Source organism: Pseudoxanthomonas mexicana (assembly GCF_046736355.1).
Classification (GTDB): Bacteria; Pseudomonadota; Gammaproteobacteria; order Xanthomonadales; family Xanthomonadaceae; genus Pseudoxanthomonas_A; species Pseudoxanthomonas_A mexicana_B.
Genome location: NZ_CP157201.1, coordinates 399740 through 513007, shown reverse-complemented (window position 1 = coordinate 513007; position 113268 = coordinate 399740). Strand labels below are relative to the sequence as shown.

The following is a 113268-nucleotide window of genomic DNA, read 5'->3' as shown; positions in this document are numbered from 1 at the left end:
GCTGCTCGACCGACGCGTAGAACGCGTCCATGTCGATGTGGATGATCTTGCGCGGTCGCGCAGTGGCGGTCGGATCCTGCATGCCGCCATGCTAGCGCCACTGGCGCAAGCCGGCGCGGGATGCGCCTAAGACGCGTGCGCGAGCAGGTAGCGGGTGATCTCGTCGGCCGGCAGCGGCCGGCTGTAGAGGAAGCCCTGCAGCAGGTCGCATTCCTGCGCGGCCAGCAGATCCCGCTGCAGCGTCGTCTCCACGCCTTCGGCCACCACTTCCAGGTCCAGCATGTGCGCCAGCGAGATGATGCCGGCGCACAGGTCGGCGCTGCGCGCGTCCTCCTCGATCTGCTCGATGAAGGAGCGATCCAGCTTGAGCGTGCTGACCGGCAGGTGCTTGAGGTAGGTCAGCGACGAATAGCCGGTGCCGAAGTCGTCGATGGCCAGGCGGATGCCCAGCGCCCGCAGCGCATCGAACTGGACGATGGCCTGCTCGGGATTGTCGATCATCACCGACTCGGTGACCTCCATCTCCAGCCGCCCCTGCGCCTCGGGGTGGCGCTGCAGGCAGGCGGCCACGTGCGTGACCAGCGCCGGGCTGGCCAAGTGCTGCGCCGAGACGTTGACCGCCACGACGGTATCGCCCAGCCCCAGCCTGCTCCAGGCCACCAGTTGCCCGCAGGCCTGTTCGATGACCCACTCCTCCAGCCCGGCGATCAGGCCCAGTTGCTCGGTCAGCGGGATGAACACCGCCGGCGAGACCATGCCGTGCGCCGGGCGCTGCCAGCGCAGCAAGGCCTCGACGCCGGCGATGCCGCCGTCGGCGCTGCGCACCTTGGGCTGGTAATGCAGCATGAACTGCCGCGCTGCCACCGCCGCGCGCAGATCGCGTTCCAGTTCCGCGCGCGCGCTGATCGCCGCGCCCAGTTCGGGCGAGTAGAAGTGGCATTGATCGTGGCCGCGATCCTTGGCGTGGTGCATCGCCGACTCGGCGTTGTGCAGCAGGGTGGCGGGATCGCGGCCATCGGCGGGGTACAGGCTGATGCCCACGCTGGCGGTCAGGTGCAGTTGCCGCTCGCCGACGAAGAACGGCCTGGCCATGCTCCGGCGCAGCGATTCGGCCACGCCGGCGGCGTCGCCGGGGGATTCGATGCGGGTGAGGATGCAGGCGAACACGTCGCCGGACAGCCGCGCGATGGCGCCGGTGCCCAGGTCGGGGCCGATGCCGCGCATCCGTTCGGCCACCTCGCGCAGGATGCGGTCGCCGACCTCGTGCCCGAGGCTGCCGTTGATCATCTTGAAGCGATCCAGCCCCAGCATCACCACCGCCAGCGGGCGTCCGTGCACGGCGGCGCATTGCAGCGAGACCGCAAGCTCGGCCTCGAAGTGGCTGCGGTTGCCCAGGCCGGTCAGGCCATCGATGGTGCGCTCGTGCTCGAGCGAGCGCCGCAGTTCGAGCAGCTCGGTGATCTCCGAGGAGAAGCCGACCAGCTTGTCCGGCTGCCCGGGCACCTTCATCGGGATCTTGATCGACCAGAAATAGCGCTGCTCGCCGTCGGCATCCAGCACCACTTCCTGACGCGCGATCCGCCGGCCGGTGTTCAGCACCTCGGCATCCATCTCCATGAACTGGTTGGCCACCTCGGCCGGATGCAATTCGTGATCGGTGTGGCCGATGATCTCGCGCGGCGGCCGGTTGTAGAGACCGGCCACCTTGTCGTTGACGTATTCGTAGCGGCCCTGGTGATCCTTCAGGTAGACGTGGGCGTCGATGCTGGACAGGATCGTCGCCATCAGCTTGTTGCGCACCCAGTTGTCCGCCACCGTGCCCGGGCGCCTGGCGAGGTCGATGGAGAAGCCATAAAGCCCGACGATGCGGCCGCTTTCGCGCAGCGGCGCCTTGATGGTCCACAACCGGCGACTGGTGCCATCGGCCAGGCTGATGACCTCCTCTTCCGAGATCACCGCGCCTTCCTGCAGCACGCGCCGCTCCTGCTCGCCCTGCAACCTGTCCGGATGGATGAAGCGGCTGCGCGGCTGGCCGACGATCTGGTCGCGCGGCACGCCGAACAGCTCGCACACCGCCCGGTTGGCGTAGAGGTAATGGCCGTTCGCGTCCTTGATATGGACGTAGATGTCGAGCGCATCCAGCAGCGATGCGGCGTCCATACCTTGCAGTACCGATGATTCCGTCATCGCTTCTCCCTGCGGGAAGGCATCCTTCCCGGCGAATCCTTTCCATCCCCAGTACGCATGACAGCGTTGGACACGCGGGTCCTGCCCCCCATGCGTTCGTTCCAGGCATTCGGTTCCGCCGATGTTTTACCATCTTTTCCGCACGGCTTGCGCAAGCCGCATGCCCGCGCGGCGAGGCAACTTCACTGCGTAAGCATCGTCGCAGGCCCTCCACGCGAGGAAACGAATGCCGCATTACGTCCTGGACGCGCATGGATCGTCTTCAGGGCATGTCGCTTCCTTCGCAGCATGCCAACGGCGCAACGCAGGGAACATCAATCCGCCTGCCATCATGGCATTCAAGGACGAACCGGTTGCCGCGGCGGCAAGATCAGTGCGGCGTCGGCAGGATCCGCAACGGCGGGATTTCCCGCCGGTCCACTGCGGGACGCGCCGCGCCGTTCGCCGTCACCGGTATGTCTCCGACCAAGGCCGCCTGTGTTGACGGGTAAAAAAGTTGCATCTCGAAACGACCACAAGCAGCTGATTGTCCGTCAGTAGGGCTCTGGGGAATAAGGGAAAGCTCTATCCTGAAGCTATCGACAGCCCGATCAGCGCCGGAAACAGAGTTCTATCTTCATAGGGCGCCCCCCTGGTTTGGAAGGGCTTGGCGCCCCCCTCACAAAAAGCCGGACATCTAAGGCAGGCACGTGCCGCCGATAACTATTCCTTTAATATCAAAGCGCTACTGGATTTAACGCCAGCGCTCAAAGTCGCACGTTAAAGCCGCCACAAGCTGTGCATTGACCTGACCCACCCCCAATCGCAGGCCAGCTGATCGTGGAGCAGGCCTCCGTGGGTGCCCAGGGTGGACGAGAGGTGATCCAGACTATCGCCCGCCGAACTGGCAACACGGGGACGTCGACGGCCCATGAGCTTGGCCGAGCCAAGACCATAGTGGAAGCGCTGGGCTGGGCCTACCTGCCGCCTAGCGCAGGAAGCCACATCAAGCGGCGTCGACTGGCGGTTGAGCCCAAGCTGGCCGCTGCCTAATCCGTTGTCTCCCGCGGCAAGCCAAGCCACAATCGGGGCGATTGGGGGACAGCCATGCCATCTCGCGCCAGCCTGACTTTCGACCACGCCATCCAAGATGCGGTGGACCTGGTCAACCATTTCGACAAGCTCAACACCCAGCCACCGCCACCCGAGAACGAAGTCCTGAAGCGGGCAAGCCTTGTCATGGCGCTGGCTGCACTCGAAACCTACTTCCAAGACCTGCTGGTCGAGGCCGTCGACGCATTGTGCGGCGGCGACTCCGCTCAGACCCGCTTCATGCGCGACAGCCTGGCCAACGATCTGAAGTACTTCCACACGCCCAGCGCCGACCGGGTCCGTCCGCTGTTTCAGAAGTACCTCGGGCTGGATATAACTGACAGCTGGAAGTGGAACATGATGGAGCCGAGCGGCGCGAGGAACGAGCTAAACAAGCTTGCGAAGAAGCGAGGCGCCATCGCGCATCGCTCGGGGCGGCCTGCCAATGGTGTGCCTGCCGAGCACGCGGTCTCCCGCGACGATCTTAGGCGCCACATCCATTTCATCCGTAGGCTGGTCGTGGCTACGGACGCGGTACTAGCCGAGCCAGGCTAAGAGAGTCATCTTTCTGCCACTCGGCCTTTTTCATCTTGAGAGGGCTTCCAGGATTGACTGTAGGTCCGTCAATGCGTCAGTAAACCCGTCTGCTGCTTCGGCGACGCCCCCCCGGACACTGAAACTGGGGAGACGTCGCCAGCTCAGTGGCACGATGAGTCACGGGTGGCTCCGGCCAGCTGCTTCAGATGGAGGATCGGCAGTAGCGAATGAGCAAAGTGTTATGCCGCCAAGTAAAAGTGTGCACATGACCGCCGAGTTTGACGAACGTTCCGAATTGCACCAGCAAGCGGATGGGCAAACGCAGCCTGCATTCTCTTGGTCAGACGCGGACCTGATGCGATTCCTCGCCGCCGCTTGGGGCCAAGAGTTGTCCTCCAACATTCAGGTGATCGGCCGGCTAAGTCAGACCGAAGGAACGTCGTTCGGGTTCCTCAAAGACCTCCATCACCCTGTGACAGGAATCGGGCTTCCGGCACCCACCAGCAGTTCCAAGGTTCTGCAGGGGATATTCGTCCCGCCTGGGGAGTTCCAGCGTGTCAATCAAGGCCTGGGTGCTACGAAGTACGCGATCGCTTCCGTGGAGCTCTCGCCATTGCCTCGGCGTCGGGAACGCGATGATCCCCTAGCCTGCGCGGTCCGCGCCGGCACACTGACTCCGCTGACCTCGATTCCTTCCAGTTGGGGCGTTTACGGAATCGCGACAGAGTCCGCTGCGCTGATTACGGAGACGGCCCGCGAACTGATCGAGAGGCGGCTGCAAGAGGAAACCTCAGAAGCCGAGAACGAACTCGCTGTAATTAGATCAAAGCTCGGGGAGGCGCACTCAGAGCATGTCCGACTCGGCCGGGAGCTGAAGGACATCCAGAGTGAGATAAAGGATGCAGAGGGCCGCATCAGTGCGCTCGAAACAGACGAGGCTGAGGGGAGAAAGGCGTTGGAAACCAAGTTGCGAGAACTTGAATCCCTTCTCAAGGAGAAGGGTGATCGAATGGTGGCGTTGAGGCTGATTGAGGATGCAGACCTCGAGAAGTTGTTCCCATCAAATGTTGAAGCCCCTGGCCGCAAAGGGCATGCCTTCCAGACGGCACTGGACGGGGACATGAATCGGCTAGCGAGTTATGTACAGGCGTACTTGTGGCAGAAAGGCATGCACTTCAGCCGCGCGCAGCTTCTCGATTTCATCACACTGCTGCGTACGAATGACCTGATCATCTTGGGCGGTGACTCGGGCTCCGGCAAGACGAGCTTGGTCAAATCGGTGGCCGACGCGATTGGCGGAAAATGCAAAGTCGTGCCGGTTAAGCCCAACTGGACTAGCTCCGAGGACCTGCTCGGGTACTACAACCCGATCGAAGGTCGTTATCACCCCACGCAGTTCCTGCTCGCACTTCTGGAGGCTGCGCGCGAGCCGGATGTGCCTCACTTCATCTGCCTCGACGAGATGAATCTTGCACGCGTCGAGTACTACTTCGCCGACTTCCTGAGCCTGCTCGAAACCCGTGGAGCCGAACCCTGGATCCACCTGTATGCCTCGGTCGAAGAGCGCCAGACCGCAGTAGACAATCGACTTTTCCTGAGATTGGAACAAGAGGCTGAGACCGCGCCGGCCTACCCCCTGACGCTTCGCTTGAAGACATCCTCTTCAACGACCAGGCAAGTCTTGAATTGCGCAGATTGGCTGGATTCCAGGAATCCGAAACGATCTTGGCGCACCACGCCAAGCTCAGGCGGTCGCTGGCAGGATTGGTGGAGATTCCCCCAACGTTCCGATTCCCACGCAATATCTGGATTGTCGGTGCCATCAATGTGGATGAGACAACGCACTACCTCTCACCGAAGATTCTGGATCGCGCCCATGTCATGCGATTCAGGAATCCGGTACTGGTGGACTGGGAGTCCATTGAGGACGAAGTCGAGAAGTTCGATATCGACTTGATCCATCCGGTCATTCTTCGAGCTGAAGACATCGGCAGCAGGGCACCGTATCCCAACTTTGACCGGCAGGATCCACTCGTATCGTTGCTGACCAATCTGTCCCGTCTGTACCTCGATCCTTTGGGCGTCGAATTTGGACTTCGTGCAATCCGACAGTCGCTGAACTATCTAAACAAGGCCAAGGACGCCGGCTTAAACAGGCAGTGGGCCCTCAACAACATCGTCCTGCACAAAATCTTGCCAAAAATGGTTATTGAACTGGACAAGAGCACGGCCACCGGGGCAAAGCGGCGCGATCTGCTGGCTGGATTTAGGGGGGTCTTGGAAGGGGAGCTGAAAGATCTGGACAAGGCTCTGGTTACAGAATCCGCAATCGACAGTCTTGATGATCTGATTGCACGCGCTGAGGGGAATCACGGAATCGCCAACTTCTGGGCACGTTGATGCAACCGGGATTTGAGGTCCGATACCTTCGTATCGAGTGGCAAACGGACGGGGTCGCCAGGAAGATTGAAGCAGCGCCGACGCCCTTGGCGGTGGAACGGTCCGATGACGGAGTGTTCACGGTCGAATCCACGATCTTCAATGATTCCTATCCGTGGCTAGGTATTCGCGTTAATGCGCATCCGGAAATCGTGCCCACTCTGGTGACGGCTTCTGGAACCGAGACTCAGCTACTTCGCGTGAAGGATCCCCGCGACGGTAGTCTCTGGTGCATCAGCTGTGATGAGTGGGACAGTTCGAAACAGCAGCATTTCAGCGAGTTGCGACGGAGCGCGGGAACCTATAGGTTTCAGATCGGGAATGAAGGTCTAGTTGTACAGAACTACATTTCAGGCTCTGGCGAGAGCGACGTGCAAGCGTATGTGGATGATTTCCGGGGAAACCTGCTCTGGATGATCATGAATGACGATGCTGGTGCGATCGCCGCTGGCAGCGGGGTAGCAAACGGAGCGCAGCTTGCAACGATACTGGAGGCCTTTCACACGGCGTCGCGGAAGGTTCTCTCTGCGCCCTTAGTCGCCGTGAACGAAAGACGCCGGAGCTCGCCTGTCTCGAAGGTACGCGCCACCGCTGAGACGTTTCGGGAGATTGCGCAGAACCCTTCTGCCCGGCGACTAACGGGGAGGATTTTCGATGAATCTGCCAACACGGCGGAGAATCGTTACCTGCGGCACATTCTTGGTCTCGTCATTGATTGGACGAGGGCATGGTTCATGGCGTCATCGCGACAAGCCACTTTCCTCGATGAGTTGGCAGTCCGCGAATCTGAGCGCGCGCAGTATAGTAAGAATTTAACGCGCCGGGCCGTTGATCCAGATGTGTTCGACAGTCAGACGGCCGACATCACTCGAAGGATCGAGGCGCTGACAAGCTACCGCAACGGAACGAACGATCTCAAGCCGCGACAGAAAAGCTTTCCTATTAGCCTCGGGAAAAGGTTTCGCGATGATCATGCTTTTTTCTACGATCGACTAAGCGACGCCGGACCAACGGATCAGAACGTTGACTTTCGCATAGTTGTTTTCCCTGAGGATGTTTTCAATATCATTCAGTCGGCGATGCATTTTTGTAGCGAGTTGGTGATCAAGGGAACTGCCATCTCTTGCGTGAAATCGACCAAGAATGGCAAGAATTACCGTGAGCTTACTTTCGCTACGGTCTCTTCCATATCACCCCGCGTCGATGTTATAGCGCAACGAGCAGCCAAACGGCTACAGCTAAGAAATGCAGAATGGATGGTCCCTCTATCTTCCGCAGAGAAGCAGGAGACCAGGCGAGAGGCGAGGAGTGCGGAGTTGCGCGCGAAGCGAGCGCTTGATAAGCGCGAAGCCATGAGTTCATCAATTGATTCGCTGCGCAGCACAGTTGCGAAGCTTGCGAGCGTCGATGATGCGTTTCGCCAGATGGGAGTCGCCTGCGCTGACGCTTTTCCTACAGGAATGACCTTTGTTGCCAATCCTGCATACGCCGCCAGCCTGGCGTCCTTCAAGATGGCCGCCGACTTATTCAAGCGCATGGGCTTTGATCCAACTCTTCTCGATGGCTTGGAGAAAGTTGGAATCCTCCATGCAAGCGACATCTACGAGAAGTGGTGCCTACTGAAGATCTTTGCTCTGCTCATAGAAGATTTCAGATTCACTCCTGAGAACGGCTGGGCGGAGCGGTTGGTAGGAGTGTCTATTGCCGGCGAACGCAATGTGGTGTTCGGATTTCGCCGAGATGATATTGGGGTCGAGGTTCTGGTGGCCTATCAGTTCGAAACCCGAGAGGGTCGCCGGCCGGATTTCGTTGTTCGAATCCTTGATGCTCGCGCCAGGAGCGAAAGTTGTCTGGGCGGACTGGTTCTGGACGCCAAGTTTCGTAGTACCTGGGGAATCCAAGGGCCCCGTCACGTGCTGGATGAGCTTGTCCGGATAAAGGGCTATGGTGATGTCGCAGGTTTGGAAAAGGTCTTTATCCTTCAGCCGCGGAATGGGACGGTGACGCCCTCAATGTCTCCCCTCGAATGGGGCCGCCACTGCGACTATGGAGCGACGAAATCCCATGCCGAGGGCTGGATACAAGTTGGCTTTGATTCGTCTGGCATTACGTCGACCGATCACCTAAAGCGCCTCTTGGTCATGGTGTTTCAAAGCACCCTCCCTGATCCAGAGAGGGTGCCTGGTGGGACACTGGCCGCGCGCAGCTTTTGTCTTGGCTGTGGGGAAGCGCATCACTCGGAGTCTATCCGGTCCAAGGCAACCAAGGGTGGCGCAACGAGCTGGCTACTTGACTGCGCACAGTGTGGTGTATGGACGGTCAGGACGCATTGCTACAGCTGCAAAGCACCGTTGTTCAAGAACGGTACGCGATGGACCTACCATGAGACGTTGGCGGCCCAGGTTACGAACGTGGTCTGTCCCCAGTGCGGATCATATTTTAATTCTTCGTTCGATCGTGACGATTAAGGCGGCCTCCGCTTTAGGGCCAAACCTCTCTCTAAATCGGCGATACGCCCCTTTATTGAATGCAACTGGAAGTGGCACCGCATTGATCCCTGCCCTCCTTTTACCGACCATGAGTTATGTGTCGGCACCAACGTCCTGCCTAGCAGCCAGCCTAATGATTTCTGAGAGCGAGAACTTCGATATCGCCGAATGGTCGTTCCCATCAAGGATAGATATGGGCGATCGCCGGATTAGATTCCAAAGCGTCTCGGCTACGATTCGGCTACCGACGCTCCCCAAGCACATCCCATTCGGTCCAGCCGGGTCGCCCGCCTCGCAAAGCACGTAGAACCATAGCGGCGTTGCATCTGCGAAAGGTTCGACCAAAGCCTTCAGCTCTCTAGTCGGCAGCGTATCGATCAAAGCTGCACCCTGTAGCGGCGCAAGGTCCATCAAGCGCGCTACAGCCTGACCAGTTGGCAGTCCGAGCAGGTAGCCACGCAGGAGGTTCCGCATCGCGAGCTTGGGCGCGAGTTGCTGTACCTGAGTGTAATGACCCAGTGATTTCCTGCTCAGGTGCTACCTTTTGACGGAGAGCACGATGAGCCAAGTGATGGACGAAGAGATCAAGCGATGGACGGCCCGGCGGAAGTCGGCGCTGGTGCTGGAAATCATCCAGGGCAAGACGACGGTGGCCGAGGCCAGCCGGCAGTTCGACCTGACCCCATCAGAAGTCGAGGGTTGGGTCGAGGAAGGCAAGCGCGGGATGGAGAACGCCCTGCGGGCGAAGCCCGAGGACGTTCGGGAGCAGTACGAGCGGCAGCTCAAGGACCTGCAGGAAGCTTACGGCGAGGCGATGCTGGAGCTGCGCGCTCGAAAAAAATTGGCGTCCCTGTTGGGCAAGGACGAGACCTGATGGTCTCGATCCAGCAGGGACTGCGGGAGGACGGCTTCGAGGTCTCGATGGTGAAGCTGTGCCGGTGGTTCGGCGTGGCGCGCAGGACGGTGTACTACCGACCGACCAAGGCACCGCCGACGGTGCGGCCGGAGTTGGCCGAGCCGATCAAGGCGCTGATCGAGGAAGAGCCATCGTTCGGCTACCGGACGGTGGCGGGCCTCCTGGACATGAACAAGAACACGGTGCAGCGGATCTTCCAACTGATGGGCTGGCAGGTTCGCAAACGGGCCGTGGGTGCTCGTCCACGGATCCAGGCGCTGCCGTCGGTGGCGCAGGCCCCGGACGAACGTTGGGCGACCGACCTGTGTCGGATCTGGGGTGGTCGGGATGGCTGGCTCACCCTGGCCCTGGTGATCGACTGCTACACCCGGCAGCTGCTGGGCTGGCAACTCTCGCGCAGCGGCAAGGCCAGCACCGCGGCCGCGGCGCTGGAGCAGGCGTTGATCGCCCGGTTCGGGACCTTGGGCCGGGTGCAGGCGCCATTCCTGCTGCGCTCGGACAATGGCCTGGTCTTTACCAGTCGCAACTACACGCGGCTGGTGCGCGGCTACGGCCTGCAGCAGGAGTTCATCACCCCGCACTGCCCGCAGCAGAACGGGATGGTCGAGCGCCTCATCCGAACGTTGAAGGAGCAGTGCGCGCATCGCCACCGCTTCGAAACCCAGCAACACGCCATGCGCGTGATCGGCGATTGGATCCAGTTCTACAACCACCGGCGCCCCCACCAGGCGCTGGGCATGAAGACACCCGCCGAGGCTTATGCCTTAGCAGCCTGACCTGTGCAGGAACCGCTGGGTCATTACATGAGAGCATCCCGGCGCCGGATGACGACGCCGCAATGCCAATCCAAGAGGCCACGATTCATTGCGGCCGCTCCCCTAAAACCATCAGGACACAATCCAACAACTGGGCGCTACCTGGCCCCGGGGGATAGAACGTTAATCGATCAGAATAGAAATTTATTATCTGAAATAGCACTTTATTACTTGAGATAGGACTTTTTTACTTCTACACAGCCTGCAAGGCAGGCCGCCGCAAACTATTCCACCGTCACGCTCTTGGCCAGGTTGCGCGGCTTGTCCACGTCGGTGCCGCGCGCCAGCGCGGTGTGGTAGGCCAGCAGCTGCACCGGGATGGTGTGGACGATCGGGCTGAGCACGCCGACGTGGCGCGGGGTGCGGATGACGTGCACACCCTCGGACTCGCTGAAGTTGCTGTCCTGGTCGGTGAACACGAACAGCTCGCCGCCGCGCGCGCGCACTTCCTGCATGTTGGACTTCACCTTCTCCAGCAGCCTGTCGTTGGGCGCGATGACGACCACCGGCATGTCGGCGTCGACCAGCGCCAGCGGGCCGTGCTTGAGCTCGCCGGCCGGGTAGGCCTCGGCGTGGATGTAGGAGATTTCCTTGAGCTTCAACGCGCCTTCCAGCGCGATCGGGTAGTGCAGCCCGCGGCCGAGGAACAGCGCGTCGGACTTGGGCGCGAACTTCTCCGCCCACAGCGCGATCTGCGGCTCCAGGTTCAGCGCGTGCTGCACGCTGCCGGGCAGGTAGCGCAGTTCCTCCAGGTAGCCGGCTTCCGCCTCGGCATCGATGCGGCCATGCAGCTTGCCCAGCACCACGGTGAGTTGGAACAGCGCGGCGAGCTGGGTGGTGAAGGCCTTGGTCGAGGCCACGCCGATCTCGGCGCCGGCGCGGGTGTAGCAGACCAGGTCGCTGGCGCGCGGGATGGCGCTCTCGGGCACGTTGCAGATCGACAGCGCGTACTGATGGCCCAGCGACTTGGCGTACTTGAGCGCCTCCATCGTGTCCAGGGTCTCGCCGGACTGGGAGATGGTGACGATCAGGTGCTTCGGGTTGGCGTGCGCGGCGCGGTAGCGGTATTCGCTGGCGATCTCGACGCTGCACGGCAGGCCGGCGATGGCCTCGATCCAATAGCGCGCGGTCATGCCGGCGTAGTAGCTGGTGCCGCAGGCGAGGATCTGCACGCCCTCGATCTCCTTCAGCACGGCCTCGGCGCCGGCGCCGAACAGTTCCGGCACGAAGCCGCCGTCGATGGCCGCCTCGATGGTGTCGGCCAGTGCGCGCGGCTGCTCGTGGATCTCCTTCTGCATGAAGTGGCGGTACGGCCCCAGCTCCAGCGAGGCCAGCGACACGTCGGACACGTGCACCTCGCGCTCGACCGGCGCGTCGTCGCCGTCGAACACGCGCACCGCGGCGCGGGTGACCTCGGCGGTGTCGCCCTCCTCCAGGAAGATCACCCGGCGCGTGGCCTGCACGATCGCCGACACGTCGGAGGCGACGAAGTTCTCGCCCTCGCCCAGGCCGATCAGCAGCGGGCAGCCCATCCGCGCGCACACCAGCCGCTCCGGTTCCTGCCGGCTGACCACCGCCAGCGCGTAGGCGCCGGTCAGCTGCTTGACCGTGCGCTGCAGCGCGACCAGCAGGTCCATGCCCTGCTGCAGGTGGTGGTGCATCAGGTGGGCGATGACCTCGGTGTCGGTCTGCGATTCGAACACGTAGCCGAGCGCGCGCAGCTTCTCGCGCTGCTCCTCGTGGTTCTCGATGATGCCGTTGTGGACCAGCGCCACGCCGTGGCTGATGTGCGGGTGCGCGTTGGCCTCGGTGACGCCGCCGTGGGTGGCCCAGCGGGTGTGGCCGATGCCGAGCGTGGCGTTGAAGCCTTCGGCATGCGCGGCGCCCTCCATCTCCGCCACCCGGCCGGTGCGGCGCACGCGGCGCACGTCGCGCGCGTCCACCACCGCGATGCCGGCCGAATCGTAGCCGCGGTATTCCAGGCGCTTGAGGCCTTCGATCAGGACGGGAACCACATCGCGATCGGCGATCGCACCCACAATGCCGCACATAGGCTTCGGTGACCTCGGTTGGAGAAGTTCGATTGTACGTGTCCGCGGCGGACAGCCGGTGTCCGCAAGCTGTCCGCGGACACCCGGACAGGCTTCAGGCACCCTGCGACCCCTTGCGAATCATCGACTTGCGATTGGCACGCAATCTGCTTCGAAGGCGTGACCCTCCTCTTAACGCATGCCATCGATGATTCGGGACACCTCCGCGCAAGACCGGCCGCTGTCCACGCCCGTCGCTTCGGCCAGCAGAAGGCGCTGGCTTGTCCTGGCCGCCGTCGCGCTGGCCGTGCTGGCCGGCATCGCCTTCGTCGCCCGCGGCTGGCTGTCGGGTAGCCAGTCCTTCGACGCCGGCCGCGTGCGCATCGCCGAGGTCAAGCGCGGCGACCTGGTCCGCGACATCGCCGCCGACGGCCGCGTGATCGCCGCCAACAGCCCGACCCTGTACGCCATCGCCGGCGGCGTGGTGACGCTGAAGGTGGTGGCCGGCGACAAGGTGGAAGAAGGCCAGGTGCTGGCCGAGATCGACAGTCCCGAACTGCGCAGCAAGCTGGCGCAGGAGCAGACCACGCTGGCCAGCCTGGAGGCCGAGGCCAGCCGCGCCACCCTCGATGCCGCGGTCACCCGCGCGCAGGCGCGCAAGCTGCTGGACCAGGCCGAGATCGATCGCACCGCCGCGCAGCGCGACCTGGAGCGCTACCGCCGCGGTTTCGAGGCCGGCGCGGTGCCGCAGATCGACATGATGCGGGCCGAGGACGGGCTGAAGAAGGCCGAGATCGGCCTGGCCCACGCGCGCAACGACGCCAGCCTGCAGGACCGGGGCGCCGGGCTGGACGCGCGCAACAAGCAGTTGCTGGCGCAGCGCCAGCGCGCGGTGGTGGCCGAGGTGCAGCGGCAGGTCGATGCGTTGAGCCTGCGCGCGCCGTTCGACGGCCAGGTCGGCCAGGTGCAGGCCAGCCAGCGTACCAACCTGGCGATCAACGCGCCGGTGCTGAGCGTGGTGGACCTGTCGGTGTTCGAGGTCGAGATCAAGGTGCCGGAAAGCTTCGCCCGCGATCTCGCCATCGGCATGCCGGCTACGCTGACCAGCAGCGGCAATCCCTACGACGGCGAGATCTCGGCGGTGTCGCCGGAAGTGGTCAACGGCGAGGTCAACGCGCGCATCCGCTTCACCGGCGAGCAGCCGCCGGGCCTGCGCCAGAACCAGCGCCTGTCGGCGCGGATCATGATGGACACGCGCCGCGACGTGCTGATGGTCGAGCGCGGCCCGTTCGTCGAGCAGGGCAACGGCCGCCATGCCTACGTCATGGACGGCCGCTCGGCAGTGCGCCGCCCGGTGCGGCTGGGCGTCAGCAGCCTCAGCGCGGTCGAGGTGCTGGAAGGCCTGAAGCCCGGCGACCGCGTCGTCGTCTCCGGCAGCGACCAGTTCGGCGATGCCGAGCGGGTAACTGTCAATTGAGGAGTGAGCGGAGAGGAGTGAGGAGTGAGTACTTGGCGGGAAGTCTAAAGGTACTGCTTGGCTCCGCTCTTGCTCACTTCTCACTCCTCTCCGCTCACTCCTAGCCCCAAAAGGACCCCGTCATGCTCGAAATGCGCCAGGTATCCAAGGTCTACCGCACCGAACAGGTCGAAACGCATGCGCTGCGCTCGCTGGACCTGCACGTCCGCGAGGGCGAGTTCGTCGCCGTCACCGGTCCCTCGGGTTCGGGCAAGACCACCTTCCTCAACATCGCCGGGCTGCTGGAGACCTTCACCGGCGGGCAGTTCCTGCTCGACGGCCAGGACGTCAGCGGCCTGGGCGACGACGCGCGCTCGCGCCTGCGCAACCAGAAGATCGGCTTCATCTTCCAGGGCTTCAACCTGATTCCCGATCTCAACCTGTTCGACAACGTGGACGTGCCGCTGCGCTACCGCGGCATGCCGGCGGCCGAGCGCAGGCGCCGCATCGAGGAGGCGCTGGCGCGGGTGGGGCTGGGTTCGCGGATGAAGCACTTCCCGGCCGAGCTTTCCGGCGGCCAGCAGCAGCGCACCGCGATCGCGCGCGCGCTGGCCGGCAGCCCGCGCCTGCTGCTGGCGGACGAGCCCACCGGCAACCTCGACTCGCAGATGGCGCGCGGGGTGATGGAACTGCTGGAGGAGATCAACCGCCAGGGCACCACCATCGTCATGGTCACCCACGACCCGGAACTGGCCGCGCGCGCGCAGCGCAACGTGCACATCGTCGACGGCGCGGCCACCGACCTGTCGGTGGAGCCGGCGCTGATCCGCGCATCGCACGCCGGCGCCACCGACTCCGCCTCCACCGCCGCGTAAGGGGAACGCCATGCTCGGCTACTACTTCAACCTCGCCCTGCGCAGCTTCAAGCGCAACAAGGCGCTGACCGCGCTGATGGTGCTGGCCATCGCGCTGGGCATCGGCGCCAGCATGACCACGCTGACGGTGTTCTACGTGCTGTCCGGCGATCCCATCCCGCACAAGAGCGGAAAACTGTTCTATCCGCAAATCGAGCCGCGCTCGATGAGCGGCTTCACCCCCGGCGACGATCCCTCGGTCCAGATGACCCGCTTCGACGCCGAAGCGATGCTGCGCGATGCCAAGGGCGATCGACAGGCGCTGATGAGCGGAGGCGCCGTCGCCGTGGAATCGGAAGATGGCAGGGTCGATGCCTTCGTAGCCGATTCGCGCTACCCCACGGCCGACTTCTTCCCGATGTTCGACGTGCCTTTCCGCTACGGCAGTGGCTGGAACGCCGCCGATGACGATGCGCGTGCGCGCGTGGCGGTCATCTCCAGCGCGCTGAACGACAAGCTGTTCGACGGCGCCGACAGCGTGGGCCGCACCCTGCAGGTTTCCGGCCATGCCTTTCGCATCGTCGGGGTGATGGAGCAGTGGCGGCCCACGCCCAGGTTCTACGACATCACCAACGACATCTTCGCCGAAGTCGAGCAGGTCTTCGTGCCCTTCTGGACCTCGCGCGAACTGCGGCTTGGCGCGCGTGGCGACATAAACTGCTGGGGTGATTCCGGCGCCGAGGAGGAAGGGTCGCTGAGTCCCAACGCGCCCTGCGCCTGGCTGCAGTACTGGGTCGAACTGGACTCCCCGGAGAAGGTCGCGGCATACCGGCAATACCTGGTCAACTATTCCGACCAGCAGCGCGCCGCCGGGCGTTTCGAGCGGCCGACCAACGTGCGCCTGCACAGCGTGATGGAGTGGCTGGACGAGAACAACGCCGTCCCTGGCGACGTGCGCCTGCAGGTCTGGCTGGCATTCGGCTTCCTGGCCGTATGCCTGCTCAACACCGTCGGCCTGCTGCTGGCCAAGTTCCTGGGCCGATCCTCGCAGATCGGCGTGCGCCGCGCGCTCGGCGCCACCCGCGGCGCCATCTTCGCCCAGTGCCTGGTCGAAGCCGGGACCGTGGGGCTGGTCGGCGGCGTACTCGGCCTGGCGCTGGCCTGGCTCGGGCTGTGGGCCGTGCGCCGGCAGCCGGCCGATTACGTCGAACTGGCGCACATGGATCTGCGGATGCTGCTGATGACCTTCGCCCTGGCGATCGTGGCCAGCCTGCTGGCCGGCCTGCTGCCGGCCTGGCGGGCGATGCAGGTCACGCCCGCGATCCAGCTCAAGAGCCAGTAGATCGGAGCGCTGCGCAAATCCTGTAGAGCGGAGCTTGCTCCGCTACACGCCAAGCAGCGGAGCAAGCTCCGCTCTACAACGGGCGGAGTGAATGCCGCCCCACGAATCCGGAGACGTCATGGACATCCGCCCCATTCTTTCCACCCTGGCCCGCCACAAGACCGCCGCCGCATTGATCGTGCTCGAAGTGGCGCTGTCCTGCGCGATCATCTGCAACGCGGTCTTCCTGATCAGCAATCGCGTGGACCGGATGCAGCGCCCTACCGGCATGGCCGACAACGAGATCGTCCGCATCAACATCGGCGGCATCGGCAGGAACGAGAACCCCGATGCGCTGGCCAAGCAGGACGTGGCCAGCCTGCGCGCCATCCCGGGCGTGAAGTTCGCCAACAGCATCAACCACGTGCCGTTCGACAACTCTTCGTGGAACAGTTCGATCAGCCTGCAACCGCAACAGCCGATGCCCAACCTCAGTGCCAGCGTCTATTTCGGCGAAGGCATCGTCGATACGTTCGGACTGCGGCTGGTGGAAGGCCGCGACTTCACCCCGGACGAGTACCAGAACTGGACCGCGCTCGACGAAACCGGCGCCACGCGGAACATTCCTTCGGTCATCCTGAGCCGCGACGTGGCCAACCGGCTGTTCCCCGGCGAGAGCGCGATTGGCAGGAACATTTATGCCTGGAACAGCAACGATCTGCCGCATCGCGTGGTCGGCGTGGTGGATAGGCTGATCCGCACCAGCGAGGGCGATCCGGCCGAAGCCGGCTACACGATAATCCTGCCTATCCGCGATCTGACTCATGGCCGCTTCGTCCTGCGCACGGATCCGCAGCGCCGCGACGAGGTGCTGAAGGCCGCCGTCGCGGCGCTGGAGAAGAACAGCAGCCGTCGGCTCATCCTGCGCCAGGGATCCTTCACCGACGTCATCAACGACTACTATCGCCAGGATCGCGCGATGGCCTGGCTGCTGGTGGCGGTGATCGTCTCGCTGCTGGTGGTGACCGCGCTGGGCATCGTCGGCCTGGCCAGCTTCTGGGTGCAGCAGCGCACCAAGCAGATCGGCATCCGCCGCGCGCTGGGCGCGACCCGCGGGCAGATCCTGCGCTATTTCCAGATCGAGAACTTCCTGCTGGCCAGCATCGGCATCGTCATCGGCATGGTGCTGGCCTACGCCATCAACCAGATGCTGATGGGCCGCTACGAACTGCCGCGCCTGCCACTGATCTACCTGCCCGTCGGCGCGGCGCTGCTGTGGCTGCTGGGACAGGTCGCCGTGTATGGCCCGGCGCGCAAGGCGGCCTCGGTGCCGCCGGCGGTGGCGACGCGGTCGGCGTAGACTTGGAGGGGCTAGGGGCTAGGGGCTAGCGGTTAGTGGTGGTGGTTGGAACCAGAGGGAGGCTAGGGATTGGCTGCGTTCAAGAGTTATCAAGATCTAAAGGTCTGGCAGGATGCGGTCTCGCTGGTCGAATCGGTTTATCGCATCACTTCCGGATTTCCGGCGGAAGATCGCTTTGGGCTGACCTCGCAGATCCGCCGCGCCGCAGTGTCCGTGCCTTCGAATATTGCCGAAGGCCATGCACGCTCAAGCGCACGTGATTTCATGCGGCACTTGGCCATCAGCCGAGGATCCCTTGCCGAACTGGAAACCCAGATCCTGATTGCTCATCGCATCGGTTATCTATCAGCAGACCATATGGAAGAACTTGCATCCGACTGCGACCAGATAGGAAAAATGCTTCGTGGCCTGCTCAAGTCACTCAACACAAAAGTCCTCCCTCCCCCTGCTCACCAGTCTCCTCGTCCCTAGCCCCCTAGCCCCTAACCTCTAGCCTCTAGCCCCTAACCTCTAGCCCCTAGCCCCTAGCCTCTAGCCCCTAGCTCCTAGCCCATGCCCCTCGTCCTCGTCATCGACGACAACCCCGCCGTCAGCACCGCGCTGGAAGTGCTGTTCTCGCTCAACGACATCGACACGCTGCATGCCGAATCGCCGGAAGCCGGGCTGGCGCTGCTGCGGGAACATGCGGTGGATCTGGTGATCCAGGACATGAACTTCACCGCCGACACCACCTCCGGAACCGAGGGCGAGGCGCTGTTCGCGGCCATCCGCGAACGCCATCCGGATCTGCCGGTGATCCTGCTGACCGCGTGGACGCACCTGGAAAGCGCGATCAACCTGATCAAGGCCGGCGCGGTCGACTACCTCGCCAAGCCCTGGGACGACCGCAAGCTGCTGGCCACGGTCAACAACCTGCTGGAACTGGCCGAGGCGCGCGCCGAGCTGGAGCGCCGGCGCGCGCGCGAGCGCCGCAGCCGCGACGCGCTGGCGCAGCGTTACGATCTGCGCGGCTTCGTATTCGAGGACCCGGCCAGCGAGCGCGTGGTCGCGCTGGCCTGCCAGGTGGCGCGTTCGGATCTGCCGGTGCTGATCACCGGTCCCAACGGCGCGGGCAAGGAGCGCATCGCCGAGATCGTCCAGGCCAACTCGGCGCTCAGGCGCGGTCCGTTCATCACCCTCAACTGCGGTGCGCTGCCGTCGGAGCTGATCGAGGCCGAGCTTTTCGGCGCCGACGCCGGCGCCTACACCGGTGCCAACAAGGCGCGCGAGGGCAAGTTCGAGGCGGCCGACGGCGGCACGCTGTTCCTCGACGAGATCGGCAACCTGCCGCTGGCCGGGCAGATGAAGCTGCTGCGCGTGCTGGAGACCGGCCGCTTCGAGCGGCTCGGCTCCAACCGTGAGCGCCAGGTCGGCGTGCGCGTGATCAGCGCGACCAACGCCGACCTGCCGGCGATGATCCGCGAGGGCACGTTCCGCGAAGATCTCTATTACCGCCTCAACGCCATCGAGCTGAACCTGCCGCCGCTGGCCGAGCGCCCGGGCGACATCCTGCCGCTGGCCGAGCACTTCCGCCCCGCCGACAAGCCGCTGGCCGAGAGCGCGCGCCATGCGCTGCTGCGCCACGCCTGGCCCGGCAACGTGCGCGAGCTGCGCAACGTCGTCCAGCGCGCCGGCCTGCTGGCGCAGGGCGATCGCATCGAGGCGGCCGATCTCAACCTGCCGCGGCCGGCGCCGGCCAGGCCGGCCGGCAACGCCGAGGAACCGGATCGCGCCGCCATCGAGGCCGCGCTGTCGAAGGCGCATGGCGTGATCGCACAGGCCGCCGCCGACCTCGGCCTGAGCCGGCAGGCGCTGTACCGGCGCATGGACCGCTACGGCATCAAGCATCCGTGAGTAGTTGCCGATGATGCGACGCTCGCTCGCCGGCCGCATGCTGCTGTGGCTGCTGCCCGCGCTGGCGGCGACCATCGCGCTGCCGCTGCTGCTGCATGCGTGGTTGGACGATGCCTGGCTGGCGTTCCTGCTGTCGGCATTGATCGCGCTGCCGCTGGCGATGCTGGCGGTGCGGCGCGCGCTGCGGCCGATGAACGCGCTGTTCCGCGCGCTCGCCGGTAGCGTCAACAGCTACCGCGACGGCGAGTACAACTTCGGCATCCACTGGCGCGGCCGCGACGAACTCGGCGAGCTGGTGCAGGCGCACGGCGAACTTGGCGACGTGCTGCGCGAGCAGCGGCAGAACCTGGTGCAGCGCGAGCTGCTGCTGGACACGATGGTGCAGAACACGCCGGTGGCGATGCTGCTGCTGGCGCCCGGCGGCGACGGCGTGCGCCGGGTGGTGTTCGCCAACCTGGCCGCGCGCAAGCTGCTGCACGGCGGCTGGAAGCTGGAAGGACAGGCCTTCGACGCGCTGATGGATCAGGCGCCGGTGGAGATGCGCGAGGCGATGCTGCGCGGCGGCGACAGCCTGTTCGCGGTCGGCCAGGAGGACAGCGAGGGCGACGAGCAGGTCTACCACCTGGCGCGCCGCCACTTCCGCCTCAACGGCCGCCGCCACGAGCTGCTGCTGCTGCGCCTGCTGACCAGCGAACTGCGCCGGCAGGAGGTGATGACCTGGAAGAAGGTCATCCGCGTGATCAGCCACGAACTGAACAACTCGCTGGCGCCGATCGCCTCGCTGGCGCATTCGGGCGGCGAGCTGCTGCGGCGCGGCCGCCATGATCGGCTGGAGGAGATCTTCTCGACCATCGAGGATCGCGCGCGCCACCTGGAAGGCTTCATCCGCGGCTACGCGCGCTTCGCCAAGCTGCCGCAGCCGCAGTTGCAGACGGTGGACTGGGAAAGCTACCTGGCCGGCCTGGGCCGGCAGATCGGCTTCACCCTGGAGACCTCGGAACCGGGATTGAGCAGCCGCATCGATCCGGTGCAGTTCGAGCAAGCGCTGCTCAACCTGCTCAAGAACGCGCACGAGGCCAGCGGCGATGCCGACATGGGCCAGCCGCACCAGATCCGCATCCGGCTCACCCGGCTGCCGGACTGGCTGCGCATCGAGGTGCTGGATCGCGGCAGCGGCATGAACGAGGCGGTGTTGCAGAACGCGCTGGTGCCATTCTATTCGACCAAGCGCAACGGCACCGGACTGGGACTGGCGTTGACCCGCGAGATCGTCGAGGCCCACGGCGGACGGCTGTCGCTGCACAACCGTGAGGAAGGAGGGCTGTGCGTGGCGATCCAGTTGCCGTTGGAGGATGGCCACTGAAACGGCTCTTCCCCCTCCCCTTCAAGGGGAGGGCTTTGGGGCGTCGCTCTCGAACGCATTCGCGTTGACGTCCGGCACCGCACCAGCGCAGAACATGCGCCGCCTTGCTTTTCCCCCTCCCCTTCAAGGGAGGGCCGGGGTGGGGATGGTTCTCCGGCCCGACAAGAGGAGTCCCGGCCAACTGACCGCTACACCATCCTTCCCAACCCTCCCCTTGAAGGGGAGGGCTTTGGGGCGTCTCCCCTTGGGAGGGCTTCCGAGCCTGCGCTACTTCTTCACCGGCCGCTGCCAGCCCTCGATGCTGTGCTGGCGCCCGCGCGCCACCGTCAGCGCATCGGCGGGTGCGCGCTTGGTGATCACCGAACCGGCGCCGATGGTGGCGCCCTGCTCCAGCGTCACCGGCGCGACCAGCGCGCTGTTGGAGCCGACGAACACGCCATCCTCGATGGTGGTGACCGACTTGTTGACGCCGTCGTAGTTGCAGGTGATGGTGCCGGCGCCGATGTTGACCTTGCTGCCGATCACCGCATCACCCAGGTAGCTCAGGTGGTTGGCCTTGCTGCCGGCGCCGAGCGTGGTCTTCTTGGTCTCGACAAAGTTGCCGATGTGCACGCCGTCGGCCAGCACCGTGCCCGGGCGCAGCCGCGCGTACGGGCCGATCTGCGCCGCGCCTTCGCTGACCACGCCTTCCAGGTCGCAGTGCGCGCGCACCTGCGTGCCGGGGCCGAGCCTGACGTCCTTCAGCCGCGTGTACGGGCCGATGCGCACGCCGTCGCCCAGCTCGACCTCACCTTCGAGGATGACGTCGACGTCGATCTCGACGTCGCGGCCGACGCGCACGCGCCCGCGCTGGTCCAGGCGCGCCGGATCCAGCAGCCGCACGCCCTCCAGGCACAGCGCACGCGCCGCACGCAACTGCCAGGCGCGCTCGAGCTGCGCCAGCTGCCAAGGATCGTTGGCGCCCTCGGCCTCGATCGGATCGGCCACCAGCGCCATCTCGGCCGGGGTGAACTCGGCCGCGGCCGAGGCGAAGATGTCGGTCAGGTAGTACTCACCCTGCACATTCTGGTTGGACAGCGCGCCCAGCCAGCGCTTCAGCGCGGTGGATTCGGCGGCGACGATGCCGGTGTTGACGGTGCGGATGCGGCGCTGCTCGTCGCTGGCGTCCTTGTGCTCGACGATCGCGGCGACATGGCCCTCGGCGTCGCGCACGATGCGGCCGTAGCCGGACGGGTCCTCAGGCTCGGCCACCAGCACCGCCAGCCGCGCGTCGCCGCGCAACAGGCGCTGCAGCGTCTCGGCGCGGATCAGCGGCACGTCGCCGTACAGCACCAGCACCGTGGCCGCGTCCGGCACCTCCGGCATCGCCTGCGCGACCGCGTGGCCGGTGCCGAGCTGGCGCGCCTGCTCGGCCCAGTGCAGATCGGGCTGGTCGGCGAACGCCGCGCGCACCTGCTCGCCGCCGTGGCCGTAGACCACGTGGATGCCGGCCGGCCGCAGCGCCCGCGCCGCTTCGATCACGTGCGCCAGCATCGGTCGTCCGGCGACGGGCTGCAGCACCTTGGGCAGTGCCGATTTCATCCGCTTGCCCTCGCCTGCGGCGAGGATGACGACGTGTAACGGTTGGCTCATCGAATGCTTCTCCTTTCCCGCCATTAACGGTTGCCGCCCAGCTGATAGCATAAGTGGAATTGGCATCGGGACCCTCGGCAGGACATGCGACATCTCGGCGGATGGCTGGAAAATGCCTTGGCATGGCTGGGGCCGGTTCTGCTGCTGGGGGGATTGGCCGCCAACAGGCTATGGGAGCAATGGCCATCGGGGCGGATGGGCGAGCTGCTCTTGATCGCCTTGGCGGTACTGGGCACAGCCACGCTCCTGAAGCGCCTGGTCCGATGGTCGACAGCCAGCCTTGCGATTCTGCTTTGGGCCTTGCTGCTCGTGGTGTTCAGCGGCGCTTTGCCGGTGCTGGCCACCATCCTGTTCTCCATCGCCTCCGTCGCGTTGGGTGGCCTGGTCTACAGGCAAGGCCCGTTGGCGTTGCAGGGCTTGCTGGGTGCACTCCTGTTCGCGGGCTGCGTGGGCTGGCTTCTGCCGCTGCCCATGCACCGGGGATGGCTTTACCTGTTGGCCTGCGCAGCCTTGATCGCATGGCGCCGCCAGCCGCTGGCCGACGCCTTGCGCTCGGCCCGGCGGCAATGGACGGATGCCGTTGCGGCCTCTCCCCGCACCGCCACGTTCTCGATCCTCGTCCTGGGCCTGGCCAGCACCGGCTGCTGGTTGCCGACGCTCCAGTACGACGATCTCGCCTATCACCTCAGGCTTCCCTGGCAACTGCAGGAGCAGGGCTTCTACTCCCTGGATCCGCGTTTCCAGGTCTGGGCATTGGCGCCCTGGGCATCGGATGTCTTGCATGCCATCCCGCAGGTGATGCTGGGCGCGGAAGCGCGCGGCCCGGTCAACGCCGTCTGGCTGCTCGTCACCGCGGCCGGTGGCTGGCGGCTGGCGGCGCACATGGATGCTGCTCCTTCCGCGAGCTGGCTGGCGATCACGCTGTTCGGCAGCCTTCCGCTCACCGCGGCACTGGCCGGCGGCATGCAGACCGAGCTGCCCTCCGCCGCCGCGCTCGTCTGGATGCTGGCGCTGATCGCGGGTCCCAGGGACGGAAGCTTCCGCTGGTGGGCCGTACTCGCGATCCTGGCGGGCGGACTGGCCGCCATGAAGCTGACGTCCGCCGCCATGGCGGGCATCCTGCTGGCATGGGCGCTGATTCGCCATCCCTGGCCTTCTCCTTCGCGCATCCTGGCGATCATCGCCATCGGACTGGCATTGGCCGGTTCCAGCTATGTGTATGCCGCCGCGATCACGGGCAATCCGGTGCTGCCGCTGTTCAACGGCTGGTTCGAATCCGATTACTTCGCGGCTACCAACGTCATCGACCTGCGTTGGCGCACGGGCTTCAATGCCGGCATGCTCTGGAACATCACCTTCGACACCGATCAATACCTGGAAACCTTCGATGGCGGCGGCGGTTTCTTGCTGGTCGCCCTGGCGGGAACCTGGCTGCTGTCCTTCTTCCGCCCGCAGACGCGGCCCGCGGCCCTGCTGGCGACGTCCGTGCTGCTGTTGCCGCTGGTGCCCATACAGTACCTGCGCTATGCCTACCCCGGCCTGGTCCTGCTTGCCATCGTCCTGGTGACCGCGGGCTTCCAAAGCGGCGTGCGCCGTTTTTCCTGGCTCGTGATCGGCCTGTGCGTGCTCAACCTGGCGTACCAGTCGAACAGCCACTGGACGCTGCGCACCGGCATGTTGAAGCAGACGATAAAGGTCCAGGGCAGGGACGCTCCCCTGTTCGAGCAATACGCTCCGGAAAGGCTCCTTGCCTCGACCATCCGCGAATCCGCATCCGCCGGCGGCAACGTCCTGGTCCTGGATCCGGCCCACCCCTATTTCGCCGACCTGGGCAGCAGGGGCCGCACGACGGCCTGGTATTCGCCACGGCTGGCCGCAGCGGCCGCGCATGCGGATGCCGATGCAAGCGGTCGGGAATGGGTGGAGCTCATGCGCAGCGAGCGCATCGGCGAGGTCATCGTGCGCCCGCAGAACATCACGCCTGCGCAGGCGCAGGCGTTGCGTGCTGTCGGCGCAGTGCGCAAGGCGGCAATCGGCGAGGCGGAATGGTGGAGCCTGCCCGAGTGAGCGGGCGGCCGTCATGAGCCTGGCCAGGCAAGGAAAGCTCTTCCTGGCGATGGGCATACTCCAGTGGCTGGTCGACTGGCTGGTCACCGTACTGCTGAGCCAAGCCGGCCTTTCGCTGGAACTCGCCAATGTCTTGGGACGGGTCACCGGCGCCATGCTCGGCTTCTGGTTGAATGGACGGTTCACTTTCGCGCGCCCGGGAGCGGTCCTCGGCGGCAGCCAGCTGCTGCGCTTCCTATGCCTCTGGCTGGTGCTCACCGCCGTCAGCACCGCAGCCATGAGCGCGATCGGGCACCATTCCGGTTTGCAGCGGGCCTGGCTGGCCAAGCCGCTGGTCGAGGCCGGGCTTGCCGTCATCAGCTTCTTCCTCTCCCGCCATTGGGTCTATCGTTGAGCCATGAGCAACGCCTACCGCATCGCGGTCGTGATTCCCTGCTACCGGGTCCGCTCCCGGATCATGCCGGTCATCGAATCCATCGGGCCGGAGGTCGGATGGATCATCCTGGTCGACGATGCCTGTCCGGAATCCACCGGGGAATGGGTCGCACGGCATTGCAGCGACCCGCGCGTCACCGTGCTGACCCATCCGGAGAACCTCGGCGTGGGCGGTGCGGTCATCACCGGGTATCGCCACGCCCTGACCACGGCCGCCGACGTGGTCATCAAGCTCGACGGCGACGGCCAGATGGATCCTGCCCTGATCCTGCGCATCGCCGGTCCCCTGCTCGCGGGGCAGGCCGACTACGCGAAGGGCAACCGTTTCCACCGGATCGGGTTCGCCAAGGGCATGCCCTGGGTCCGACTGGTGGGCAACGCGATCCTGTCGCTGCTGACCAAGCTTTCCAGCGGCTATTGGCAGCTCTCCGACCCGACCAACGGCTATACCGCCATACGCCGCGAACTGCTCTCCGAACTCGAACTGGAACGCGTCTCCCGGCGTTATTTCTTCGAATCCGACCTGCTCTACCACCTCAACCAGATCCGCGCGCTCGTCGTCGATATCCCGATGCGCGCCCGCTACGAGGACGAGCCCAGCAGCCTGAGTCCGTTGAAGGTCCTCATCCCCTTCCTGCTGGGCAACCTCCGCAACACCCTGCGCAGGATCGGCTACAGCTATTTCCTGCGCGGCTTTTCCGTCGCCAGCGTGGAGTTGCTGCTGGGCAGCCTGCTGCTGACCGCGGGCGCGGGCTTCGGCCTGTGGCAATGGCACGATTCCGCCGAAAGCGGCGTGCCCGCGACGGCGGGCACCGTGATGCTGGCGGCGCTTCCCATCATCCTGGGGATGCAGATGCTGTTGTCCTGGCTGAACTTCGATGTCACGGCCGAACCCAGGCAGGTACTGCATACGCTGCTTGGCGATCGTCAAATGCCGATGAAGCAGGCCCTCCGCTCCAAGGAAAACGCCGGCTGACGCCGGCGTTTTCCTGTCGTTCAATCACCCTTGCGCGGGTTCAGTGCTTGAGCGTCTTGCGCAGCCGCTCCAGCGCCTGCAGCTGCACCACCGCCTCGGCCAGCTTGGCCTGCGCCTCGGCCAGGTCCATCGCCTCGGCGCGGTTGGCCAGCACGCGTTCGGCTTCTTCCTTGGCCTTGCGCACCGACGCCTCGTCGATGTCCTGCGCGCGGATGGCGGTGTCGGCCAGCACGGTGACCACCTGCGGCTGCACCTCGAGGATGCCGCCGGAGATGGCGAAGTCCAGGTGCTCGCCGTCGGGCAGGGTGACCACGACCTTGCCCGGCTTGAGGCGGGTGATCAGCGGCGCGTGCTTGGGCGCGATGCCCAGCTCGCCCAGCTCGCCGGTGGCGACGACCAGGGTGGCCTCGCCGTGGAAGATTTTCTGCTCGGCGCTGACGATGTCGCAACGGATGGTGCTCATGGTGCCTCGCTGTGCGAGGCGGGAATGGGGAATGGGGAATGGGGAATGGGAAAAACGGATTCACCGCTTCTTCCATCTCACCGCATCGTCCCGATCCCGGATTGCCCGCCTTCGACTATTCCCGATTCTCGATTCTCGATTCCCGAAGATCGCCGCTTAAGCGGCGATCTTCTTCGCCTTCTCGACGGCCTCTTCGATGCCGCCGACCATGTAGAACGCCTGCTCGGGCAGGTGGTCGTACTCGCCGTCGACGATCGCCTTGAAGCCGCGGATGGTGTCCTTCAGCGACACGTACTTGCCGGGCGAGCCGGTGAACACCTCGGCCACGTGGAACGGCTGGCTGAAGAAGCGCTCGATCTTGCGCGCGCGCGACACCGCCTGCTTGTCCTCCTCGCTCAGCTCGTCCATGCCGAGGATGGCGATGATGTCCTTCAGTTCCTTGTACTTCTGCAGCGTGGCCTGCACGCGGCGCGCGGTGTCGTAGTGCTCGTGGCCGATGACGTTCGGGTCGAGCTGGCGGCTGGTCGAATCCAGCGGATCCACCGCCGGGTAGATGCCCAGCGAGGCGATGTTGCGGCTCAGCACGACGGTGGCGTCGAGGTGGGCGAAGGTGGTGGCCGGCGACGGGTCGGTCAGGTCGTCCGCGGGCACGTACACGGCCTGGATCGAGGTGATCGAACCGGTCTTGGTCGAGGTGATGCGCTCCTGCAGCACGCCCATTTCCTCGGCCAGGGTCGGCTGGTAGCCCACCGCCGACGGCATGCGGCCCAGCAGCGCCGACACTTCGGTACCGGCCAGCGTGTAGCGGTAGATGTTGTCGACGAACAGCAGCACGTCCTTGCCCTTGCCGCTGGCATCCTTCTCGTCGCGGAAGTACTCCGCCATCGTCAGGCCGGTCAGCGCGACGCGCAGGCGGTTGCCCGGCGGCTCGTTCATCTGGCCGTACACCATCGCCACCTTGTCGAGGACGTTGGAGTCCTTCATCTCGTGGTAGAAGTCGTTGCCCTCGCGGGTACGCTCGCCCACGCCGGCGAACACGGACAGGCCCGAGTGCGCCTTGGCGATGTTGTTGATCAGCTCCATCATGTTGACGGTCTTGCCGACGCCGGCGCCGCCGAACAGGCCGACCTTGCCGCCCTTGGCGAACGGGCACATCAGGTCGATGACCTTGATGCCGGTCTCCAGCAGCTCGTTGGCCGAGGACTGGTCCTCGTACGAGGGCGCGGCGCGGTGGATTTCCCAGTGGTCGGAGGCCTGCACGTCGCCGGCCTCGTCGATCGGGCGGCCCAGCACGTCCATGATGCGGCCCAGCGTGCCGGCGCCGACCGGCACCGAGATGGCCTTGCCGGTGTTGCTGGCGACCAGGTTGCGCTTCAGGCCGTCGGTGGAGCCGAGCGCGATGGTGCGCACGACGCCGTCGCCGAGCTGCTGCTGCACTTCCAGCGTGATGGCGGTGCCGTCGACCTTCAGCGCGTCGTACACCTTCGGCACTTCGCCGCGCGGGAATTCGACGTCGACGACCGCGCCGATGATCTGAACGATCTTGCCCTGACTCATTTTGCTGCTCCGGTTAGCTTTAGTTCTGTCCGGATGGCCTACGCCATCTCAATGCATTTCGGGATTCGGGATTCGGGATTCGGGATTCGGGATTCGTAAAAGCGCGTCACGCTGCTCTTATCCAATCCCTAATCTCCAATCCCGTATCCCGGCTCTTACACCGCCGCCGCGCCGCCGACGATTTCGGAGATTTCCTGGGTGATCGCCGCCTGGCGGGCCTTGTTGTAGACCAGCTGCAGCGTGCCGATCAGCTTGTTGGCATTGTCGCTGGCCGCCTTCATCGCGACCATGCGCGCGGCGTGCTCGGAAGCGATGTTCTCCAGCACGGCCTGGTACACCAGCGACTCGATGTAGCGGGTGATCACGTGCTCCAGCACGGTCGCCGCATCGGGTTCGTAGATGTAGTCCCAGTCGTGCTGGGCCACCGCCTTCTCCGAAGCCGGCAGCGGCAGCAGCTGATCGAAGCTGGCCTTCTGCGTCATCGTGTTGACGAAGCCGTTGTAGACCAGGTACACGCGATCCAGGCGGCCTTCGGTGTAGGCGTCCAGCATCACCTTGATGACGCCGATCAGCTGCTCCAGCTTGGGGGTGTCGCCCAGGTGGGAGACGCTGCCGACCATGTTGACCTTGATGCGGCGGAAGAACACCGACGCTTTCTGGCCGATGGTCACCACGTCGATCTCGGCGCCCTTGTCCTGCCACTGGCGCAGTTCGCCCAGCGCCTTGCGGAACAGGTTGTTGTTCAGGCCGCCGGCCAGGCCGCGGTCGGAGGAGATGACGATGTAGCCGACGCGCTTGACGTCCTTGCGCTCGACCAGGAACGGATGCTGGTAGTCGGTGTTGGCCTGGGCCAGGTGGCCGATCACCTGCTTCATCGCGCGCGCGTACGGGCGCGAGGTCTTCATCCGATCCTGCGCCTTGCGGATCTTGGAGGCCGAGACCATTTCCAGCGCACGGGTCACCTTGCGGGTGTTCTGCACGCTCTTGATCTTGGTTTTGATTTCTCTGCCGCCTGCCATTGCTCGCTCCGCTCACTGGGAATCGGGAATGGAGAATGGGGAATCGGCAAAGCCGGCCCGCTTCTCGCTTCTGACGATTCCCGATTCCCTATTCTCTATTCCCGGCCGGCTCAGTAGGAGCCGGTGGCCTTGAACTCGCCGATGCCCTTCTTGAAGGCGCCTTCGATTTCGTCGTTCCAGTTGCCGCTGGCGTTGATCGTCTTGACCAGGTCGCCGGCGGTATTGTCGAAGTGCGCGTGCAGGGCTTCCTCGAAGGCGCCGATCTTGTTGACCGGCACGTCGTCCAGGTAGCCCTCGTTGACCGCGTAGATCGACAGCGCCTGGTGGGCGATCGACATCGGCTGGTACTGCTTCTGCTTCATCAGCTCGGTGACGCGCTGGCCGCGCTCGAGCTGCTTGCGGGTGGCTTCGTCCAGGTCCGAGGCGAACTGCGCGAACGCGGCCAGCTCGCGGTACTGCGCCAGCGAGATGCGGATGCCGCCGGACAGCTTCTTGATGATCTTGGTCTGGGCGGCGCCGCCGACGCGCGACACCGAGATGCCGGCGTTCACGGCCGGGCGGATGCCGGCGTTGAACAGGTCGGTTTCCAGGAAGATCTGGCCGTCGGTGATCGAGATCACGTTGGTCGGCACGAACGCGGACACGTCGCCGGCCTGGGTCTCGATGATCGGCAGCGCGGTCAGCGAGCCGGTCTGGCCCTTGACCTCGCCGTTGGTGAACTGCTCGACGTACTCCTCGGACACGCGCGCGGCGCGCTCGAGCAGGCGCGAGTGCAGGTAGAACACGTCGCCCGGGTATGCTTCGCGGCCCGGCGGGCGCTTCAGCAGCAGCGAGATCTGGCGGTAGGCCACGGCCTGCTTGGACAGGTCGTCGTAGACGATCAGCGCGTCCTGGCCGCGGTCCATGAAGTACTCGCCCATCGTGCAGCCGGAGTAGGCGCTGATGTACTGCATCGCGGCCGACTCGGAGGCGGTGGCGGCGACGACCACGGTGTGGGCCAGCGCGCCGTTCTCTTCCAGCTTGCGCACGATGTTGGCCACCGTCGAGGCCTTCTGGCCGATGGCGACGTACACGCACTTGATGCCGGTGCCCTTCTGGTTGATCACCGCGTCGATGGCCATCGCGGTCTTGCCGGTCTGGCGGTCGCCGATGATCAGCTCGCGCTGGCCGCGGCCGATCGGGATCATCGCGTCGACCGACTTGTAGCCGGTCTGCACCGGCTGGTCGACCGACTTGCGCCAGATCACGCCCGGGGCGACGCGCTCGACCGGCGCGCTCAGCCTGGCGTCGATCGGGCCCTTGCCGTCGATCGGCTCGCCCAGCGCGTTGACCACGCGGCCGAGCATTTCCGGGCCGACCGGCACTTCGAGGATGCGGCCGGTGGTCTTGGCCACGTCGCCCTCACGCAGGTGCTCGTAGTCGCCCAGCACCACCGCGCCCACGGAGTCGCGCTCCAGGTTCAGCGCCAGCGCGTAGGTGTCGTTGGGCAGCTCGATCATTTCGCCCTGCATCACGTCGGCCAGGCCGAAGATGCGCACGATGCCGTCGGACACGCTGGTCACGGTGCCTTCGTTGCGGGCCTCTGCGGCCAGCTTGACTTTCTCGATGCGGGTCTTGATCAGGTCGCTGATTTCGGAAGGGTTGAGCGTGGTAGCCATTTCAGTGGTTTCCTGTTTCGTGCGTCGCGACGTGCGGCGCGCGGAGTTCTTTACGTCTTTCGGGAATGGGGAATCGAGAATCGAGAATGGTCAAGCGGCTATACCGCGCTTCAACCACTCCCTATTCCCCATTCCCTATTCCCCGCTTCATCAGTGCGCCAACGCCGATTGCAGGCGCGCCAGCTTGCCCTTCAGCGATCCGTCGATGACCACGTCGCCGGCGTCGATGACCGCGCCGCCGATCAGCGACTCGTCGACCGCGGTGTCGATCTCGACCTCGCGGCCGAAGCGCTTCCGCAGCGCCGCCTTGATCGCGTCCAGCTCGGCCGCCGGCAGCGCCGTGGCCGAGGTCACCTTCGCCTTGACCACCTGCTCGGCCTCGGCGCGCAACTGCTCGTACAGGGCGGCGATCTCCGGCAGCTGCGCCAGGCGGCGGCCTTCGGCCAGCACGCCGAGGAAGCGGGTGAAGGATTCGCCGGCCGGTTCCGGCGCCAGCAGCGCGATCGCGTCGGCCTGGGCCAGCTGCGGGTTGGGCAGCAGGGCGGCCACGCGCGGATCGCTGGCGGCAAGCGCGGCGAAGCCCAGCGCGGCCGACCAGCCGGCGAAATCGCCCTCGTCGCGCGCCAGCGCGAACGCGGCACGGGCATAGGGGCGGGCAACGGTGAAGGCCTGGCTCATGGGTCGTCCGTTCAGATCTGCTGGGCGAGCTCGTCGAGCAGCGCCTTGTGGGCGTTGGCGTCGATTTCGCGCTTGAGGAGCTTCTCGGCACCGCTCACCGCCAGCGCGGACACCTGCTTGCGCAGGTCCTCGCGGGCGCGGGTGGCCGCCGCCTCGATCTCGGCCTGCGCCACTTCCTTCTGGCGGTTGGCCTCGGCGATGGCCTCGTTCTTGGCCGCGTCGATGATCTGGTTGGCGCGCAGGTGCGCCTGGTCGATGATCTCGTTGGCCTTGGTGCGCGCTTCCTTCAGCGCCTCGTTGACCTTCTCCTGCGCCTGCGCCAGGTCCTTCTGGCTGCGGTCGGCAGCGGCCAGGCCCTCGGCGATTTTCTGCTGGCGCTCTTCGATGGCGCGCAGCAGCGGCGGCCAGATGTAGGTCGCGATGATCCAGATCAGACCGGCGAACGCCAGCGCCTGGGCAATTAGGGTAAGACCGATGTTCATGGGTGCGCTCTGCCTGTGCTCAGGACGCCCGCGGCCATGGCCGCCGGGCTTCCTGCCTGCTGCCGCCGCCCGCTACGCGGAACGGCGGCAGAGCCGTAGGAATGCCGATTGGAACCGGCAGTTACGGGGCCAGTCCGCCGACCAGGAACGGGCTGGCGAAGGCGAACAGCAGGCCGACGGCGACGCTGATGATGAACGCGGCGTCGATCAGGCCGGCGGTGATGAACATGCGGACCTGCAGGACCGGGATCAGTTCCGGCTGGCGGGCGGCCGATTCCAGGAACTTGCCGGCCATGATGGCCAGGCCCAGGCCGGCGCCCAGCGCGGCCAGGCCGATCATGATGCCGATGGCCAGAACGGTCGAGGCCTGGACGGAAGCGAGGGCGGTCAGTGCGGTTTCCATGGTTTTCTCCGGAACGAATTGCGTAAGGGTTAGCGGTGGGTACGAAGGGTGAAGCGGAAAGCGTTCAGTGGCTGTCTTCCGACAGGCTCAGGTAGACGATCGACAGCATCATGAAGATGAAGGCCTGCAGCGGGATGACCAGCAGGTGGAACAGCATCCAGCCCAGGCCGAACGTCGCGCCGCCGAGCATGCCGACGATGCCGGCGCCGCCCAGCACCCAGATCAGCAGGAACACGATCTCGCCGCCGAACATGTTGCCGAACAGTCGCATCGCCAGCGAGATCGGCTTGGACAGCCATTCGACGATGTTGAGGATGAGGTTGAACGGCAGCATCCACTTGCCGAACGGCGCGGTCAGGAACTCCTTGGCGAAGCCGCCGAAGCCCTTGGAGCGGAAGGCGAAGAACAGCATCAGGAAGAACACGCTGATCGACATGCCCAGCGTCGCGTTGACGTCGGCGGTCGGCACCGGCTTCCAGTACGGCACGCCGAGCAGTTCCAGCGGCTTGGCGATGAAGTCCGCCGGGATCATCTTCAGCAGGTTCATCATCAGGATCCAGAAGAACAGGGTGATCGCGATGGGCGTCACCAGCTTGCTGGTCCCGTGGTAGGTGTCGCGCGCCTGCTTGTCGACGAACTCCAGCAGGATCTCGATGAAGGCCTGCCACTTGCCGGGCACGCCGGCGGTGGCCTTGCGGGTGGCCAGCCAGAAGGCGAAGACGACCAGCAGTCCCATCAGCACCGAGGTGACGATGGTGTCGACGTGGATCGCCCAGAACCCGCCTTCCTGCACCTGGAAGGTCAGGTTGTGGAGGTGGTGCTGGATGTAGCTGGTGGGTGTCAGATCCTCGCCCGCCATGTGTCCGGAACCTTCTGTCTGATGTGAATTCGGTTTATCGACGGCTGGCCGCGGCCAGCACCTGTGCCACCAGTCCGGCGACGAGCCCGGCCAGCAGCGGCAGCGGGGGCAGCTTCCAGGCCCCGATACCGACCGCCAGCAAGGCGAACACCACCAGCCACTTCAACAGCATGCCCAGCACCAGCCGCAGCATCGCCGCGCCGGCCGGCAGCACGCCGCCGCCGCCGCCGAGGGCCAGCCGGGCCGCCACCAGCCCGCCCGCCAGCATCGCCCCCGCGCCCAGCGCCGCCGCCAGCGCCTGGGGCAGGCCCCGGAGCAGGAACAGCGCCGCGACCAGCAGCGCCGCCAGCAGTTGCCAGGCTGCGGCGCGCAATGCCAGCCGCCGGCCCGTAGCGACGGAATTGAGCACGGGAAGTCCTGCGGAGGAAGCGGGTAACGGCCTAAAAGCGCCTCGCCGAGCCGCAAAAGTATAGCAGGCAGGCTTTTTCCGGGACAACCGGCGGATGTCCCGGATCCGGCCCGGGACAGGCTTTATTTCGCCTGGGGCACGACCCGGGGGTCCGCGGCACGGCGCCCGGGCCATCCCGGGATGGCCCTGTTCATAATTTTCCCGTGAAATTTCCGGAACTTTGTCCGCAACGCCGGGTCATTGCCTGCGAGGTCTGCTTCCCAAACTTCCTCGTCCGATGCTCCGTCGCAGACCTTCCCAGCCCCGTGGCCCGCAGGCCCGGGGCTTTTTGTTGGGTCCGGTGGTGCGCCGGACGCCCGCTCACGGCGAGACCTTGCGCTTGAGGGCGCGCGCCAGCGGCTGCGGCAGGCGCGCCAGCGAATCCAGGACGTGCGGCAGCAGGCGCAGCTTCAGGCCCGAGAAGGCGCTGGGCACCACCGCCTCGATGAGGTGCGGGCCAGGCGTGCGCAGCGCGTGCGCGAGCGCCTCGACCAGCGCCTGCGTGGTGGTGGCGCGCACCGAATGCACGCCCATGCCGGTGCCCAGCCGCACGAAATCCAGGTCCGGGTTGGCCAGATCGAGCTGCGAGCGCGCCTTGCCGCCGGCGGCGGCGCTTCCGGTCGCGCCCACCCGCTGCAGTTCCATGTTGAGGATGGCGTAGGAGCGGTTGTTGAAGACGATCGTGGTGACGTCGAGCCGTTCGCGCGCCATCGTCCACAGCGACTGCAGGGTGTACATGGCCGAGCCGTCGCCGACCAGGGCCAGCACGGGCCGGTCCGGGCAGGCGATGGCGGCGCCCACCGCGTTGGGCAGGCCCTGGCCGATGGCGCCGCCGGTCAGGGTGATGACGTCGTGGCGCGGCGCACCGCGGGTGAAGTGCGGCAGCATCACTCCCGAGGTCTGCGCCTCGTCCACGATGATGGCGCCCTCGGGCAGCAGGTGGCCCACCGCCTTGCAGACCTTCTCGGCGGTGAGCCAGGCCGGCGGGGCGGCCGGGACGGACCGGGGCCTGCAGCACCGGCGCGGTGGCGTCGGCGCCGAGCCGGGCGGACAGGCGCCGCAGGGCGTCCAGCGCATCCTGCGCCGGGCTGGCCAGCACGTGCACCTGGCAGCCTTCGGGCACCAGATCGCTGGCCTTGCCGGGGTAGGCGAAGAAGGACACCGGCGACTTGGCATCGACCAGCACCAGGTGTTGCAGTCCGTGCAGCTGCACCGAGGCCAGTTCGGCCAGGTAGGCCAGGCGCTCGACGTGCGGCAGGCCCGCGCCGCGCTCGATGCGGGTCGGGAAGACCTCCGCGAACAGCCGCACGCCCGCCTTGGCCGCGATGCGCGCGGCCGCCAGCAGGCCCGGCTCGCGCAGCGCGCGCGGGCCCAGCAGCAGGGCGGCCTTTTCGCCGGACCGGAGGGCCTGGGCGATGGCGTCGATGGCCGCGTCGTCGGCCGGCGGCGGCGGCGCCACCGGCGGCAACGGCGCAGGCACGCCGCCCTCGCCCCAGGACACGTCGGCCGGCAGGATCAGCGTGGCCACGTTGCCCGGCGCGGTCATCGACGCGGCCACCGACTCGGCCGCGTCGCGGCACAGCGCCGCGGTGCTGGCCGAGGTGCGCACCCAGGTCGACACGTTGCGCGCCACCGTCTCGATGTCGGACTGCAGCTGCGCGTCGTACTTCACGTGGTGGGTGGCGTGGTCGCCGACGATGTTGACCACCGGCACGCGGCCCTTGCGCGCATTGTGCAGGTTGGCCAGGCCGTTGCCCAGCCCGCAGCCCAGGTGCAGCAGGGTGGCGGCCGGCTTGCCGGCCATGCGCGCGTAGCCGTCGGCCGCGCCGGTGGCCACGCCCTCGAACAGCGCCAGCACGGCGCGCATGCGCGGCTCGTGGTCCAGCGCGGCCACGAAATGCATCTCGGAGGTGCCGGGATTGCTGAAGCACACGCTCACGCCGGCGTCGGCAAGGGTCTTGATCAGGGCTTGGGCGCCGTTCATGGGGTCTCCTTGGTAAGAGGCGTCAGGGATGGGAACGATCCAGGTGGGTGGCCCTGATATCGGCCACCCGGGTCACCCCGGCCAGGGTCATGGCCAGCCGCAGTTCCTGCCGCCAGCGCTGCAGCAGATCGGCCAGGCCGCGCTCGCCGGCCGCGGCCAGCGCCCAGACCCACGGGCGGCCGACCAGCACGCCGCGCGCGCCCAGCGCCAGCGCGCGGAACACGTCCACGCCGCCGCGGATGCCGCCATCGACCAGCACCTCGGCCTGCGCGCCCACGGCCTGCACGATGGCGGGCAGCCTGGAGGCGGTCGAGGCCGCGCCATCGAGCTGGCGCCCGCCGTGGTTGGAAACCACCAGCCCCTGCGCGCCGGCGCGCACGGCCGCACGCGCATCGTCCTCGTCCAGGATGCCCTTGAGCAGCAGGGTGCCGGGCCACTGCCCGCGCAGCCAGTCGATGCCGGCCCAGGTGACGGAAGGATCGAACTGCGCGTCCACCCAGGCCTTGAAGGCGTCCATGTCGCGCGCGTCGGGCACGTGATCGGCGAGGCTGCCGAAGGCGTGCGGCTTGCCGCGCAGCGCCACGTCCCAGGTCCAGGCGGGGTGGCCGAGCAGGTCCAGCGCCCGGCCCAGCCGCGCGCGCGCCGTGCCCGCGGACAGGCCGTTGCGGATGTCGCGGTGACGCAAGCCCGGCAGCGGCAGGTCCACGGTGAAGACCAGGGTGCGGCAGCCGGCGTCCCAGGCGCGCTGCAGCAGGGCCTGGACGATGCCGCGGTCGCGCAGCATGTAGAGCTGGAACCACGCCGGCCGGGCCACGGCGCGCTGGATTTCCTGCAGCGGGCAGATGCCCACGGTGGACAGGGTGAAGGGCACGCCCGCCGCCGCCGCCGCGCGCGCGGCCTGCACCTCGCCGCGGCGGGCCATCATGCCGGCCAGGCCCACCGGGGCCAGCGCCAGCGGCATGTCGCAGGCCTGCCCGGCCAGCACGGCGCCGGTGTCCACGCCCTCGACGTCCACCAGCACGCGCTGGCGCAGGATCACCTTCGCCCAGTCGGCTTCGTTGGCGCGCAGGGTCTGCTCCTCGCCGGCGCCGCCGTCCACGTAGTCGAACAGGAAGCGCGGCAGCCTGGCCCGGGCGAGGCGTCGGTAGTCGGCGGCGGTGGCGGGCAGTTGCAGTGGCATGGAGATGGCCCTCGGTCCCGGCCCGGCCTCAGCCGCCGGCCGCGATGGAGCGCGCGGCGGCGCGGGCGGTGAGGATGCAGCCGGGCAGGAAGGTGCCTTCCAGCGAGCGCCTGCCGTGGGCGCCGCCGCCGCCGAAGCCGGCCGCCTCGCCCACGCAGTACAGCCCCGGCACCGCGCTGCCGTCGGCACGCAGCACGCGGCTGTGCAGGTCGGTCTGCAGGCCGCCCAGGCTCTTGCGGGTGATGAGCCGGGTCTGGATGGCGATGTAGGGCCCGGCCCCCCGGGCCTGCAGCGGCGCCGGCTTGCAGGTGCGCAGCCGGTCCGGGCGCCACTGGCGCGCGTGCAGGATGCGGCGGATCTGGTCGTCGTTGGCCAGCGCCAGGCCGTTGCCGAAGTTGGCGTCGAAGGCGTCGGCCGTGGCCTGCAGCACGTCCGGATCGATGTCGCCGCTGCCGGTCAGGCCATTCATCTTCCGCGCCAGCCCGGCCAGGCGGTCGTCGACCAGGAAATGCGGGCTCTCGCGCTGCATCTGCCGCACCAGCCGGTGGTTGCCCCGCAGCGTTTCCAGCACGAAGCGCACGAACTGGCGGTCGCGCAGGCGCGGGTTGTGCTCGGCGCCGGAGATGGCGAACTCCCTGGCGGCGATGCGCCAGTTCATCAGCTGCCAGGTCCAGGGCTTGTCCAGCGCGGCCACCCGCTGGCACAGGTCATGGGTGTCGAAGCCGGTGACCAGCGGCTCGGGGCCGATGCGCCGGCCCTGGTGGTCCAGCCACAGCGCCGACTTGCAGGGGATGAGCGACAGCCCGTGGCCGGGGAAGTGCGGCTGCGGGTGCGGGATGCCGGCGGCGTAGTTCCACATCTCGCCGGCATGGGTGACCTGTCCGCCGAGTTCGTCGGCCACCCGCCGGTGCAGTTGGCCGTCGGCGAAGGGATGGGCGCCGTTGAGCATCTCCGCCGGGCGCGGGCACCGGGCCGGCCAGTGGGCGATCGCCTGCTCGTGCGAGCCGTTGATGCCGCCGGTGGCCAGCACCACCACCGGCGCCTCCACGCGCATCCGGGCGCCGCCGGCCTCCCCGGCCACCTGCACGCCCGCGACCCGGCCCGCGCCGTGCTCGATGGCGGTGACCCGGTGGCCGCTGAGCAGCCGCAGGCGCCCGCCGGAGCCGGCCGCCTGCATCGCCGCGACCATGCGGCGCGCCAGCTCGCGCGCGGTGCCCCAGACGATGTGGTAGCGCGGCACGCTGTTGCCTTCGCCGAAGCGCCCGCGCTCGACCCAGCTCACCGCCGGGAAGAACCTGATGCCCTGCGACACCAGCCAGTCGTGGACCTGGCCGCGCGAGTGCTGCACGTAGTATTCGGCCCAGCGGCGCGGCCAGACGTCGGCCTCGCCCAGCTCGCCGAAGCGCAGCCAGTCGCGCAGCGCGCGCTCGGGCGAATCGGGGATCTTCATGCGCCGCTGCAGCGGCGTGTCCACCAGCGCCATCCCGCCGAAGGCCCACAGCGCCAGGCCGCCGAGGCGCTCGGGGCTGTCGCGGTCCACCACGGTGACGTGCAGGCCGGCGCGCAGGCATTCCAGCGCGGTGACGATGCCGGCCAGCCCGCCGCCCGCCACCAGCACGTCCGTGCGAAGGGTGTCCGCCATGCCGCCCCCTGTCATTGCCCGATGCCCCTTCGCGCAGCTTAGGCAGGTAAGATGCGGCGGCATTGACCTTGCAGGCCAACCGGATTGACCACAGAGGCCACGGTATCGATCAGCTGGGTCCAGACCGTGCTCGCGCAGGCGCGCCGGCAGGGCGTGGCCGACCACGCGCTGGTGGCGGCGGCCGGCATCGCGCCGGCGGCGCTCGCGCTCGAACGCTGGCCCATCGATCACATCACCCGCCTGTGGCGGGCCGCGACCGCGCTGACCGGGGATCCCGGTTTCGGCCTCAAGGCCGGCTCGTCGGCGGGGCCGGCCAGCCTGAACGTGGTCGGCTTCATCGTCCAGTCGGCCGCCACCTTGAGGCAGGCCCTGACGGCCATCCAGAAGTACCAGAGCCTGGTTTCCGACGGCATGCGCCTGCAACTGCTCGCGGTCGATGAGGCGAGCTGGCTGATCTACCACCCGCGCCAGGGCGATCTGGCCTTCAGCCCGCAGCAGGTCGAGGCGGTGCTGGCGACGGTGGTGAACGCCGCGCAATGGGTCACCCGGCAGCCGCTGCGGCCGCTGCGCGTGCGCTTCGGCCACCCGCCACAGGGGCCGCTGCCGGCCTACCGCGACGTCTTCGCCTGCCCGATCGAATTCAACGCGGCCTTCAGCGGGCTGCTGCTGGACAACGCCGTGCTGGATCGCCCGATGCCGCAGGCCAATCCGCAGCTGGCGCGCATGCACGAGTCGTTCGCGACGGCGCAGCTGTCGCAACTGGCGCAGGGCCAGCGGCTGGATCACGCGGTGCAGGCCTGGATCGGCCGCCAGCCGTGGCTGCCGCCGCCCACCCGCGAACAGGCGGCCCGCGCGCTGGGCCTGAGCCCGCGCACGCTGGCGCGCCAGCTGCAGTCGCTGCGGACCTGCTATGCGGATCTGCTGGATCGCGCGCGCCGCGAGGCGGCGCTGCAACAGGTCGGCGAAACCGAAAAAGCCTTCCGCGACATCGCCCTGGAACTCGGCTTCGCCGAACTCAGTCCCTTCTACCGGGCATTCACCCGCTGGACCGGCATGACGCCCGGGCAGTGGCGCGGGCGGCCTGCGGTCTTGCGGCAGAACCTCGCGTAGCTGCGTCTTCCGAATCATCGCGCGTGGCGATTGCGCGCCGCGCGTTCCGTCATGCGCTTTCACTCCCGCTCCACCGCAGCTGCCGCAAGGTGGGGCCACTTCGGGCCTGTTTTCCCGGCCCATTCCCCCATCTGGAGCCGCAACGATGAAGTCATTGCTTGTGCCTGCCGGTGCGCTTTTCCTGGCGCTGGCTTCCCATGCCGCCTGCGCGCAGGACGCCGATCACGACCGCTTCACCCTGCGCATCGGCGCGATGAACGCCGATGCCAGCGGCGAGCTGCGCGGCGTCACCGAATACCTGGACGAGGACTTCTCGTTCGCCGAGGGCTACGACTTCGGCAGCAAGGAATGGGTACCGCGCATCGACGGCGTGTTCCGCCTGGGCCAGCGCAACCGGCTGATCTTCGACTACTTCCAGTACGACAAGGACCAGCGCGCCACGCTGGGCAGCGATCTGTCCTACGACGACGTGACCCTGCCGGCCGGCAGCTACGCCGAGAGCAACATCAAGTTCCAGCTCGCCAGCCTGATGTACGACTACTCGGTGGTCGATACGGCGACCTTCACGATGGGGCTGCAGATCGGCGCCGAGTGGGCCAAGGTCGAGGGCCGGCTGTACGCCGAGGCCGGCGACGACAGCTATGACGCGCGCGCCAGCGAGGACGGCTACGCGCCGGTGGTCGGCCTGCGCCTGACCGCCACGCCCAATGAGCGCTGGCTGTTCAACCTGCAGGGGCAGTACCTGGACGCGGACTGGGGCGACTTCGGCGACTACGACGGCAGCATCACCCGCGCCAACGCGCTGGCCGAGTACCGCTTCACGCCGAACTTCGGCGTGTTCGTCGGCTACGACTGGTTCAAGCTCGACGTGGAGCGCAGCGGCGGGGCCGGCCTGCTGGGGCTGGACCAGCGCTTCAAGGGGCCGGTGGCGGGGTTGACGCTGGCGTTCTAGGGAATCTTCGGATCATCCGTCATCCCGTGCAGGCGGGGATGATGGTGAAGGGGGGATTCGTCATCCGGCTCGCGCCAGATGAAGGAACAGGGATGCGACAAGGCAGCGGATGAATCAATAGCTATCGCCTATTGGAATGAGCGGCAAGATTCATTGGACATGGTGATGACCCTCCCCATAATGAGAATGAATCTCATCGGGTGCTGGCCATGACCAAGACCTTTTCCTTCGCCGTCCTGCATTTCTCGGTCGCCTTCCTGGTCGGCTGGGCATTGACCGGCAGCTGGCTGGTCGGTGGCGCGCTGGCGCTGGTGGAGCCGGCCTGCAACACCGTCGTGTTCCACTTCCACGAGAAGATCTGGAAGCGCATCGAGCGCCGCCGCGGCGAACGCGCGGCGACGGCGCTGACCGCCTGAGTGGGAGCAACATCAGTCGCGACGGCAACCTGTACGGTTCTGCCTGTCGCGACTGACGTCGCTCCCACGCAGGGGCACTACTTCTTCTTCGGGATGTAGAGGTCGGTGATGGTGCCCTCGTAGACCTCGGCCGCCATCGCCACCGTCTCGCCCAGCGTCGGGTGGGGATGGATGGTGTGGCCGATGTCGCCGGCCTCGGCGCCCATCTCGATCGCCAGCGCCAGTTCGGAGATCAGGTCGCCGGCATGCACGCCGACGATGCCCGCGCCGATGACGCGGTGGCTGGCCTCGTCGAAGATCAGCTTGGTGAAGCCCTCGGTGCGGCCGATGCCGATGGCGCGGCCGCTGGCCGCCCACGGGAACTTGCCGACGCCGACCTTCAGGCCCTTGGTCTTGGCTTCGGTCTCGGTCACGCCGACCCAGGCGATCTCCGGGCTGGTGTAGGCCACCGACGGGATCACCCGCGCCACCCACTCCTTCTTCTCGCCGGCCGCCACTTCCGCGGCCAGCTTGCCCTCGTGCGTGGCCTTGTGCGCCAGCATCGGGTTGCCGACGATGTCGCCGATGGCGAAGATGTGCGGCACGTTGGTGCGCATCTGCGCATCGACCGGGATGAAGCCGCGATCGCTGACCTGCACGCCGGCCTTGTCGGCGTCGATCTTCCTGCCGTTCGGCGCGCGGCCGACGGCGACCAGCACGCGATCCCAGCTGCCCGACTCCAGCGCCGGCTTCTCGCCCTCGGTCGCCGCCTCGAAGGTGACGGCGATGCCCTTCTTCTCGGCCTTGACGCCGGCCGCCCTGGTCTTCAGGTGCACCTCGATGCCCTGCTTCTTCAGGCGGTCGGCCAGCGGCTTGACCAGATCCTTGTCGGCGCCGGGCATCAGCTGGTCCATGAACTCGACCACGGTGACCTTGGCGCCCAGCGCGGCGTACACCGTCGCCATCTCCAGGCCGATGATGCCGCCGCCGACCACCAGCAGGGTCCTGGGCACCTCGGCCAGTTCCAGCGCGTCGGTCGAATCCATCACGCGCGGGTCGTCCCACGGGAAGTTCGGCAGCTTCACCGCCTGCGAACCGGCGGCGATGATGCACTGCTCGAAGCGCAGCAGCTGGGTCTTGCCGTCGCTACCGGCGATCTCCAGTTCGTGCGGCGAGACGAACTTCGCCACGCCCTGCACCGTGCGCACCTTGCGCTGCTTGGCCATGCCGACCAGGCCCTTGGTCAATTGGCCGACGACCTTTTCCTTGTAGCCGCGCAGCTTGTCGAGGTGGATCTTCGGCGCCGGGAACTCGATGCCGCATTCGCCGGCGTGCGCGGCTTCCTCGATGATCGCCGCCGAGTGCAGCAGCGCCTTGGACGGGATGCAGCCGACGTTGAGGCAGACGCCGCCGAGGCTGTCGTAGCGCTCGACCAGCACGGTGTCCAGGCCCAGGTCGGCGGCGCGGAAGGCGGCGGTGTAGCCGCCGGGGCCGGAGCCGAGCACGACGATGCGGCATTCGACGTCGGCCGGCTTGCCGGTGCCCAGCGCCGGCTTCGGCGCCGGCGGCTCGGCAGGCGCGCGGTGCGAGGGCGTGACCGGCGGCTTGCTGGCCGGCGCGGCGGCCGGCGCCGCTGCCGGCGCGGGCGCGGGCGCTTCCGCCTTGGCCGGTGCGGCGGCGGCGGCGGTTTCCAGCAGCGCCACGACGTGGCCCTCGGACAGCGTGTCGCCCAGCTTGACCTTCAGCTCCTTGACCACGCCGGCGGCGGTGGACGGCACTTCCAGCGTGGCCTTGTCCGATTCCAGCGTGACCAGGCCCTGGTCCTTCTTCACCGTGTCGCCGACCGCGACCAGGATTTCGATGACCGGCACGTCGGCGTAGTCGCCGATGTCCGGAACCTTGATTTCGATGACTGCCATGTTGTCTCCCGTTCCTGTCAGCCGCCTTGGCCGGCGAGGGATTGCTGCAATTCGTCCAGCGATTCGCTCAGCGCGTCCCAGCGACGGTCGCGCTTGCTGTCCTTGGTGTCGGTGGCCTCGATCAACCGCGTGGCCTGCTCGATGATGTATCCGGCCGGGCCGCAGCGCGGCGCGGCGCCGCTGTAGCGGTCCTCGCCCAGCGCCAGCGACATCACCTCGCGCTCCAGCACCGGCGCGGTGCGATCGGCCGGCACCGCCTGCTGCAGGGCCTGCCGCCACAGTCCCAGCAGCCGCTGCGCCAGCGCGGCGGGCATCGGCACTTCGCGCGCGTCCGGCTGCTGCGCGGTGCGCAACTGCATGCCGGCGCGGGTGCCTCCGCTCTGCCAGTACAGGATGCGCTGGTCCGCGCGGCTGTAGCGCAGGCGCCAGTCCGCGCCCTCGGCGCCCGGCCACAGGGCCAGGCCGCTTTCCTTGCCGGTGTGCGGCAGCCAGGTCAGCGCCAGCGCGGGCCGCACGCCGTCGGTGAACAACTGCTCGGCGGCCTCGCCGTAGTTGGCGGTGGCCGGCGGCCAGCCGTGGCCGAGGTCCACCTGGCACTCGCGCGCGCCGGCGGCGGCCGCCAGCGGCAGCAGCGCCATGCCCAGCAGCGGTGCGAGGCGGCGCGGCGTCACAGCAGCACGCGGCGCAGGTCGGCCAGCAGCTGCGCCAGGTAGGCGGTGAAGCGCGCCGCGGCGGCGCCGTCGATGACGCGGTGGTCGTAGCTCAGCGACAGCGGCAGCATCAGGCGGGGCTGGAACTGCTTGCCGTCCCAGACCGGCTGCATCGACGACTTGGACACGCCGAGGATGGCCACTTCCGGCGCGTTGACGATCGGGGTGAAGGCCACGCCGCCGATGCCGCCCAGCGAGGAGATCGAGAAGCAGCCGCCGGACATCTCGGCCGGGCCGAGCTTGCCCTCGCGCGCCTTCTTCGCCAGTTCGCCGCTTTCCTGCGCGATCTCGTTGACGCCCTTCTTGTCGACGTCGCGGATCACCGGCACCACCAGCCCGTTCGGCGTGTCGGCGGCGAAGCCGATGTGGAAGTACTTCTTCAGCGCCAGGTTCTCGCCGCCGGCGTCGAGCGAGGCGTTGAACTCGGGATACTTCTTCAGCGCCGCCACGCTGGCCTTCATCAGGAAGGCGAGCATGGTCAGCTTGATGCCGGACTTCTCGTTCTCCTTGTTCAGCGCCACGCGCAGCGCCTCGAGATCGGTGATGTCGGCGTGATCGTGCTGGGTGACGTGCGGGATCATCGCCCAGTTGCGCGCCAGGTTGGCGCCGGAGATCTTCTTGATGCGCGACAGCGCGACGGTCTCGACCTCGCCGAACTTGGCGAAGTCCACCTTCGGCCACGGCAGCAGGTTGAGGCCGCCACCCGCGGCCACGGGCGCGCCCGGCGACGGCGCGCCGCCGGCCAGGGCGGCCTTGACGTAGCGCTGCACGTCCTCGCGGCTGATGCGGCCGTTGCGCTCGCTGCCCTTGACCTGGGCCAGGTCGACGCCGAGCTCGCGCGCGAACAGGCGCACCGCCGGGCTGGCGTGCGGCACCTTGTCCGGCAGCACGCGATCGGCGTTGAACTCGACCGGCGGGCTGCGCGGCGGCGCGGCCTCGGGGTCGATGCCGGGCCTGCCGTCCAGCGCCTGCGGCGTGGACTGCTGCGCCTGCGCGATGTCGCGCTGGGCCAGGCGATCGGGCTGCTTGTTGACGTTGACCGGCTCGACCACCGGGTCGGCCTCGCGCGCTTCCGCCGGGGCGGCGACGGCGGCGGGCCTGGATTCCTGCGCGGCGGCGGGCGCGGGCGCGGCCGGGGCGGCGCCGGACCCGCTGGCCTCGATGATCGCCACCAGCGCGCCCTCCGACAGCGTGTCGCCCAGCTTGACCTTCAGCTCCCTGACCACGCCGGCGTGCGCCGAGGGCACCTCCAAGGTGGCCTTGTCCGACTCCAGCGTGACCAGGCCCTGGTCCTTCTTCACCGTATCGCCGACGGCGACCAGCACTTCGATCACGGGCACGTCGCTGTAGTCACCGATGTCGGGAACGCGTGCTTCCTTGAGGTCGGCCATGAGCAACTCCAGCGATGGGCTTCGAAAAGGGAACCCCTATTGTGGCCATCGCCGGGCATCGCGCCAACCTCTGCCGGCAAGTTTTTCCGCGTTGTCGCGGGACATCGGCGGCCAATGCCGCATCGCGCGCGTTTTCGATGCGCGCTGGTATCTCTTTGGTCGGGCCGGTTTCCGATCGGATCGCGCGGTTGCCGCCAGGCAGACGATACGCCGGCGCATCCTCCTGCCATGCCGATTCCGGCACCCGCGCCATGCAGTCGCGCGCGGGCGTGCGTGCATCATCCCCCGCCGGCCGCCTGCCAGGGCCGCACCACCAGCAAGGCGCCGGCGGCGACCAGCAGCGCGCCGAACAGGCGCACCGCATCGACCGGCTGGCGCGCCTGCAGCACGCCGTAGTGGTCCAGCAACAGCGATCCGATCAACTGTCCCGCCACCACCAGGCAGATCAGCGAGGCCGCGCCGGTACGGCTGATCAGCAGGGTCGAGGCCGCGACATAGATTGCGCCGATGGCCCCGCCCGTCCATGCCCACCACGGCACCTTCGCCAGCGCCAGCTCGCCCAGCGAAGGACGCATCGCCAGCCAGCACACGCCCAGCACCAGGGTGCCGACCGAGAACGACGCCAGCGCCGCGAACAACGCGCCGGCGCCGCTGTGCCGGCCGAGCGCGGCGTTGATCAGCGCCTGCAGGGGCAGCAGCATGCCGATGAGGATGGCCAGGGCGAAGCTTGCGGTTTTCATGCGGAGGCCTTGTTGTGGGGACTAGAGGCTAGGGGCTAGGGGCTAGGGGCTGGAGACTGGAGGCTAGGGGTAGGGGACTCGATTTCGAGGATAGCCGATGCGCTTTTCCTCGCCTCCGGCTTCCAATCCCTGGCCTCTGCTCCATCCCCGCCTACACATCGCCCTTAGATCCCCTCCGGCAGAATGCCCGGCATGGACGATGCGAAGCCCCCTCGCCGCCCGCCGCCCCCCGTGCTCGACGATGCCTGCGCATTGTTCCTCGACGTGGACGGCACCCTGCTCGATTTCGCTCCCGACCCGGCGCAGGTGAAGCTGCCGGCCGGCGCGCTGCCGATCCTGCAGGCGCTCAGCGATCGCCTCGACGGCGCGCTGGCGCTGGTCAGCGGGCGGCCGTTGCAGCAACTGGATCGGCTGTTCGCGCCGTTGCAATTGCCGGCGGCCGGGCTGCACGGGCACGAGTTCCGCGGCATGCCGCGGTCCGGCGCCTACCTGGCGCCGCCGGCGCTGGCCAGGCTGAAGGAAGCGGCGATGGCGATGGCGCGCGATCATCCCGGCTTCCGCGTCGAGGACAAGGGCACCCACCTGGCGCTGCACTGGCGCGCCGCGCCGCAACTGGCCGACCGGATCGGCGCGCTGGCGCAGGCGCACGTGGACGCCATCGAAGGCTATCGCCTGCAACCGGGCGATCACGTGATCGAACTGGTCCCCGCCGACACCGACAAGGGCCGCGCGGTGCGCCTGCTGATGGCGCAGCCGCCGTTCCTGGGCCGCACGCCGGTGTTCGTCGGCGACGACCTGACCGACGAGTTCGGCTTCGCCGCCGCCAACGCGCTGGGCGGCTGGAGCGTGCGCGTCGGCGCGCGCGAGCCCAGCCAGGCCACCCACACCCTGGCCGGGCCGGGCGCCGTGCACGACTGGCTGCGCGCCAACGCCCGCTCCCCTTCATCGCCGCCGACAGGAATCCGCGCGTGACCGACGCTTCTTCCGAATCCCCTTCCTTCGAACCGTCCAGCCTGGACCTGGGCGTGGTCGGCAACGGCAGCTTCGGCGCGCTGATCGATCGCCGCGGCCGGGTGGTGTGGAGCTGCCTGCCCGCCTTCGACGGCGACCCGGCGTTCTGCGCGCTGCTGTCGCCGCGCGGACACGACGGCGGCGACTGCGCGATCGAGCTGGAGGATCACGCTGGCGGCGAGCAGCACTACCTGAAGAACACCGCCATCCTGCGCACCGTGCTGCACGATCGCCACGGCGGCGCGATCGAGATCATCGACTTCGCCCCGCGCTGGCGCCAGCACGATCGCTTCTACCGCCCGGTCTCGCTGATCCGGCAGGTGCGGCCGCTGTCCGGCAACCCGCGCATCCGCGTGCGGGTGCGGCCGCTGGCCGACTGGGGCGCGCGCAGGCCGGACACCACCTGGGGCAGCAACCACGTGCGCTGGCTGCTGCCGGACTTCACCCTGCGCCTGACCAGCGACGTGCCGGTGCGCTTCATCCGCGAGGAGACGCCGTTCGTGCTCTCGCACCCGGTGCACCTGGTGCTGGGCGTGGACGAGCCGCTGGCGCGCAGCGTGGCCGGCTACGCGCACGAGGCGCAGGAGCGCACCGCCGGCTACTGGCGCGAATGGGTGCGCTACCTGTCGGTGCCGCTGGAGTGGCAGGAAGCGGTGATCCGCAGCGCGATCACGCTCAAGCTGTGCCAGTACGAGGACAGTGGCGCGATCATCGCGGCGATGACCACCTCCATCCCGGAGGCGCCGCACACCCCGCGCAACTGGGACTACCGCTACTGCTGGCTGCGCGACGCGGCCTTCGTGGTGCGCGCGCTCAACCGGCTCGGCGCCACCCGCAGCATGGAGGAGTTCCTGCGCTACATCTTCAACATCGCCACCAGCGACGGCACCCTGCAACCGCTGTACGGCATCGGCTTCGAGGAGCACCTGCACGAGTACGAGGTCGAGAGCCTGGCCGGCTACCGTGGCATGGGGCCGGTGCGGCGCGGCAACCTGGCCTGGGTGCAGAAGCAGCACGACGTCTACGGCAGCGTGGTGCTGGCCTCCACCCAGTTGTTCTTCGACCAGCGCCTGGTCGACCCGGGCGACGCCGACACCTTCCGCCGGCTGGAGCCGCTGGGCGAGCGCGCGTTCGCGCTGTTCGACGTGCCCGACGCCGGGCTGTGGGAATTCCGCGGCCGCACCGAGGTGCACACCTATACCGCGGCGATGTGCTGGGCCGCCTGCGACCGGCTGGCCAAGATCGCCGCGCGGCTGCAGCTGGACGATCGCGCGGCGCGCTGGCGGCAGCGCGCCGACGGTGTGCGCCAGCGCGTGCTGGCCGAGTCGTGGAACCCCGAGCGCGGGCACTTCACCGACGCCTTCGGCGGCCACCGCCTGGACGCCTCGCTGCTGCTGCTGGCCGACATCGGCTTCATCGACGCCGACGACCCGCGCTTCGTCGCCACCGTCGAGGCGATCGGCCGCGAGCTCAGGCGCGGCGACGCGCTGTTCCGCTACATCGCCCCGGACGACTTCGGCACGCCGGAGACCAGCTTCACCCTGTGCACGTTCTGGTACATCGACGCGCTGGCGGCGATCGGCCGCCACGAGGAGGCGCGCGGCCTGTTCGAGCGCATCCTGCAACGGCGCAACCACCTGGGGCTGCTGTCGGAGGATCTGGATTTCGAGGACGGCACGCTGTGGGGCAACTTCCCGCAGACCTATTCGCACGTGGGCCTGATCATCGCGGCGATGCGGCTGTCGCGCTCCTGGCAGGAGGCTTCGTGAGCCGACTGGTGGTGGTGTCCAACCGGGTGGCGATGCCGGGCGAGAACCGCGCCGGCGGGCTGGCGGTCGGCCTGCTGGCGGCGCTGCGCGAGCGCGGCGGCCTGTGGTTCGGCTGGAACGGCCGCATCACCCGCGACGCGGGCGGCCGCATCGAGGAGCAAAGCGACGGCGACATCCGCTACGTCACGATGGAACTGAACCGGCGCGACTACGACGCCTACTACAACGGCTTCTCCAACCGCACGCTGTGGCCGCTGCTGCACTTCCGCCTGGACCTGGTCGACTACGACCGCGCCACCCGCGAGGGCTACCGCCGCGTCAACGCGCTGTTCGCCGACCGGCTGGCGCCGCTGCTGCGCGAGGACGACACCGTCTGGATCCACGACTACCACCTGATCCCGCTGGCGGCGCTGCTGCGCGAGCGCGGCGTCGGCTGCAGGATGGGCTTCTTCCTGCACGTGCCGATGCCCTCGGCCGACATCCTGCAGGCGCTGCCGGATCACGCGCGGCTGTTCCAGAGCCTGTACGCCTACGACCTGGTCGGCTTCCAGACCGTGCGCGACGTCGAGCGCTTCCTCGCCTATGCGCGGCTGTTCGGCGGCGGCCGGCCGCTGGGCGACGGCCTGCTGGAAGCGCCGGGCGGGCGCCGTCTGCGCGCCGGCGCGTTCCCGATCAGCATCGACACCGCGCTGATCGCCAGCCAGGCGCGCGCGGCGATGTCCAAGCCGGCGCTGCGCGACCTGCGCGAGAGCCTGACCCGCCGCCAGCTCGCCATCGGCGTGGACCGGCTGGACTACTCCAAGGGCCTGCCGGAGCGCTTCCACGGCTTCGAGCGCTACCTGGAGCGCCACCCGGACCAGAAGGGCAGCCTGACCTTCCTGCAGATCGCCCCGGTCTCGCGCGGCGAGGTCGCCGAGTACCAGTCGCTGCGCAATCAGCTCGAACAGATCGCTGGCCACATCAACGGCGCGCACGCCGCGCCGGACTGGACGCCGCTGCGCTACGTCAACCGCAACTTCGCCCATTCCACCCTGACCGGCTTCTACCGGATGGCGCGCGTGGGCCTGGTCACGCCGCTGCGCGACGGCATGAACCTGGTCGCCAAGGAATACGTGGCCGCGCAGGATCCCGACGATCCCGGCGTGCTGCTGCTGTCGCTGTTCGCCGGCGCCGCCGACGAGCTGCAGCAGGCGCTGCTGGTCAATCCCTACGACCTGGACGGCGTGGCCGACGCCATCGCCACCGCCGCGGCGATGCCGCGCGCGCAACGCATCGAACGCTGGCGCGCGATGATGGACGTGCTGCGCGAGAACGACATCAACGCCTGGCGGCGGCGCTACCTCGACGCGCTCGACGCGGTATAGGCGAACTCCCCGGTCCGCACGCGTTCATCCGGCACCCAGCTTCGGCAGGGAACGCGGCGCGGCAAGATGAACCAGAACGCCCGCAAATCCCTGTTTTCGATCAGCCAGGTGAGACGCCGATGAAGGCCGGCGCGCGTGCGCGCGGCCGGTGCCACGCCGTTGCGCGACGGTTCACTTCGCGCACGGGGTGATGTTCATGCGCGCATCGCCACCATGCGCTCGCCCTCTCCCGGGCGCTGGCAGAAACATAACGAGGAGAAACCCATGCGTTCCATTCGTCCCCTGAGCCTTGCCCTGATCTCGCTGGCCTTCGCCGGCGGCACCGCGTTCGCACAGGACGCCGACACCGGTAGCGACACCGCTTCCGGCAAGCGCTTCGCCGTGGTCGGCAGCGCCACCGTGCTGCAACCCCATTCCGATCCGCAACCCGGCCTGGACATCGACGGCGACGTCGCGCCCACGCTGAGCGCGAGCTGGTACGCCACCGACAACATCGCCGTCGAGCTGTGGGGCGCGGCCGACAAGTTCAACCACCGCGTCAAGGACGCCGGCGGCAAGATCGGCACCGTCGACCAGCAGCCGATCGCACTGAGCGGCCAGTACCACTTCGGCGCGGCCGACAACGTGTTCCGCCCGTTCGTGGGCCTGGGCTACTACGAGTCCAACTTCAGCGACGAGGACATCGCCGGCGGCGGCCCGCACGTGGGCCTGGAGACCGCCAAGGGCGCGATCGCCACGCTCGGCATGGACTTCAACATCAACAGCACCTGGTTCGCCCGCGCCGACGCGCGCTACATGAAGGGCGACGCCGACGTGCGCGCGGCCGGCGTGCGCACCGGCGACGAGCTGAGGCTGGATCCCTGGACGGTCGGCATCGGCCTGGGCGCGCGCTTCTGATCGCGCCCATCCCTCGTTTCCTGCATCACCGGCGGCGGGCTCTGGCGAGCCCGTCGTCGTTCAGGCGGTTCATGCGCCGCCGCAGCCCCCACGCATAGCCCAGGTAGTAGCCGAGCACGATGCCGCCCACCGCCAGCAGGCTGTGGTGATCCAGCGCCTGCTGCCAGCCGCCGCCCTCGCGCCAGTAGCGGAACAGGTGGACGAAGCCCATCGCGATGCGCGCGGCGATCAAAGCGGTCAGGCCCAGCGCGATCCACGCGCTGGGCGTGTAGTGCATGCCGTCGGGCCGCCATTCGAAACGCGTCAACGCCAGCCCGGCCAGCGACAGCAACACGCCGCCCACCAGTCCGCCGGCCGCCCAGGCCAGGCTGCCTGGCAGCCACAGGCTGCTCAATGCGGATACCGCGACGAACACCATCGCCGATGCCAGCAGCAGCCAGCCGTTCAGGCGCACCCACCACGGCCGCAGCCGCACCCGCATCCTGCCGATGCGGTAGCGCTGCCACAGCGACAGCGGCAGCAGCACGATCCACAGGCACAACAGCGCCAGCACGAACAGGGGAAGCAGCAACAGGAGCAGGGGCATGGCCGCATGATGCCGCAACGGCGCGTGACGCCGCGATGTTCAGGCGGCGCGAAGAACGCGATGACGCCGCTTTAGCGCCGCCCTGCCTAGCCTTCGAGGCTCCTCCCTGTCGAAGGATGCACCGATGCCCCTGGTCCGCCTGCGCGTCACCGCCGACGAAGACGGCAACCGCGCGCTGATGAACGCGCTGCTTTCCATCGAGGGCATCGAGCACGTCGAGGAGGTCGGCGACCTGATGCCGCACATGGACGACGACGACTCCAGCTCGGCCGGCCTGGTCGACGACGCCTCGCCCGGCTTCCACCAGCTGGAGATCGAGGCGCCCAACGAGGAGGCGGTACGGCGCATCCACGCGCTGGTCGAGCGCGCGGCGGAGGTGCTGGAGGGAGCCATCGAGATCGTCGATGACGATGACGACGTGATCTAAAATCAAACCATCAACTCTAGATGACTGCGGCTGTGGCTGTTGTTGCATTTGCTGTTGCCGTTGCTCTTCCGGGTTCCCTTCCGCAGCGGCGGAGCCAGCGGGAAAACCCGAAGGGCGGCGTGCATGGATGCACGTCGTTTTTCGCCGCGACAGGATGTCGCGTCGAAAAATCCCGCTGGCGGAGCGAACCCTGCGCACGTAGTGCGCAGGGCGCGTAGGCAGGGCGTGTTTTCTTTTGGTTACTTTTCTTTGCACGAGCAAAGAAAAGTGACTCGCGCACGCGTAGCGGGTGCGAAAGCCGTTGCTTTTGCTATTTCCGTACTCAGGAACCAGTACCTTTGCTTTCAAGCAGTTAAAAGTCACTGGGTCCCCGCCTGCGCGGGGATGACGACGTTAGAGATTTCCTATTAAACCGGGCAAATCTCGATGGCACTTGGCACTTCAACCAACAACGCCAAACCTCAAGGCGGCGGCAACGGCGGCATGACCTCCCCGCGCTCCCGCCGCAGCAGGTACAGCCCACTGACCACAATGATGCCCGCGCCGAGCCAGGTCACCCGATCCGGCAGCACGCCCCACAGCGCCACGTCCAGCATCACGCCCCACACCAGCGCGGTGTACTCCAGCGGCGCGATCTGCGAGGCCTCGCCGCGCCGGAACGCCTCAGTCAGCGCCATCTGCGCCAGCGCGCCGGCCACGCCGACGCCGGCGATCACCCCGCCGTCGGCCAGCCGCAGCGGAACCCAGCCCGGCAAGGCCAGCGCACCGGCCGCGATCGACAGCAGCAGCAGGAACCACACCACCATCGCCTGCACGCTGTCGCGCTGCGCCAGCATGCGCACGGTGATGGCGCCCAGCGCGTAGCACAGCGCCGCGACCAGGATCGCCAATCCGGCCAGCGTCATCATCCCCTCGCCGGTCGGGCGCAGGATCACCAGCACGCCGGCCAGGCCGATGCCGATCGCCCACCAGCGCTGCGGCCCGATCCGCTCGTGCAGCAGCGGCCCGGCCAATGCGGTCACCACCAGCGGCGCGACGAAGGTGATCGCGTAGGCGGTGGACAGCGGCAGCGTGCGCAGGCCATAGACGAAGCCGGCCATCATCGCCACGCCAAGCGCGCCGCGCAGCAGGTGCAGCGGCCAGTGCACGCGCAGCAGGCTGCGCGCCGGCACCGTGGCCAACGCCCACACCAGCACGATCGGCAGCGCGGCCAGCCCACGCAGGGCGGCGACCTGCAACGGCGGGTAGTGCGGCGCCAGCAGCTTGAGCCCGGCGTCCATCAGCGCGAACAGCGCCACCGCGATCAGCATCAGCACGAGGGCGGCGGGCGTGGCGCGGGCGGTCATCGAGGCGGTCGGAAGCGGCGGCGGTCGGCATTATCGCCCGCAACCGCTAGAATCCCGCCTTGCCAATCCTGCCGGACAGCCCGCATGCCCTCATTCGACATCGTCTCCGAAGTGGACCGCCACGAACTGACCAATGCGGTGGACCAGGCCAACCGCGAACTGTCCACCCGCTTCGACTTCAAGGGCGTGGACGCGAAGTTCGCGCTGGAGGAGAACGTCATCAGCCAGTCGGCGCCCAGCGACTTCCAGCTCAAGCAGATGACCGACATCCTGCGCGCGCGCCTGATCGCGCGCGGCATCGACGTGCGCTGCCTGGAGTTCGGCGACGTCGAGACCAACCTGGCCGGGGCGCGCCAAAAGGTCACCGTCAAGCAGGGCATCGAGCAGAAGCTGGCCAAGAAGATCGGCGCTTCCATCAAGGAGGCCAGGATCAAGGTCGAGACCCAGATCAACGGCGACAAGCTGCGGGTGTCTGGCAAGAAGCGCGACGACCTGCAGGAGGTCATCGCGCTGTTGAAGAAGGGCGAGTTCGAGCTGCCGCTGCAATTCGACAACTTCCGCGACTGATGCCGCGCCGATGACGCCGGCGCCGCCGCGACGGCCGCCGGCCCGGACCCGATCGCCGACACCCGCCGCTGGCCCTTGCGGGAGCGACGTCAGTCGCGACGATTGAACCCGCAGACCGCCAAAGCCGACTGTCGCGACTGACATCGCTGCCACAAGACGAGGCTCTGCTCAGAGCCAGACCGAGTTCCAGTACGGATAGTCGCCCACCCGCTCGGCCAGGTCGGCGCGCAGGGGATTGGCGACGATGTATCTCGCTGCCGGACGAAGCGCGTTCTGCGAGCGAATCGCACGGTCATGGAAGCCTTTCGCCCATACCGAACCCACTTCCGGATGTGCGGTACGGATGCTGCGCGCACTGTTCGACTTGAGTTTCTGCACGACGATGGACAAGTCGTCCAATGGCCCCAGTTCGACCAAGCCATGCCAGTGATCCGGCATCAGCACCCAGGCCAACAGGCGGGAGCCGTACCACAATCGGGGTTGCGTCATTGCGCGGCAGGCTTCGCTGGCGATCTCGAATCGCGAGAAGATTGGCGAGCGTGCTGCCGTGGCGAACGTGACCAGGTATACCTGCCCGGCCATCGAGGCGCGCCCTTTCCTGAGTTCCCTGTAACCGGCCATGGCATCCATCCGCTGCTCGCGGAAAGACTGGATGCGTTGCCCGCCCGATGGAGTCGGAATGAGGCCGGTTATCGCATCAGAAAATTCCGGAAATGGCTGTCGCGACTTACGTCGCTCCCACAATCACCTCAGGAGAGGATTAAGTAGTATCGGACCTCATCCTGTGGGAGCGACGTAAGTCGCGACAGCTGGGTAGCGGGGATCGCAGGTTCAAGACTGCTGACACTAATCGCGACTTACGTCGCTCCCACAGTTGAGGATCAAAAGGCTCCGAACAGCACTCGCAGATCCTGCTCACCCAGGATCCGCCATTCGCCCGCAGGCAGATCGCCCTGCGCCAGCCCGCCGATGCGGCTGCGGTGCAGCGCGGCGACGTGGTTGCCGGCGGCGGCGAACATCCGCCGCGCCTGGTGGTAGCGACCCTCGTGCAGGGTCAGCCGCGCCTGTCGCGGCGACAGCGCTTCCAGCTGCGCGGGCAGCAGCGGTTTGTCCTCGCCGTCGAGCATCAGCGTGCCGCTGGCGAACAGCGCGGCCTCGTCGCCGCGAAGGTCCTGCGCCAGCGTGGCTTCGTAGACCTTGGGCAGCTTCGATTTCGGCGAGACGATCCGGTGCAGCAGCGCGCCGTCGTCGGTCATCAGCAGCAGGCCGCTGGTGTCGCGATCCAGCCGGCCCACCGACGACAGCAGCGGCGAGCGCAGGCGGAAGCGCGGCGGCAGCAGGTCGTAGATCAGGCGTCCGGCGTCCTTGGTCGAGCAGGTGTAGCCGACCGGCTTGTGCAGCATCAGGGTCAGCCCGGGCGGCGGATCCAGCGGCTCGCCGTCGATGCGGATGGCGGCGTGATCGACCGGGTCGTCGGCGTACAGCACCTCGCCGGCGGCATCGGCGACGCGGCCCTCGCGGAACATCGCCATCACCTGCTTGCGGCTGCCGTAGCCGAGGTTGGCGATGTGCTTGACGATCTTCATCGCTCAGCGCGCCCTGATCGCGGCGATGACCTTGAAGCCGTCGCGCTCGCCGGCCACGCGCACCTGGCCGAAGGCTTCGTTCAGGGTCTCCTCGTAGGGCAGGTGGCGGTTGGCCACCAGCCACAGCTGCCCGCCCGGCCGCAGCGCCTGCGCGGCCACCGCGATGAAGCGCCGGCCGATGTCGGGCCGGTACGCGCTGCCCTGGGTGTGGAACGGCGGGTTGCTGACGATGAAGTCGTAGCGCCTGGGCAGGCCGGCGGTCACGTCGTGCCAGTGGAAGCCGACTTCGACCTTCGCGCCGGCCAGGTTGCGGCGCGCCAGATCGAGCGCGCGCGCCTCGGCCTCGTACAGATCCAGCGAGCGCACCTGCGCGCAGCGCACGAGGATTTCCGACGACAGGTAGCCGTAGCCGGCGCCCAGGTCCGCGCCGTCGCCCTGCAGATCCGCCGGCAGCAGCGAGGCCAGCAGCGCCGAGGCCGGATCGATGCGATCCCAGGCGAACACCCCGGGCCGGCTGACGAAGCGTCCGCCGAGGATCGGGCGCGGCGCGTCCAGCGCACGCCAGCGTTCCAGCAATGCCGCGTCGTGCGTGCCATGCAACGGCGCGGTCCAGAACACCCGGCTGTGGTACTTGGACAGCGAGCCGCCCAGCCCGGCCAGCTGCTTCAGGTCCGCCTCGCCGGACCTGGCGCCCTCGTCGTTGGCGACGGCGGCGACCACGAACCCGCCGGGCGCGGCCAGCCGCACCGCGCGCGCCAGCACTGCGCGCGCCTCGCTGCGCTGGCGCGGCGGCAGCGCCAGCACCAGCGCATGGCGCGCGGGCAAGGCATCGAGCGCCTCCGCGTCGGCCACCTGCAGCCCGGCGCGCATCAGCGCATCGGCCTGCGGCCGGTAGCTCTGCTCGGCCAGTAACCTTCCCAGTGGATACCGATGCAGCGCGGCGCCCTCGCGTGCGCGCAGGAACAGCGCCGGCCCTGCGGGCCAGGCCAGGTCGCCGCGGTCGAACGGCAGCATCAGGGCATCGAGTACGGGATCGGCGGAAGGGGACACGGCATCATCCAGGCATCGGCCCGCGATTCTACCGGGCGCGGCGCAAGGCCGGATGCGGAAGCAGGGCGTGGCCTTCGCGCCGGCGCAACGTTTGCTTGATCGGGCGCGAACGCACGGGCTGCCAACATCGCAGCGTTTCCGCACGTTTGGAGGTGGGCGATGAGAGCGATGTTCGTCGGCGGCGTGGTCGACAACAGCGAGATGGACATGGACGGCGCGCAGCCGCCGATCCACTACCCCGAGGACAGCGGCGGCGGCCAGGCGCGCTACCGCCTGCAGCAGATCGGCGAGCGTCCCGACGGCAGCGTCGCCTATGCCGTCTACGGCGCGCCCGACCTGCCGACGGAGGAAGTGGAGCGCATCGCCGCCGAGCGCGCCTATGCGCGCCGGTTCGACGCGCAGCCGGTGCGCCCGCCGCAGGCGCCGGAGTAGGCCCGGCTCAGCCCTGCAACTCGCGCAGCGTCACCGACGGCGGCGCGTCCAGCACCTTGCGGGTGGCGAACAGGCCGGCCAGCAGCGCGGCCAGCATGCCGATGCCGCCGCCGATCGCCGCCAGCCGCCAGTTGGCGGTCCACGGCAGGTCGAACACGCGCGTGGCGATCACGCCCGACAGCACCGACGCGGCGATCGCCGCGACCAGCCCCGACAGCAGGCCGATGGCGGCGAACTCGGACGCCTGCGCCAGCCGCAGCTGGCGGCGGCTGCCGCCGAGCACGCGCATCACCCCACCCTCCAGCAGGCGCTCGTCCTGGCTGGCGCTGATCGCCGCCAGCAGCACCAGCACGCCGGCCGCCATCGAGAACCAGAACACCACCTGCACCACCAGCGACACCTGGTCGGCGGTGCTGCGCACCTGCTTGAGCACGGCGTCGACGTCGACCACCGACAGGTTGGGGAACTGCGCGAGCAGGTCGCGGGTGAATCCCGCGTGCTGCGGCGGCACGCTGACCGCGGTGATCCAGCTGGCCGAATAGCCGTCCAGCGCGCCCGGCGAGGCGAGCACGAAGAAGTTGGGACGGAAGCTCTCCCAGTCCACCTTGCGCAGGCTGGTGACGCGCGCCTCGAACGCCTGCCCGGCGATGTCGAAGGCCACCGTGTCGCCCAGCTTCCAGCCCAGCGATTGGGCGAATCCCTCCTCCACCGACAGTTCCGGCGCCTCCGGCGTGCGGCCGTCCCAGAACTCGCCGGCGGTGACCGCGTTGTCCTCGCGCAGCGCATCGGCCATCGACAGGTTGAACTCGCGATCGGCGCGGCGGCGCGCGCGTTCGCCCTCTTCGGCATAGTCGCCGCCGCTGACCGGCTGGCCGTTGTGCGCGCTCAGCCGGCCGCGGATCATCGGGTACAGGGCCGGCTCGTCCAGGCCGCGCGCGCGCATGAACCCGCGCAACGGATCCAGCTGATCCTGCTGCACGTTGACGATGAAGCGGTTGGGCGCGTCGGCCGCCAGCGAGCGCTGCCAGCGGTCCAGCAGATCGGTGCGCACGAAGGTCAGCAGCAGCAGCGCCATCAGTCCCAGCCCCAGCGCCGAGACCTGCGCGATGCTGGTGCCGGCGCGGCGGCTGACGTTGGCCAGGCCGTAGCGCAGGCTGCCGCGCAGGCGCGTGCGCAGCCGGCGCACGACCACGATCAACAACCAGGCCAGCAGCGCCAGCACCGCCAGCGTGGCGGTGATGCCGGCCAGCATGGTCAGGCCCAGCGTGGCCGAACCGGCCTTCCACCACAGCAGCGCGCCCAGCCCGGCGATGCCGGCCAGCGCGACCAGCCAGGCGCTGGGTTCGGCCGGATCCAGATCCCGCCGCAGCACGCGCAGCGCCGGCACCCGCCGCAGCGCCAGCACCGGCGGCGCGCCGAACGCCAGCAGCACGGTCAGGCCCACGCCGTAGCCTTGCAGCGCCGGCAGCAGGCCGGCGCCGGGAATGTCGATGCCCAGCGCCTGCTGCAGCCACCGGCCGACGCCCCATTGCAGCGCGAAGGCGATCAGCACGCCGGCCGTGCACGCCGCCAGGCCGAGCAGGATCAGTTCGCCGACGTGGATGCCGACCAGCGTGCGCTGGCTGGCGCCGAGGCAGCGCATCACCGCGGTGCCGGAGAGGTGGCGCTCGCTGTGGCGGCGCGCGGCCATCGCCACCGCCACCGCCGCCAGCACCACCGACACCAGCGCGGCCAGGCCGAGGAAGCGGCCGGCGCGATCCAGCGCCGAGCGGATTTCCGGGCGCGCGTCCTGCGCCGTCTCCAGCCGCTGCCCGCGCGCCAGCGATTCGCGCGCGATGCCGGTAAAGCGCTCGACCGCATCGGCCTGCCCGGCCACCACCAGCCGGTAGCGGATGCGGCTGCCTTCCTGCACCAGCCCGGTGGCCGGCACGTCGGCGAGATTGAGGAAGACCTTCGGCGCGACGTTGAAGTAGTCCAGTGCCGCATCCGGTTCCTGCACCACCAGCGCGGCCAGCCGCAACTGCGATTCGCCGATGCCGATGCGGTCGCCGATGCGCGCGCCCAGCGTCTCGGCGCCGGCCTGGCTCATCCACAGCGTGCCCTGCGCGGGGACGGCGGGCGCGTCGCGCTCGACGCCGCCGGCCGCCTCGACGATGCGGAACGCACCACGCAGCGGGAAGCCCTCGCCCAGCCCGCGCAGGTCGCCCAGTTGCAGATCCTCGCCGGCGCGGATCATGGTCTGGAATTCCATCGTCTCGGTCTGTCGCAGCCCGGAGGCGCCGGCCGCCTCGCGCAGCGCGCCTTCGATCGGCGCGTCGCCGCGCACCACCACGTCGCCGCCGAGCAGGCGGTTGGCCTCGATGGCCAGCGCGCGCTCGGCGCGATCGGTGACGAAGCCGACCGCGGTCACCGCCACCACCGCCAGCACCAGCGCGGCGAACAGGATGCGCACGTCGCCGGCGGCCAGGTCGCGGCGCAGCTGCCGCCAGGCCAGCGCCGGCGTCCTCATGCCTGCGCCCCGCCGTCGTGCACCAGCCGCCCGCTGTCCAGCCGCAGCACGCGCCGGCAGCGCGCGGCCAGGTGATCGTCGTGGGTCACCAGCACCAGCGTGGTGCCGGCCTCGGCGTTGAGCGCGAACAGCAGCTCGATGATCGCCTGCCCGGTATGGGTGTCGAGGTTGCCGGTCGGCTCGTCGGCGAACAACAGCGACGGCGCGGTGACGAAGGCGCGCGCCAGCGCCACGCGCTGCTGCTCGCCGCCCGACAATTGCCGCGGATAGTGGCCCAGCCGCTGGCCCAGGCCGACCTTGTCGAGGATGGCGCGCGCCGGCCCCTCCGCGTCGGCGTCGCCGCGCAGCTCCAGCGGCAGCATCGCGTTCTCCAGCGCGGTCAGCGACGGCAGCAGCTGGAAGCTCTGGAACACGAAGCCGACCTTCTCGCCGCGCACCCGTGCGCGGCCGTCCTCGTCCAGCGCCGACAGCGGTTCGCCGTCCAGCGCCACCGTGCCGTCGCTGGGCGTGTCCAGCCCGGCCAGCAGCGACAGCAGCGTGCTCTTGCCCGAGCCGGAGGCGCCGACGATGGCGACGGTGTCGCCGTGGCCGACGGCGAAGCTCACGTCCTCGAGGATGGTCAGTTCGCCGCCGGGCAGCGCGACCCGCTTGCCCAGCCGCGAGACCTGAAGCGCGTCTGTCGTGCGAGCGTGCGGCGCGGTGGAATCGGCCATGATTGTCCCTATGCTTGTCCGGATGAAGGTCACGAGGTCGGTTTGATGCGTTCCCGAATCCACAGGTATGAGGGCAACGGCGCATTGATGCAATGTGCCATCGGCTGGGTGCTGCTGTTGCTGCTGGCGTTCTCCGCGTCCGCGCAGCCCGCGGCGCAGGCCAGGGCGGCCGCTCCGGCCCCGCGCACGGTGCTGGTGATGGGCGACTCGCTGTCGGCCGCCTACGGCCTGTCCGCCGCGCAGGGCTGGGTCGCGCTGACCGGCGCGCAGCTCGCCCGCAGCCATCCGGACTGGCGCATCGTCAACGCCAGCATCAGCGGCGAGACCACCGCCGGCGGCGCGGCGCGCATCGGCGCCGAGCTCCAGCGCCACCGTCCCGCCGTGGTGGTGATCGCACTGGGCGCCAACGATGGCCTGCGCGGCCTGCCGCTGAAGCAGACCCGCGCCAACCTCGACCGCATGATCGCCGCCGCCCAGGCCGGCGGCGCGCGCGTGCTGCTGGTCGGCATGCGCATCCCGCCCAACTACGGGCCGGACTACACGCGCGGCTTCGAGGACAATTTCCGCACGCTGGCGGCCGAGCGCAAGGTCGCGCTGCTGCCGTTCCTGCTGGAACCCATCGCGCTGGATCGCGCCAGCTTCCAGGGCGACAACCTGCATCCCACCGCCGCCGCGCAGCCCAGGCTGCGCGACCACGTCTGGAAGGCGCTGGCGCCGCTGCTGAAGTGATCGTTCCCCGGCCCAGGTAGGAATTTTCCTACAGGCCGGCACGGGCTGGGCCGACTGCTCGCCGGCATCGGCGGGCGCAGGCTATCGCTGCGCCTGCTGGCGCGTGGTCGCTGTCCGGAGTCCCGTCATGTCGTCCCGCCTGCTGTTCACCATCGCCGCCCGCACCCAGGGCTGGCAGCTCTACGAAGGCGAGCATGGACGCTCGTGGTTCCCCAGCCTCGGCGAGGCGCGCGAGAACGCCAAGCTGCTGGCCGCCACCCTGCACGAACACCACGGCATCCCGACCGCCGTGATCATCGACATGGGCCGCGAATCGGTGGAGCTGGCACGGCACGGCTGAGTCGGTCGCCGGACGTGCTTCGCGAAACGAATGCGAAGCGGTAAGCGACGCGGATCGAGCGTATCTTGCGCGCAAGGGCGATGCATCACGCATGCGACCGCAGGCTGCATCGGCGCCGGGTTCCGGCGTGCCGGTCGCCAAGCTGACCTGTCCCATTTTGGTTTTGAGCGCGATACGCGCTCGGCTTCGGACGACGTATGCCTAGGTATTGACGGTCTCGTCCTGGCACCCGGCCGTGCTACGTTTTCTCGAGGGCCTCCCCAGCACGCCGAATCCTGCCGAACCGCCATCCCCTCATGTCCGCGGGAGGCAGCAGCCGGCCGGCCAAGCCCGACGCCGGCGGCGACGCAACCGCTCGCCGCTCCCGTCCCGTTCGTTCAGGCAGGACGGCGCCCTTGAAATGGGATTGATTATCATTTAGCTTTTCGCCGCCAGTCCGGGCGGTAGCCGCGTCTCCTGTCCGGCTCCCCACCCCAGAGATACCACCGTGGCCCGCCTGTTCCGTGTGCCCCTGCATCCTTCGACCGCCTGCCTGGCTCCGTTGTCCGTCCGTTCCGCCACGCAGAATGCCGCCCGGACGACCTCGGGCCAGTCGTCCAAAACGACCGGCGCCGGTACGCGAAAGGCCGAACACGGCCATCCCTGACATCCCCCTACCCCGGCACGAGCGGCCTGCGACCAAGGCCGAACCCGTATCCATCAGCCACGAGACACCATCCATGCGCCAAGAATTCCACGGCCGCACACACGCTGCCCGTTCCACGACCCGTCCCGTCCCATTCGCCGGCAACCGCCTGCGCCTCGCCATCGGCCTGGTCCTGGCCTGCACGGCAGGCGCGGCGATGGCGGTCCCGCAGGAGGCCGCCGGGCAGGCGGAAACGGCGCGGCGCACCGACAGCGTGACCGATCTGGACCACGTGCTGGTCGTCGCCCAGCGCGCGAACCGCGTCAGCAACGGCGCGACCAACCTGGACCTGGACATCAAGGAGACCCCGCAGTCGATCAGCGTGGTGACCCAGGAGCAAATGCAGCAGTTCGGCGCCAGCAACCTCAACGACGCGCTGCGGCTGGCCACCGGCATCCAGGTCGAGGAGTGGGAGACCAACCGCACCAACTTCACCGCGCGCGGTTTCGATATCAAGAACACCCAGATCGATGGCGTCGGCCTGCCCAACAACTGGGGCATCGTCACCGGCGCGATGGATTCGTTCGGCTACGACAAGCTGGAAGTGATCCGCGGCGCCAACGGCCTGTTGACCGGCGTCGGCAATGCCTCGGGCACGATCAACTACGTGCGCAAGCGCCCCACCAACGACGCGCAGGGCCAGCTCGGGGTCAGCTTCGGTTCCTGGAGCAACCGCAGGATCGAGGCCGACTATTCGACGCCGTTCAACGAGAATCGCACCTGGGCCGGCCGCTTTGTCGCCGCACGCGAGGACGGCGACTCCTGGCTGCGCGACTACCAGAACGAGCGCACGTTCCTGTACGGCGTGGTCGATGGCCAGATCGGCGACAACGGCACGCTGACCTTCGGTTATTCGTGGCAGCAGAACGATTCCGACCACAACATGTGGGGCGCGCTGACCTTCAACAACAACGACGGCACGCAGGCCGAATGGAACCGGAGCGCTTCGACCACGCAGGACTGGACGTTCTGGAACACCAACACGCAGACCGCATTCGTCGAATACACGCACCAACTGCGCGGCGACTGGCGACTGAAGGCGTCCTACAACCATCGCACCAACCGGAGCGACGACCAGTTGTTCTTCGCCTACACGGTGACCGGCCTGGACCCGGTCACCGGCGAGGGCCTGCTCGGCTGGGCCTACAAGGGCTACGAGGACATGACTTCGGATCTCGGCGAAGTCTCGCTCAACGGCCGGTTCGAACTGCTCGGCCGCGAGCACGAAGCGATGTTCGGCGTCAGCATGGCCACCAGCGAGCAGGGCTACTGGCTGCATCCGACCGACTTCTCCGGTCCGGCCTTCGGCACGCTGCCGGGCTTCCCGTATGCGGGCAATGCGGTCCCCGAGCCGGCCTGGGGCGCACGTGAACTTTCGACCCTGACCCACCAGAAGCTGCGCCGCGCGTTCGGCGCCACGCGGCTGGCGTTCACCGATCGCCTCAAGGCGGTGCTCGGCGTCAACTGGGCCGGCTTCGATCGCCATGGCACCAACATCGGTGAGCCGTTCGAGCAGAACAACACCAGCCCCTATGCCGGCCTGACCTTCGACTTCAACGACGACATCCTGGGTTACGTCAGTTACTCCGACATCTACCAGCCCCAGGACCAGAACGGCATCGACGGCCTCTACCTGGAACCGACCAAGGGCGTGAACTACGAAGTCGGCGTCAAGGCCGAATGGCTGGACCGTCGCCTGCTCACCACGCTGGCCTGGTTCAGCGCCAAGCAGAAGGGCCTGGCGTCCTATGTCGGCTACGACTTCGACACCGCGCGCTACTACTACGAGCCGGTCGACGTCGAATCGAGGGGCTTCGAATTCGAGGCTGCCGGCAAGCTCACCGACAACGTCGACCTGGTGTTCGGCTACACCCATCTTTCGATGGATGGCCCGGACGGCAACGACACCTTCCCGTGGGTGCCGCGCAGCACCGCCAACCTGGCGCTGAGCGCGCGCGCACCTGGGCTGCCGGCACTGTCGTACGGAATCGGCGGACGCTGGCAGAGCGGTACCTTCACCGAGGAAAGCTACACCTCGATGATCGTGCGCCAGGACAGCTATGCGGTCGTCAATGCGTTCGTCGCGTGGGACTTCGCCAGCAACGCCACGCTGCGCGCCAACATCGGCAACCTGACCGACGAAAAGTACATCAACAGCCTGTACCAGATCGGCTACTACGGCGCCCCGCGCAACTACACGCTGAGCCTGAACTGGCGGTTCTGATCGCCTTCCTCCCCGCGCAAGAGACACCAGCCCGACGCCATGTCCCGCACGTTCGCTACCTCGGACTCCACCCAGGCCCCACGCCTGCGCCTGGCCGCGCGCGTGGGCGCCGCGGTGATCGGCAGCTACGCCTTCGCCTGGGGCTTCATCGCCGCGGCGATGGCGCTGCTGTTCGCCGCCGGCATGGAATTCCACGACGCCGAGTTCCTGGCCAGCGCGCTGGGGCTGCTGCTGTACCTGGTCGTGTTCCTGCGCGCGATCGCCTGCCGGCGCCATCCGGCGCGGGCCTGGGTCTTGCTGGTCGGCGGCGGCGCGCTGCTGGCCGCGCTCGGCTCGCTGGTGCAGTCGGCCGTGGTCTGAGAGGAGGTCCGCGATGTTCCAGAGCTTCCGCCAGGCGATGGCTTGGCTGCATACCTGGTTCGGCCTGGTGCTGGGCTTCGTGCTGATGGCCGCGTTCTTCTTCGGCGCGCTGTCGGTGTTCGATCGCGAGATCGACCGCTGGGCGATCCCGGCCACGCGCATCGAGCCGCAACCGATGCCCTCGTTCGAACGGGTGCTGCGGCCGGCGTTCGAGCGGATGCAGCCGCTGCCGGCGGCGGTGGAAGCGATGCGCCCGCGCGTCGACGGCCCGATGCCCGAGCGCTACGACACCGTCGCCAGCTGGAGCGCCTACACCACCCACCGCGATCCGGTGCTGGCGCTGTACGCCGGCTACCAGGTGCCCAACGCCAAGGAGCCGGACGAGGCGATCTGGGCCTACGCCACCATCGACCCGCGCGACGGCAGCCCGCTGCCCGACGATCGGCTCAAGATCGGCAGCGGCTTCTTCTACCCGATGCACTACAGCCTGACCCTGGACTGGAAGAACCTGGGGTTCTGGATCGTCGGTTTCTCCGCGCTGGTGATGCTGGCCGCGCTGGTCAGCGGCGTGGTCATGCACCGCAAGCTGTTCCGCGAGCTCTTCACCTTCCGCCCGGACAAGGGCCGCCTGCGCAGCGTGCTGGACCTGCACAACCTCACCGGCGTGGTCGCGCTGCCGTTCCATTTCTTCTTCGCCTTCACCGGGCTGGTGATCTTCGCCGCGGCCTACTATTTCCCCATCGGCCATACCCAGCTGCACGACCTGCACGAACTGCACGAGAAGCACGAAGCGCAGGCGCTGGGCCTGCCGCACGGGCGCGCCGGCGTGCCAGCCGGACTGGCCAACGTCGATGCGATGGTCGCCGAGGCGCAGCACCGCTGGGAGGCGCGCGACATGGCCGGCGAGGTCGGTTTCCTGGTGCTGCAGCACGTCGGCGACGCCAACGGCTACGTCAGCGTCTACCGCGCCGGCACCGATCGCATCGCGCTGGTCGGGCAGGGCATCCATTTCAAGGCGTCCACCGGGCAGCTGCTGCGCGAGGACCCGCCGGCCACGCCGGTCGCGCGCGTCGCCGAGTTCCTCACCGGCCTGCACCTGCAGCATTTCCGCCACTGGCTGCTGCGCTGGCTGTACGTGCTGGGCGGGCTGGCCGGCTGCGTCTGCATCGCCACCGGCTTCGTGTTCTTCGTCGAGAAGCGCAAGCGCCAGCATGCCCGCGACGGCAGCCAGGGCACGCGCGCGGTCGACGCGTTGGCGGTGGCCGCGGTGACCGGCATGGTGGCGGCCGCGCTCGCCATCCTGGTCGCCAACCGCCTGCTGCCCGAGACGCTGCCGGCGCGCGACGCCTGGGAGCGCTATGCGTTCTGGGGCGCATGGACGCTGGCGCTGCTGCATGCCGCCTGGCGCAGCGGCCCGGTCGCGCGCGGCCTGCCCAATCCGGCCTGGCGCGAACAGGCCTGGGCGATCGCCGCGCTGGCGCTGGCGGCGGCGGGACTGAACTGGATCACCACCGGCGATCATCTGCTGCGCACGCTTGGCGCCGGCTATTGGCCGGTGGCCGGCCTCGATCTGTCGCTGCTGGCCACCGCCGCGATCGCCGCCGCCAGCGCGCGACGTCTCGGCCGCCGCGCCGAAGCGAAGGCGACCGAGACCGCGCGCGACCGGGAGGCCGCGCATGCATGAGCCCGCGCACGCCGGCTGGCTGCTGGCCGCGGCGCTGGCCGCCTGCGTGGCCGGCATGGGCTGGCTGGCGCTGTCGATGCCGGTCCACGCGCAGCAGGTCTGGGGCGCGACGCCCTCGCGGACGGCGACCTTGTGGCTGCGGGGACTCGGCGCCCTGGCGCTGGCGACCGCCCTGGGGCTGTGCCTGGCGGTGGATCATGCGTCGATGGCCGCGCTGGTCTGGCTGATGGGGCTGGCCGCGGCGGCGCTGATCGTCGCCTTCACCCTGGCCTGGCGCGCGCGCTGGCTGCGCGCGCTGGCGCCGTGGACGTGCACCGGCAGGATCGGCCGCCAGTGACTGGGGGCTTGCCAGCCGTGCGGCCAGGCAATGCTTCACTTCTTCCGTTGGAGCGACGTCTGTCGCGACGGATTGCATCCAGCCCGGGCCAGTCGCGACTGACGTCGCTCCCACAATCGTCGCTCCCATAATGAAAGTCCGGCCATCACCGTCGGCGACGCTGCGGTCGCCGCCTTACACCGGCGTCGGATTGCGATACCTGAACCCGGCCTGGTGCCAGTACGGATAGGGCCTGGTCACCGCGCTGGCGGCGTCGAGCCGGGCCACCTGCCCGGCGGTGAGGTTCCAGCCGACCGCGCCCAGGTTCTGCCGCAGCTGTTCCTCGTTGCGCGCGCCGATGATGACGGTGGACACGGTCGGGCGCTGCAGCAGCCAGTTGATCGCCACCTGCGGCACGCTGCGGCCGGTTTCGGCGGCCACTTCGTCCAGCGCGTCGACCACGCGATAGAGATGCTCGTCCTCGACCGGCGGGCCGGATTCGATGTTGGCCTGCGAGTGCAGGCGGCTGGTCGCCGGCAACGGCTGGCCGCGGCGCAGCTTGCCGGTCAGCCGGCCCCAGCCGAGCGGGCTCCACACCACCGCGCCGACGCCCTGGTCGGCGGCCAGCGGCATCAGTTCCCACTCGTAGTCGCGGCCGAGCAGCGAGTAGTAGGCCTGGTGCGCCACGTAGCGGGTCCAGCCGTGGCGGTCGGCGGCGGCCAGCGATTTCATCAGGTGCCAGCCGGAGAAGTTGGATACGCCCAGGTAGCGGATCTTGCCGGCGCGCACCAGGTTGTCGAGCGTGGACAGCACTTCCTCCACCGGCGTGCGCGCGTCGAAGCCGTGCAGCTGGAACAGGTCGATGTAGTCGGTGCCCAGCCGCTTCAGCGCGCCGTCGATGGCATTGATCAGATGATGGCGCGAGGAACCGACCTGGTTCTCGCCCTCGCCGAAGCGGAAGGTGGCCTTGGTGGAGATCAGCAGCGCGTCGCGCGGGCGGCCCTTGAGGGCCTCGCCGAGGATCGACTCGGCCGCACCCTTCGAATAGACGTCGGCGCTGTCGAACATGTTGAGGCCGGCCTCCAGGCAGATGTCGACCAGCCGGCGCGCCTGCGCCACGTCGGTGTCGCCCCAGGCGCTGAACAATGCGCCCTGACCGCCGAAGGTGCCGGTGCCGAGGCTGAGGACGGGAACGCGCAGGCCGGACGCGCCGAGATGGCGATGCTCCATGACGGAATCCATTGGGGGAGGAACCGGCATTTCACTCCCGCGCACGTGGCGGGCGCAAGCGCTGGGCCGGAATGCATCGTTGCCGGCGCCTGAACACTCCGCAACACGCGGCCGCTGCCGTCGCCGATCCGGTTTCCCGCCAGCGGCAAGGCGCGCAGAATCGAGGCCTGCCATCTGCGGCCCGAGGCCCTGGAGGAAAAAACATGAAACGCATGAGCCTGCTGCTCGCCCTGGCAATGGCCTTCGCCGCCGGCGGCGCGTCCGCCCGCGACAACGTCACCGATCCGTCGATTCCGCGCCAGTTGCCGGCCAGCGGCCCGGTCAGCGTCGAATGGACCGATCCAGCGCAATTCTCCGAGCTGCGCTACAGCGGCAACCGCTGGGAAGCCGAGCGCGGCAACTGGGTGGTCGAACTGGCGCGCCATCTCCAGGCGCGGGCGGCGCGGCACCTGGCGCCCGGCCAGCGGTTGCAGGTCACCATCACCGACATCACCCGCGCCGGCAGCTACCTGCATCCGGGCTCGGTGCGCAACGACATCCGCATCGTCCAGGACATGTACCCGCCGCGGATGAGCCTGCATTTCCGCCTCACCGGCGAAGACGGCACGGTCGTGTCCGAAGGCGAGCGCAAGCTGCGCGATCCGGCGTTCCTCAGCCAGGCCGGCGCCAACAACAGCGATGCCTTGCGCTACGAGAAGCGGATGATCGACGACTGGCTGCGCCAGGAATTCGGCCGGCGCGCTGACCTGCGCCACGACGCCATGCGGACCGCGCGATGACCGGCTTCGACCTGACCCCGCCCGATGACGGGCAGCGCCGGCGGCTGATCGCCGGCCTCGACGGCGAGGAACGCCGCGTGCTGCTGCAGCACGGCACCGAGGCGCCGTTCTGCGGCGCCTTCCTCGACAACAAGCAGGACGGCGTCTACTGCTGCCGGCTGTGCGGGCTGCCGCTGTTCCGCTCCACCGCCAAGTTCGATTCCGGCACCGGCTGGCCGAGCTTCTTCGCGCCGCTGGACGCGGCCCACGTCGGCCGCATCCGCGACGCCAGCCACGGCATGATCCGCACCGAGATCGTCTGCGCGCGCTGCGGCAGCCACCTGGGCCACGTGTTCCCGGACGGCCCGCCGCCGACCTTCGAGCGCCACTGCCTCAACTCGGTGTCGCTGTCCTTCGTCGCGCGGGGACAGCCCCTGCCCGACCCGCTGGGACGCGGCGGGGCCGAGGCGGCGCCGGCGGACTGAGGCGTCGCAAGTCCCCGCGGGACCGGCGGCCTGGGCGGGCTGTCCCGGGACATTGGTCGAAGCCGCCTCAAGATTGGCGCCGGACGGCCGAAACCGGGATACACCTCCTGCCGCCTCCCCGCCCATGCTCATCGTCATCGGACTTATCGTGGTCATCGCCAGCGTGCTCGGCGGTTACGTCGCCGCGCACGGCAAGCTGGCGGCGCTGTGGCAGCCCTACGAGCTGGTCATCATCGGCGGCGCGGCGTTCGGCGCGTTCCTGATCGGCACGCCGATGAAGACGGTCAAGGCCACCTTCGCCGCCATCCCGGCCACGTTCAAGGGCGCCAGGTACAAGGCCAGCGACTACCTGGACGTGCTGACGCTGGTCTACGAGCTGCTCAACAAGGCGCGCCGCGAGGGCTTCATCGCGCTGGAGTCGCACGTGGACGCCCCGGCCTCCAGCGACGTCTTCAGCAAGTACCCGAAGATCCTCGCCGACCACCACCTGATGGACTTCATCACCGACTGCCTGCGCCTGATGGTCGGCAACAACATCGAGCCGCACGAACTGGAGCCGCTGCTGGAACTGGAGCTGGAGAAGCACCACCACGAGATGATGGCGCCGGCGCACGCGCTGCAGAAGATCTCCGACGGCCTGCCGGGCTTCGGCATCGTCGCCGCGGTGCTGGGCATCATCGTCACGATGGGCTCGATCGGCGGCGACATCGCCGAGGTCGGCGCGCATGTCGGCGCCGCGCTGGTCGGCACCTTCCTCGGCATCCTGCTGGCCTACGGCTTCATCGGCCCGCTTGGCGCGGCGGTGGAAGCCAGCGCCGAGCAGGACGCGCGCATCTACGAATCGGTCAAGACCGCGCTGCTGGCCTCGCTGCGCGGCTACAACCCCAAGGTGGCGCTGGAGTTCGCGCGCAAGACGCTGCCGTCCGGGGTGCGGCCGCAGTTCAACGATTTCGAAACCCACCTGAAAGCCATCAAGTAAGCCAATGGCCGAGAGCAAACCCACCGTCGTGATGGTGCGACGGGTCAAGAAGGTGGCCGGCGGCGGTCATCACGGCGGCTCGTGGAAGGTGGCGTACGCGGACTTCGTGACCGCGATGATGGCGTTCTTCCTGGTGATGTGGCTGGTCGGCGCGACCACCAACAAGGAGCGCGCGGCGATCTCCGAATACTTCCGCAATCCCAGCCCGCTGACCGGCAAGAGCTTCTCGCCCGCGCCGGGCCCGCAGGGGCCGGGCGGCGCCAGCAACTCGATGATCAAGCTCGGCGGCACGATGGACATCCCGCGCGGCGACGGCGAGGACGCGTTCGCCAAGCCCAGCAGCGAGACCGAGAGCGAAGCGAAAGCGCGCGCGGACGAGCGCCGGCTGGAATCGCTGATGGAGGCGCTGGAGGAGGCCATCGGCAAGAGCCAGGCGCTGGAGCCGTTCAAGGACCAGCTGCTGCTGGACCTGACCCCGGAAGGGCTGCGCATCCAGATCGTCGATCAGCAAAACCGGCCGATGTTCGACCTGGGCAGCTCGCAGCTCAAGCCCTACACCACCACCATCCTGCGCGAGCTGTCCGGCTTCATCAACCAGGTGCCCAACGCGATCAGCATCACCGGCCATACCGACACCACCCAGTACAACGGCACCCGCGGCTACACCAACTGGGAACTCAGCGCCGACCGCGCCAACGCCGCGCGGCGTGCGCTGATCGACGGCGGCATGCAGGCGGACAAGGTGTCGCGCGTGGTCGGGCTGGCCTCGTCGGTGCTGTTCGACAGGCAGGATCCGCACAATCCGATCAACCGCCGCATCAGCATCGTGGTGATGACCCAGGCCGCGGTCGATGCCTCGCTGCAATCGGACACGCGCCTGGCGCTGGGCCCGCAGTTGCCGGATGCCGATGCGACGATGCCGGATGCAGCGGCGGCCGGGCCAGCGGCGCCGGCGGCCGAATCCGAAGCGGCCGCGCATCCCTGAAGCGCGGCGTCGCCGCCGGCGCGCACGGGTATCCTTGTGCGCAATGATCCCGCGCCGCCGCCCTCCTTTCCGCTCCCGCAACCCCGGCCCGGCACGCGCCGGGCGCTCCACGCCGGCCGCCGGGGCGGCGCGGTGAGCGTGTACGTGGACGATGCGGTGTTCGCCTGGCGCGGCCAGCGCTGGGCGCACCTGATGGCCGACACGCTGGACGAGCTGCACGCCTTCGCCGCGCGCCTGGGCCTGCCGCGGCGCGCGTTCCAGGACAAGACCAGCGGCGCACACTACGACGTGCCGGCGCCGCTGCGCGAGCAGGCCATCGCGCTGGGCGCCATCGCCATCTCGCGGCACCGCGATCGCGCGCTGATGCGCGCGGTCATCGCCCGCGCCAAGGCGCAGGGGCGCGGCGAAAGTCCCTGACGGCCGCCTGGCCGGCGCGCGCCCGGCCAGGGGCGCTCAGAGCGCGTCGCCGCCCGGGCGCAACTCGAACTCCAGCAGCGCCGCCAGCTCCCGCATCGCCTGGTCGTCGCGGCGCAGCGCCATCCAGCCGGCCTGCACGCCGTCGCCGGTCTGCCACAGCCACAGCGAATAGCCGTGCTCGCGCAGCCGGTCGTGCGCGATGGCCAGCACGCCGGCGGCATCGAGGCCGGCGATGAAATCCTCGTCGTCGGCGTCGCCGCCCCAGTCGATGCCGATGCCCCAGCGCGCGGCCAGTTGCTCCAGGCAGTCGATCAGCGTGGCCACGTCCTCGTCAGGAATCCGGAAACCGGCGGTCCAGTCGATGATGCCGGCCAGCGTTTCCGGCAGATCCCGCGCTTCGGCCCCGCCACCGGCCACCGCCTCGCGGTAGCCGTCGAACTGGCGCAGCGCGGCTTCCTCGTCGCCGGGGTTGATCAGCAGCAGCAGGTTCCAGACCAGGGCCTGGTGATCGTCGGAATCGACGTCGTCCAGCGCGTGGCCGTCGTCCTCGTCCTCATACTCGTCGTCGGGATGCCGCATGGCCGGTTCCTGCGCGGAAAGCGTGATCCTGACCCGCGCGCGGCCGGCTGGAAAGGGGGAGCCTCCCGCCGGCGGGCTTGGGCCGCGCGGCGCGGGCGTTTATCCTTGCCGCCCCGCGGCAGCCCGCCGTTCCACCGAAGTTCCCCGCATGAGCGACACCCCTCCCGATCGCCTGGCCCTGGACCCGCGCAGCCCCTTCCACGACGCCGCCCTGCTGGAGCGCGGCATCGGCATCCGCTTCAACGGCGTCGAGCGCGACAACGTCGAGGAATACTCGATCAGCGAGGGCTGGATCCGGGTGCAGGTCGGCAAGTCCAAGGATCGCCGCGGCAACCCGATGACGCTGAAGGTCAAGGGCACGGTCGAGGCCTACTTCCTAGACCAGAAGTGAGCGTCACAGCCCCAGCTTGCTGCGGAAGATGAAGAACACCGCGCCGAGGATGCACAGCGCGGCCCACAGGTAGTCCAGCTTCAGCGGTTCCTTCAGGTAGAACACCGCGAACGGCACGAACACCAGCAGGGTGATCGCCTCCTGCAGGATCTTCAGCTGCGCCACCGACATCACCGTGTAGCCGATGCGGTTGGCCGGCACCTGCAGCAGGTACTCGAACAGCGCGATGCCCCAGCTGAACAGCGCGGCGAGGATCCACGGCTTGTGGTTCATCTCCTTCAGGTGCGCGTACCAGGCGAAGGTCATGAACACGTTGCTCAGGGTGAGCAGCAGCAGGGTCAGGCCGATCTGGCGCATGGATGCTTTCCGGCGGGGAGCGGGCGCGCCATCCTGGGGGAGGACGCGCCGCGGCTCAAGCCCGCCTGGAGCGTGTCATGCACGTTCCCGCAGGCCTGGACCATCGCGATGCAGTGTGGCGGGCCTTGCCAGGGGCGCTTCCCGCATCCGGGTGCAGCGAGCCGAGCTTGCTCGGCTCCCCGTCATGCCCGGCGGCCCAAAGCCATGACAGGCTCTAGCAGGAGGCGAGCGCCTCCTCGACCGCGCGGAACAGCTGGCTCATCTGCACCGGCTTGCCGAGCAGGCGCGGTTCGATGCCCGGCGGCAGATCCTGGAACCGCACCGGCGGCTGCGCCGGGTCCTTGAGGATCAGCACCGGCCCGTCGAAGCCCCGCTCGCGCAGCGCCAGCATCAGGCTGACCGCCGACAGCAGCAGGATGTCGCTGTCGACGATGGCGATGCGCGGCAGGCCGTCGCTGGCGACGATGCGCAGCGCCGCCGCGCCGTCGGAGGCGACCATCGGATCGTAGCCCTGGCTGGCCAATGCATTGGCCACCAGCGACAGCCGGGTGCTGTCGCCATCGACCACCAGGATGCGCTGGCCCTGGCCCTCGGCGAAGTTCTCGTCGGCCGCCCCCGCCTCATCGGCCACCCGCTGCGCAGGCAGCCGCAGTTCGAACGTGCTGCCGTCGCCGGGCAGGCTGTGCACCGAGATCCTGCCTCCGTTGGCTTCCAGGATGCGCTTGCACGACAGCAGCCCCAGGCCGCTGCCCTGCTGCTTGGTGGTGAAGAACGGGGTGAACAGCTGGGCCAGGGTCTGCTCGTCCATGCCGATGCCCTGGTCGCTGACCAGCACCGCCACCCAGTCCTCGCCGCCCTCGCGCAGGCGCTGGGCGGACAGGCTCAGCGTGCCCGGCCGCGGCATGGCCTGGATGCCGTTCAGGCAGAGGTTGATCAGGCATTGCTGGAATTCGGTGTAGTTGGCCTGCACCGCCAGGTCCTCGGCGGGCGGCTCCACCACCAGGGTGACGTGCCGGGGCAGGCTGCCCTGCAACAGCAGTTGCACCGCGTGGAACAGCGCGGCGATCGACACCGATTCGCGCTTGACCCGCGATCCGCGCACGAACGAGAGCATCGACTCGGCCATCTCGTGGCCGCGCCGGCCGCTCTCGGCGATGACGTTGCCGAGCCGGCGGATCTTGGGATCGTCGCTGTAGCTGGCCAGCAGGTCCGGCACGATCAGCAGCGGCTGCAGGATGTTGCGCAGGTCGTGGCTGAGGCCGGCCGCCAGCATCGCCAGGCTGTCCAGCCGCTGCGCGCGCATCAACTCCTTCTCGGCGCGCTCGCGCTCGCGTTCGCCGCGCGCCTCGCGGATGGCGCGCGCCACCGCCGACGGCAGCCGCACCGGGTTGTGCTTGAGCACGTAGTCGTGCGCGCCTTCCTGCAGCGCCTGCACGGCGGTCTCCTCGCCCATCGTGCCGGAGACGAAGATGAACGGCACGCCGGGGTCGTGCTCGCGCAGGATGCGCAGCGCCTCGTGCCCGGAAAAGCCGGGCATGGCCAGATCCGACAGGACGATGTCGAAGTTGCGCCGCGCCAGTTCGGCGCGCATGTCCCCGGCGTTGTCGACGCGGACGAAGTCGGCTTCCAGCCCGGCGTCGAGCAGCTGTTCGACCAGCAGCTCGGCATCCTCGGGGCAGTCCTCCACCATCAGGATGGAGATGGAACCCAGCGGCGCGCCGGTTCGCGGCATGTCATTCCTTCTCGGGGGTCTCGTTGATCACCGCCCAGAACGTGCCCAGCGTCTTGACCGCCTGGAAGAACTGGTCGACGTCCACCGGCTTGACCACGTAGGCGTTGACGCCCAGGTCCCAGCTGCGCGCCAGGTCGCTTTCCTCGCGCGAGGACGACAGGATCACCACCGGCATGCGCTTGAGGTGCTCGTGGGTGCGGATCTGCTTGAGCACCTCCAGCCCGTCCATGCGCGGCATCTTGATGTCCAGCAGCAGCACCGCCGGCAATCCCTCGGGACGATCGGCATGGTTGCCGCGGCGGAGCAGGTAGTCCATCGCCTCGACGCCGTCCTCGACGTGCACGATGGGATTGGCGAGATTGGCCTCGCGCAGCGCGTCGATGGCCATCTCGGCATCGGGGAGGCTGTCTTCGGCCAGCAGGATGGTGCGGATGTCGGTCATGGGCTTCGCTCGAGGGTTGAGGGTGCGTCCAGCGCTGGCGGCAGGGTGAAGTGGAAGGTGGCGCCCTTGTCGGGCTCGGCCTCGGCCCAGACGCGGCCGCCGTGGCGGCTGAGCACGCGGCGCACGCTGGCCAGGCCGATGCCGGTGCCGGGATACTCGGAGGCCTTGTGCAGGCGCTGGAACACGCCGAACAGCTTGTCGGCGTAGGCCATGTCGAAACCGGTGCCATTGTCGCGCACGCTGAAGTGGTGGCTGCCGTCGGGCTGGACCCGGTAGCCGATCTCCACTTCCGGCTGGGCGCGGCGCGCGCTGTACTTGACCGCGTTGCCGAGCAGGTTGCCCCACAGCTGCCGCATCATGTTCTCGTCGGCGACCAGGATCGGCAGCGGCGCGATCCGCCAGCGCACCGGGTTGCGCGGCGCATCGCCGGTGGCATGGGCGTCGAGCATCGCGCGGGTCTCGTCGACCAGCGACTGCATGTCCACCGCCTGCAGGCGCAGCGCGCTGCGGCCCAGACGCGAATAGACCAGCAGGTCGTCGATCAGCTGCGACATGCGCCGGGCCGAGTTGCCGATGACCTGCAGGTAGTGCCGGCTCTTGTCGTCGGCGCCGTCGCCGAGGTGGCGGGCCAGCTTGTCGGCGAAGCCGGCGACGTGGCGCAGCGGCGCGCGCAGGTCGTGCGAGACCGAGTAGCTGAACGCCTCCAGCTCGCGGTTGACCTCGGAAATCTGCTCGATCTTGCCTTCCAGCTGGCGGTTGAGGTCGGCGACCTTCTGCTGGGTGGCCTTCTGCGCGGAGATGTCGCTGACCGTCATCAGCGCCACGTTGTCGTCGCTGTCGGGCAGCTGCATGCGGCGCGCGTTGAGCAGCACCGTGCGGATCATGCCGTCGGCGGTCTCGTGCTCGTGCTCGAAGTCCCACAGTTCGCGGCCGCGCGCCAGCACGTCGGCCAGGCGCTGCAGCAGCACCGGATCGTTCCAGGCGCCGTCGCCGACGTCCTGCAGCGACAGCGCCTGCGCGCCGGCCGCCAGCCCGTACAGTTCGGCGAAGGCGTTGTTGTGCATCAGCAGCTGCAGGTCGGCGTCCAGCAGCACGATCGGCTCGCGCGCGGTCTGCAGGATCGCCAGCGCGCGGGAACTGGCGCGCCGCTGCGACTTCTCCGCGTCCAGGCGGCGGGCGACCTGGCGGCCCAGCAGCCAGGTGATCAGGCCCAGCAGCATCAACTGCACCACCAGCGCGCTCCAGCGCAACCACTGGGTGAGGGTGCGCTTGCGTTCGGAGTCGCGGGTCCGCTCGGCGAGCAGTTGTTCCTCGCCGCCGATGATTTCCTGGAAAAGCCCGCGTATCGGATAGCGCGTCACCAAAGCCTGCGCCAGTTGCCGCGCCCCGTCGCCATCGGCTTCGGCGAGCTGGCCGGTGATGTCGAGCCGCGCCCGCGCGCGCTCCTGCAACTGCCCGACGCGGACCAGCTGCGCGGGGTTGTCGGCGGTCAGGCGGATCAGGTCGCTCATCAGCCGCTCCACCTCGGCCGGGCCTTGCTCGACGCGCTCGCGGGCGCCCGGCGTGTCGGCGCCCAGCGCGATGACCATCGCGGCGATTTCGACCTCGCGCAGGCTCATCGCCAGCATGGCGGCCGTGCCCTTCACCTCGCGGGTATGGGCGATGTAGTCGGCCGCCTGCAGGTTGTCGCGCGAGAGGGAAAACAGCATGTAGGCGGGCAGCACGACCACCACGAGCACGGCGATCAGCAGGGCCGGCAGGCGCCAGCTTTCCAGGCCATAACGCGTGACGGAAGCTGCCATCGATCCCCTTGTCCGTGGACGCCTGCGCGGTGCGCGCAAGGCCGCTGTCGTTCCAGTCCGGCGATGCTACCCGGTTGCCATGACAGCGTCACGCGCGGCGATCGCGGGGGCGATTCCGTTCAGGAACCTTTGCCGGAAACGGCGTGGCGCGTTCAGCCTGCGCCGGTCCGGCGCGGGCACGCGGGCTAGCCGCGGCTGCGGCAACCGGCCGCGCGCGCCAGCATCAGTTCGCGCTCGCGCGCGTTGCGGGTCAGCGCGGCGGCGCGCTCGAACTCGCCGCCCGCCTCGCCGTCGCGGCCGAGGCGTTCGAGCAGATCCCCGCGCACCGCCGGCAGCTGCGGGTAGTCGTGCAGCAGCGGTTCGTGCAGCAGGGTGTCGACCAGCGCCAGCCCCGCCGCCGGACCGAAGGCGCGCCCCAGCGCCACCGCGCGGTTGAGCTGCACCACCGGCGAGGGCGCCACCTGCGCCAGCCGCGCGTACAGCGCGGCGATGCGCGGCCAGTCGGTGTCGGCGGCGCGCAGCGCGCGCGCATGGCAGGCGGCGATGGCGGCCTGCAGCGCATACGCGCCCTCGGCGCCGCCCCGTTGCGCGGCACGCTCCAGCGCGATCAGGCCGCGCCGGATCTGCAACCTGTCCCAGCGGCTGCGGTCCTGATCCATCAGCAGCACCGGCTGGCCGGCGGCATCGGCGCGCGCATTGGTGCGCGAGGCCTGCAGTTCCATCAGCGCCAGCAGGCCGTGGACTTCCGGCTGCTGCGGCATCAGCCCGGCCAGCACCCGCCCCATCCGCAGCGCCTCCCCGCACAGCGCCGGGCGCATCCAGTCGTCGCCGGCGCTGGCCGAATAGCCTTCGTTGAAGATCAGGTAGATCACTTCCAGCACCGCGTCGAGCCGGGCGGCCAGGTCGGCCTTGCGCGGCACCTCGAACGGCACTTGCTTCTGCGCCAGCAAGCGCTTGGCGCGGACGATGCGCTGGGCGATGGTCGGCTCGGATTGCAGGAAGGCGCGCGCGATCTCGGCCGTGCTCAGTCCGCCGAGCAGGCGCAGGGTCAGCGCGACCCGCGCCTCGGTCGGCAGGATCGGGTGGCAGGCGACGAAGACCAGCCGCAGCAGGTCGTCGCCGATGTCGTCCTCCAGCCGCGCGTCGCGGTCAGGCGCGTCCATCGCCTGGCCCTCTGCTTCGTAGGTGATCTGCGCGTGCCTGGTCGCGTGCAGCTGGCGCTGGCGCAGGCGGTCGATGGCGCGGCGCTGGGCCGCGGTCATCCACCAGGCGGCCGGGTTGTCCGGCACGCCCTCGCGCGGCCAGTGCTCCAGCGCGGCGACCAGCGCGTCCTGGGCCAGTTCCTCGGCCTGGCCGACGTCGCCGAGCATGCGCGCCAGTCGCGCGACCAGCTTCGGCGATTCCATCCGCCACAGCGCTTCGATGGTGCGGTGGACGTCCGGCGCGCTCATGGGCGGCGATGAAAGCACCGCACCGATCGCCATGCAAGTGCGCAGCGGCGTGCATGCGGATGGCCGGGGGCGCTGCGTGTTCCGTTCATCCGCCCGGCACGGCCGCCGGATCCATGTGGAACACCTCCCACAGGTGGCCGTCCGGATCCTCGAAGCTGCGCTGGTACATGAAGCCGTGGTCGTCGGCGGGGCGGTGCTCGCGCGCGCCGGCAGCCAGGGCGCGCTCCATCAACGCGTCCACCGCTGCGCGGTCGGGCTGCGACAGCGCGGTGATCGCCGCCGCCGTGGCACAGGTATCGGCGACCGGCTTGTCGGTGAAGGTGGCGAAGAACGGCCGGGCCAGCAGCATTACGTGGATGACGTCGCTGATGACCACGCAGGTGGCGTTGTGGTCGGTGAACTGCGGATTGTGGGCGTAGCCGAGGCGGGCGAAGAACGCGCGCGCGGCGTCCGGATCCTTCACCGGCAGGTTGATGAAGACTTGCGTGGTCATGTCGGTTCCCGGGTGATGGAGGGGTTTCAGCAGGGCTTGAGGCAGTTGACCATCCACGGCTTGCCGTAGCGATCGACCAGCATGCCGAAGCGGTGTGCCCAGAAGGTCTCCTCGATCGGCATCTGCACCGTGCCGCCCTCGGCCAGCGCGGCGAACACGCGCTCGGCCAGCGCCGGATCGTCCACGGTCACGTTGACGCAGGTCTGGCTGGCGCTGCCGGCGAGCTGACCCGGCGGCGCATCGGCGCCCATCAGGATTGCGCCGCCGGCGTCCAGTTGCATGTGCATCACGCGGTCGTGGTGCCCGGGCGGCATCTGTTCGCACACCGGCGATTCGCCATAGCTCGTTTCGGCAACGATTCGGCCGCCCAGTGCCTGCCGGTAGAACGCGAAGGCCTCGCGGCACTGGCCGTCGAAGGCGAGATAGGGAACCAGTTGCATGGTGACTCTCCTCGGTGATGGGTGCGGTTGCCCGCGGGGTTTTGATCCGGTGCCGGCGCGCTCAGCGCGGATCGGCGATGCGGGCGCGCAGGTGCGCTTCCCGCTCGCGCAGCTCCGGCGCGAGCGCATCGGCGAAGTCGCATTCCTCCAGGATCGGCCGCAGTTCGACTTCCTCGCCGCCGTCGAATGGCGCGCGCTTCAGCCATTCGAGCGCCTCTTCCCACGAGCGCACCTGCCAGAGCCAGAAGCCGGCGATCAGTTCCTGGGTCTCGGCGAACGGGCCGTCGGTGACGGTGCGCCGGCTGCCGTCGAAGCGCACGCGCGCGCCGCGCCGGCTCGGGTGCAGGCCCTCGCCGGCCAGCATGACGCCGGCGTTGGCCAGTTCCTCGTTGTAGCGGCCCATGATTTCCAGGCATTTGCGATCCGGCGGCGCGCCGTTCTCGCTGTCGGCGCTGGCCTTGACGATGACCATGACTTTCACGGCGGTCTCCTTGTGGGTGGAACGGCGCCGGCGGTTTCCGGCCGGCTTTCGATCACCATGACGGGCGGCAGGGACGCGGATCGACAGCTCCGCGGAATTTTTTTGGATAGCCGGATTCCAGCGCTTCCCTTCCCCCGCCGGCGGGGGAAGCTGCCGAAGGCGGATGGGGACGCTGGACGCGCGCGAACGCCCGCATCCGTCTCTTTGCAGCCATCGATTCCCGATTTCCCCGGGAGCGTACACGGCGTGCCGATGCGGCATCATGGACGCCTCCCCCTGCCGACGGTGAGCCGATGTCCTCGCAATACCTGATGCTGATCCATACCGATCCGGAGCTGCTCGCCGCGCTGCCCGCCGACGAATACGACGCGCTGATGCGCGGCTGCATCCGCCACGCCGACGAGTTGCGCGCCCGCGGCATCCTGATCGACTCGCAGCAGCTCGAACCGGCCGCCACCGCCCGCGCGCTGCGCACCCGCGACGGCGTGGCCCGGGTGGTGGACGGGCCGTTCGCCGAGACCAAGGAGATGCTGGCCGGCTACAACCTGATCCGCGCCGCCGACCTGGACGAGGCGGTGGCCATCGCCCGCGCATTCCCGTGGTCGCGCTTCGGCTGCATCGAGGTGCGTGCAGTGCGCGACTTCCAGGCAGAACGGGAACGCGTCGGCGCCTAGAGGCAACCTCAGGGCATCGTCATCCCCGCGCAGGCGGGAATGACGGGCACGATAGAAACTTCCGGGGGATCCCGGCACGCCTGGCGAGGCCGCATGCGGATCGGCGAAGATGGCCTTCCCTCCGCGCTTTGCCGCCCCGATCAGCCGAATGAAGCCTGCCCGTTCGCGTCTCCGCTTTCCGTACCTGCTGGCGCTGTCGTGCCTGTCCCTGCTGTCGGCCTGCGCCGGGCCGCCGCCGCTCGAGGCCAAGGTGCGGGTGATCGACAACGACCCGACGCTGAGCTTCGTCAACCTGGTGTCGGCCGACGGCATGGCGGTCGGTTCGGCGGTCGGGCAGATGGCGCGCAACGGCTGCTGCATCCGCCTGCCGGCGAAGTGGCGCGAAGGCATCACCGTGAACCTGGAGTGGAAGCGCTGCACGCCGGTGCACGATCCGCAGACGCTGGTGATCCGCGACACCACCTGCCAATCGCACCAGCGCGCCGTGCAGGTGCCGCGCTACCCGGCGCTGGACTTCCGCCTCAACATCCACCTGCTGCCCGACGACGACGCGGTCATCATCGCCAGCCACCGCAACCACACCGACCCCGACTACAGCGGCCCGCGCCTGCCGGAGAAGGACTACCTCGCCGAACTGGTCCGCCACGAGCAGCGCCTGCGCGAGCGGCAGGACAGGCAGCGTGCCTGGGAGCATGCGGTGGAACTGAAGCGCGCCGAAGCCTCCGGCCGGCGCGGCGATCGCGCCGACGAATCGCGCCACTGGCAGGCGTACTGACCGCCGCAACGGCGGCGCCCCCCTCGCGGCCGCGCCGGAACGTTCCCGTTCCGCTTCATGGCCGCTCCACCGTCCCCGCGCAGGCGGGGATGGCGTCAGCGCGAGCAGCGCGCCAGTTGCCGGTCCGCGTGCCATAGCGCGCGCCGCGACAGGTCGTAGGCGCTGTCGGCCGCGCGCGGCAGCAGGTGTTCGGCGCGGACCGGATCGGCGCCGTGCGCGTGGGCGTATTCGACCCGCTCCAGTTCCTGCAGGTGCGGCAGCAGCGGCGCCATCAGCGCGCTGCGCTGCGCGCGGCTGCAACCCGCGTGGCGGCGCTCCAGCTCGGCGACCCCGGCACGGATGCGGCGGCTGGCCTCGCCCTCCAGGCCCGGCGCCTTCTCGAAGTTCAGCGGCGCGGCCTTGTAGGCGTCGCCGGTTTGCTCGCGGCCCAGGTCGGCGGCCTGCTCGTGGCGGCCCGGGTTGAAGCGCACCTCCGGCGGCGGCCGCGCCTGCGCCGGCTGCACGTCCCTGCCGAACAGCAACTCGGCGATCTTGCTGTAGACGCGCGCGATCTCCTGCTCGGCCACGTCGGCGGCGTCGCCGTCGCTGATCCAGTCGCGGGCGAAGCGGGTCGGGCGGTAGTCGACCGGGTTGCGCCGCTCAAGCAGGCGTCGCGCCTGCGCATCGTCGCGCGACGCATCCGGCGCGCCGGGCGGCGGCGCGGCCTTGCCGCCGGCCTCGCCCGCGCGCGCCAGCAGATCCGCCGGCAGGCGGATGCCACCCTCGCGCGTGTAGATCACCGCCTCGGTCCGCGGCGCGGGCAAGGCCGGAACGGCGGACCGCACCGGATGGATCGGGGCGCGCGCATCGCCCGGCGTCCGTGCGCCGGGTGGCGCGGGTTCGCGCGTGGACGGCGCGGGCGGCGTGCGCGGCGACTCGACGGCGGCTTCCTCCCGCGCGATGAAGGACAGGCGCATCCTCGCCGTCGCCTCCTGCGGCGCGTACGCGCCGGGGAAGGTGGCCAGCAGTTTTCCTCCCAGGCCCAGGATCGCCGCGGCGACGAGGACGGCAAGCACGCGCGGGAAAACATCGTCACGGAAATCGGCAGGCACGAGGAACCGTCGTCTGGGGAGGAAGCGAAGCGGCATGGCCTGACCGCGCTGGCGGATGACCTCGCGCCTGCGGTCGAGTTCCCGCAGGGCGGCGCGCGTGCGCATGCGCGATCAACTGCCGTTCAGTGCGGCAATGGCGCCGGTGCCTTGTCCACGTCGTCACCGGCGGCGGTGCATCATGCGGCGCGATCCCCCTGCAAGGAGCTTCGATGCGCATCCTCGCCCTGGCCTGCCTGTTGCTGATGCCGTTCGCCGGCGATGCGCGGGCCGGCGACGCCTGTCCCGCGTTGCGCGCGCGCACCGCCGACGCCGAACCCGCCGTGCGCATCGCCGCGCTGGCCTGCAACGAGCACCTGCACTGGTTCCGTCCCTTCATCGATCGCGACGGCCGCCTCGCCAGCCTCACGGTGGCCGAAGCCGAGGCCAGCCTGCTCGACGACGGCCACAGCGCGGCCTGGCAACGCGTGGCCGCGTACTGGGAGGAAAGCGGCCTGCTCGCGCGCATGCAATGGCTTCCCGGCGCGGCCGATTGCCGTCGCGCACTGGCCGACGCGCAGCCTTCGCCCGCCTGCCGCGCGTTCGTGGTCGACACCCCGTGGTCGGCGGCGTTCGTCTCATGGGTGATGGCCCGGGCCAACCTGCCCGGATTTCCTCGCTCGGCCAGCCACGTCGACTACGTGCGGCATGCGCTGCAGAAGCCGGCCAAGAGCGCCTACGACTTCGCCGACCCCGCCACCGCCGTGCCGGCCACCGGCGACCTGCTCTGCTACGTGCGCCAGCCCGAGCGCCGTTTCGGCCACGCCGGGCTGCGCGAAGTGCTCGGCGCGGACGGGCGGGGATTGAACATGCACTGCGAGATCGTGATCGCCGCCAATGCCGGCAGGGACGGCCTGGCCTGGCTGATCGGCGGCAACGTGCAGCAAGCGGTGACCATGCGCCTGCTCAACCTCAACCATGCCGGCCGCCTGTGGGCACTGCCGCAGCGCGGTGGGGCCGATCCGCCGTGCGCGCCGGACCAGGCGGCCGGCTGCAACTTCAACCGCCAGGACTGGGCGGTGCTGCTCAAGCTCAAGCCGACCGAGGCGCTGGCGCGGCTGCCCGGCGCCGAAGTCGTGCCGCCCGCGCCCGCGACGCCTGCCTGCTGCGTGCACTGCGTGCTCGGCAGCGGCGTGCCGCGCTGCCCGCCGGCAGGCGACACGAACCGCTAGCTAGCGCGCCAGGAATTCCAGCAGCGCGCGATTGAACTGTCCGGCATGGCTGGCGTTGCAGCCATGCGGCGCGTCCGCCAGCACCACCAGTTCGCTGCCGGCGATGGCGGCATGGGTGCGCAGACCCGAGCCTTCCAGCGGCACGGTGGCGTCGGCGTCGCCGTGCAGCACCAGCGTGGGGATGTCGATCCTTCCCAGGTCGGCGCGGAAATCGGTGGTGGCGAAGGCCTTCATGCAGCCCAGCGCGGCGGCCTGATCCGACTGCCGGCACAACGCGATGGCTTGCTGGCGCTGTTCCTCGCCGACCTTGAGTTGCCCGTTGGCGCTGAAGAACTCGCGGGTGAAGGCGTCGAAGAAGGCCTCGCGATCCGCCTTCAGGTCGGCCTCCATCTTCCTGGCCTGCTCCGCGGTCAGCGGACCGTCGGGATTGTCGTCGCCCTTGAGCAGGTACGGCGGCACCGCGGCGGCGAACACCACGCTGCGCACGCGCTCCTGGCCGTGGTTGGCGATGTAGCGCGCGACCTCGCCGCCCCCCATCGAGAACCCGACCAGGGTGGCGTCGCGCAGTTCCAGATCCTCGATCACGCCGGCCAGATCGGCGGCCAGGGTGTCGTAGTCGTAGCCGTCGGCCGGCTTGTCGGAACGCCCGAAGCCGCGCCGGTCGTAGGCCACCACGCGATGGCCGGCCGCGCGCAGCGGGTCGATCTGCGCCTGCCAGGATTCGGCGGACAGCGGCCAGCCGTGGATCAGCACGACCGGACGGCCCCCGCCGCCGCTGTCTTCGACATGCAGGCGGACGCGACGGGCTTTGTCGGAAGAGGGGGACATGGTCGACTCCTGCGCAAAGGGGAAGCCAGCATGCTGGCCCGGGCGGCATGCCCGGCGCGTGAAGCGCGCTCAGCGGAGCATGGCGCCCGCGACGAGGAACTTTCCTCAACCCGCGGCGTCGCCCGCCATCGCCCGCGGCCAGTCGGCCAGCACGTGCACGGGGCGCCCGACGCGCCGGCAGGCGCGGACGGACGGGCCATCGTCCAACGCGCGGCGGAACAGCGGCGCCATCGCCCGCATCAGCCGCGCCGAAACCGCGTCGCGGGCGCGCGGGCGGCCGCGGCTTCCCAGCATCCCGGCGGCCCAGTCGGGCAGCAGCGCCGCGCCCGCGCCCAGGAACAGCCCGCGCGACAGCCCGGGCAGCGGCACCGGCAGGCGGATCGCGTCCAGGATCGCCAGCACCTCGCGCGAGCGCGCATCGACGCGCAACTGCGGCCGCACCGCCTGGAAATACGCCTCCACCTGCGCCTGCGAGGCCGGCACGTCGCGCGCGCCCAGCGCCTCGGCCACCCGCCGCGACTCGTCGTAGTAGCGATCCGCGATCGCAGCGGGCACGTCGCGGCAATAGCGCCGGCAGCCCTGCAGGAAGCCGTAGGCCTCGGTGACGTGGACCCAGGTGAGCAGATCCGGATCGCTGGCCGAGTAGCGGCTTCCATCGGCCAGTTCGCCGCTCACGTGCCGGTGGATGCGCCGCACCCGCGCGATCAGCGCCTCGGCCTGCGCGGTCGCCGCGTAGGTGGTGCCGGCGATGAAGTGGGTGGTGCGGCGCAGGCGGCCGACCAGGTCCGCGCGGAAGTTGGAATGGTCGTACACGCCGGCCAGCGCGCGCGGATGCAGGGTCTGCAGCACCAGCGCGCACAGCCCGCCGGACAGCATGCCCGGAAACTCCGCATGCACCCGCCAAGTCACGCTGTCCGGGCCGAACAGCCCGGGGTCGCCCGCCGGGGCGTCGTAGTCGATCCCGCTGTGGCCGCGCGGGAACGCCTCCAGCACCCAGCGCCGGAGCTGGCGGATTGCCGGGGCGGTCAGGGGACTGGCTGTGTGGATCATGGGCGGAAGCGGGAAGCGGGGACCGGCCCCCATGATGCGCGACTGCGGGTAAGCCGCGGGTCGAGGGCGCATGCGTGCCAAGCACGAACCGCGGCGCGTGGCGGATTCCTGCAGCGCCCTTCGCGCGGCCACCACGCCACGGTGTCGCACGCTACCCTGTATGCCCATGCTTCCCGTGCCGGTCCCATGAAAACCTATCTCGTCGGCGGCGCGGTGCGCGACCGCCTGCTCGGCCTGCCGGCCGGCGACCGCGACTGGGTGGTGGTCGGGGCGACGCCGCAGCGGATGCTGGATCTCGGCTACAAACCCGTCGGGCGCGACTTCCCGGTGTTCCTGCACCCGGACACCGGCGAGGAGCACGCGCTGGCGCGCACCGAGCGCAAGAGCGGGCGCGGCCATCGCGGCTTCGTGGTCGATGCCGATCCGTCGGTGACGCTGGAGGACGACCTGCTGCGGCGCGACTTCACCATCAACGCCATCGCCCAGGACCAGGACGGCCGCCTGGTCGATCCGCACGGCGGCGCGCGCGACATCGAGCGGCGCGTGCTGCGCCACGTCGGCCCGGCCTTCGTCGAGGATCCCCTGCGGGTGCTGCGCGCGGCGCGCTTCATGGCGCGGCTGGCGCCGCTGGGTTTCAGCGTCGCCGACGAGACGATGGCGCTGATGCGGCAGATGGCCGACAGCGGCGAGCTGGACGCGCTGGTGCCCGAGCGGGTCTGGCAGGAACTGCGGCGCGCGCTGGCCAGCGCGCGGCCGTCGGCCTTCCTGGACACGCTGCGCCGGTGCGGCGCGCTGCGCGCGGTGCTGCCGGAAGTGGACGCGCTGTACGGCGTGCCGCAGCGCGCCGAGTACCACCCGGAAGTCGATACCGGCATCCACCAGCAGATGGTCAGCGACATGGCCGCGCGGCTGGCGCCGGGCGATGCGGTGATCGGCTTCGCCGCGCTGGCCCACGACCTGGGCAAGGCGCTGACGCCGGAGGAGGAACTGCCCCGCCACGTCATGCACGAGCAGCGCGGCGTCAAGCCGGTGCGGGCGCTGTGCGAGCGGCTCAAGGTGCCGGCCGAGCACCGCGAGCTGGCGGTGATGGCCTGCCGCGAGCACCTCAACGTGCACCGCGTGTTCGAGCTGCGCGACGCCACCGTGCACGAGCTGCTGTCGCGCTGCGACGCGTTCCGCAAGCCGGAGCGCATCGCGCAGCTGGCCACCGTGTGCGAGGCCGACAAGCGCGGCCGCGGCGGCAGCGAGGAGGCCGATTATCCGCAGGGCGCGGAGCTGCAACGGCTGCACCACGCGGCGCTGGCGGTCGGCGCTCGGGACATCGCGTGCGAGGGCCTATCCGGCGCGGCCGTCGGCCAGGCCCTGGCCAGGGCGCGGACAGCGGCCATCGCCGTGGCGCGCAAGCGGCAGGTGTGATCCGGCCTTGCTGGCGGACGCGCGATGCCGGCAAGGGATCGCCCGGAATACCCGAAGGCATCGCGCGCCTGTCCGGATGAATCGTCGCCGGAAACGCATCGATGCCCGATCGCAGGCAGCTGGCCTGCCGACATGCCTCGCGCCCGCCGATGCGGCTGTAGAGCGGAGCTTGCTCCGCTGGCCGTTGCCGGAACAGCGGAGCAAGCTCCGCTCTACAGGCAATGGTTGCCGGCCTACATGCCATCCAACATCGCCGGCGGCAGCATGCCGGGGATGCCCGCTTCCGACACGCGAGAAGGCCGCTCATGCGGACTTGTCGCGCAGAAGCGGAGCGAGCCCCGTGTCGTTGCCTTCAAGGGCTGGAGTGGCTGGATCCCCGCCTACACGGGGTGACGATCCGTTCAGGGATTTTCAAGCATCGACCTGCTCGGCGATGGTCAACCCGGATTCGGCGTGAGCTTCCACAGCCGCGCATCGCTGCCGTCCTCCAGCAGCCACAGCGCGCCGTCCGGTCCCTGCTCGACCTCGCGGATGCGCCGGCCCATCGGGTAGCGCGCGGCCTCGCGCGCGCTGTCGCCGGCGATCTCCACGCGGATCAGCTCCTGCGACGACAATCCGCCGATGAAGGCGTGGCTGTGGAAATAGGGGAACATCTGCCCGCTGTAGATCACCAGCCCGGCCGGCGAGATTACCGGGTTCCAGGACGCCTCCGGCGCGTTGAACTGCGGCCGCGTCGCGTGCCCGGGGATGGCGGTGCCGTCGTAGTGGCGGCCTTCCGACACCCGCGGCCAGCCGTAGTTGCTGCCGCGCTCGATCAGGTTGATCTCGTCGCCGCCGGCCGGCCCCATCTCGTGCGTCCACAGCCGGCCCTGCGCATCGAAGGCGATGCCGAGCAGGTTGCGGTGGCCCAGCGTCCATACCTGCGCGGCCACGTCGCCCTGGCCGGCGAAGGGATTGTCGGCCGGCACGCTGCCGTCGTCGTTCAGCCGCATCAGCTTGCCCAGCGCCGACTGCAGGTCCTGCGCCGGATCCAGCTTCTGGCGGTCGCTGGAGGTGATCCACAGCTTGCCGTCGGCGCCGAAGGCGATGCGGTGGCCGTAATGGCCCTGCCCGGTCACCTTGGGCACCTGCCACCAGATCACCTGCAAATCGGTCAGCCGGCCGCCGTCGCCGCTGAAGGCGATCTTCGCGCGCGCCACCGCCGCGCCGCGGGTGTCGCCGCTGCCGGCCTCGGCGTAGCTCAGGTAGACCCAGCCGTTGCTCGCGTACTGCGGGTGCAGCACGACGTCGCCGAAACCGCCCTGGCCGCCGTAGGCCACCGCCGGCACGCCGGTGATCTCGCCCTTGCGGCCGCTGGCGATGTCGAGCAGCCGCAGCCGGCCGCGCTTTTCGGTCACCAGCAGGCGGCCGTCGGGCAGGAAGGTCATCGCCCACGGCTCGTCGAAGCGCGCGACCTCGGTCCTGGCGAACGGCGGATCGGGAATGCGCAATGCCGGCGACGGGCCGGCCATCACCCGCGCCGGTTCGGCGGGTTCCGCCGATTGCGCCATCGTGGCGGCCTGCGTCGGCTCCTGCGCCGATGCGGCGGACGCCAGCACGATCTGGTGCGGCAGCGCCTCGGCGCGTTGCGTGGCCTCGATCTGCGCGGGCGCCTCGCAGGCCACCAGCATCAGTCCGGCGAGCATCACCAGCGGCTTGGACATGAGGACACCCCAGGTTCGGGAGGAGAGCCGCGTTTGTAGCGCGGCGCAGCGGAAAAAAACGTGACGGCCGGCCCCGGGCCGTTCATACCTTCAGGTAGCAGCGGCGGCGATCCAGCCATCCCACGATCGCCCACCACAGCGCGACGAACGCCAGCGCATAGGCCAGCGAAGGCAGGTACGGCCCGAAGCGCGGCGCCATCCAGCCGGCGAAGGCGGCCTGGTAGAGCGGCTGCGTCCAGCCCAGCCCAGCCAGCGCATAGACCATCACCGCCGAGCCGGCATAGGCGGCGATGGCGTTGACGCCGAAACGCCGGCCCAAGGCCGGCCAGCGGCGGCGGTCGATCAGCGCATGCGCCAGCCACAGCGCCAGCAGCGCCCAGCCGGCCGTCCACAGCACGTAGGACGAGGTCCACAGCGACTTGTTCAGCGGCATCCACAGCGACCACAGCGCGCCGCCGGCCAGCGCCAGCGCCGCGGCCGGCAGCAGCCGCCGCGCCCGGCCCGTGCGCAGCCAGTCGCCGGCGCGCACGCCGATCAGCGTGGTCGCCAGCGCCGGCAGCGTGCCCAGCAACCCTTCCGGATCCTGGCCGCGCCCGGTCGACGGATCGAACTGGTACAGGTGCGGCCCCAGCAATGCGGTATCGAGGCGGCTGGCGAGGTTGTCCCACGGCGCGTAGCCGCCGCCGGTCGCCAGCAGCGCCCCGTAGCCGAGCAGCAACACCGCGATCAACACGGCCTGCGCGCGCGGCCGCGCATGCAGCGCCAGCGCGCCGGCCGCGGCGAAGCACAGGCCGATCCGTTGCAGCACGCCCCAGGGCCGGTAGTGCGCCAGGTCCAGCCACCACCACGCCAGCGCGTGCAGCAGCAGGCCGATGCCGGCGATCTTCGCGCCACGCACCAGTACCGCGCGCAGCAACGCGCCGCGCGCCGCGCCGGCCTCGGCGCGCGGCAGCACCGCCAGCGCGATCGACACGCCGACGATGAACAGGAAGAACGGGAAGATCAGGTCGGTCGGCGTGCAGCCGTGCCACGGCGCATGCAGCAGCGGCGCGTAGACGTGGCCCCAGTCGCCGGGATTGTTGACCAGCAGCATCGCCGCCACGGTGATGCCGCGCAGGGCGTCGACCGAGGCCAGGCGCGCCGGTGGATCGGCGATCGGCCTCATGGCGGGGGCGCGTTCAATGTCCGCATCGCATCCCCCACCGGCATTCGACAATCCCGCGACAAGCCACGAATGTCTGTAGAGCCGAGCTTGCTCGGCTGCGCGTGCCCGGCAGACAAAAGCAGCCGAGCAAGCTCGGCTCCACGGGCCGGATCGCGCCCGGCCGTCTCAATGCCGCTCGCCCTGCCCGCCGATCCAGGTCGCCACGACCCGCAGATCGGCGTCCAGCGCGACCAGGTCGGCCGCATGGCCCGGCGCGATGCGGCCGTGGCGGTGGCCCAGCCCGAGGAAGTCCGCCGGATAGGTCGAGGCCATGCGCGCGGCCTCCTCCAACGGCAGGCCCAGCAGGTTCACCGTGTTGCGCACGGCGGTGGCCATGTCCAGCGCCGAGCCGGCCAGCGCGCCGGCGGCGTTGCGCACCACGCCGTCGACGGCGGTGATGACCTCGCCATACAGCGTGAACGAGGGATCGTCCGAGCCGACCATCGGCATCGCGTCGGTGACCAGCAGCACCTTGCCGCGCGGCTTGGCCGCCAGCGCCACCCGCAGGCTGGCCGGGTGCGCATGCACGCCGTCGACGATCACCCCGCACCAGCTGTGCGGATCCTCCAGCGCCGCGCCGACCACGCCGGGCTCGCGCCCCTGCAGCGGCGTCATCGCGTTGTAGAGGTGGGTAAAGCCGGTGATGCCGGCGTCCAGTCCGGCGCGGGTCTGCTCGTAGCTGCCGGCGGTGTGGCCGGCGCAGACGATCGCGCCATTGGCGACCATCCGCCGGATGGTGTCGGCCGGCACGCATTCGGGCGCCAGCGTGATCAGGGTGACGCCGTTGTCCAGCGCGGTCGCCATCGCGATCTCGGCTGCGTCCGGCACGCGGAACTTGCCGGCGTCGTGGGTACCCTTGCGCGCCGGCGCGATGTACGGGCCTTCCAGGTGGATGCCGAGGACGCCCGGCACGCCCTCGGCGATGGCCCGGCGGACCGCGGCGATGGCTTTCTCCATCACCGCCGCGTCGTCGCTGATCAGCGTGGGCAGCATGCCGGTGGTGCCGTGGCGGCGGTGCCCGCGCATCATCGTGCGCAGCGCGTCCACGTCCGGCGCGTTGTTGAACAGCGCGCCGCCGCCGCCGTTGACCTGCACGTCGATGAAGCCCGGCAGCAGCCAGCCGCCTTCCAGGTCCACCGTTTCGCCGGCGGCCTGCGCGGCGGCAATCAGCGCGGCGATGCGGCCATCCTCGACGCGCACCGCCAGATCGTCGCGGAAGCCGTCGTCGGTCAGGACCTTCGCGTTGACCAGGGTAAAGGCGTTCATACCGTCTCGGTGACCTTGTTGAGGTGCGGCGGCACGTCGGGATTGTGGCCTCGCCGCAGCGCCAGCGCGTTGATCGCGCGGTAGAAGCTCTGGATGGTCAACAGCGGCGCGCAGGCCGGATGCGGCGCGGCCGCCAGCGGCAGCGCCTGCCCGGGACCGGCGCAAGGATCGGCCTGCACCGAGGACACCCACACCTGCGCGCCGCGCGCGCGGAACTCGCCGGCCAGCGCCAGCGTGCCGGCCTCGGTCTCGTCGGGCTGGGCGAAGCACAGCACCGGGAAGCCCGGCCCGACCAGCGCCATCGGCCCGTGCTTGACCTCGGCCGAGCTGTAGGCCTCGGCGTGCAGGCCGCAGGTCTCCTTGAACTTCAGCGCCGCCTCCTGAGCCGCCGCCAGGCCCAGGCCGCGGCCGAGCACGAACAGGTTATGCGCATCGACCAGGCCGTCGACCAGCGGCGACCAGTCGGCGCGCCAGGCCGCGCGCAGTGCGTCCGGCAGCTTGGGCAGCGCCTCCAGCAGCGCCACCGAACCGCTCCAGTGCGCGCCCAGTTGCAGGATCGCGGCCAGCGAGGCGAGGTAGCTCTTGGTCGCCGCGACGCTGCGCTCGGGACCGGCGTGCAGCGGGATGACGGTCTGCGCCAGCCGCGCCAGCGGCGAATCCTCGACGTTGACCAGCGCCACCACCCGCGCGCCGGCCTGCGCGGCGGCCTCGGCATTGCGCAGCAGATCCGGGCTCTTGCCGGACTGCGAGATCACCAGGTACAGCGCGCCCTCCAGTCTCTGCCTGGCCTCGTAGACCGAGCCGACCGATGGCGAGGCCGAGGCGGTGACCACGCCGATCTGGGTCTCGAACAGGTACTTGGCGTAGGTGGCGGCGTGATCGGAGCTGCCGCGCGCGCAGGTGGCGACGAACGGCGGCGGATCGCGGCGCAGGTCGGCGGCCAGCGCGGCGATCGTCGCCTCGTTGCGGGCGAACTGCGCGGCGACCACCTCGGCGGTCTGCTGCGCCTCCTGGAACATCAGCGTCGCTTCGGGCAGGGGCGTTTGCGTATCGGTCATCTCGTCCAGTCAGTCGGTGCGCGGGCGGACCGGCGCGGTGGAGCCGCGCACCACCAGTTGCGGCACGAAGCCCTGGTTGTGCAGCGGCATGGGGTGTTCGTCGTAGGCGTCCTGGCGCAGGCCGGCGATCAGCAGGCGCGCGGCCTGCTTGGCGATGTCCTCGGTGGCCTGCTTGGCGGTGGTCAGCGGCGGCCAGCTCTGCTTGGAGAACGGGCTGTCCTCGAAGCCGGCGATCGACAGGTCGTAGGGCACGTTCATGCCGGCCGACTTGGCCGCCGCCAGCACGCCGGCGGCGATCTCGTCGTTGGAGCCGAAGATCGCCGTCGGCGGCTCGCGCAGCGCCAGCAGCCGGCGCGCGCCGCGGAAGCCGTCGTCGAAGGTGTAGTCGCCCGGCACCACCAGGTGCTTGTCCACGGTGATGCCGTAGTCCTTCAGCGCCTGCTCGTAGCCGGCGTAGCGCTCGGTGCTGGAGCGGTGCGCCAGCCCGCCCCACAGGAAGCCGATACGCTGGTGGCCGAGCTGGATCAGGTGCTCGGTGATCTCGTAGGCGGCGTCGCGATCGTCCACGTAGACGCAGGGCAGGCCGTCGTCCGGATCCTCGGTGGCGGCGATGATGCGCACCAGCCGCACCCCGCGCGCGGCCAGCGCCTCGACCAGTTCCTTGCGCTCGGACATCGGCGCGGTCAGCACCAGCCCGGCCAGCCGCGAGCGCTGCACGAACTCGGCCAGCTCCTCGGCCAGCAGCGGCGAGGTCGAGTCGCAGGGATGGATCTGCAGGCCGAAGCCGGTCTCCTTGCACGCCGCCAGCACGCCGTTCTGCACGCCGATGATGTGGTACGGGTTGGGGTTGTCGTAGACCAGCCCGATCACGAACGGCGTGCCGCTGCGCAGGTTGCGCGCGGACTGGTCCGGCTCGTAGTCCAGCTCGGCGATGGCGTGCAGCACGCGCGCGCGCGTGCCCTGCATCACCGACGGCTCGTTGTTGATGACGCGCGAGACGGTCTTCAGCGACACCTTGGCCCGCTCGGCGACATCCTTGATGGTCGGTCTGCGCATGGGGAACTGGCTCATCGTGGGAAAGCGCCAATGATGCGCGAATCAGCCGCCCTGCGCCTTGCCGGCGCGATGGCCGCGGCTGGCGAAGTACAGGATGTAGAGGTAGGACGGCACCGCCAGCGCGGCGAACACCCACTGGAAGTCGTAGTGCTGCTTCAGCACCGCGAACGCCTGCGGCAGGATCGCGCCGCCGGCGATGCCCATCACCAGCAGCGCCGAGCCGGTCTCGGTGAAGCGGCCCAGCCCCTTGATTGCCAGCGGGAAGATCGCCGGCCACATCATCGCGTTGGCGAAGCCCAGCGCGGCGATGAAGCCGACCGACACGTAGCCGGTGGTCAGCAGCGCGCCGATGGAGAACAGCACGCCCAGCACGGCCGAGACGCTCAGGTAGCGTTCCTGCGAGATGAAGCGCGGGATCAGCGCCAGGCCGGCGAGATAGCCGACCAGCATCGCGGTCAGCGTGTACGAGGTAAACAGCTTGGTCTGGTCCAGCGGCAGGCCGAAGCCGTTGCCGTAGGTGCCGATGGCGTCGCCGGCCAGCACTTCCACGCCGACGTAGAGGAACAGGCACAGCACGCCCAGCCACAGGTGCGGGAAGCGCAGCACGCTGTCGCGCGCGCCCGCGCCGGCGTCGCCGGCGGCCTCGGCATTGGCCTCGGCGGCGCGGATTTCCGGCAGCGGCGAGAACAGGATCGCCACCGCCACCAGCAGCAGCACCCCGGCCATCACCAGGTAGGGCGTGTGGATCTTGGCGGCGAAGGCGTCCAGCAACTGGGCCTTGGTCGCCGCGTCGGCCGCCTCCACCTGCGCCGACAGGTCGCCGATGCCGTGCAGCACCAGCGAACCGAGCACGATCGGCGCCAGGATGCCGGCGACCTTGTTGCAGATGCCCATCAGCGCGATGCGCCGCGCCGCGCTCTCGATCGGACCGAGGATGCTGATGTAGGGATTGACCGCGGTCTGCAGCAGCGCCATGCCGCCGCCGATCACGAACAGGCCGGTCAGCGCGCCGGCGTACCAGCGCTGGGTGGACAGCTCGCCGAACAGCGCCGCGCCCGCGGCCATCACCGCCAGGCTCAGCGCCAGGCCCTTCTTCATGCCGGTGCGCTTGTGCACCCACGCAGCCGGCAGCGCGAAGAAGAAATAGGAAAGGTAGAAGACGAACACCACCAGGAACGCCTGCACCTCGTCCAGATCGAAGGCGAGCTTGACGAAGGTGATCAGCGGCCCGTTGATCCAGGTGAAGAAACCCAGGATGAAGAACAGCAGCCCGATGATGGCGATGGAACTGGCATAACGCGTGGCCGGTACGGCGGTCATGTCGATGGATTCCCCCAGGTTGGTGTGTCCGGAGACTTTCCGCAGGCGGTGCCGCCCTGCTTCGGTCTGGCCGATTACAACGTTGTCACAAAATTTCTTTTCAGACTACAGGCGGGATTCCACGGGTACGACCCGCCTTGTTTACCGGACTTCCTGTCCAAGGCCCGCTTATCCTGCCCAGACGGGGCCGGCCGAAGCTTGGCAGGCCTGAAAATCCTTTACTCCGAAAATCTCCCTGAAACACCGGCCCGGCCTCCGTTTCCGGGCTGGTGGACGACTTCATGACAGGGCATTGACATCGTTGTCAAGACGCCAACACACTCCAGCCCCACCAGAGGGAGCGGCAGCGGGCCGGCCCGGAGCGGGACATGCAGGGGAACGTGTGGTCGCAATCGCCAACACCATGCCGGCGCCTGCCGTGACGGGAACCGGCCAGGCCTTCATCGCCGCCGACGTCGGCGGCACCCATGTGCGGGTGGGCCTGCTGCATGCCGGCGCCGCGCAACCGCCGAAGGTGGAGCACTACCGCAAGTACGCCTGCGCCCGCTACGCCGGCCTGGCCGACATCCTGCAGGACTTCCTGTCCGGCCTGCCGGGCCTGGACGTGCGCCACGGCGTCATCGCCAGCGCCGGCTACCCGCTGGCCGACGGCACCGTCATCACCGCCAACCTGCCCTGGCGGCTGTCGCCGCACGAGATCCGCCAACGCCTGGGCTTCGACGACCTGCGCCTGGTCAACGACTTCGAGGCCGTGGCCCATGCCGCCGCCCACGTCGACGCCAGCCAGGTCCTGCAGATCATCGGCCCCGAGCAGGCCCCACCCGGGCCGATCCTGATCCTCGGCCCCGGCACCGGGCTGGGCGCGGCGGTGTGGATCCCCGCGCCCGGGCGCGCGGTGGTGCTGCCGACCGAGGCCGGCCAGGCCGCGCTGACCGCCGGCAACGCGCTGGAGATGCAGCTGCTGGCGTACATGCTGCAATCGCGCCCGCACGTGGCGATCGAGCACGCGCTGTCCGGCCCCGGGCTGATGAACCTCTACCAGGCCCTGTGTGCGCTGCGGCGCAGCCGGCCCGTCCTGGCCACACCCGGCGACATCACCGCCGCCGCGCTGGCCGGCGACGACCCGCTCGCGCGCGAGTGCCTGGAGGTCTTCTGCGGCCTGCTCGGCAGCACCGTCGGCGACCTGGCCCTGGTCTACGGCGTGCAGGGCGGCATCTACCTGGCCGGCGGCATCCTGCCGCAGATACGCCAGTTCCTCATCTCCAGCAGCTTCGTGCAGCGCTTCCTCAACAAGGGGCCCATGCGCGAGGCGCTGCAACGCATTCCCGTGAAGCTGGTCGAGCACGGGCAACTCGGCGTCATCGGCGCCGCCAGCTGGTACCTCGACCAGTCGCGGGAGGAGTGAAACAGGCGCCGGGACAAGGCGCAGGCAACACGGTCCGGCCAGTCCACCGGCGGGGCCAGGCAGCAAAGGCAGGTCAATCAGGTAAAGGCACGGTCGCGGGTGCGTCTGCTCCCCGAACCGCAACTCAATAGTGATGGGAGAGACATCATGAATTACCGCAAGTCCGTTCTATCCGCCGCCATCGTCACGTGCCTGGGCTTCACCGCGCACGCGCAGGCGCAGGACGCCCCGCCGGCGCAGGAGGCCACCGAGCTCGATACGGTGATCGTCACCGGCATCCGCGGCAGCATGGAGAAGTCGCTGGACACCAAGCGCGAAGCCAATTCCCGCGTCGAGGTCGTCACCGCCGAGGACGTCGGCAAGCTGCCGGCCCACAACGTGGCCGACACCCTGCAACGCCTGCCCGGCGTCAACATCAGTTCGTCCTCCGCCGACGAAGGCGGCTTCGACGAGGCCGATCGCGTCAGCCTGCGCGGCACCAGCCCCAGCCTGACCCAGACCCTGATCAACGGCCACACGGTCGGTTCGGCGGACTGGTTCGTGCTCAGCCAGGGCAACAACGTCGGCCGCAGCGTCAGCTACACCCTGCTGCCGTCCGAGCTGGTCAGCTCGGTGGAAGTGCACAAGTCCTCGCAGGCCAAACTGCCGGACGGCGGCACCACCGGCAGCGTCAACATCATCACCCGCAAGCCGCTGCAGTTCCCGGACAAGATCACCCTCGAAGGCTCGATCGGCGTGGTCAACGCCGAGCAGGCCGACTCGACCGATCCGCAGCTGGCAGGCTTGTTCAACTACAGGAACGACGACGGCACCTTCGGCGTGATGGTGCAGGCGTTCAGCCAGAAGCGCGAGCTGCGCCGCGAGGCGCAGGAGATCCCGGGCGGCTTCTTCCAGATTGGCGCCACCGATGCGGCCGCGACCACCAATCCGGCCCTGGTCGGCGTCTGGGCGCCGGGCCTGCTCGGTTCGACCCTGTTCGAACAGACCCGCGAGCGCAAGGGCGGCCTGATCGACGTGCAGTTCAAGCCCAACGACAGCCTGACCCTGGGCCTGAGCAGCTTCCGCTCGGACATGGACGCCAACAACTACAACCGCAACTTCATGCTGTGGGGCGGCAACTTCGCCCGTGCGCAGGCACCCGACGCCGGCTACGTGGTCAAGGACGGCGTGCTGACCCAGGCCACCTACACGGGCGTGGCCGGCAGGGATTACGCCGTCTACGACATGATCTACCGCGAAGCCACGGCCAAGAGCAGCTACACCACCTTCGACGCCGACTGGCAGATCAACGACAACCTGACCTCCCGATTCCAGGTCGGCACCACCAGCGGAGAAGGCTCGACCCCGCGCCAGTTCATCGCCGAGGTGACCGTCGGCAGCGGCGGCGGCGCCAGTTGGACCAGCCACGGCAACAGCGCACCGCTGGACTGGAGCGTGGGCGGCGACATCAGCCCGGCCGGTGTCACCAGCTTCGGCACCTGGGGCAACCAGCAGGTGACCGCCAAGGACGACGAGGACTGGTTCACCGCTGACTTCACCCAGTACTTCAACAGCGGCGTGCTGTCCTCGATCGACTTCGGCGCCCGCTACGCCGACCACACCCGTGAGGCCCAATCGCCGGAAGGCGCCAGCCCGGGCAACATCTGGGCCGCGCTGCAGAACGGCGCCACCGCCTCGTACCCGAGTGGCTTCGCCGGCAACATCGGCGGCAACTTCCCGCGCAACCTGTGGTACTTCACCCCGGCCGCGCTGAAGGACGCAATCATCAACAACTCGACCTGGCTGTCCGACAATGACGGCCCGACCGGCCGCCACAACTACGGCGGCGAGTGGAAGGTCGAGGAGAAGAACTTCGCCGCCTACGTCCAGGCCAACTTCACCGGCGAGAGCTGGAGCGGCAACGTCGGCCTGCGCTACGTGGATATCGACCAGGACATCAACTCGTACCAGGCGGTCTCCGACCCGGCCAATGCCGACGTGTCGAGCCTGTTCGGCCAGTGGATCCGCGTCTTCACCAACAACCAGCACAGCCGCGTGCTGCCCAGCGCGAACCTCAAGTTCAACCTGTCCGACGACCTGGTGTTCCGCTTCGCCGCTTCCCAGACCCAGACCCTGCCGGACTTCTCCGCGCTGGGCGCCTCGTCCTGGGGTTCGGATCTGAACAGGACCGGCGGCGGCGGCAACCCGAACCTCAATCCGGTGGTCTCGACCAACTTCGACGCCAACCTCGAGTGGTACTTCGTGCCGCGCGGCCTGCTGTCCATCGGCGCCTACTCGATGAACCTGAAGGATTACGTCGCCTTCGGCACCCAGAGGCAGATGCTGTTCAGCGAGCTGACCAACCAGCTCGAGGAATACCTGGTGTCGGTGCCGATCAACTCCAACGGCAAGGTCACCGGCGTGGAACTGGTCTACGAGCAGCCGATCGGCGAGAACTTCGGCATCAACGCCAACTACACCTATGCCGACGGCAGCACCGCCCACACCTGGGCCAACGGCAGCAACGACCTGCTCGGCACCTCGAAGAACACCTACAACGTGGGCGCCTACTTCGAGAACGAGAGCTTCGGCGCACGGGTCAGCTATACCCACCGTTCGTCCTTCCTGATCGGCCTGTCCGGCGCCAATCCGTACTACCAGGACGACTTCGGCACCTTGTCGGCGGCGCTCAGCTACAAGGTCAACGACCACCTGAGCTTCACCCTGGACGCGCTGAACCTCAACGACCCGAGCATCACCTACTACCAGAGCGCAACCATCCCGACCGCGTTCTACAGCAACGGCCGCCAGTACTACTTCAATGTCCGCCTGAAGTTCTGAGCGGCAAGTTTCCGTGTTCTCCCTTCGGGTCCGGACCTCATGGTCCGGACCCGTCTTTTTTGGACCGCCGGCCACTGATCCGCTACGCCCGCCGGCCGTCGAAGTACCTGTTCCGGCAAGAAACATCCGGCCAATGGCCCAGTCCACGCAGTAGGGTGGCTGGCGCGGTCGTTTCTCCACAACAGGATGAAAATAATCCACACCCACGCAGACGCGATGGAAGCTTCAGGCTTCAATTTTTTCCTGAAACCCTCTTCCGAGACGAAGCCCCTACGAAATAACCCAATAAAAACATAGGGTTTTGACTTTTAGGACTTGAAGAGGTCTATGAAAATAATTTCCTAACCCGCTTGACATCGTTGTCACACCTCTACCACACTCGCCTGCAGCCGCGCCGAACAGGCGCATCCGCCAGCGGGACTCATGTGGGGAGACGTGTGGTCGCCATAGCCAACGCGATGCCGGGGGGCCTGGAAGCACCGGATTCCACCTTCATCGCCGCCGACGTCGGCGGCACCCACGTGCGCGTGGGGCTGCTGCGCGCGGCGCAGCCGTCGCTGCAGGTGGAGCACTACCGCAAGTACGCCTGCGCCGAGTTCGCCGGGCTGGCCGACATCCTCGAGGATTTCCTGCGCCAGCTGCCGGCCGGGCCGGCGCCCCGCCACGGCGTCATCGCCAGCGCCGGCTACGCGCTGGACGACGGCAGCGTCATCACCGCCAACCTGCCCTGGCCGCTTTCGCCGGCGCGGATCCGCGAGCGGCTCGGCTTCGATGATTTCCGGCTGGTCAACGACTTCCAGGCCGTGGCCCACGCCGCCGCCCACATCGACGCCAGCCAAGTGGTGCAGCTCACCGGCCCCGCGCGCGCGCCGGCCGGCCCGATCCTGATCCTGGGGCCGGGCACCGGCCTGGGCGCGGCCCTGTGGGTGCCCGACGCGGCCCGCCCGATGGTCCTGCCCACCGAGGCGGGACAGGCGGCGCTGGCCGCGGGCACGCCGCTGGAAATGCAGTTGCTGGCGCAGATGATGCGCGGCCGCCCGCACGTTTCCCTCGAACACGCGCTGTCGGGGCCGGGCCTGCTCAACCTCTACCAGGCCCTGTGCGCCGTGCGCGGCGCGCCGTGCCGGCTGGACGCGCCCGGCGCCATCACCGCCGCCGCGCTGGCCGGCGACGACCCGCTCGCGCGCGAGTGCCTGGAGGTCTTCTGCGGCCTGCTCGGCTCGGCGGTCGGCGACATGGCCCTGCTCTACGGCGTGCAGGGCGGCGTCTACCTGGCCGGCGGCTTCCTGCCGCAGATACGCCAGTTCCTCATCTCCAGCAGCTTCGTGCAGCGCTTCCTCAACAAGGGGCCCATGCGCGAGGCGCTGCAACGCATTCCCGTGAAGCTAGTCGAGCACGGGCAACTCGGCGTCATCGGCGCCGCCAGCTGGTACCTCGACCAACGGCAAGGGCAATGAGACAGCGCCGGGATCAGGCGCAAGGGGTGTGGCGGGACCGCCGGCGCGGGACCGCCGTTGGCAAAGGCACGGTCGCGGGTGCGCTGCTCCCGAACCGACAATCCATCAAGTGAGGGGAGAGACATCATGACGTACCGCAAGTCCGTTCTATCCGCCGCCATCGTGACCTGCCTGGGGTTCGCGGCCCAGGCCCAGGCCCAGCAGGACGCGGCGCAGGATCAGCCCGCGCAGGAAGCCTCCGAACTCGATCGCGTGGTCGTGGTCGGCATCCGCGCCAGCCTGCAGCAGGCGCTGGAGAGCAAGCGCAACTCCGACGCCATCGTCGACGTCATCACCGCCGAGGACGTCGGCAAGTTCCCGGCCACCAACGTCGCCGAGGCGATCACCGTGATCCCCGGCGTGACCATCGACAAGGCCTTTGGCCAGGGCGAGAAGGTCTCCATCCTCGGCACCGACCCGGCGCTCAACCGCACCGTGCTCAACGGCCAGACCGTGGCCTCCGCCGACTGGTTCATCACCGACCAGCCCGGCCGTACCTTCAACTATTCGCTGCTGGCTCCGCAGATCGTCAGCAAGATCGAGGTCTACAAGTCGCCCGAGGCCCATATCGACGAGGGTTCGATCGGCGGCACCGTGATGATCTCCACCCGCAAGCCGCTGGACCTGGACGGCACCACCATTTCCGGTTCGGTCAGCTACCTGCACAACGATCGCATCAAGGACGGCGAGCCGACCCTCTCGGCCATGATCGGCTGGAAGAACAAGGCCGACAACTTCGGCCTGATCGTCTCGGCGCAGCGCTCGGAGGAAAGCATCCGCCGCGACGGCGTCGAGTCCTACGGCACGGTCACCGGCAACGCCTACATCACCGGCAATGGCGCACCCAACTCGGTCACCTCCACCACCACCGACTGGTCCACCGATCCGCCGACCACGATGCCGCCGAGCTGCGTCGGCGCCTGCGCGACCACGCTGCTAGCCAACCCCAACGCCGTCGCCCCCAATTCGGTCAGCGCGCACTACTTCCAGCAGACCCGCGAGCGCGACACCCTGTCGCTGGCGCTGCAGTTCAGGCCGCACGACAAGCTGGACATCGAGTTCAACGCGCTGGACGTGAAAGCCAGCTTCGACAACATGTCGCAGTCGATGTTCGCCTTCAACGGCAACACCTGGAACGCGCTGGGCGGCCTGACCGATCTGACCGTCGATGGCGGCGTGATCACCCAGGCCTCGTTCCGCAACGCGCTGACCACCTTCGACCTGATCAACCGCCAGGCCACGGTGGATACCGAGTCCTACGACCTGAAGGCCAAGTGGAACGACGAGCGCTGGTTCGCCTCGGGCCATGTCGGCAGCTCCAAGGCCGGTGGCGGCACCGGGCGCCAGGTCTACGGCTCGTTCCTCAACAAGGCCAGCTACAGCTACGACATCAGCGGCTCCATCCCCAGGCTGACCTTCTCCGGATACCAGGACGCTCCCTTCGCCGATGTCGCCTACCACATGACGCCTTCGCACACCGGCAGCCCGTTCACCGATCCGTCGGCCTATCGCATGGACGGCGGCGGCCCGGCCGGCGGCTGGCACACCAACCCGCCCAGCGCGGAAAACTGGGGCGCGGGCTGGGGCGGCAACATCCAGACCAAGCCCACCCGCGACGAGGAGAAGTACGCGCAGGCCGACTTCGGCATCAAGCTGGATTCGCCGGTCTACCAGATCCGCTTCGGCGTCAAGCGCCGCGAACACGAGACCGGGCAGACCTACGCGGGCATCTCGCTGGCCTCGATCAAGGGCTATGGCGACGCCACCGCCGACATGTTCAATCCGCGCGCCCTGCCGGGCAACTACCTCAGCGGCTTCGGCGACGTGGGCGATCTGAAGAACCGCTTCACCATCGACGGCTGGGCGCTGTACGACTACATCCTCAGCGGCGACTGGCTGGCCCCGTGGCAGACCATGCCGACGCCGAGCATCTTCAACGACGCCGTCTACGCCTCCAATACCTGGACCGTCACCGAGGACGTGACCGCCGCCTACGCCCAGGCCGACTACAGCTGGGATCGCCTGCGCGGCAACGTCGGCGTGCGCCTGGTGCGCACCGAATCCGACAGCGTCGGCTGGGCCTGCAGCATCAACGCCAGCCAGTGCCCCGCCAACGCCTACGAGCAGGTCAGCGTCAAGAAGCAGTACAACAACGTCCTTCCCAACCTGAACGTCGTGTACGACCTGACCGACAGCGTGGTGCTGCGCGGTTCGGCCGCGAAGGTCATCGCCCGCCCGAATTACGGCGACATGTCCAGCTACCTGTGGCTGGGCGACCAGACCCTGACCGGCGGCGGCGGCAATCCGGATCTGAATCCGTACGAGTCCACCAACTTCGACTTCTCCGCGGAATGGTATTTCAACGAGAACTCGATCCTGGCCGGCACCCTGTTCTACAAGGACGTGGACAACTACATCCTGGTCACCACGCGCAAGGAAACGCATTTCAACCAGGGCCAGAACCGCGACACCGAGTACGACATGGCACGCCCGAACAACGCCGGCAGCGCCAAGGCGAAGGGATTCTCGGCGGCCTACCAGACCCATTTCGGCAATGGCCTGGGCCTGCTGGCCAACTACACCTATTCCGATGCCAAGGCCTTCAACGGCAACCACCTGCCGTTCAACTCCAAGGGCCAGGTCAACGTCAGCCCGTTCTTCGAGAACGACCGCTGGAGCGCGCGCGTGACCTACTCCTGGCGCTCGAAGTACTACACCCAGGTGGATCGCGGCAATTACCTGGTCACCGACGACTACGACTCGCTCGACGCCAGCCTCAGCTTCAAGATCAACGATCGCTTCAACATCGGCATCGACGGCATGAACCTGCTGGACAGCGAGTACCGTTCCTACGCCGAGGTCCCGGGCGTGGCGAACACCGAAAAGCTGGTCCGTGGCGCCTACCGTACCGGACGCCGCATCATGGCCTCGCTGCGCTTCCAGTTCTGATGGGCAGGAACCCCGTGTCGTGATGTTCCCTGGCGGGCCTGGACTTGTCCTGGCCCGCTTTTGTTTCGTCAACCGCGCCGGCGGGAGGAAGGACGATGAAGAAGTTCCATTGCGCTGCCCGGATCCCCGTCATGGCCACGCTGATCGCGATGACGCTTGGCATCGGCGCGTTTCCGGCGCGCGCCGCGCACGCATCCGCTGCCGACGCGGATGCCTCGCCGGCCCTGGTTCCCGCGCCGGCGCGGCTGCAACTGGCGCGAGGCTCGTTCACCGTCTCGGCCGGCACGCCGCTGCTCGCCGAGGGCGAGGCCGCGCGCGCCGAGGCGCTGCGGTTCGCCGCGCTGCTGACCAGGACCGGCACGCTGGCGCTGAAGCTTTCCAGCACGCCGGCAAGCGCTGGCGCGATTACCTTCGCCCTCGACGACGCGCTGCCCGGGCAGTCGCCGGAGCGCTATCGCCTGCGCATCGACGCCGAGGGCGTGCGCCTCGTCGCCGCCGACGCGCGCGGCCTGCACTACGGCGCGGTCACCCTGTGGCAGCTGCTCACCGCCGATACGAGTGCCAACGGCGCGGCGCGATCGCTGCCGGCGCTGGTCATCGACGACGCGCCGCGCTTCGGCTGGCGCGGGCTGATGCTCGACTCGGCGCGCCACTTCCAGGGCATCGACGAGATCAAGTCGCTGCTCGACGCGATGGCGCTGCACAAGCTCAACACCTTCCACTGGCACCTAACCGACGACCAGGGCTGGCGCATCGAGATCAGGAAATACCCGAAGCTGACCGAAGTCGGCGGCTGCCGCCTGCCCGCCGGCGATGGCGCCGTCGATCCGGCCAGCGGCCAGCCGCGCCGGTACTGCGGCCACTACACCCAGGAGCAGATTCGCGAGGTGGTCGCCTACGCGGCGCAGCGCCATATCACCGTGGTCCCGGAGATCGACGTGCCCGGCCACGCCACCGCCGCCATCGCCGCCTATCCCGCGCTCGGCGTCGTCGACACGCCGCTGGCGCCGACCACCGAGTGGGGCGTGTTCCCCAACCTGTTCAACGTCGAGGAGGCCACGTTCCGTTTCCTGGAGGACGTGCTGGCCGAGGTCGTCGAACTGTTCCCCGGCCGCTACGTCCACGTCGGCGGCGACGAGGCCATCAAGGACCAATGGCAGGCCTCGGCGCGCGTGCAGCAGCGCATGCGCGAGCTCGGCGCGGCCGACGAGATGGCGATGCAGAGCCAGCTGATCCGGCGGCTGGAGAAGTTCCTGTCCGCGCGCGATCGCCGATTGATCGGCTGGGACGAGATCCTCGAGGGCGGGCTGGCGCCGCAGGCCACGGTGATGTCCTGGCGCGGCATCGACGGCGGCCTGCAGGCCGCGCGCATGGGCCACGACGTGGTGATGGCGCCGTCCTCGGAGGTGTACCTGGACTACCTGCAGACCGATTCGCCGAACGAGCCGCCGGGCCGGCCCGGCGCCATGACGCTGCGCCGCGTCTACGAGTTCGAGCCGGTGCCGGCCGCGCTGGAGGACGCCTACCGTCCGCACATCCTCGGCGTGCAGGCCAACGTCTGGACCGAGCACATGCGCAGCTACGCGCGGGTCGAGCACGCGGTGTTCCCGCGCATCGCCGCCGTCGCCGAGACCGGCTGGTCGCCGGCCGCGCGGCGCGACTACGGCGACTTCCTGGCCCGCCTGCCCGCGCAGCTGCGGCGCTACCGCGCGCTCGGCATCGGCTACGCGCGCACGCCGTTCGAGGTGCGCTTCGACGTCCGCCACGACGCGGCCGCGGGGCGCGCCACCGTCGCGCTGGGCAACGCACTGGACTACCCGGACATCCGCTACACCCTCGACGGCCGCGATCCCGGCCCGCAATCGCCGGCCTACCGGCAGCCGCTGGCGCTGACGCCCCCGGCGCTGCTGAAGGCGGCGGTGTTCGCCGATGGCCAGGCGCTGGCGCCGCCCAGCGCGCTGGCGCTGGAGCCGGCCTCCACCTGGACGCGCAGCGACGAGACGCTGCAATCGTGCAGCAACCGCCTGGTGCTGCGGCTGGAGGACGACGGCCCGGCCGAGGGCGAGCGCGCGGTGTACGACGTCGACATCTTCGATCCGTGCTGGCGCTGGAAGGCCGCGCCGTTGCAAGGCGTGACGCGCGTGCGGGTCCGCGCCGGGCGCATCCCGTACTACTTCCGACTGGCCCACGACGAACCGCACCGCCGGTTCGCCCCGGCGCGCTCGCCGCATGGCGAGATGGACCTGCACACCGGCGCCTGCGACGGCCCGCGGCTAACCAGCGTACCGCTGCCGGCGGCGCCGGGCGCGGACGGATTCGTCGTCCTCGATGCCGAGTTCCCCGCGCAGGCGGCCGACGCCGATCTGTGCATACGCTTCACCGGCGACACCCGGCCGCGGATGTGGGTGCTGGATCAGGTCACACTACGAGCGCCGCAGGGACGATAGCGGCCGGTTCGCGCGGCGGATGAGGACGCCGCTCCCTCTCTCTCTCTCTCCGGGCCCGGGATTCCGGGCCGCTTTTTTCATCCAACCCAGGAGGAATCCAAGATGAGCAATCCGCATCACCGGCAGCGATGGTGGTCGCTGGCGAGCATGGCGGCGCTGGCGCTGCTGGCCGCCTGCGGCGAAAGGCCGGCCGCGACCGATGCCGCCACGCCGCCAGGGCCGATCGAGATCCGGGCCGAGCGCCTGCCGCTGATTCCGCAACCGGTCTCGGTGAAGGCGGGCGAAGGGCGCTTCACCATTGATGCGGAGACCGCCGTGATCGGCGAGGGCCAGGCCGCCACGGTGGCGCGGCAGTTCATCGACCTGCTCGGCCGCACCACGCCGCTGAAGCTGCGCGACGCCGCGGCCGCCGACGGCTCGCCGGCGATCGTGTTCGCGCTGGATCCGGCCGCCGCGCAGTCTTCGCCGGAAGCCTATTCGCTGACCGTCGCCCCCGAGGGCGTGCGGGTCAGCGCCGCCGACGCGCGCGGGCTGTTCTACGGCGCGGTCACCCTGTGGCAGCTGCTGTCCGGCGAACCGGGCGATGCGGTGTCGCTGCCGGCGCTGGCCATCGACGACGCGCCGCGCTTCGGCTGGCGCGGGCTGATGCTCGACTCGGCGCGCCACTTCCAGAGCATCGACGAGATCAAGTCGCTGCTCGATGCAATGGCGCTGCACAAGCTCAACACCTTCCACTGGCACCTGACCGACGACCAGGGCTGGCGCATCGAGATCAGGAAATATCCGAAGCTGACCGAGGTTGGCGGTTGCCGCATCCCCGCGGGCGAGGCCGGCGTGGCCGGCGACGGCCAGCCGCGCCGGTACTGCGGCCACTACACCCAGGACCAGATCCGCGAGGTGGTCGCCTACGCGGCCGAGCGCCACATCACCGTGGTACCTGAGATCGACGTGCCCGGCCATGCGCAGGCCGCGGTGTCCGCCTATCCGGAGCACGGCGTGGTCGACGGCCCGACCTCGCCTTCGCCCGACTGGGGCGTCAATCCCTACCTGTTCAACCCGGCCGACGAAACGCTGGCGTTCCTCGAGGACATCCTGGCCGAGGTGATCGAGCTTTTCCCGGGGCGCTACATCCACCTGGGCGGCGACGAGGCGGTCAAGCACCAGTGGAAGCAGTCGCCCAAGGTGCAGGCGCACATGCGCTCGCTCGGCATCGCCAGCGAGGAAGCGATGCAGAGCCACATGCTCAAGCGCCTGGAGAAGTACCTGGAGGATCACGATCGCCGCCTGATCGGCTGGGACGAGATCATCGAGGGCGGCCTGCCGCCGCAGGCCACGGTGATGTCCTGGCGCGGCATCACCGGCGGCATCGAGGCCGCGCGCCACGGCCACGACGTGGTGATGGCGCCGGGCAGCACGCTGTACCTGGACTTCCTGCAGACCGACCTGCCGGACGAGCCGCCGGGCCGGCCGGCGTTCATCTCGATGCAGAAGATCTACGACTTCGACCCGGTGCCCGCCGAACTGGACGAGGCGCAGAAGAAGCACGTCATCGGTGTGCAGGCCAACGTCTGGACCGAGCACATGCGGCTGTTCCCGCGCGTGCAGCACAACGTGTTCCCGCGCCTGTCGGCGCTGGCCGAGATCGCGTGGACGCCGCAGGACAGGAAGGACTACCAGGACTTCCTGGCGCGCCTGCCGGCGCAGTTGCAGCGCTACCGCGCGCTGGAGATCCCCTACGCGCAGACCGCGCTGTCGGTGGCGATGACCCATCGCGAGGATCGCCAGGCCGGCAAGGTGACGGTGGAACTGTCCAACCCGCTCGGCTACGACGACATCCGCTACACCACCGACGGCAGCGCGCCCACCGCGCAGTCGCCGCGCTACGAGGGCCCGATGGCGCTGTCGACGCCGGCGACGCTGCAGGCGGCGGCGTTCTTCGATGGCCGCGCGGTCGCCAGCCAGGCCAATGCGTGGACGCTGGACGACGCCTCGCTGCGCAGCCGCACCGACAAGACCCTGGCGCAATGCCCGGACAGCGGCCGGCTGGTGCTGCGGCTGGAGGACGACAATCCCGCCGAGGGCCCGCGCGAGACCTTCGACGTCACCATCTTCAACCCGTGCTGGCTGTGGCCGGATGCGGATCTGCATGGCGTGGCCTCGGTGAAGGCGCGCATCGGGCGCATCCCGTACAACTTCGGGCTGGACAAGGACGAGGCCAACCGCCGCTTCCGCAAGCCGGTCGCCGCGCACGGCGAGTTCGAGGTGCGCGCCGGCTGCGACGGCCCGGTGCTGGCCACCGTGCCGCTGCCGCAGGACGCCGGCGCCGACGGCTTCGTCGAACTGGAAGCGCCGCTGAAGGCGACCTCGCCGCGCGCCGACCTGTGCGTGACCCTCAGCGGCGACACCCGGCCGCGGATGTGGGTGCTGAACCGGCTCACCCTCCAGGCGCAATAGGCAGCGGTTCCGCCCAGGACCAAACGCGAAGAGCCGGCGATCGCCGGCTCTTCCTTTTTGCGCGCAGGACATGGAGGCTGGGAGTCCTGCGCTGCCACCCTGTAGAGCCGAGCTTGCTCGGCTGCTTCCCGCTTCCCGCGCAAGGCGAGCCGAGCAAGCTCGGCTCTACAACGGAGCATCTGCCGCGTCCTGTAAGCGCGATTCCAGGCACAGCAGCCGTTGCTCCCAGCCGATGAACAACCCCGCAGCTGCCACCCTGTAGAGCCGAGCTTGCTCGACTGCTTCCCGCTTCCCGCGCAAGGCGAGCCGAGCAAGCTCGGCTCTACAACGGAGCATCTGCCGCGCCCTGCAAGCACGATTCCGGCACAGAAGCCGTTGCTCCCAGCCGATGAACAACCCCGCAGCCGCCACCCTGTAGAGCCGAGCTTGCTCGGCTGCTTCCCGCTTCCCAGGCACGGCCAAGCCGAGCAAGCCCGGCTCTACAACGGAAGCGTCTGCCGCGATCTAGACGCGCGATTCCAACCGCAACAACAGCTGCCGCCACGGCGTCAGCGCGGTGGACAGCCCGACAAGGACACCCAGCGCATTGGCCAGCGCGTCGAACGGATCCTGCATGCGGGTGGCGGTCAGCGCGCCCTGCGCGATCTCCAGCCCCACGCCCAGCGCCACCAGGCCCAGCGCGCAGGCCAGCCAGGCGCGCGGCGTGCGGAACAACTGCACCGCGCCCGCCGACAGGGCGAAGTAGGCGAGGAAATGCTCGACCTTGTCGCTGCCCGAGGGCAGTTCCGGCATCGGCGGCGGCGGCAGCAGCGACAACGCGATCACCATGCCGACCGCCACCAGCCACAATCCCAGCCACAGCCCCGGCCGGCGGAAGGGATGCATCGCCGCGCGCATCACAACCGCCAGCCCAGGTCGTTGAAGGCGAACGCGGCGTCGAAATCCACCCCGCGCGAGAACCCCATCGCCTGGAAACGCTCACCCATCGCGTCGGGCAGGGTCAGTTGTCGCGCCTCGTTGCGCAGGCGCAGGCGCGCCTGTTCGTCCGGCGCCTGCGCCTCGGCTTCCTCCAGGCGCTGCTGCAGGCCGTTGCCGAGCAGGAAGCCCGACTGCGTGCAATAGCCGGCGAGGTCGAAGCCGGCCTGCGTGCCGGCCTCGGCCAGCGCGGTGAAGTCCACCGATGCGGTGATGTCCTGCAGGCCCGGCCAGCGGTACACGTCGTTGTGCACCTGCTGGCGGTAGAACGCGCGCACGGTGCCGTTGCCGCGCTCGGGCAGGTAGTACTCGCGGCGCGGATGGCCGTAGTCGAAGAACAGCATCGCCCCCTCGCGCAGGCCGCCCATCACCGCCTGGATCCAGTACGGCAGGTGCGGCAGCAGTTCGGCGCGGTAGCCTTCGGCGAACGTCGTTTCCAGGTAGCGCTCGGCATGGCGCACGCCGCCGGCCAGCAGCGCATCGGCCGGGAACCACGCCGGCACCAAGCGATCCTGCGCATCGAGCGCCACGCCCTCCTCGAAGACTTCGCCGTCGCGGATCAGGAAGCGCGGCGTCGGCAGCGCGTCGATCACCTCGTTGGCGAACAGCACGCCGTTCCATGCTTCCTCCTGCGGCCGATCCAGCCAGCGCACCCGCGCGAACACCGACGGGCTCGTCGCACGCTCCAGCCTTTCGCGCTGGCGCTCGCGCAGGTCCGCGCTCGGTTCGAGGATGGCGTAGCGCGCCGGCAGCGCGTCGAGCGCCTGCAGGCGCGCCAGCAGCGCCTCGGCGAACGCGCCGCTGCCGCCGCCGATCTCGACGAACTGCGCCTCCGATCCGAGCTGCCGCAATACCGGCGCGACCGCTTCGGCCACGCATTGCGCGAACAGCGACCCCAGTTCCGGCGCGGTGACGAAATCGCCGGCGCGGCCGAACTTGGTGCTGCCGGCGCTGTAGTAGCCCAGCCCCGGCGCGTACAGCGCCAGCTCCATGAAGCGCCAGAACGGAACGGCGCCGCCGGCGTCCACGATCTCCTCGCGGATCAGCGCGCGCAGGCGCTCGCTGTGCGCCAGCGCGTCGGCATCGGGCATCGGCAGTTCGGGCATCGGCGCATCCGCACGTGACAGGCGCCGCATTGTACGCGGCGGCCGCGCCGCGGAGATCGCATGGCCTTCACTCGCGCCGCGACCGCGCGATCTAGAATCCCCGCACACCGCCAGCGTGGAGCCGCCATGACCTATTGCGTCGGCATCGAAGTGGACGAAGGACTGGTGTTCGCCGCCGACACGCGCACCAGCGCCTCGTTCGACGACGTGCGCGTGTATCGCAAGATGCACGTGTTCGAATGGCCGGGCGAGCGCGTGTTCGTGATCATGTCCGCCGGCAACCTGGCGACCACCCAGCTAGCGCTTTCGCGGCTGCAGCGCGACATCGACAACCCGGGCGCGGCGCGCAGCCTGCGCACGTTCGCCCACCTCTACGAAGTGGCCGAGTACGTCGGCGACACCCTGCTCGCCAGCCAGGCCCGGGTCAGCGACGAGGATCACCGGCGCGGCGTCAACGTCGAGGCCACGCTGATCATCGGCGGCCAGATCGCCGGCGGACGGCCCGGCCTGTACCTGGTCTATCCGCTCGGCAACTGCATCGCCACCTCGCCGGAAACGCCCTACCTGCAGATCGGCGAATCCAAGTACGGCAAGCCCATCCTCGATCGCATCCTGCGCCCGCAGCTGCCGCTGGAGGACGCGGCGCGCTGCGCGCTGGTGTCGCTGGACTCGACCATACGCTCCAACCTGTCGGTCGGCATGCCGCTGGACCTGGTGCTGCTGCGCGCCGGCGACCTCAAGGTCACCCAGCGGATGCGGCTGGAACGCAACACGCCGCTGTACGCCGAGATCCACGACACTTGGTCGCGCAAGCTGGAGGCGGCGGTGGCCAGCCTGCCGCGCTTTCCGTGGGAAGCGCCGCGCTAGCCGGCGTGGAATGCACCGGCGCGCGTATCCCGATAGAGTGATCCGCCCGATGCAGGAACCCGCGATGCCCGCCGAGAGCCGCCCAGTCGCCCTGATCACCGGCGCCGCCAGGCGCGTCGGCGCGGCGATCGCGCGCGGCCTGCACGCCGACGGCTACGATCTGGCGCTGCACTACCGCCGCTCCGGCGAGGAGATGGAGGCGCTGGTCGGCGAGCTGGAACAGGCGCGCCCGGGCAGCGTGGTGACGGTGCAGGCGGATCTGGCGCAGTTCGACCGGCTGGCGGAGATCGTCGCGCGCGCGGTCGGCCACTTCGGCCGGCTGGACGCGCTGGTCAACAACGCCTCGGCCTACTACGCCACGCCGATCGGCAGCACCACGCCGCAGCAGTGGGACGAACTGTTCGCCTCCAACGCGCGCGCACCGTTCTTCCTGTCGCAGGCGGCCGCGCCGCACCTGCGCGCCCGCGGCGGCGCCATCGTCAACTTGGCCGACATCTACGCCGAGCGCCCGCTGGCCGGGCATACCGTGTACTGCATGGCCAAGGCGGCGCTGGTGATGATGACCAAGTCGCTTGCGCGCGAACTCGGCCCGCAGGTGCGCGTCAACGCGATCGCGCCGGGCAACGTGCTGTGGTCGGACAACCCGGTCAAGGCCGAGACGCTGGACATGGTGCGCGAGCGCACCGCGCTGCAAAGGCAGGGCGCGCCGGAGGACATCGTCTCGGCGGTGCGCTGGCTGCTGCACGGCAACGGCTACGTCACCGGGCAGGTCATCGCGGTGGATGGCGGGCGCTCGGTTTTCATCTGAGCGGCGACCAATCCGTCATCCCCGCCTGCGCGGGGATGACGAGCATGGATGACCAGAGAGATCCCTGGTTCCCTAACGCCGCAGCACCTTCTCCACCAGCTCGCGGAACAGCGGTGCATCCAGCTTGGCCTCGTTGCGCCAGATCACCGCGCCACCGGCATCGCATTCGCCGACCAGGTCGATGTCGATGACGCAGGGCGCTCCCGGCCGCCTGCCCAGCCGGTGCTCCAGCGCCTTCAGCCCGTCGGCGAACCCTTCGCGATCGAGATCGCTGGAGAACAGCAGCGCCTGGTTGGCGTAGCGGGTCGCATCGCCCTCGACCACGCTGGGGCCGTGCACCACGCCGCTGCGCGCCAGGATGCGGCCATGCCGCTTGAGGCCGTCGCGCGCCTGGCGCAGCCGCCCTTCCTCGTCGGTGGCGGTGCCGAGCAGCAGCAGGTAGCGGTGGGACATCGAGAATCGGCCGGGAATCGCGAAAGGGCCGCCATCATCGCAGAAGCGTGCCGGGCACGTCAGTCGGCGCGTCCGCGCTCGATGATCACGCCCACCGCGACCGCGTTGCGCACCGCGCCGGGCTTGCTCAGCTTCAGCCGCATCCAGGCCACGCCGAATTCCTCCATCACCAGCGCCACGCAACGCTCGGCCAGCGTCTCCACCAGCCCGAACTCGGAAGCCTGCACGAACGCCGTCACCCGCTGGCTGATGGCGTCGTAGTCCAGCGTATCGGCCACTTCATCACTCGCCGCCGGCCTGCGGTTGTCGAAGCCCAATTCGATGTCCAGCCGCAGCGTCTGCCGGATGCGCCGCTCCCAGTCGTGGATGCCGATGACGGCGTCGGCTTCGAGGCCTTCTATGAAGATTTTGTCCATGGGTGGGCTAGGGGCTAGGGGCTAGGGGCTAGGGGCTAGGGGCTAGGGGCTAGGGGCTAGGGGCTAGGGGCTAGGGGCTAGGGGCTAGCAAAGGCTAAGCGCGGTTCTTCGCTTTTACTAACCTCTAGCCCCTAACCTCTAGTCCCTCGCTGCCGCCAACGGCGGCAGCAACGCCATATCCCACCGCGGCGTCACCTTCACCCCGGCGTCCTCGCGCTGGCCGGCCTCCAGGCGCAGCGCGCCGGCGAAGGCGATCATCGCGCCGTTGTCGGTGCACAGCGCCGGGCGCGGGAAGCAGGCGCGGCCGCCGCGCTGCGCGCACATCGCCTGCAGCCTGGCGCGCAGGCGCTTGTTCGCGCCGACGCCGCCGGCGACGACGATGACGTCGCTGCCGGCCGCGTCCAGCGCGCGCTCGCACTTGATCGCCAGCGTGTCGACCACCGCGTCCTCGAAGCCGCGCGCGATGTCGGCGCGGGTCTGCGCCGACTGGTCGCTGTCGCGCCAGGCCAGCAGCACCTGGGTCTTCAGGCCGGAGAAGCTGAAGTCCAGGCCAGGGCGATCGGTCATCGGGCGCGAGAACCTGAACGCCCCGGGCCGGCCCTGCTCGGCCAGCGCGGCCAGCTGCGGGCCGCCGGGATACGGCAGTCCCATCAGCTTGGCGGTCTTGTCGAAGGCCTCGCCGGCGGCGTCGTCCAGGGTCTCGCCGAGCAGCCGGTAGCGGCCGATGGCGTCGACCGCGACCAGCTGGGTGTGCCCGCCGGACACCAGCAGCGCCACGAACGGCGGCTGCGGCGGGTCGTCCTCCATCAGCGGGGCCAGCAAGTGGCCCTCCATGTGGTGCACGCCGACCGCCGGCAGGTCCAGCGCCCAGGCCAGTGATCGCGCCACCCCGGCGCCGACCAGCAGCGCGCCGACCAGGCCAGGACCGGCCGTGTAGGCCACCCCGTCCAGCTCGTCCACGGACAGCCCGGCCTCGGCCAGGGTCTGCCGGATCAGCGGCAGCAGCTTGCGCACGTGGTCGCGGCTGGCCAGTTCCGGCACCACCCCGCCGTACTCGGCGTGCAGGGCGATCTGGCTGTAGACCGCGTGCGCGCGCAGCCCCGCCGCGCCGGGGCGGCCGGTGTCGTAGACGGCCACGCCGGTCTCGTCGCAGCTGGTTTCGATGCCTAGCACTTTCATCCAGGCAGTATAGGGGCCGGTTGCACCCGGCCCAAGGCCGTCGCTATAATGCGCGGCTCACCCGTTCTGGTCGGGTGTGCGAGTCCCTTCGCAACGGTCCGCCCGTCCCTGGCCGGACTGCCAAAACCACCGAGATTACGTATGCCCAGCGTCAAAGTCCGCGAAAACGAGCCGTTCGAGTTTGCGCTCCGTCGCT

Annotated in this window: 101 protein-coding genes and 2 pseudogenes (2 of these 103 only partly in view); 51 read left to right on the top strand and 52 right to left on the bottom strand. The window is 68.9% G+C overall.

Going from position 1 to position 113268, the window contains the following annotated elements:
• On the bottom strand, window positions 1–82 hold the 5' portion of the coding sequence (dinB, locus tag AAG688_RS02225) for a DNA polymerase IV (RefSeq protein ID WP_411833742.1). 1007 nt of this gene lie to the left of the window's left edge; 82 of the gene's 1089 nt are visible here — the first part of the coding sequence; its start codon is at window positions 80–82; the stop codon falls past the left edge of the window.
• A 44-nt stretch (window positions 83–126) separates the two neighbouring features.
• Window positions 127–2187, bottom strand: a complete 2061-nt coding sequence (locus AAG688_RS02220; RefSeq protein ID WP_411833741.1) for a putative bifunctional diguanylate cyclase/phosphodiesterase — start codon at window positions 2185–2187, stop codon at window positions 127–129.
• A gap of 1086 nt (window positions 2188–3273) precedes the next feature.
• Here AAG688_RS02220 and AAG688_RS02215 point away from each other — a divergent pair.
• The 6 genes from AAG688_RS02215 to AAG688_RS02190 all read left to right on the top strand — a co-directional run bounded on the left by AAG688_RS02215 (window position 3274) and on the right by AAG688_RS02190 (window position 10415).
• The gene (locus tag AAG688_RS02215) at window positions 3274–3813 is read left to right on the top strand and encodes a HEPN domain-containing protein (protein WP_411833740.1); all 540 of its coding nucleotides are present in this window, start codon (window positions 3274–3276) and stop codon (window positions 3811–3813) included.
• A 247-nt stretch (window positions 3814–4060) separates the two neighbouring features.
• Entirely contained in the window at window positions 4061–5752 is a 1692-nt protein-coding gene (locus AAG688_RS02210; protein ID WP_411833739.1) for an McrB family protein, read from the top strand.
• The gene (locus tag AAG688_RS02205; RefSeq protein ID WP_411833738.1) at window positions 5701–6195 is read left to right on the top strand and encodes a hypothetical protein; all 495 of its coding nucleotides are present in this window, start codon (window positions 5701–5703) and stop codon (window positions 6193–6195) included. Before AAG688_RS02210 ends, AAG688_RS02205 begins: the two co-directional genes overlap by 52 nt.
• Window positions 6196–6308: 113 nt before the next feature.
• Complete coding sequence (locus tag AAG688_RS02200) at window positions 6309–8702, top strand: hypothetical protein (protein ID WP_411833737.1); 2394 nt, start codon at window positions 6309–6311, stop codon at window positions 8700–8702.
• Window positions 8703–9282: 580 nt separating this feature from the next.
• Window positions 9283–9597, top strand: a complete 315-nt coding sequence (locus AAG688_RS02195; protein ID WP_411833340.1) for a DUF1153 domain-containing protein — start codon at window positions 9283–9285, stop codon at window positions 9595–9597.
• A complete protein-coding gene (locus AAG688_RS02190; RefSeq protein WP_411833735.1) occupies window positions 9597–10415 on the top strand; it encodes an IS3 family transposase in 819 nt (272 codons plus the stop codon). Before AAG688_RS02195 ends, AAG688_RS02190 begins: the two co-directional genes overlap by 1 nt.
• A 263-nt stretch (window positions 10416–10678) precedes the next feature.
• Here AAG688_RS02190 and glmS read toward each other — a convergent pair whose 3' ends face one another.
• Window positions 10679–12505 carry a glutamine--fructose-6-phosphate transaminase (isomerizing) gene (gene glmS / locus AAG688_RS02185; RefSeq protein WP_411833734.1) on the bottom strand — a complete coding sequence of 609 codons (1827 nt, stop codon included), beginning with the start codon at window positions 12503–12505 and terminating at the stop codon, window positions 10679–10681.
• A gap of 187 nt (window positions 12506–12692) precedes the next feature.
• Between glmS and AAG688_RS02180 the strand changes: the two genes are divergently transcribed.
• From AAG688_RS02180 to AAG688_RS02150, 7 genes are all read left to right on the top strand, one after another.
• Window positions 12693–13961 carry an efflux RND transporter periplasmic adaptor subunit gene (locus tag AAG688_RS02180; RefSeq protein ID WP_411833733.1) on the top strand — a complete coding sequence of 423 codons (1269 nt, stop codon included), beginning with the start codon at window positions 12693–12695 and terminating at the stop codon, window positions 13959–13961.
• 122 nt (window positions 13962–14083) lie between these two features.
• Complete coding sequence (locus AAG688_RS02175; protein WP_411833732.1) at window positions 14084–14815, top strand: ABC transporter ATP-binding protein; 732 nt, start codon at window positions 14084–14086, stop codon at window positions 14813–14815.
• A 10-nt stretch (window positions 14816–14825) separates the two neighbouring features.
• Entirely contained in the window at window positions 14826–16136 is a 1311-nt protein-coding gene (locus AAG688_RS02170) for an ABC transporter permease (protein ID WP_411833731.1), read from the top strand.
• A 118-nt stretch (window positions 16137–16254) separates the two neighbouring features.
• Window positions 16255–17475, top strand: a complete 1221-nt coding sequence (locus AAG688_RS02165) for an ABC transporter permease (RefSeq protein ID WP_411833730.1) — start codon at window positions 16255–16257, stop codon at window positions 17473–17475.
• 69 nt (window positions 17476–17544) lie between these two features.
• Entirely contained in the window at window positions 17545–17946 is a 402-nt protein-coding gene (locus AAG688_RS02160; RefSeq protein WP_411833729.1) for a four helix bundle protein, read from the top strand.
• A gap of 81 nt (window positions 17947–18027) precedes the next feature.
• Window positions 18028–19368, top strand: coding sequence for a sigma-54-dependent transcriptional regulator (locus tag AAG688_RS02155; protein ID WP_411833728.1), 1341 nt, complete (start codon window positions 18028–18030; stop codon window positions 19366–19368).
• 10 nt (window positions 19369–19378) lie between these two features.
• Window positions 19379–20731 (top strand): sensor histidine kinase, encoded by a 1353-nt coding sequence (locus AAG688_RS02150; RefSeq protein WP_411833727.1) that lies wholly within the window; start codon window positions 19379–19381, stop codon window positions 20729–20731.
• Between the two features lie 267 nt (window positions 20732–20998).
• Here AAG688_RS02150 and glmU read toward each other — a convergent pair whose 3' ends face one another.
• Complete coding sequence (gene glmU / locus AAG688_RS02145) at window positions 20999–22363, bottom strand: bifunctional UDP-N-acetylglucosamine diphosphorylase/glucosamine-1-phosphate N-acetyltransferase GlmU (RefSeq protein WP_411833726.1); 1365 nt, start codon at window positions 22361–22363, stop codon at window positions 20999–21001.
• A gap of 84 nt (window positions 22364–22447) precedes the next feature.
• On the opposite strand from glmU, the gene AAG688_RS02140 reads away from it, so the two are divergent.
• The 3 genes from AAG688_RS02140 to AAG688_RS02130 are packed head-to-tail and all read left to right on the top strand — an operon-like array spanning window position 22448 to window position 25841.
• Window positions 22448–24430 carry a hypothetical protein gene (locus AAG688_RS02140; RefSeq protein ID WP_411833725.1) on the top strand — a complete coding sequence of 661 codons (1983 nt, stop codon included), beginning with the start codon at window positions 22448–22450 and terminating at the stop codon, window positions 24428–24430.
• A gap of 13 nt (window positions 24431–24443) precedes the next feature.
• On the top strand, window positions 24444–24824 hold the full coding sequence (locus AAG688_RS02135; protein WP_411833724.1) for a GtrA family protein: 381 nt from the start codon (window positions 24444–24446) through the stop codon (window positions 24822–24824).
• 3 nt (window positions 24825–24827) lie between these two features.
• On the top strand, window positions 24828–25841 hold the full coding sequence (locus AAG688_RS02130) for a glycosyltransferase family 2 protein (protein WP_411833723.1): 1014 nt from the start codon (window positions 24828–24830) through the stop codon (window positions 25839–25841).
• Window positions 25842–25881: 40 nt separating this feature from the next.
• Here AAG688_RS02130 and AAG688_RS02125 read toward each other — a convergent pair whose 3' ends face one another.
• The 13 genes and pseudogenes from AAG688_RS02125 to AAG688_RS02065 form a co-directional block, all read right to left on the bottom strand.
• On the bottom strand, window positions 25882–26304 hold the full coding sequence (locus AAG688_RS02125; protein ID WP_411833722.1) for a F0F1 ATP synthase subunit epsilon: 423 nt from the start codon (window positions 26302–26304) through the stop codon (window positions 25882–25884).
• 156 nt (window positions 26305–26460) lie between these two features.
• The gene (gene atpD / locus AAG688_RS02120; protein ID WP_411833721.1) at window positions 26461–27861 is read right to left on the bottom strand and encodes a F0F1 ATP synthase subunit beta; all 1401 of its coding nucleotides are present in this window, start codon (window positions 27859–27861) and stop codon (window positions 26461–26463) included.
• A 155-nt stretch (window positions 27862–28016) separates the two neighbouring features.
• Window positions 28017–28880 carry a F0F1 ATP synthase subunit gamma gene (gene atpG, locus AAG688_RS02115; protein WP_411833720.1) on the bottom strand — a complete coding sequence of 288 codons (864 nt, stop codon included), beginning with the start codon at window positions 28878–28880 and terminating at the stop codon, window positions 28017–28019.
• A gap of 110 nt (window positions 28881–28990) precedes the next feature.
• On the bottom strand, window positions 28991–30538 hold the full coding sequence (gene atpA / locus AAG688_RS02110) for a F0F1 ATP synthase subunit alpha (RefSeq protein ID WP_411833719.1): 1548 nt from the start codon (window positions 30536–30538) through the stop codon (window positions 28991–28993).
• Window positions 30539–30688: 150 nt separating this feature from the next.
• Window positions 30689–31216: a F0F1 ATP synthase subunit delta gene (locus tag AAG688_RS02105; RefSeq protein ID WP_411833718.1), complete on the bottom strand. Its 528-nt coding sequence runs from the start codon at window positions 31214–31216 to the stop codon at window positions 30689–30691.
• Between the two features lie 11 nt (window positions 31217–31227).
• On the bottom strand, window positions 31228–31698 hold the full coding sequence (locus AAG688_RS02100; protein WP_411833717.1) for a F0F1 ATP synthase subunit B: 471 nt from the start codon (window positions 31696–31698) through the stop codon (window positions 31228–31230).
• Window positions 31699–31819: 121 nt separating this feature from the next.
• Window positions 31820–32101, bottom strand: a complete 282-nt coding sequence (gene atpE / locus AAG688_RS02095; protein WP_013534007.1) for a F0F1 ATP synthase subunit C — start codon at window positions 32099–32101, stop codon at window positions 31820–31822.
• A gap of 64 nt (window positions 32102–32165) precedes the next feature.
• Window positions 32166–32960 (bottom strand): F0F1 ATP synthase subunit A, encoded by a 795-nt coding sequence (gene atpB / locus AAG688_RS02090; protein WP_411833716.1) that lies wholly within the window; start codon window positions 32958–32960, stop codon window positions 32166–32168.
• A 34-nt stretch (window positions 32961–32994) separates the two neighbouring features.
• Window positions 32995–33369 (bottom strand): hypothetical protein, encoded by a 375-nt coding sequence (locus tag AAG688_RS02085; protein ID WP_411833715.1) that lies wholly within the window; start codon window positions 33367–33369, stop codon window positions 32995–32997.
• A 360-nt stretch (window positions 33370–33729) separates the two neighbouring features.
• On the bottom strand, window positions 33730–34356 hold the full coding sequence (locus tag AAG688_RS02080; protein ID WP_411833714.1) for a thiamine pyrophosphate-dependent enzyme: 627 nt from the start codon (window positions 34354–34356) through the stop codon (window positions 33730–33732).
• 91 nt (window positions 34357–34447) lie between these two features.
• Window positions 34448–35392: pseudogene (locus AAG688_RS02075) on the bottom strand (acetolactate synthase large subunit); the annotation flags it as partial.
• A 22-nt stretch (window positions 35393–35414) separates the two neighbouring features.
• Window positions 35415–36572: an L-lactate dehydrogenase gene (locus tag AAG688_RS02070; protein ID WP_411833713.1), complete on the bottom strand. Its 1158-nt coding sequence runs from the start codon at window positions 36570–36572 to the stop codon at window positions 35415–35417.
• A gap of 28 nt (window positions 36573–36600) precedes the next feature.
• Window positions 36601–38214 carry an FAD-dependent oxidoreductase gene (locus AAG688_RS02065; RefSeq protein WP_411833712.1) on the bottom strand — a complete coding sequence of 538 codons (1614 nt, stop codon included), beginning with the start codon at window positions 38212–38214 and terminating at the stop codon, window positions 36601–36603.
• 84 nt (window positions 38215–38298) lie between these two features.
• Here AAG688_RS02065 and AAG688_RS02060 point away from each other — a divergent pair, with 84 nt between their 5' ends.
• The 3 genes from AAG688_RS02060 to AAG688_RS02050 all read left to right on the top strand — a co-directional run bounded on the left by AAG688_RS02060 (window position 38299) and on the right by AAG688_RS02050 (window position 40692).
• Window positions 38299–39324 (top strand): AraC family transcriptional regulator, encoded by a 1026-nt coding sequence (locus tag AAG688_RS02060; protein WP_411833711.1) that lies wholly within the window; start codon window positions 38299–38301, stop codon window positions 39322–39324.
• Window positions 39325–39469: 145 nt separating this feature from the next.
• Window positions 39470–40276 carry a hypothetical protein gene (locus AAG688_RS02055; protein WP_411833710.1) on the top strand — a complete coding sequence of 269 codons (807 nt, stop codon included), beginning with the start codon at window positions 39470–39472 and terminating at the stop codon, window positions 40274–40276.
• A 209-nt stretch (window positions 40277–40485) separates the two neighbouring features.
• Window positions 40486–40692 (top strand): DUF2061 domain-containing protein, encoded by a 207-nt coding sequence (locus tag AAG688_RS02050; RefSeq protein ID WP_411833709.1) that lies wholly within the window; start codon window positions 40486–40488, stop codon window positions 40690–40692.
• Window positions 40693–40769: 77 nt separating this feature from the next.
• Here the strand turns inward: AAG688_RS02050 and lpdA are convergent, their stop codons facing one another.
• The 4 genes from lpdA to AAG688_RS02030 all read right to left on the bottom strand — a co-directional run bounded on the left by lpdA (window position 40770) and on the right by AAG688_RS02030 (window position 45431).
• Window positions 40770–42590: a dihydrolipoyl dehydrogenase gene (lpdA, locus tag AAG688_RS02045; protein WP_411833708.1), complete on the bottom strand. Its 1821-nt coding sequence runs from the start codon at window positions 42588–42590 to the stop codon at window positions 40770–40772.
• A gap of 17 nt (window positions 42591–42607) precedes the next feature.
• Window positions 42608–43261, bottom strand: coding sequence for a hypothetical protein (locus AAG688_RS02040; RefSeq protein ID WP_411833707.1), 654 nt, complete (start codon window positions 43259–43261; stop codon window positions 42608–42610).
• On the bottom strand, window positions 43258–44691 hold the full coding sequence (locus tag AAG688_RS02035) for a dihydrolipoyllysine-residue acetyltransferase (protein WP_411833706.1): 1434 nt from the start codon (window positions 44689–44691) through the stop codon (window positions 43258–43260). Before AAG688_RS02035 ends, AAG688_RS02040 begins: the two co-directional genes overlap by 4 nt.
• A 278-nt stretch (window positions 44692–44969) precedes the next feature.
• A complete protein-coding gene (locus AAG688_RS02030; RefSeq protein ID WP_411833705.1) occupies window positions 44970–45431 on the bottom strand; it encodes a DMT family transporter in 462 nt (153 codons plus the stop codon).
• A 192-nt stretch (window positions 45432–45623) separates the two neighbouring features.
• Between AAG688_RS02030 and otsB the strand changes: the two genes are divergently transcribed.
• The 4 genes from otsB (at window position 45624) to AAG688_RS02010 (ending at window position 50472) form a co-directional block, all read left to right on the top strand.
• A complete protein-coding gene (gene otsB / locus AAG688_RS02025) occupies window positions 45624–46403 on the top strand; it encodes a trehalose-phosphatase (RefSeq protein ID WP_411833704.1) in 780 nt (259 codons plus the stop codon).
• On the top strand, window positions 46400–48211 hold the full coding sequence (locus AAG688_RS02020) for a glycoside hydrolase family 15 protein (protein ID WP_411833703.1): 1812 nt from the start codon (window positions 46400–46402) through the stop codon (window positions 48209–48211). Before otsB ends, AAG688_RS02020 begins: the two co-directional genes overlap by 4 nt.
• A complete protein-coding gene (gene otsA / locus AAG688_RS02015) occupies window positions 48208–49575 on the top strand; it encodes an alpha,alpha-trehalose-phosphate synthase (UDP-forming) (protein ID WP_411833702.1) in 1368 nt (455 codons plus the stop codon). Before AAG688_RS02020 ends, otsA begins: the two co-directional genes overlap by 4 nt.
• Window positions 49576–49839: 264 nt before the next feature.
• On the top strand, window positions 49840–50472 hold the full coding sequence (locus tag AAG688_RS02010) for an OmpW/AlkL family protein (protein WP_411833701.1): 633 nt from the start codon (window positions 49840–49842) through the stop codon (window positions 50470–50472).
• A gap of 25 nt (window positions 50473–50497) precedes the next feature.
• On the opposite strand, the gene AAG688_RS02005 is transcribed toward AAG688_RS02010, so the two are convergent.
• A complete protein-coding gene (locus tag AAG688_RS02005; protein WP_411833700.1) occupies window positions 50498–51058 on the bottom strand; it encodes a DUF1453 domain-containing protein in 561 nt (186 codons plus the stop codon).
• 124 nt (window positions 51059–51182) lie between these two features.
• Here AAG688_RS02005 and AAG688_RS02000 point away from each other — a divergent pair, with 124 nt between their 5' ends.
• On the top strand, window positions 51183–51485 hold the full coding sequence (locus AAG688_RS02000; RefSeq protein WP_411833699.1) for a hypothetical protein: 303 nt from the start codon (window positions 51183–51185) through the stop codon (window positions 51483–51485).
• Between the two features lie 461 nt (window positions 51486–51946).
• Here the strand turns inward: AAG688_RS02000 and AAG688_RS01995 are convergent, their stop codons facing one another.
• Window positions 51947–52831: a DMT family transporter gene (locus AAG688_RS01995; RefSeq protein ID WP_411833698.1), complete on the bottom strand. Its 885-nt coding sequence runs from the start codon at window positions 52829–52831 to the stop codon at window positions 51947–51949.
• An 84-nt stretch (window positions 52832–52915) separates the two neighbouring features.
• Here AAG688_RS01995 and AAG688_RS01990 point away from each other — a divergent pair, with 84 nt between their 5' ends.
• Window positions 52916–53398, top strand: coding sequence for a YajQ family cyclic di-GMP-binding protein (locus AAG688_RS01990; protein WP_411833697.1), 483 nt, complete (start codon window positions 52916–52918; stop codon window positions 53396–53398).
• Window positions 53399–53566: 168 nt separating this feature from the next.
• On the opposite strand, the gene AAG688_RS01985 is transcribed toward AAG688_RS01990, so the two are convergent.
• The 3 genes from AAG688_RS01985 to AAG688_RS01975 form a co-directional block, all read right to left on the bottom strand.
• Window positions 53567–54028 (bottom strand): REP-associated tyrosine transposase, encoded by a 462-nt coding sequence (locus AAG688_RS01985; RefSeq protein ID WP_411833696.1) that lies wholly within the window; start codon window positions 54026–54028, stop codon window positions 53567–53569.
• Window positions 54029–54279: 251 nt separating this feature from the next.
• Complete coding sequence (locus AAG688_RS01980; protein WP_411833695.1) at window positions 54280–54984, bottom strand: pseudouridine synthase; 705 nt, start codon at window positions 54982–54984, stop codon at window positions 54280–54282.
• A 3-nt stretch (window positions 54985–54987) separates the two neighbouring features.
• Entirely contained in the window at window positions 54988–55998 is a 1011-nt protein-coding gene (locus AAG688_RS01975) for a class I SAM-dependent methyltransferase (protein ID WP_411834913.1), read from the bottom strand.
• A 195-nt stretch (window positions 55999–56193) separates the two neighbouring features.
• Here AAG688_RS01975 and AAG688_RS01970 point away from each other — a divergent pair, with 195 nt between their 5' ends.
• Entirely contained in the window at window positions 56194–56466 is a 273-nt protein-coding gene (locus AAG688_RS01970) for a hypothetical protein (RefSeq protein WP_411833694.1), read from the top strand.
• Window positions 56467–56473: 7 nt separating this feature from the next.
• Here the strand turns inward: AAG688_RS01970 and AAG688_RS01965 are convergent, their stop codons facing one another.
• On the bottom strand, window positions 56474–58975 hold the full coding sequence (locus AAG688_RS01965) for an ABC transporter permease (protein WP_411833693.1): 2502 nt from the start codon (window positions 58973–58975) through the stop codon (window positions 56474–56476).
• Window positions 58972–59688, bottom strand: coding sequence for an ABC transporter ATP-binding protein (locus AAG688_RS01960; protein ID WP_411833692.1), 717 nt, complete (start codon window positions 59686–59688; stop codon window positions 58972–58974). Before AAG688_RS01960 ends, AAG688_RS01965 begins: the two co-directional genes overlap by 4 nt.
• An 87-nt stretch (window positions 59689–59775) precedes the next feature.
• On the opposite strand from AAG688_RS01960, the gene AAG688_RS01955 reads away from it, so the two are divergent.
• The 6 genes from AAG688_RS01955 (at window position 59776) to AAG688_RS01930 (ending at window position 66047) form a co-directional block, all read left to right on the top strand.
• Window positions 59776–60417 (top strand): arylesterase, encoded by a 642-nt coding sequence (locus tag AAG688_RS01955; RefSeq protein WP_411833691.1) that lies wholly within the window; start codon window positions 59776–59778, stop codon window positions 60415–60417.
• 127 nt (window positions 60418–60544) lie between these two features.
• Window positions 60545–60757 carry a hypothetical protein gene (locus AAG688_RS01950; RefSeq protein ID WP_411833690.1) on the top strand — a complete coding sequence of 71 codons (213 nt, stop codon included), beginning with the start codon at window positions 60545–60547 and terminating at the stop codon, window positions 60755–60757.
• A 719-nt stretch (window positions 60758–61476) separates the two neighbouring features.
• Window positions 61477–63666, top strand: a complete 2190-nt coding sequence (locus AAG688_RS01945) for a TonB-dependent siderophore receptor (RefSeq protein ID WP_411833689.1) — start codon at window positions 61477–61479, stop codon at window positions 63664–63666.
• 39 nt (window positions 63667–63705) lie between these two features.
• Complete coding sequence (locus tag AAG688_RS01940; RefSeq protein WP_411833688.1) at window positions 63706–64026, top strand: iron uptake protein; 321 nt, start codon at window positions 63706–63708, stop codon at window positions 64024–64026.
• 13 nt (window positions 64027–64039) lie between these two features.
• Window positions 64040–65710: a PepSY-associated TM helix domain-containing protein gene (locus AAG688_RS01935; RefSeq protein WP_411833687.1), complete on the top strand. Its 1671-nt coding sequence runs from the start codon at window positions 64040–64042 to the stop codon at window positions 65708–65710.
• Complete coding sequence (locus tag AAG688_RS01930) at window positions 65703–66047, top strand: DUF3325 domain-containing protein (protein WP_411833686.1); 345 nt, start codon at window positions 65703–65705, stop codon at window positions 66045–66047. The genes AAG688_RS01935 and AAG688_RS01930 overlap by 8 nt, the downstream gene beginning before the upstream one ends.
• Window positions 66048–66221: 174 nt before the next feature.
• Here AAG688_RS01930 and AAG688_RS01925 read toward each other — a convergent pair whose 3' ends face one another.
• Window positions 66222–67256 carry an aldo/keto reductase gene (locus AAG688_RS01925; protein WP_411834912.1) on the bottom strand — a complete coding sequence of 345 codons (1035 nt, stop codon included), beginning with the start codon at window positions 67254–67256 and terminating at the stop codon, window positions 66222–66224.
• Window positions 67257–67459: 203 nt separating this feature from the next.
• On the opposite strand from AAG688_RS01925, the gene AAG688_RS01920 reads away from it, so the two are divergent.
• From AAG688_RS01920 to AAG688_RS01900, 5 genes and pseudogenes are all read left to right on the top strand, one after another.
• Window positions 67460–68035, top strand: a complete 576-nt coding sequence (locus AAG688_RS01920; RefSeq protein ID WP_411833685.1) for a DUF3016 domain-containing protein — start codon at window positions 67460–67462, stop codon at window positions 68033–68035.
• Window positions 68032–68499, top strand: a complete 468-nt coding sequence (gene msrB / locus AAG688_RS01915; RefSeq protein WP_411833684.1) for a peptide-methionine (R)-S-oxide reductase MsrB — start codon at window positions 68032–68034, stop codon at window positions 68497–68499. The genes AAG688_RS01920 and msrB overlap by 4 nt, the downstream gene beginning before the upstream one ends.
• A 124-nt stretch (window positions 68500–68623) precedes the next feature.
• Window positions 68624–69478, top strand: coding sequence for a flagellar motor stator protein MotA (gene motA, locus AAG688_RS01910; RefSeq protein WP_411833683.1), 855 nt, complete (start codon window positions 68624–68626; stop codon window positions 69476–69478).
• A gap of 4 nt (window positions 69479–69482) precedes the next feature.
• Window positions 69483–70460 (top strand): annotated as a pseudogene (gene motB / locus AAG688_RS01905) (flagellar motor protein MotB); the annotation flags it as partial.
• A gap of 135 nt (window positions 70461–70595) precedes the next feature.
• Entirely contained in the window at window positions 70596–70880 is a 285-nt protein-coding gene (locus tag AAG688_RS01900; RefSeq protein WP_411833682.1) for a DUF4031 domain-containing protein, read from the top strand.
• A gap of 36 nt (window positions 70881–70916) precedes the next feature.
• On the opposite strand, the gene AAG688_RS01895 is transcribed toward AAG688_RS01900, so the two are convergent.
• Complete coding sequence (locus AAG688_RS01895; protein WP_411833681.1) at window positions 70917–71459, bottom strand: hypothetical protein; 543 nt, start codon at window positions 71457–71459, stop codon at window positions 70917–70919.
• A gap of 148 nt (window positions 71460–71607) precedes the next feature.
• Here AAG688_RS01895 and AAG688_RS01890 point away from each other — a divergent pair, with 148 nt between their 5' ends.
• Window positions 71608–71850, top strand: a complete 243-nt coding sequence (locus AAG688_RS01890; RefSeq protein WP_411833680.1) for a DUF3297 family protein — start codon at window positions 71608–71610, stop codon at window positions 71848–71850.
• A 3-nt stretch (window positions 71851–71853) separates the two neighbouring features.
• On the opposite strand, the gene AAG688_RS01885 is transcribed toward AAG688_RS01890, so the two are convergent.
• The 8 genes from AAG688_RS01885 to AAG688_RS01850 all read right to left on the bottom strand — a co-directional run bounded on the left by AAG688_RS01885 (window position 71854) and on the right by AAG688_RS01850 (window position 79048).
• Window positions 71854–72207 carry a DMT family protein gene (locus AAG688_RS01885; protein ID WP_411833679.1) on the bottom strand — a complete coding sequence of 118 codons (354 nt, stop codon included), beginning with the start codon at window positions 72205–72207 and terminating at the stop codon, window positions 71854–71856.
• 214 nt (window positions 72208–72421) lie between these two features.
• Window positions 72422–73939: a response regulator gene (locus AAG688_RS01880; RefSeq protein WP_411833678.1), complete on the bottom strand. Its 1518-nt coding sequence runs from the start codon at window positions 73937–73939 to the stop codon at window positions 72422–72424.
• 1 nt (window position 73940) lies between these two features.
• A complete protein-coding gene (locus tag AAG688_RS01875) occupies window positions 73941–74381 on the bottom strand; it encodes a response regulator (protein ID WP_411833676.1) in 441 nt (146 codons plus the stop codon).
• Window positions 74378–76183, bottom strand: coding sequence for a sensor histidine kinase (locus AAG688_RS01870; protein WP_411833675.1), 1806 nt, complete (start codon window positions 76181–76183; stop codon window positions 74378–74380). The genes AAG688_RS01875 and AAG688_RS01870 overlap by 4 nt, the downstream gene beginning before the upstream one ends.
• Before the next feature lie 185 nt (window positions 76184–76368).
• Window positions 76369–77634, bottom strand: a complete 1266-nt coding sequence (locus tag AAG688_RS01865; RefSeq protein WP_411833674.1) for an RNA polymerase sigma factor — start codon at window positions 77632–77634, stop codon at window positions 76369–76371.
• 85 nt (window positions 77635–77719) lie between these two features.
• On the bottom strand, window positions 77720–78127 hold the full coding sequence (locus tag AAG688_RS01860; RefSeq protein ID WP_411833673.1) for a VOC family protein: 408 nt from the start codon (window positions 78125–78127) through the stop codon (window positions 77720–77722).
• Window positions 78128–78153: 26 nt separating this feature from the next.
• Window positions 78154–78567 (bottom strand): VOC family protein, encoded by a 414-nt coding sequence (locus AAG688_RS01855; protein WP_411833672.1) that lies wholly within the window; start codon window positions 78565–78567, stop codon window positions 78154–78156.
• Window positions 78568–78628: 61 nt separating this feature from the next.
• Complete coding sequence (locus tag AAG688_RS01850; RefSeq protein ID WP_411833671.1) at window positions 78629–79048, bottom strand: YciI family protein; 420 nt, start codon at window positions 79046–79048, stop codon at window positions 78629–78631.
• Between the two features lie 293 nt (window positions 79049–79341).
• Here AAG688_RS01850 and AAG688_RS01845 point away from each other — a divergent pair, with 293 nt between their 5' ends.
• Complete coding sequence (locus AAG688_RS01845) at window positions 79342–79722, top strand: YciI family protein (RefSeq protein ID WP_411833670.1); 381 nt, start codon at window positions 79342–79344, stop codon at window positions 79720–79722.
• A gap of 148 nt (window positions 79723–79870) precedes the next feature.
• Window positions 79871–80497 (top strand): DUF3304 domain-containing protein, encoded by a 627-nt coding sequence (locus AAG688_RS01840; RefSeq protein WP_411833669.1) that lies wholly within the window; start codon window positions 79871–79873, stop codon window positions 80495–80497.
• A 95-nt stretch (window positions 80498–80592) separates the two neighbouring features.
• Here the strand turns inward: AAG688_RS01840 and AAG688_RS01835 are convergent, their stop codons facing one another.
• Window positions 80593–81693, bottom strand: a complete 1101-nt coding sequence (locus AAG688_RS01835; protein WP_411833668.1) for a hypothetical protein — start codon at window positions 81691–81693, stop codon at window positions 80593–80595.
• 104 nt (window positions 81694–81797) lie between these two features.
• Here AAG688_RS01835 and AAG688_RS01830 point away from each other — a divergent pair, with 104 nt between their 5' ends.
• Window positions 81798–82796 carry a DUF2272 domain-containing protein gene (locus tag AAG688_RS01830; protein WP_411833667.1) on the top strand — a complete coding sequence of 333 codons (999 nt, stop codon included), beginning with the start codon at window positions 81798–81800 and terminating at the stop codon, window positions 82794–82796.
• On the opposite strand, the gene AAG688_RS01825 is transcribed toward AAG688_RS01830, so the two are convergent.
• Window positions 82797–83624 (bottom strand): alpha/beta fold hydrolase, encoded by an 828-nt coding sequence (locus AAG688_RS01825; protein ID WP_411833666.1) that lies wholly within the window; start codon window positions 83622–83624, stop codon window positions 82797–82799.
• A 105-nt stretch (window positions 83625–83729) separates the two neighbouring features.
• Window positions 83730–84674, bottom strand: coding sequence for an oxygenase MpaB family protein (locus tag AAG688_RS01820; RefSeq protein WP_411833665.1), 945 nt, complete (start codon window positions 84672–84674; stop codon window positions 83730–83732).
• A 186-nt stretch (window positions 84675–84860) separates the two neighbouring features.
• On the opposite strand from AAG688_RS01820, the gene AAG688_RS01815 reads away from it, so the two are divergent.
• Window positions 84861–86090: a multifunctional CCA addition/repair protein gene (locus AAG688_RS01815; RefSeq protein ID WP_411833664.1), complete on the top strand. Its 1230-nt coding sequence runs from the start codon at window positions 84861–84863 to the stop codon at window positions 86088–86090.
• 437 nt (window positions 86091–86527) lie between these two features.
• Here the strand turns inward: AAG688_RS01815 and AAG688_RS01810 are convergent, their stop codons facing one another.
• The 6 genes from AAG688_RS01810 to AAG688_RS01785 form a co-directional block, all read right to left on the bottom strand.
• Window positions 86528–87601: a PQQ-dependent sugar dehydrogenase gene (locus AAG688_RS01810; protein WP_411834911.1), complete on the bottom strand. Its 1074-nt coding sequence runs from the start codon at window positions 87599–87601 to the stop codon at window positions 86528–86530.
• Between the two features lie 274 nt (window positions 87602–87875).
• Window positions 87876–88958, bottom strand: a complete 1083-nt coding sequence (locus AAG688_RS01805) for an acyltransferase family protein (RefSeq protein ID WP_411833663.1) — start codon at window positions 88956–88958, stop codon at window positions 87876–87878.
• 165 nt (window positions 88959–89123) lie between these two features.
• Window positions 89124–90263, bottom strand: coding sequence for an N-acetylglucosamine-6-phosphate deacetylase (gene nagA / locus AAG688_RS01800; RefSeq protein WP_411833662.1), 1140 nt, complete (start codon window positions 90261–90263; stop codon window positions 89124–89126).
• Window positions 90260–91321, bottom strand: coding sequence for an SIS domain-containing protein (locus AAG688_RS01795; RefSeq protein ID WP_411833661.1), 1062 nt, complete (start codon window positions 91319–91321; stop codon window positions 90260–90262). Before AAG688_RS01795 ends, nagA begins: the two co-directional genes overlap by 4 nt.
• A gap of 9 nt (window positions 91322–91330) precedes the next feature.
• On the bottom strand, window positions 91331–92377 hold the full coding sequence (locus AAG688_RS01790) for a LacI family DNA-binding transcriptional regulator (protein WP_411834910.1): 1047 nt from the start codon (window positions 92375–92377) through the stop codon (window positions 91331–91333).
• A 42-nt stretch (window positions 92378–92419) separates the two neighbouring features.
• Window positions 92420–93697, bottom strand: a complete 1278-nt coding sequence (locus tag AAG688_RS01785) for a sugar MFS transporter (protein ID WP_411833660.1) — start codon at window positions 93695–93697, stop codon at window positions 92420–92422.
• Window positions 93698–94100: 403 nt separating this feature from the next.
• Between AAG688_RS01785 and glk the strand changes: the two genes are divergently transcribed.
• The 6 genes from glk (at window position 94101) to AAG688_RS01755 (ending at window position 107268) form a co-directional block, all read left to right on the top strand.
• Window positions 94101–95102 (top strand): glucokinase, encoded by a 1002-nt coding sequence (gene glk / locus AAG688_RS01780; protein ID WP_411833659.1) that lies wholly within the window; start codon window positions 94101–94103, stop codon window positions 95100–95102.
• Between the two features lie 147 nt (window positions 95103–95249).
• The gene (locus tag AAG688_RS01775) at window positions 95250–97922 is read left to right on the top strand and encodes a TonB-dependent receptor (RefSeq protein WP_411833658.1); all 2673 of its coding nucleotides are present in this window, start codon (window positions 95250–95252) and stop codon (window positions 97920–97922) included.
• A 458-nt stretch (window positions 97923–98380) separates the two neighbouring features.
• The gene (locus AAG688_RS01770; protein WP_411834909.1) at window positions 98381–99379 is read left to right on the top strand and encodes a glucokinase family protein; all 999 of its coding nucleotides are present in this window, start codon (window positions 98381–98383) and stop codon (window positions 99377–99379) included.
• A 126-nt stretch (window positions 99380–99505) separates the two neighbouring features.
• Entirely contained in the window at window positions 99506–102367 is a 2862-nt protein-coding gene (locus AAG688_RS01765; protein ID WP_411833657.1) for a TonB-dependent receptor, read from the top strand.
• A gap of 131 nt (window positions 102368–102498) precedes the next feature.
• Window positions 102499–104814: a beta-N-acetylhexosaminidase gene (locus AAG688_RS01760; RefSeq protein ID WP_411833656.1), complete on the top strand. Its 2316-nt coding sequence runs from the start codon at window positions 102499–102501 to the stop codon at window positions 104812–104814.
• A gap of 102 nt (window positions 104815–104916) precedes the next feature.
• A complete protein-coding gene (locus AAG688_RS01755) occupies window positions 104917–107268 on the top strand; it encodes a family 20 glycosylhydrolase (protein ID WP_411833655.1) in 2352 nt (783 codons plus the stop codon).
• 504 nt (window positions 107269–107772) lie between these two features.
• On the opposite strand, the gene AAG688_RS01750 is transcribed toward AAG688_RS01755, so the two are convergent.
• Together AAG688_RS01750 and AAG688_RS01745 are read right to left on the bottom strand one after the other, a co-directional pair.
• Window positions 107773–108165: a VanZ family protein gene (locus AAG688_RS01750; protein ID WP_411833654.1), complete on the bottom strand. Its 393-nt coding sequence runs from the start codon at window positions 108163–108165 to the stop codon at window positions 107773–107775.
• Window positions 108165–109349, bottom strand: a complete 1185-nt coding sequence (locus tag AAG688_RS01745) for a class I SAM-dependent methyltransferase (protein ID WP_411833653.1) — start codon at window positions 109347–109349, stop codon at window positions 108165–108167. Before AAG688_RS01745 ends, AAG688_RS01750 begins: the two co-directional genes overlap by 1 nt.
• A 126-nt stretch (window positions 109350–109475) precedes the next feature.
• Here AAG688_RS01745 and AAG688_RS01740 point away from each other — a divergent pair, with 126 nt between their 5' ends.
• A complete protein-coding gene (locus AAG688_RS01740) occupies window positions 109476–110216 on the top strand; it encodes a 20S proteasome subunit A/B (RefSeq protein ID WP_411833652.1) in 741 nt (246 codons plus the stop codon).
• A gap of 64 nt (window positions 110217–110280) precedes the next feature.
• Window positions 110281–111024, top strand: coding sequence for a pteridine reductase (locus tag AAG688_RS01735; RefSeq protein ID WP_411833651.1), 744 nt, complete (start codon window positions 110281–110283; stop codon window positions 111022–111024).
• Between the two features lie 72 nt (window positions 111025–111096).
• Here AAG688_RS01735 and AAG688_RS01730 read toward each other — a convergent pair whose 3' ends face one another.
• The 3 genes from AAG688_RS01730 to tsaD form a co-directional block, all read right to left on the bottom strand.
• Window positions 111097–111477, bottom strand: coding sequence for a 2-amino-4-hydroxy-6-hydroxymethyldihydropteridine diphosphokinase (locus AAG688_RS01730; protein WP_411833650.1), 381 nt, complete (start codon window positions 111475–111477; stop codon window positions 111097–111099).
• 59 nt (window positions 111478–111536) lie between these two features.
• Window positions 111537–111893, bottom strand: a complete 357-nt coding sequence (gene folB, locus AAG688_RS01725; protein ID WP_411833649.1) for a dihydroneopterin aldolase — start codon at window positions 111891–111893, stop codon at window positions 111537–111539.
• Between the two features lie 138 nt (window positions 111894–112031).
• Window positions 112032–113072 carry a tRNA (adenosine(37)-N6)-threonylcarbamoyltransferase complex transferase subunit TsaD gene (gene tsaD, locus AAG688_RS01720; RefSeq protein WP_411833648.1) on the bottom strand — a complete coding sequence of 347 codons (1041 nt, stop codon included), beginning with the start codon at window positions 113070–113072 and terminating at the stop codon, window positions 112032–112034.
• 141 nt (window positions 113073–113213) lie between these two features.
• Here tsaD and rpsU point away from each other — a divergent pair, with 141 nt between their 5' ends.
• A protein-coding gene (gene rpsU, locus AAG688_RS01715; protein ID WP_002808376.1) for a 30S ribosomal protein S21 crosses the window boundary here: on the top strand, window positions 113214–113268 show its 5' portion. Its footprint extends 161 nt past the window's final position; the window shows 55 of its 216 coding nt (coding positions 1–55); it begins with the start codon at window positions 113214–113216; its stop codon lies off the right edge, out of view.

Excerpts from the sequence above, each read along its gene's own strand:
- AAG688_RS02220 (WP_411833741.1), bottom strand. The coding sequence starts at position 2,187 with ATGACGGAATCATCGGTACTGCAAGGTATGGACGCCGCATCGCTGCTG.
- AAG688_RS02215 (WP_411833740.1), top strand. The coding sequence starts at position 3,274 with ATGCCATCTCGCGCCAGCCTGACTTTCGACCACGCCATCCAAGATGCG.
- AAG688_RS02210 (WP_411833739.1), top strand. The coding sequence starts at position 4,061 with ATGACCGCCGAGTTTGACGAACGTTCCGAATTGCACCAGCAAGCGGAT.
- AAG688_RS02195 (WP_411833340.1), top strand. The coding sequence starts at position 9,283 with ATGAGCCAAGTGATGGACGAAGAGATCAAGCGATGGACGGCCCGGCGG.
- AAG688_RS02190 (WP_411833735.1), top strand. The coding sequence starts at position 9,597 with ATGGTCTCGATCCAGCAGGGACTGCGGGAGGACGGCTTCGAGGTCTCG.
- glmS (WP_411833734.1), bottom strand. The coding sequence starts at position 12,505 with ATGTGCGGCATTGTGGGTGCGATCGCCGATCGCGATGTGGTTCCCGTC.
- AAG688_RS02180 (WP_411833733.1), top strand. The coding sequence starts at position 12,693 with ATGATTCGGGACACCTCCGCGCAAGACCGGCCGCTGTCCACGCCCGTC.
- AAG688_RS02175 (WP_411833732.1), top strand. The coding sequence starts at position 14,084 with ATGCTCGAAATGCGCCAGGTATCCAAGGTCTACCGCACCGAACAGGTC.
- AAG688_RS02170 (WP_411833731.1), top strand. The coding sequence starts at position 14,826 with ATGCTCGGCTACTACTTCAACCTCGCCCTGCGCAGCTTCAAGCGCAAC.
- AAG688_RS02165 (WP_411833730.1), top strand. The coding sequence starts at position 16,255 with ATGGACATCCGCCCCATTCTTTCCACCCTGGCCCGCCACAAGACCGCC.
- AAG688_RS02155 (WP_411833728.1), top strand. The coding sequence starts at position 18,028 with ATGCCCCTCGTCCTCGTCATCGACGACAACCCCGCCGTCAGCACCGCG.
- AAG688_RS02150 (WP_411833727.1), top strand. The coding sequence starts at position 19,379 with ATGATGCGACGCTCGCTCGCCGGCCGCATGCTGCTGTGGCTGCTGCCC.
- glmU (WP_411833726.1), bottom strand. The coding sequence starts at position 22,363 with ATGAGCCAACCGTTACACGTCGTCATCCTCGCCGCAGGCGAGGGCAAG.
- AAG688_RS02140 (WP_411833725.1), top strand. The coding sequence starts at position 22,448 with ATGCGACATCTCGGCGGATGGCTGGAAAATGCCTTGGCATGGCTGGGG.
- AAG688_RS02135 (WP_411833724.1), top strand. The coding sequence starts at position 24,444 with ATGAGCCTGGCCAGGCAAGGAAAGCTCTTCCTGGCGATGGGCATACTC.
- AAG688_RS02130 (WP_411833723.1), top strand. The coding sequence starts at position 24,828 with ATGAGCAACGCCTACCGCATCGCGGTCGTGATTCCCTGCTACCGGGTC.
- AAG688_RS02125 (WP_411833722.1), bottom strand. The coding sequence starts at position 26,304 with ATGAGCACCATCCGTTGCGACATCGTCAGCGCCGAGCAGAAAATCTTC.
- atpD (WP_411833721.1), bottom strand. The coding sequence starts at position 27,861 with ATGAGTCAGGGCAAGATCGTTCAGATCATCGGCGCGGTCGTCGACGTC.
- atpG (WP_411833720.1), bottom strand. The coding sequence starts at position 28,880 with ATGGCAGGCGGCAGAGAAATCAAAACCAAGATCAAGAGCGTGCAGAAC.
- atpA (WP_411833719.1), bottom strand. The coding sequence starts at position 30,538 with ATGGCTACCACGCTCAACCCTTCCGAAATCAGCGACCTGATCAAGACC.
- AAG688_RS02105 (WP_411833718.1), bottom strand. The coding sequence starts at position 31,216 with ATGAGCCAGGCCTTCACCGTTGCCCGCCCCTATGCCCGTGCCGCGTTC.
- AAG688_RS02100 (WP_411833717.1), bottom strand. The coding sequence starts at position 31,698 with ATGAACATCGGTCTTACCCTAATTGCCCAGGCGCTGGCGTTCGCCGGT.
- atpE (WP_013534007.1), bottom strand. The coding sequence starts at position 32,101 with ATGGAAACCGCACTGACCGCCCTCGCTTCCGTCCAGGCCTCGACCGTT.
- atpB (WP_411833716.1), bottom strand. The coding sequence starts at position 32,960 with ATGGCGGGCGAGGATCTGACACCCACCAGCTACATCCAGCACCACCTC.
- AAG688_RS02070 (WP_411833713.1), bottom strand. The coding sequence starts at position 36,572 with ATGCCACTGCAACTGCCCGCCACCGCCGCCGACTACCGACGCCTCGCC.
- AAG688_RS02065 (WP_411833712.1), bottom strand. The coding sequence starts at position 38,214 with ATGGCGGACACCCTTCGCACGGACGTGCTGGTGGCGGGCGGCGGGCTG.
- AAG688_RS02055 (WP_411833710.1), top strand. The coding sequence starts at position 39,470 with ATGAAGTCATTGCTTGTGCCTGCCGGTGCGCTTTTCCTGGCGCTGGCT.
- AAG688_RS02050 (WP_411833709.1), top strand. The coding sequence starts at position 40,486 with ATGACCAAGACCTTTTCCTTCGCCGTCCTGCATTTCTCGGTCGCCTTC.
- lpdA (WP_411833708.1), bottom strand. The coding sequence starts at position 42,590 with ATGGCAGTCATCGAAATCAAGGTTCCGGACATCGGCGACTACGCCGAC.
- AAG688_RS02035 (WP_411833706.1), bottom strand. The coding sequence starts at position 44,691 with ATGGCCGACCTCAAGGAAGCACGCGTTCCCGACATCGGTGACTACAGC.
- AAG688_RS02030 (WP_411833705.1), bottom strand. The coding sequence starts at position 45,431 with ATGAAAACCGCAAGCTTCGCCCTGGCCATCCTCATCGGCATGCTGCTG.
- otsB (WP_411833704.1), top strand. The coding sequence starts at position 45,624 with ATGGACGATGCGAAGCCCCCTCGCCGCCCGCCGCCCCCCGTGCTCGAC.
- AAG688_RS02010 (WP_411833701.1), top strand. The coding sequence starts at position 49,840 with ATGCGTTCCATTCGTCCCCTGAGCCTTGCCCTGATCTCGCTGGCCTTC.
- AAG688_RS02005 (WP_411833700.1), bottom strand. The coding sequence starts at position 51,058 with ATGCCCCTGCTCCTGTTGCTGCTTCCCCTGTTCGTGCTGGCGCTGTTG.
- AAG688_RS02000 (WP_411833699.1), top strand. The coding sequence starts at position 51,183 with ATGCCCCTGGTCCGCCTGCGCGTCACCGCCGACGAAGACGGCAACCGC.
- AAG688_RS01995 (WP_411833698.1), bottom strand. The coding sequence starts at position 52,831 with ATGACCGCCCGCGCCACGCCCGCCGCCCTCGTGCTGATGCTGATCGCG.
- AAG688_RS01990 (WP_411833697.1), top strand. The coding sequence starts at position 52,916 with ATGCCCTCATTCGACATCGTCTCCGAAGTGGACCGCCACGAACTGACC.
- AAG688_RS01985 (WP_411833696.1), bottom strand. The coding sequence starts at position 54,028 with ATGGATGCCATGGCCGGTTACAGGGAACTCAGGAAAGGGCGCGCCTCG.
- AAG688_RS01980 (WP_411833695.1), bottom strand. The coding sequence starts at position 54,984 with ATGAAGATCGTCAAGCACATCGCCAACCTCGGCTACGGCAGCCGCAAG.
- AAG688_RS01975 (WP_411834913.1), bottom strand. The coding sequence starts at position 55,998 with ATGCTGCCGTTCGACCGCGGCGACCTGGCCTGGCCCGCAGGGCCGGCG.
- AAG688_RS01970 (WP_411833694.1), top strand. The coding sequence starts at position 56,194 with ATGAGAGCGATGTTCGTCGGCGGCGTGGTCGACAACAGCGAGATGGAC.
- AAG688_RS01965 (WP_411833693.1), bottom strand. The coding sequence starts at position 58,975 with ATGAGGACGCCGGCGCTGGCCTGGCGGCAGCTGCGCCGCGACCTGGCC.
- AAG688_RS01960 (WP_411833692.1), bottom strand. The coding sequence starts at position 59,688 with ATGGCCGATTCCACCGCGCCGCACGCTCGCACGACAGACGCGCTTCAG.
- AAG688_RS01955 (WP_411833691.1), top strand. The coding sequence starts at position 59,776 with ATGCAATGTGCCATCGGCTGGGTGCTGCTGTTGCTGCTGGCGTTCTCC.
- AAG688_RS01950 (WP_411833690.1), top strand. The coding sequence starts at position 60,545 with ATGTCGTCCCGCCTGCTGTTCACCATCGCCGCCCGCACCCAGGGCTGG.
- AAG688_RS01945 (WP_411833689.1), top strand. The coding sequence starts at position 61,477 with ATGCGCCAAGAATTCCACGGCCGCACACACGCTGCCCGTTCCACGACC.
- AAG688_RS01940 (WP_411833688.1), top strand. The coding sequence starts at position 63,706 with ATGTCCCGCACGTTCGCTACCTCGGACTCCACCCAGGCCCCACGCCTG.
- AAG688_RS01935 (WP_411833687.1), top strand. The coding sequence starts at position 64,040 with ATGTTCCAGAGCTTCCGCCAGGCGATGGCTTGGCTGCATACCTGGTTC.
- AAG688_RS01930 (WP_411833686.1), top strand. The coding sequence starts at position 65,703 with ATGCATGAGCCCGCGCACGCCGGCTGGCTGCTGGCCGCGGCGCTGGCC.
- AAG688_RS01925 (WP_411834912.1), bottom strand. The coding sequence starts at position 67,256 with ATGGAGCATCGCCATCTCGGCGCGTCCGGCCTGCGCGTTCCCGTCCTC.
- AAG688_RS01920 (WP_411833685.1), top strand. The coding sequence starts at position 67,460 with ATGAAACGCATGAGCCTGCTGCTCGCCCTGGCAATGGCCTTCGCCGCC.
- msrB (WP_411833684.1), top strand. The coding sequence starts at position 68,032 with ATGACCGGCTTCGACCTGACCCCGCCCGATGACGGGCAGCGCCGGCGG.
- motA (WP_411833683.1), top strand. The coding sequence starts at position 68,624 with ATGCTCATCGTCATCGGACTTATCGTGGTCATCGCCAGCGTGCTCGGC.
- AAG688_RS01895 (WP_411833681.1), bottom strand. The coding sequence starts at position 71,459 with ATGCGGCATCCCGACGACGAGTATGAGGACGAGGACGACGGCCACGCG.
- AAG688_RS01890 (WP_411833680.1), top strand. The coding sequence starts at position 71,608 with ATGAGCGACACCCCTCCCGATCGCCTGGCCCTGGACCCGCGCAGCCCC.
- AAG688_RS01885 (WP_411833679.1), bottom strand. The coding sequence starts at position 72,207 with ATGCGCCAGATCGGCCTGACCCTGCTGCTGCTCACCCTGAGCAACGTG.
- AAG688_RS01880 (WP_411833678.1), bottom strand. The coding sequence starts at position 73,939 with ATGCCGCGAACCGGCGCGCCGCTGGGTTCCATCTCCATCCTGATGGTG.
- AAG688_RS01875 (WP_411833676.1), bottom strand. The coding sequence starts at position 74,381 with ATGACCGACATCCGCACCATCCTGCTGGCCGAAGACAGCCTCCCCGAT.
- AAG688_RS01870 (WP_411833675.1), bottom strand. The coding sequence starts at position 76,183 with ATGGCAGCTTCCGTCACGCGTTATGGCCTGGAAAGCTGGCGCCTGCCG.
- AAG688_RS01865 (WP_411833674.1), bottom strand. The coding sequence starts at position 77,634 with ATGAGCGCGCCGGACGTCCACCGCACCATCGAAGCGCTGTGGCGGATG.
- AAG688_RS01860 (WP_411833673.1), bottom strand. The coding sequence starts at position 78,127 with ATGACCACGCAAGTCTTCATCAACCTGCCGGTGAAGGATCCGGACGCC.
- AAG688_RS01855 (WP_411833672.1), bottom strand. The coding sequence starts at position 78,567 with ATGCAACTGGTTCCCTATCTCGCCTTCGACGGCCAGTGCCGCGAGGCC.
- AAG688_RS01845 (WP_411833670.1), top strand. The coding sequence starts at position 79,342 with ATGTCCTCGCAATACCTGATGCTGATCCATACCGATCCGGAGCTGCTC.
- AAG688_RS01840 (WP_411833669.1), top strand. The coding sequence starts at position 79,871 with ATGAAGCCTGCCCGTTCGCGTCTCCGCTTTCCGTACCTGCTGGCGCTG.
- AAG688_RS01835 (WP_411833668.1), bottom strand. The coding sequence starts at position 81,693 with ATGCGCACGCGCGCCGCCCTGCGGGAACTCGACCGCAGGCGCGAGGTC.
- AAG688_RS01830 (WP_411833667.1), top strand. The coding sequence starts at position 81,798 with ATGCGCATCCTCGCCCTGGCCTGCCTGTTGCTGATGCCGTTCGCCGGC.
- AAG688_RS01825 (WP_411833666.1), bottom strand. The coding sequence starts at position 83,624 with ATGTCCCCCTCTTCCGACAAAGCCCGTCGCGTCCGCCTGCATGTCGAA.
- AAG688_RS01820 (WP_411833665.1), bottom strand. The coding sequence starts at position 84,674 with ATGATCCACACAGCCAGTCCCCTGACCGCCCCGGCAATCCGCCAGCTC.
- AAG688_RS01815 (WP_411833664.1), top strand. The coding sequence starts at position 84,861 with ATGAAAACCTATCTCGTCGGCGGCGCGGTGCGCGACCGCCTGCTCGGC.
- AAG688_RS01810 (WP_411834911.1), bottom strand. The coding sequence starts at position 87,601 with ATGGCCGGCCCGTCGCCGGCATTGCGCATTCCCGATCCGCCGTTCGCC.
- AAG688_RS01805 (WP_411833663.1), bottom strand. The coding sequence starts at position 88,958 with ATGAGGCCGATCGCCGATCCACCGGCGCGCCTGGCCTCGGTCGACGCC.
- nagA (WP_411833662.1), bottom strand. The coding sequence starts at position 90,263 with ATGAACGCCTTTACCCTGGTCAACGCGAAGGTCCTGACCGACGACGGC.
- AAG688_RS01795 (WP_411833661.1), bottom strand. The coding sequence starts at position 91,321 with ATGACCGATACGCAAACGCCCCTGCCCGAAGCGACGCTGATGTTCCAG.
- AAG688_RS01790 (WP_411834910.1), bottom strand. The coding sequence starts at position 92,377 with ATGCGCAGACCGACCATCAAGGATGTCGCCGAGCGGGCCAAGGTGTCG.
- AAG688_RS01785 (WP_411833660.1), bottom strand. The coding sequence starts at position 93,697 with ATGACCGCCGTACCGGCCACGCGTTATGCCAGTTCCATCGCCATCATC.
- glk (WP_411833659.1), top strand. The coding sequence starts at position 94,101 with ATGCCGGCGCCTGCCGTGACGGGAACCGGCCAGGCCTTCATCGCCGCC.
- AAG688_RS01775 (WP_411833658.1), top strand. The coding sequence starts at position 95,250 with ATGAATTACCGCAAGTCCGTTCTATCCGCCGCCATCGTCACGTGCCTG.
- AAG688_RS01770 (WP_411834909.1), top strand. The coding sequence starts at position 98,381 with ATGCCGGGGGGCCTGGAAGCACCGGATTCCACCTTCATCGCCGCCGAC.
- AAG688_RS01765 (WP_411833657.1), top strand. The coding sequence starts at position 99,506 with ATGACGTACCGCAAGTCCGTTCTATCCGCCGCCATCGTGACCTGCCTG.
- AAG688_RS01760 (WP_411833656.1), top strand. The coding sequence starts at position 102,499 with ATGGCCACGCTGATCGCGATGACGCTTGGCATCGGCGCGTTTCCGGCG.
- AAG688_RS01755 (WP_411833655.1), top strand. The coding sequence starts at position 104,917 with ATGAGCAATCCGCATCACCGGCAGCGATGGTGGTCGCTGGCGAGCATG.
- AAG688_RS01750 (WP_411833654.1), bottom strand. The coding sequence starts at position 108,165 with ATGCGCGCGGCGATGCATCCCTTCCGCCGGCCGGGGCTGTGGCTGGGA.
- AAG688_RS01745 (WP_411833653.1), bottom strand. The coding sequence starts at position 109,349 with ATGCCCGAACTGCCGATGCCCGATGCCGACGCGCTGGCGCACAGCGAG.
- AAG688_RS01740 (WP_411833652.1), top strand. The coding sequence starts at position 109,476 with ATGACCTATTGCGTCGGCATCGAAGTGGACGAAGGACTGGTGTTCGCC.
- AAG688_RS01735 (WP_411833651.1), top strand. The coding sequence starts at position 110,281 with ATGCCCGCCGAGAGCCGCCCAGTCGCCCTGATCACCGGCGCCGCCAGG.
- AAG688_RS01730 (WP_411833650.1), bottom strand. The coding sequence starts at position 111,477 with ATGTCCCACCGCTACCTGCTGCTGCTCGGCACCGCCACCGACGAGGAA.
- folB (WP_411833649.1), bottom strand. The coding sequence starts at position 111,893 with ATGGACAAAATCTTCATAGAAGGCCTCGAAGCCGACGCCGTCATCGGC.
- tsaD (WP_411833648.1), bottom strand. The coding sequence starts at position 113,072 with ATGAAAGTGCTAGGCATCGAAACCAGCTGCGACGAGACCGGCGTGGCC.